Source organism: Citrobacter amalonaticus Y19 (assembly GCF_000981805.1).
GTDB lineage: Bacteria > Pseudomonadota > Gammaproteobacteria > Enterobacterales > Enterobacteriaceae > Citrobacter_A > Citrobacter_A amalonaticus_C.
In genome coordinates, this window is the sequence record NZ_CP011132.1 from 576,713 (window position 1) to 692,055 (window position 115,343).

Annotated in this window: 104 protein-coding genes and 7 tRNA genes (2 of these 111 running past the window's edge); 33 read left to right on the forward strand and 78 right to left on the reverse strand. The window is 54.3% G+C overall.

What is annotated here, in order from left to right:
- The 5 genes from F384_RS02530 to F384_RS02550 all read right to left on the reverse strand — a co-directional run.
- Window positions 1-1,367 carry the 5' portion of a sugar ABC transporter ATP-binding protein gene (locus tag F384_RS02530; RefSeq protein WP_046477196.1) on the reverse strand. The gene continues 178 nt to the left of window position 1, outside the view, so the window shows 1,367 of its 1,545 coding nt (coding positions 1-1,367); its start codon is at window positions 1,365-1,367; its stop codon lies off the left edge, out of view.
- A gap of 1 nt (window position 1,368) precedes the next feature.
- Window positions 1,369-1,989, reverse strand: a complete 621-nt coding sequence (locus F384_RS02535) for a DUF2291 family protein (RefSeq protein ID WP_046477199.1) — start codon at window positions 1,987-1,989, stop codon at window positions 1,369-1,371.
- 43 nt (window positions 1,990-2,032) lie between these two features.
- Window positions 2,033-2,968, reverse strand: coding sequence for a D-ribose ABC transporter substrate-binding protein (locus F384_RS02540; RefSeq protein WP_046477200.1), 936 nt, complete (start codon window positions 2,966-2,968; stop codon window positions 2,033-2,035).
- 139 nt (window positions 2,969-3,107) lie between these two features.
- The gene (locus F384_RS02545) at window positions 3,108-4,628 is read right to left on the reverse strand and encodes an FGGY family carbohydrate kinase (protein WP_046477202.1); all 1,521 of its coding nucleotides are present in this window, start codon (window positions 4,626-4,628) and stop codon (window positions 3,108-3,110) included.
- A gap of 350 nt (window positions 4,629-4,978) precedes the next feature.
- Entirely contained in the window at window positions 4,979-5,929 is a 951-nt protein-coding gene (locus F384_RS02550) for a sugar-binding transcriptional regulator (protein WP_042320815.1), read from the reverse strand.
- A gap of 361 nt (window positions 5,930-6,290) precedes the next feature.
- On the opposite strand from F384_RS02550, the gene F384_RS02555 reads away from it, so the two are divergent.
- Window positions 6,291-7,121, forward strand: coding sequence for a transketolase (locus F384_RS02555; protein ID WP_046477204.1), 831 nt, complete (start codon window positions 6,291-6,293; stop codon window positions 7,119-7,121).
- Window positions 7,114-8,049, forward strand: a complete 936-nt coding sequence (locus F384_RS02560) for a transketolase family protein (RefSeq protein ID WP_046477206.1) — start codon at window positions 7,114-7,116, stop codon at window positions 8,047-8,049. The genes F384_RS02555 and F384_RS02560 overlap by 8 nt, the downstream gene beginning before the upstream one ends.
- A gap of 3 nt (window positions 8,050-8,052) precedes the next feature.
- Here the strand turns inward: F384_RS02560 and entD are convergent, their stop codons facing one another.
- On the reverse strand, window positions 8,053-8,676 hold the full coding sequence (entD, locus tag F384_RS02565) for an enterobactin synthase subunit EntD (protein WP_046497651.1): 624 nt from the start codon (window positions 8,674-8,676) through the stop codon (window positions 8,053-8,055).
- A gap of 50 nt (window positions 8,677-8,726) precedes the next feature.
- Entirely contained in the window at window positions 8,727-11,000 is a 2,274-nt protein-coding gene (locus F384_RS02570) for a TonB-dependent siderophore receptor (protein ID WP_046477208.1), read from the reverse strand.
- A 243-nt stretch (window positions 11,001-11,243) separates the two neighbouring features.
- On the opposite strand from F384_RS02570, the gene fes reads away from it, so the two are divergent.
- The 4 genes from fes to wzz(fepE) all read left to right on the forward strand — a co-directional run bounded on the left by fes (window position 11,244) and on the right by wzz(fepE) (window position 17,942).
- Complete coding sequence (gene fes, locus F384_RS02575) at window positions 11,244-12,446, forward strand: enterochelin esterase (RefSeq protein ID WP_046497657.1); 1,203 nt, start codon at window positions 11,244-11,246, stop codon at window positions 12,444-12,446.
- Between the two features lie 30 nt (window positions 12,447-12,476).
- On the forward strand, window positions 12,477-12,695 hold the full coding sequence (locus tag F384_RS02580) for an MbtH family protein (protein WP_046477210.1): 219 nt from the start codon (window positions 12,477-12,479) through the stop codon (window positions 12,693-12,695).
- Window positions 12,692-16,588, forward strand: a complete 3,897-nt coding sequence (gene entF / locus F384_RS02585) for an enterobactin non-ribosomal peptide synthetase EntF (protein ID WP_046477211.1) — start codon at window positions 12,692-12,694, stop codon at window positions 16,586-16,588. Before F384_RS02580 ends, entF begins: the two co-directional genes overlap by 4 nt.
- A gap of 220 nt (window positions 16,589-16,808) precedes the next feature.
- Window positions 16,809-17,942, forward strand: coding sequence for an LPS O-antigen length regulator Wzz(fepE) (gene wzz(fepE), locus F384_RS02590; protein ID WP_046477213.1), 1,134 nt, complete (start codon window positions 16,809-16,811; stop codon window positions 17,940-17,942).
- 37 nt (window positions 17,943-17,979) lie between these two features.
- On the opposite strand, the gene fepC is transcribed toward wzz(fepE), so the two are convergent.
- From fepC to fepD, 3 genes are read right to left on the reverse strand one after another with little or no spacing between them, the layout of a single operon-like run.
- Window positions 17,980-18,774, reverse strand: coding sequence for an iron-enterobactin ABC transporter ATP-binding protein (gene fepC / locus F384_RS02595; protein ID WP_046477214.1), 795 nt, complete (start codon window positions 18,772-18,774; stop codon window positions 17,980-17,982).
- Window positions 18,771-19,763 carry an iron-enterobactin ABC transporter permease gene (gene fepG, locus F384_RS02600; protein ID WP_046477216.1) on the reverse strand — a complete coding sequence of 331 codons (993 nt, stop codon included), beginning with the start codon at window positions 19,761-19,763 and terminating at the stop codon, window positions 18,771-18,773. Before fepG ends, fepC begins: the two co-directional genes overlap by 4 nt.
- Complete coding sequence (gene fepD, locus F384_RS02605) at window positions 19,760-20,764, reverse strand: Fe(3+)-siderophore ABC transporter permease (RefSeq protein WP_046477217.1); 1,005 nt, start codon at window positions 20,762-20,764, stop codon at window positions 19,760-19,762. The genes fepG and fepD overlap by 4 nt, the downstream gene beginning before the upstream one ends.
- Window positions 20,765-20,875: 111 nt before the next feature.
- On the opposite strand from fepD, the gene entS reads away from it, so the two are divergent.
- Entirely contained in the window at window positions 20,876-22,114 is a 1,239-nt protein-coding gene (entS, locus tag F384_RS02610) for an enterobactin transporter EntS (protein WP_046477219.1), read from the forward strand.
- A 47-nt stretch (window positions 22,115-22,161) separates the two neighbouring features.
- Here the strand turns inward: entS and fepB are convergent, their stop codons facing one another.
- The gene (gene fepB, locus F384_RS02615) at window positions 22,162-23,103 is read right to left on the reverse strand and encodes a Fe2+-enterobactin ABC transporter substrate-binding protein (protein WP_226991654.1); all 942 of its coding nucleotides are present in this window, start codon (window positions 23,101-23,103) and stop codon (window positions 22,162-22,164) included.
- Between the two features lie 190 nt (window positions 23,104-23,293).
- On the opposite strand from fepB, the gene entC reads away from it, so the two are divergent.
- The 7 genes from entC (at window position 23,294) to F384_RS02650 (ending at window position 30,673) form a co-directional block, all read left to right on the forward strand.
- A complete protein-coding gene (gene entC / locus F384_RS02620) occupies window positions 23,294-24,469 on the forward strand; it encodes an isochorismate synthase EntC (RefSeq protein WP_046477222.1) in 1,176 nt (391 codons plus the stop codon).
- A gap of 9 nt (window positions 24,470-24,478) precedes the next feature.
- Entirely contained in the window at window positions 24,479-26,086 is a 1,608-nt protein-coding gene (gene entE, locus F384_RS02625; protein WP_046477224.1) for a (2,3-dihydroxybenzoyl)adenylate synthase EntE, read from the forward strand.
- Window positions 26,087-26,099: 13 nt separating this feature from the next.
- Window positions 26,100-26,957 (forward strand): isochorismatase, encoded by an 858-nt coding sequence (locus F384_RS02630; protein WP_046477225.1) that lies wholly within the window; start codon window positions 26,100-26,102, stop codon window positions 26,955-26,957.
- Window positions 26,957-27,712: a 2,3-dihydro-2,3-dihydroxybenzoate dehydrogenase EntA gene (gene entA, locus F384_RS02635; RefSeq protein WP_046477227.1), complete on the forward strand. Its 756-nt coding sequence runs from the start codon at window positions 26,957-26,959 to the stop codon at window positions 27,710-27,712. The genes F384_RS02630 and entA overlap by 1 nt, the downstream gene beginning before the upstream one ends.
- Window positions 27,713-27,714: 2 nt before the next feature.
- Complete coding sequence (entH, locus tag F384_RS02640; protein WP_046497662.1) at window positions 27,715-28,128, forward strand: proofreading thioesterase EntH; 414 nt, start codon at window positions 27,715-27,717, stop codon at window positions 28,126-28,128.
- 185 nt (window positions 28,129-28,313) lie between these two features.
- Window positions 28,314-30,419 carry a pyruvate/proton symporter CstA gene (gene cstA, locus F384_RS02645; RefSeq protein ID WP_046477229.1) on the forward strand — a complete coding sequence of 702 codons (2,106 nt, stop codon included), beginning with the start codon at window positions 28,314-28,316 and terminating at the stop codon, window positions 30,417-30,419.
- 56 nt (window positions 30,420-30,475) lie between these two features.
- On the forward strand, window positions 30,476-30,673 hold the full coding sequence (locus tag F384_RS02650) for a YbdD/YjiX family protein (RefSeq protein ID WP_042320768.1): 198 nt from the start codon (window positions 30,476-30,478) through the stop codon (window positions 30,671-30,673).
- A gap of 48 nt (window positions 30,674-30,721) precedes the next feature.
- Here F384_RS02650 and F384_RS02655 read toward each other — a convergent pair whose 3' ends face one another.
- The 3 genes from F384_RS02655 to dsbG all read right to left on the reverse strand — a co-directional run bounded on the left by F384_RS02655 (window position 30,722) and on the right by dsbG (window position 33,605).
- Entirely contained in the window at window positions 30,722-31,339 is a 618-nt protein-coding gene (locus F384_RS02655; RefSeq protein ID WP_046477231.1) for an IbrB-like domain-containing protein, read from the reverse strand.
- A complete protein-coding gene (locus F384_RS02660) occupies window positions 31,324-32,547 on the reverse strand; it encodes a phosphoadenosine phosphosulfate reductase (protein ID WP_046477233.1) in 1,224 nt (407 codons plus the stop codon). Before F384_RS02660 ends, F384_RS02655 begins: the two co-directional genes overlap by 16 nt.
- A 311-nt stretch (window positions 32,548-32,858) precedes the next feature.
- Window positions 32,859-33,605, reverse strand: a complete 747-nt coding sequence (gene dsbG, locus F384_RS02665) for a thiol:disulfide interchange protein DsbG (RefSeq protein ID WP_046477235.1) — start codon at window positions 33,603-33,605, stop codon at window positions 32,859-32,861.
- Between the two features lie 376 nt (window positions 33,606-33,981).
- Here dsbG and ahpC point away from each other — a divergent pair, with 376 nt between their 5' ends.
- A complete protein-coding gene (ahpC, locus tag F384_RS02670; protein WP_004859485.1) occupies window positions 33,982-34,545 on the forward strand; it encodes an alkyl hydroperoxide reductase subunit C in 564 nt (187 codons plus the stop codon).
- Between the two features lie 209 nt (window positions 34,546-34,754).
- Window positions 34,755-36,320: an alkyl hydroperoxide reductase subunit F gene (ahpF, locus tag F384_RS02675; protein ID WP_046477248.1), complete on the forward strand. Its 1,566-nt coding sequence runs from the start codon at window positions 34,755-34,757 to the stop codon at window positions 36,318-36,320.
- Between the two features lie 78 nt (window positions 36,321-36,398).
- Here the strand turns inward: ahpF and uspG are convergent, their stop codons facing one another.
- The 3 genes from uspG to rnk form a co-directional block, all read right to left on the reverse strand.
- Window positions 36,399-36,827 carry a universal stress protein UspG gene (gene uspG / locus F384_RS02680; RefSeq protein ID WP_046477250.1) on the reverse strand — a complete coding sequence of 143 codons (429 nt, stop codon included), beginning with the start codon at window positions 36,825-36,827 and terminating at the stop codon, window positions 36,399-36,401.
- A gap of 111 nt (window positions 36,828-36,938) precedes the next feature.
- On the reverse strand, window positions 36,939-37,028 hold the full coding sequence (gene yldA, locus F384_RS30670; RefSeq protein ID WP_284554214.1) for a small membrane protein YldA: 90 nt from the start codon (window positions 37,026-37,028) through the stop codon (window positions 36,939-36,941).
- Between the two features lie 147 nt (window positions 37,029-37,175).
- Entirely contained in the window at window positions 37,176-37,586 is a 411-nt protein-coding gene (rnk, locus tag F384_RS02690) for a nucleoside diphosphate kinase regulator (protein ID WP_042320751.1), read from the reverse strand.
- A 274-nt stretch (window positions 37,587-37,860) separates the two neighbouring features.
- Between rnk and F384_RS02695 the strand changes: the two genes are divergently transcribed.
- Both F384_RS02695 and F384_RS02700 read left to right on the forward strand, forming a co-directional pair.
- Complete coding sequence (locus F384_RS02695; RefSeq protein WP_046477252.1) at window positions 37,861-38,697, forward strand: alpha/beta fold hydrolase; 837 nt, start codon at window positions 37,861-37,863, stop codon at window positions 38,695-38,697.
- A 96-nt stretch (window positions 38,698-38,793) separates the two neighbouring features.
- Window positions 38,794-39,417: a flavin reductase family protein gene (locus tag F384_RS02700; RefSeq protein ID WP_046477254.1), complete on the forward strand. Its 624-nt coding sequence runs from the start codon at window positions 38,794-38,796 to the stop codon at window positions 39,415-39,417.
- Window positions 39,418-39,455: 38 nt separating this feature from the next.
- On the opposite strand, the gene rna is transcribed toward F384_RS02700, so the two are convergent.
- From rna to citC, 8 genes are all read right to left on the reverse strand, one after another.
- Complete coding sequence (gene rna / locus F384_RS02705) at window positions 39,456-40,262, reverse strand: ribonuclease I (protein WP_046477256.1); 807 nt, start codon at window positions 40,260-40,262, stop codon at window positions 39,456-39,458.
- Window positions 40,263-40,371: 109 nt separating this feature from the next.
- Window positions 40,372-41,835: a citrate/succinate antiporter CitT gene (citT, locus tag F384_RS02710; protein ID WP_046477258.1), complete on the reverse strand. Its 1,464-nt coding sequence runs from the start codon at window positions 41,833-41,835 to the stop codon at window positions 40,372-40,374.
- Between the two features lie 25 nt (window positions 41,836-41,860).
- Window positions 41,861-42,769, reverse strand: a complete 909-nt coding sequence (gene citG, locus F384_RS02715; protein WP_046477259.1) for a triphosphoribosyl-dephospho-CoA synthase CitG — start codon at window positions 42,767-42,769, stop codon at window positions 41,861-41,863.
- Complete coding sequence (citX, locus tag F384_RS02720) at window positions 42,741-43,292, reverse strand: citrate lyase holo-[acyl-carrier protein] synthase (RefSeq protein WP_046477261.1); 552 nt, start codon at window positions 43,290-43,292, stop codon at window positions 42,741-42,743. The genes citG and citX overlap by 29 nt, the downstream gene beginning before the upstream one ends.
- 3 nt (window positions 43,293-43,295) lie before the next feature.
- Window positions 43,296-44,828 carry a citrate lyase subunit alpha gene (citF, locus tag F384_RS02725; RefSeq protein WP_046477262.1) on the reverse strand — a complete coding sequence of 511 codons (1,533 nt, stop codon included), beginning with the start codon at window positions 44,826-44,828 and terminating at the stop codon, window positions 43,296-43,298.
- Between the two features lie 10 nt (window positions 44,829-44,838).
- Window positions 44,839-45,747: a citrate (pro-3S)-lyase subunit beta gene (gene citE, locus F384_RS02730; protein WP_046477264.1), complete on the reverse strand. Its 909-nt coding sequence runs from the start codon at window positions 45,745-45,747 to the stop codon at window positions 44,839-44,841.
- Window positions 45,744-46,040 (reverse strand): citrate lyase acyl carrier protein, encoded by a 297-nt coding sequence (citD, locus tag F384_RS02735; RefSeq protein WP_046477265.1) that lies wholly within the window; start codon window positions 46,038-46,040, stop codon window positions 45,744-45,746. Before citD ends, citE begins: the two co-directional genes overlap by 4 nt.
- Window positions 46,037-47,113, reverse strand: a complete 1,077-nt coding sequence (gene citC, locus F384_RS02740) for a [citrate (pro-3S)-lyase] ligase (protein WP_046477267.1) — start codon at window positions 47,111-47,113, stop codon at window positions 46,037-46,039. Before citC ends, citD begins: the two co-directional genes overlap by 4 nt.
- A gap of 376 nt (window positions 47,114-47,489) precedes the next feature.
- Here citC and dpiB point away from each other — a divergent pair, with 376 nt between their 5' ends.
- Window positions 47,490-49,163: a sensor histidine kinase DpiB gene (gene dpiB / locus F384_RS02745; protein ID WP_046477268.1), complete on the forward strand. Its 1,674-nt coding sequence runs from the start codon at window positions 47,490-47,492 to the stop codon at window positions 49,161-49,163.
- Window positions 49,132-49,809, forward strand: a complete 678-nt coding sequence (gene dpiA, locus F384_RS02750) for a two-component response regulator DpiA (protein WP_046477271.1) — start codon at window positions 49,132-49,134, stop codon at window positions 49,807-49,809. The genes dpiB and dpiA overlap by 32 nt, the downstream gene beginning before the upstream one ends.
- 55 nt (window positions 49,810-49,864) lie before the next feature.
- Here the strand turns inward: dpiA and dcuC are convergent, their stop codons facing one another.
- Entirely contained in the window at window positions 49,865-51,250 is a 1,386-nt protein-coding gene (gene dcuC, locus F384_RS02755; RefSeq protein WP_046477274.1) for an anaerobic C4-dicarboxylate transporter DcuC, read from the reverse strand.
- 443 nt (window positions 51,251-51,693) lie between these two features.
- Between dcuC and pagP the strand changes: the two genes are divergently transcribed.
- Together pagP and cspE are read left to right on the forward strand one after the other, a co-directional pair.
- Entirely contained in the window at window positions 51,694-52,272 is a 579-nt protein-coding gene (pagP, locus tag F384_RS02760; protein WP_046477276.1) for a lipid IV(A) palmitoyltransferase PagP, read from the forward strand.
- A 173-nt stretch (window positions 52,273-52,445) separates the two neighbouring features.
- On the forward strand, window positions 52,446-52,655 hold the full coding sequence (cspE, locus tag F384_RS02765; RefSeq protein ID WP_000034826.1) for a transcription antiterminator/RNA stability regulator CspE: 210 nt from the start codon (window positions 52,446-52,448) through the stop codon (window positions 52,653-52,655).
- Window positions 52,656-52,708: 53 nt separating this feature from the next.
- On the opposite strand, the gene crcB is transcribed toward cspE, so the two are convergent.
- Entirely contained in the window at window positions 52,709-53,092 is a 384-nt protein-coding gene (crcB, locus tag F384_RS02770) for a fluoride efflux transporter CrcB (protein ID WP_046477417.1), read from the reverse strand.
- 91 nt (window positions 53,093-53,183) lie between these two features.
- Between crcB and F384_RS02775 the strand changes: the two genes are divergently transcribed.
- Together F384_RS02775 and tatE are read left to right on the forward strand one after the other, a co-directional pair.
- Window positions 53,184-53,972, forward strand: a complete 789-nt coding sequence (locus F384_RS02775) for a deaminated glutathione amidase (RefSeq protein WP_046477418.1) — start codon at window positions 53,184-53,186, stop codon at window positions 53,970-53,972.
- A gap of 129 nt (window positions 53,973-54,101) precedes the next feature.
- Entirely contained in the window at window positions 54,102-54,305 is a 204-nt protein-coding gene (gene tatE, locus F384_RS02780) for a twin-arginine translocase subunit TatE (RefSeq protein ID WP_046477420.1), read from the forward strand.
- 97 nt (window positions 54,306-54,402) lie between these two features.
- Here tatE and lipA read toward each other — a convergent pair whose 3' ends face one another.
- From lipA to F384_RS02835, 11 genes are all read right to left on the reverse strand, one after another.
- On the reverse strand, window positions 54,403-55,368 hold the full coding sequence (lipA, locus tag F384_RS02785) for a lipoyl synthase (RefSeq protein ID WP_046477423.1): 966 nt from the start codon (window positions 55,366-55,368) through the stop codon (window positions 54,403-54,405).
- A 208-nt stretch (window positions 55,369-55,576) separates the two neighbouring features.
- A complete protein-coding gene (locus F384_RS02790; RefSeq protein ID WP_046477425.1) occupies window positions 55,577-56,530 on the reverse strand; it encodes a YbeF family transcriptional regulator in 954 nt (317 codons plus the stop codon).
- A 300-nt stretch (window positions 56,531-56,830) separates the two neighbouring features.
- Window positions 56,831-57,472, reverse strand: coding sequence for a lipoyl(octanoyl) transferase LipB (lipB, locus tag F384_RS02795; protein ID WP_046477428.1), 642 nt, complete (start codon window positions 57,470-57,472; stop codon window positions 56,831-56,833).
- Window positions 57,473-57,574: 102 nt separating this feature from the next.
- Window positions 57,575-57,838: a DUF493 family protein YbeD gene (gene ybeD, locus F384_RS02800; RefSeq protein ID WP_042320704.1), complete on the reverse strand. Its 264-nt coding sequence runs from the start codon at window positions 57,836-57,838 to the stop codon at window positions 57,575-57,577.
- Window positions 57,839-57,945: 107 nt separating this feature from the next.
- A complete protein-coding gene (dacA, locus tag F384_RS02805) occupies window positions 57,946-59,157 on the reverse strand; it encodes a D-alanyl-D-alanine carboxypeptidase DacA (protein ID WP_042320703.1) in 1,212 nt (403 codons plus the stop codon).
- Window positions 59,158-59,305: 148 nt separating this feature from the next.
- Window positions 59,306-60,415 (reverse strand): endolytic peptidoglycan transglycosylase RlpA, encoded by a 1,110-nt coding sequence (gene rlpA, locus F384_RS02810; protein ID WP_046477430.1) that lies wholly within the window; start codon window positions 60,413-60,415, stop codon window positions 59,306-59,308.
- Window positions 60,416-60,425: 10 nt separating this feature from the next.
- Window positions 60,426-61,538, reverse strand: coding sequence for a peptidoglycan glycosyltransferase MrdB (mrdB, locus tag F384_RS02815; RefSeq protein WP_046477432.1), 1,113 nt, complete (start codon window positions 61,536-61,538; stop codon window positions 60,426-60,428).
- Between the two features lie 2 nt (window positions 61,539-61,540).
- Window positions 61,541-63,442: a peptidoglycan DD-transpeptidase MrdA gene (mrdA, locus tag F384_RS02820; RefSeq protein ID WP_046477433.1), complete on the reverse strand. Its 1,902-nt coding sequence runs from the start codon at window positions 63,440-63,442 to the stop codon at window positions 61,541-61,543.
- Between the two features lie 29 nt (window positions 63,443-63,471).
- Window positions 63,472-63,939: a 23S rRNA (pseudouridine(1915)-N(3))-methyltransferase RlmH gene (gene rlmH, locus F384_RS02825; protein ID WP_003022725.1), complete on the reverse strand. Its 468-nt coding sequence runs from the start codon at window positions 63,937-63,939 to the stop codon at window positions 63,472-63,474.
- Between the two features lie 3 nt (window positions 63,940-63,942).
- Window positions 63,943-64,260 carry a ribosome silencing factor gene (rsfS, locus tag F384_RS02830; RefSeq protein WP_012904988.1) on the reverse strand — a complete coding sequence of 106 codons (318 nt, stop codon included), beginning with the start codon at window positions 64,258-64,260 and terminating at the stop codon, window positions 63,943-63,945.
- A 257-nt stretch (window positions 64,261-64,517) separates the two neighbouring features.
- Entirely contained in the window at window positions 64,518-65,129 is a 612-nt protein-coding gene (locus tag F384_RS02835) for an adenosylcobalamin/alpha-ribazole phosphatase (protein WP_046497665.1), read from the reverse strand.
- A gap of 97 nt (window positions 65,130-65,226) precedes the next feature.
- Here F384_RS02835 and cobD point away from each other — a divergent pair, with 97 nt between their 5' ends.
- The gene (gene cobD / locus F384_RS02840; protein WP_046477443.1) at window positions 65,227-66,312 is read left to right on the forward strand and encodes a threonine-phosphate decarboxylase CobD; all 1,086 of its coding nucleotides are present in this window, start codon (window positions 65,227-65,229) and stop codon (window positions 66,310-66,312) included.
- On the opposite strand, the gene nadD is transcribed toward cobD, so the two are convergent.
- From nadD to leuS, 4 genes are read right to left on the reverse strand one after another with little or no spacing between them, the layout of a single operon-like run.
- Window positions 66,287-66,928: a nicotinate-nucleotide adenylyltransferase gene (nadD, locus tag F384_RS02845; protein ID WP_080950045.1), complete on the reverse strand. Its 642-nt coding sequence runs from the start codon at window positions 66,926-66,928 to the stop codon at window positions 66,287-66,289. The genes cobD and nadD overlap by 26 nt on opposite strands.
- A gap of 1 nt (window position 66,929) precedes the next feature.
- Window positions 66,930-67,961: a DNA polymerase III subunit delta gene (gene holA, locus F384_RS02850; RefSeq protein ID WP_046477446.1), complete on the reverse strand. Its 1,032-nt coding sequence runs from the start codon at window positions 67,959-67,961 to the stop codon at window positions 66,930-66,932.
- Window positions 67,961-68,551, reverse strand: a complete 591-nt coding sequence (gene lptE, locus F384_RS02855; RefSeq protein ID WP_046477448.1) for an LPS assembly lipoprotein LptE — start codon at window positions 68,549-68,551, stop codon at window positions 67,961-67,963. Before lptE ends, holA begins: the two co-directional genes overlap by 1 nt.
- Before the next feature lie 14 nt (window positions 68,552-68,565).
- Window positions 68,566-71,148, reverse strand: a complete 2,583-nt coding sequence (gene leuS, locus F384_RS02860) for a leucine--tRNA ligase (protein ID WP_052746876.1) — start codon at window positions 71,146-71,148, stop codon at window positions 68,566-68,568.
- A gap of 235 nt (window positions 71,149-71,383) precedes the next feature.
- Between leuS and F384_RS02865 the strand changes: the two genes are divergently transcribed.
- Window positions 71,384-71,866, forward strand: a complete 483-nt coding sequence (locus tag F384_RS02865; RefSeq protein ID WP_042320694.1) for a zinc ribbon-containing protein — start codon at window positions 71,384-71,386, stop codon at window positions 71,864-71,866.
- A 78-nt stretch (window positions 71,867-71,944) separates the two neighbouring features.
- Here F384_RS02865 and rihA read toward each other — a convergent pair whose 3' ends face one another.
- From rihA to miaB, 10 genes are all read right to left on the reverse strand, one after another.
- Window positions 71,945-72,880, reverse strand: coding sequence for a pyrimidine-specific ribonucleoside hydrolase RihA (gene rihA / locus F384_RS02870; protein WP_046477451.1), 936 nt, complete (start codon window positions 72,878-72,880; stop codon window positions 71,945-71,947).
- A gap of 116 nt (window positions 72,881-72,996) precedes the next feature.
- Window positions 72,997-73,722, reverse strand: coding sequence for a glutamate/aspartate ABC transporter ATP-binding protein GltL (gene gltL, locus F384_RS02875; protein ID WP_046477453.1), 726 nt, complete (start codon window positions 73,720-73,722; stop codon window positions 72,997-72,999).
- Window positions 73,722-74,396 carry a glutamate/aspartate ABC transporter permease GltK gene (gene gltK / locus F384_RS02880; protein ID WP_046477454.1) on the reverse strand — a complete coding sequence of 225 codons (675 nt, stop codon included), beginning with the start codon at window positions 74,394-74,396 and terminating at the stop codon, window positions 73,722-73,724. Before gltK ends, gltL begins: the two co-directional genes overlap by 1 nt.
- Window positions 74,396-75,136 carry a glutamate/aspartate ABC transporter permease GltJ gene (gene gltJ, locus F384_RS02885; RefSeq protein WP_046477455.1) on the reverse strand — a complete coding sequence of 247 codons (741 nt, stop codon included), beginning with the start codon at window positions 75,134-75,136 and terminating at the stop codon, window positions 74,396-74,398. Before gltJ ends, gltK begins: the two co-directional genes overlap by 1 nt.
- 163 nt (window positions 75,137-75,299) lie before the next feature.
- Window positions 75,300-76,208 (reverse strand): amino acid ABC transporter substrate-binding protein, encoded by a 909-nt coding sequence (locus tag F384_RS02890; protein ID WP_046477456.1) that lies wholly within the window; start codon window positions 76,206-76,208, stop codon window positions 75,300-75,302.
- Window positions 76,209-76,634: 426 nt separating this feature from the next.
- Window positions 76,635-78,173: an apolipoprotein N-acyltransferase gene (gene lnt, locus F384_RS02895; protein WP_046477458.1), complete on the reverse strand. Its 1,539-nt coding sequence runs from the start codon at window positions 78,171-78,173 to the stop codon at window positions 76,635-76,637.
- A gap of 23 nt (window positions 78,174-78,196) precedes the next feature.
- Window positions 78,197-79,075 carry a CNNM family magnesium/cobalt transport protein CorC gene (corC, locus tag F384_RS02900; RefSeq protein WP_046477459.1) on the reverse strand — a complete coding sequence of 293 codons (879 nt, stop codon included), beginning with the start codon at window positions 79,073-79,075 and terminating at the stop codon, window positions 78,197-78,199.
- Between the two features lie 98 nt (window positions 79,076-79,173).
- Window positions 79,174-79,641, reverse strand: a complete 468-nt coding sequence (gene ybeY, locus F384_RS02905) for an rRNA maturation RNase YbeY (RefSeq protein ID WP_046477461.1) — start codon at window positions 79,639-79,641, stop codon at window positions 79,174-79,176.
- Complete coding sequence (locus F384_RS02910; protein ID WP_046477463.1) at window positions 79,638-80,684, reverse strand: PhoH family protein; 1,047 nt, start codon at window positions 80,682-80,684, stop codon at window positions 79,638-79,640. Before F384_RS02910 ends, ybeY begins: the two co-directional genes overlap by 4 nt.
- 210 nt (window positions 80,685-80,894) lie before the next feature.
- Window positions 80,895-82,319, reverse strand: coding sequence for a tRNA (N6-isopentenyl adenosine(37)-C2)-methylthiotransferase MiaB (gene miaB / locus F384_RS02915; protein ID WP_046477465.1), 1,425 nt, complete (start codon window positions 82,317-82,319; stop codon window positions 80,895-80,897).
- Between the two features lie 145 nt (window positions 82,320-82,464).
- Here miaB and ubiF point away from each other — a divergent pair, with 145 nt between their 5' ends.
- Complete coding sequence (ubiF, locus tag F384_RS02920) at window positions 82,465-83,640, forward strand: 3-demethoxyubiquinol 3-hydroxylase (protein ID WP_046477466.1); 1,176 nt, start codon at window positions 82,465-82,467, stop codon at window positions 83,638-83,640.
- A gap of 99 nt (window positions 83,641-83,739) precedes the next feature.
- On the opposite strand, the gene F384_RS02925 is transcribed toward ubiF, so the two are convergent.
- The 12 genes from F384_RS02925 to nagB form a co-directional block, all read right to left on the reverse strand.
- Window positions 83,740-83,814 (reverse strand) — tRNA-Gln (locus F384_RS02925).
- A gap of 52 nt (window positions 83,815-83,866) precedes the next feature.
- Window positions 83,867-83,941: transfer RNA gene (locus tag F384_RS02930), tRNA-Gln, on the reverse strand.
- 47 nt (window positions 83,942-83,988) lie between these two features.
- A tRNA-Met gene (locus tag F384_RS02935) sits at window positions 83,989-84,065 on the reverse strand.
- A 19-nt stretch (window positions 84,066-84,084) separates the two neighbouring features.
- Window positions 84,085-84,159 (reverse strand) — tRNA-Gln (locus F384_RS02940).
- Between the two features lie 36 nt (window positions 84,160-84,195).
- A tRNA-Gln gene (locus tag F384_RS02945) sits at window positions 84,196-84,270 on the reverse strand.
- A gap of 23 nt (window positions 84,271-84,293) precedes the next feature.
- Window positions 84,294-84,378 (reverse strand) — tRNA-Leu (locus tag F384_RS02950).
- Window positions 84,379-84,386: 8 nt separating this feature from the next.
- Window positions 84,387-84,463, reverse strand: a tRNA-Met gene (locus tag F384_RS02955).
- A gap of 224 nt (window positions 84,464-84,687) precedes the next feature.
- Entirely contained in the window at window positions 84,688-86,352 is a 1,665-nt protein-coding gene (gene asnB, locus F384_RS02960) for an asparagine synthase B (protein WP_046477470.1), read from the reverse strand.
- 254 nt (window positions 86,353-86,606) lie between these two features.
- Window positions 86,607-87,359, reverse strand: coding sequence for a ribonucleotide monophosphatase NagD (gene nagD, locus F384_RS02965; RefSeq protein ID WP_046477474.1), 753 nt, complete (start codon window positions 87,357-87,359; stop codon window positions 86,607-86,609).
- A 46-nt stretch (window positions 87,360-87,405) separates the two neighbouring features.
- On the reverse strand, window positions 87,406-88,626 hold the full coding sequence (gene nagC / locus F384_RS02970; RefSeq protein ID WP_046477475.1) for a DNA-binding transcriptional regulator NagC: 1,221 nt from the start codon (window positions 88,624-88,626) through the stop codon (window positions 87,406-87,408).
- Window positions 88,627-88,634: 8 nt separating this feature from the next.
- Window positions 88,635-89,783 carry an N-acetylglucosamine-6-phosphate deacetylase gene (nagA, locus tag F384_RS02975; RefSeq protein WP_046477478.1) on the reverse strand — a complete coding sequence of 383 codons (1,149 nt, stop codon included), beginning with the start codon at window positions 89,781-89,783 and terminating at the stop codon, window positions 88,635-88,637.
- 59 nt (window positions 89,784-89,842) lie between these two features.
- Entirely contained in the window at window positions 89,843-90,643 is an 801-nt protein-coding gene (gene nagB, locus F384_RS02980; RefSeq protein ID WP_046477480.1) for a glucosamine-6-phosphate deaminase, read from the reverse strand.
- Between the two features lie 325 nt (window positions 90,644-90,968).
- On the opposite strand from nagB, the gene nagE reads away from it, so the two are divergent.
- The 4 genes from nagE (at window position 90,969) to chiQ (ending at window position 97,067) form a co-directional block, all read left to right on the forward strand.
- A complete protein-coding gene (nagE, locus tag F384_RS02985; protein WP_052746877.1) occupies window positions 90,969-92,984 on the forward strand; it encodes an N-acetylglucosamine-specific PTS transporter subunit IIBC in 2,016 nt (671 codons plus the stop codon).
- A gap of 189 nt (window positions 92,985-93,173) precedes the next feature.
- On the forward strand, window positions 93,174-94,841 hold the full coding sequence (glnS, locus tag F384_RS02990) for a glutamine--tRNA ligase (protein WP_046477484.1): 1,668 nt from the start codon (window positions 93,174-93,176) through the stop codon (window positions 94,839-94,841).
- A 437-nt stretch (window positions 94,842-95,278) separates the two neighbouring features.
- Window positions 95,279-96,685 carry a chitoporin ChiP gene (gene chiP, locus F384_RS02995; protein ID WP_046477487.1) on the forward strand — a complete coding sequence of 469 codons (1,407 nt, stop codon included), beginning with the start codon at window positions 95,279-95,281 and terminating at the stop codon, window positions 96,683-96,685.
- A 49-nt stretch (window positions 96,686-96,734) separates the two neighbouring features.
- On the forward strand, window positions 96,735-97,067 hold the full coding sequence (gene chiQ / locus F384_RS03000; protein WP_046477489.1) for a ChiQ/YbfN family lipoprotein: 333 nt from the start codon (window positions 96,735-96,737) through the stop codon (window positions 97,065-97,067).
- A gap of 52 nt (window positions 97,068-97,119) precedes the next feature.
- Here the strand turns inward: chiQ and tcuC are convergent, their stop codons facing one another.
- From tcuC to ybfF, 8 genes are all read right to left on the reverse strand, one after another.
- Entirely contained in the window at window positions 97,120-98,415 is a 1,296-nt protein-coding gene (tcuC, locus tag F384_RS03005) for a tricarballylate/proton symporter TcuC (protein ID WP_046477491.1), read from the reverse strand.
- A 54-nt stretch (window positions 98,416-98,469) separates the two neighbouring features.
- Window positions 98,470-99,609 (reverse strand): tricarballylate utilization 4Fe-4S protein TcuB, encoded by a 1,140-nt coding sequence (gene tcuB, locus F384_RS03010; protein WP_046477493.1) that lies wholly within the window; start codon window positions 99,607-99,609, stop codon window positions 98,470-98,472.
- Window positions 99,596-100,999 (reverse strand): FAD-dependent tricarballylate dehydrogenase TcuA, encoded by a 1,404-nt coding sequence (gene tcuA, locus F384_RS03015; RefSeq protein WP_046477494.1) that lies wholly within the window; start codon window positions 100,997-100,999, stop codon window positions 99,596-99,598. The genes tcuB and tcuA overlap by 14 nt, the downstream gene beginning before the upstream one ends.
- Before the next feature lie 97 nt (window positions 101,000-101,096).
- Window positions 101,097-102,023, reverse strand: coding sequence for a tricarballylate utilization LysR family transcriptional regulator TcuR (gene tcuR, locus F384_RS03020; protein WP_046477498.1), 927 nt, complete (start codon window positions 102,021-102,023; stop codon window positions 101,097-101,099).
- A gap of 130 nt (window positions 102,024-102,153) precedes the next feature.
- On the reverse strand, window positions 102,154-102,600 hold the full coding sequence (fur, locus tag F384_RS03025; protein WP_046477500.1) for a ferric iron uptake transcriptional regulator: 447 nt from the start codon (window positions 102,598-102,600) through the stop codon (window positions 102,154-102,156).
- 280 nt (window positions 102,601-102,880) lie between these two features.
- Entirely contained in the window at window positions 102,881-103,411 is a 531-nt protein-coding gene (fldA, locus tag F384_RS03030) for a flavodoxin FldA (protein ID WP_046477502.1), read from the reverse strand.
- 149 nt (window positions 103,412-103,560) lie between these two features.
- The gene (ybfE, locus tag F384_RS03035; protein ID WP_046477504.1) at window positions 103,561-103,854 is read right to left on the reverse strand and encodes a LexA regulated protein; all 294 of its coding nucleotides are present in this window, start codon (window positions 103,852-103,854) and stop codon (window positions 103,561-103,563) included.
- A gap of 128 nt (window positions 103,855-103,982) precedes the next feature.
- Window positions 103,983-104,756, reverse strand: coding sequence for an esterase (gene ybfF / locus F384_RS03040; protein WP_046497673.1), 774 nt, complete (start codon window positions 104,754-104,756; stop codon window positions 103,983-103,985).
- Window positions 104,757-104,946: 190 nt separating this feature from the next.
- Here ybfF and seqA point away from each other — a divergent pair, with 190 nt between their 5' ends.
- Together seqA and pgm are read left to right on the forward strand one after the other, a co-directional pair.
- Entirely contained in the window at window positions 104,947-105,492 is a 546-nt protein-coding gene (seqA, locus tag F384_RS03045) for a replication initiation negative regulator SeqA (protein ID WP_046477506.1), read from the forward strand.
- Window positions 105,493-105,515: 23 nt separating this feature from the next.
- Complete coding sequence (gene pgm / locus F384_RS03050; RefSeq protein ID WP_046477508.1) at window positions 105,516-107,156, forward strand: phosphoglucomutase (alpha-D-glucose-1,6-bisphosphate-dependent); 1,641 nt, start codon at window positions 105,516-105,518, stop codon at window positions 107,154-107,156.
- Between the two features lie 149 nt (window positions 107,157-107,305).
- Here the strand turns inward: pgm and F384_RS03055 are convergent, their stop codons facing one another.
- The 6 genes from F384_RS03055 to kdpD all read right to left on the reverse strand — a co-directional run.
- Window positions 107,306-107,737 (reverse strand): nuclear transport factor 2 family protein, encoded by a 432-nt coding sequence (locus F384_RS03055; RefSeq protein WP_046477512.1) that lies wholly within the window; start codon window positions 107,735-107,737, stop codon window positions 107,306-107,308.
- Window positions 107,738-107,986: 249 nt separating this feature from the next.
- Window positions 107,987-109,306, reverse strand: coding sequence for a putrescine-ornithine antiporter (potE, locus tag F384_RS03060; protein WP_046477516.1), 1,320 nt, complete (start codon window positions 109,304-109,306; stop codon window positions 107,987-107,989).
- Complete coding sequence (gene speF / locus F384_RS03065) at window positions 109,303-111,501, reverse strand: ornithine decarboxylase SpeF (RefSeq protein ID WP_046497676.1); 2,199 nt, start codon at window positions 111,499-111,501, stop codon at window positions 109,303-109,305. The genes potE and speF overlap by 4 nt, the downstream gene beginning before the upstream one ends.
- Window positions 111,502-111,757: 256 nt before the next feature.
- On the reverse strand, window positions 111,758-111,862 hold the full coding sequence (gene speFL / locus F384_RS29740; RefSeq protein WP_114149115.1) for a leader peptide SpeFL: 105 nt from the start codon (window positions 111,860-111,862) through the stop codon (window positions 111,758-111,760).
- 278 nt (window positions 111,863-112,140) lie between these two features.
- Entirely contained in the window at window positions 112,141-112,818 is a 678-nt protein-coding gene (gene kdpE, locus F384_RS03070; RefSeq protein ID WP_046477519.1) for a two-component system response regulator KdpE, read from the reverse strand.
- A protein-coding gene (kdpD, locus tag F384_RS03075) for a two-component system sensor histidine kinase KdpD (protein ID WP_046477521.1) crosses the window boundary here: on the reverse strand, window positions 112,815-115,343 show its 3' portion. It continues 159 nt past the right edge of the window; 2,529 of the gene's 2,688 nt are visible here — the last part of the coding sequence; the start codon falls outside the window, past its right edge; its stop codon occupies window positions 112,815-112,817. The genes kdpE and kdpD overlap by 4 nt, the downstream gene beginning before the upstream one ends.

Consider the following 115,343-nt stretch of genomic DNA (forward strand, 5'->3'; position numbering starts at 1 on the left):
AGGTGGTACACATCAGTTTTCGCCCCCACGTCGATGCCGCGGGTAGGTTCATCGAGGAACACCACCTGCGGTTGCGTCATTAACGCTTTGCCCAGCACCACTTTTTGCTGGTTTCCACCGCTGAGTGAGGTGATGGGCAGTTCGGGATCGCTCACTTTGATGGCAAGTTGCTGAATCATCTCCTTCACGCTGTCCTGCTCTTTTTGCGGATTCAGCCATTTCCAGGCCCGGCGAAAACCCTGCAAGCTGAGGCCAGAAAGCGTCATATTGGACTGAATCGACATCATCTGAACGACGCCTTCGCCCTGTCTGTCTTCCGGCACCAGTGCCAGCCCTTTTTTAAGCCGTGCCTGAAAATGGGCTTTATCGATGCATTCGCCGTTGAGTTGAACGATGCCGCTCTGGCAGGGCATCAGGCCCACCAACCCTTTGAACAGCTCGGTGCGTCCCGCGCCCAGCAGACCGTAGATCCCAATGACTTCGCCTTTATTCAGGCTAAATGACACGTCATTGAGCTTATAGCCGCCGCTGGAATGGAGCGCTGTCAGTCCCTGCACCGCGAGAACCGTGTCGCCTTGCGGAGCCGGTTGATAATCGAAATGTTTTTTCTTATCGCCCACCATCTGTTCGATGATCCACGGAATGCTGGCATCGCTGACCGGACGCTCACTAATAAAGCGACCGTCACGGAAAATGGTGATGTAGTCACCAATTTCCATGAGCTCTTCCAGCCGATGGGAAATATAGATAATGGTGACGCCGCGCCGCTTGAGTTGTTCAATGACGTTGAACAGGATTTTGACTTCAGACTGGCTTAGCGCAGAGGTTGGTTCATCCATGATTAAGACGCGCGTATCTTTCGAGAGCGCGCGGGCAATCTCGACCAGTTGCTGGTGGCCGATCCCCAGTTCTTCTAAGGGTGTATACGGATCAACATCCAGTTCCAGTCGCTTGAGCAGGGTTTGCGCCAGCGCATACTGATATTTTTCATTAATTTTCCCTTTCTGAAAAAACTCGTTAGCCATGAAAATATTGTCCATGACATTCATATTCGGGAATAAATTCAACTCCTGAAAAATAATACTGATACCCAATTTTTCGGCCTGATGTGTCGAATTCATCGAAACAGGGGTACCATCCAGAAAAATTTGACCGGAGGAGGGGCTTTCGACGCCAGCAAGCATTTTCATCATGGTGGATTTACCCGCACCATTTTCTCCGATCAGAACATTCACTTTATTCCGATATACCCGATAATTGACATTATCTAATGCCACCACGCCAGGATAAACACGAGACAGGCTATGGGTTTCGATAATCACTTCCGATTCGGCGGGTTGGGGAGCGACGATATCTTGCTGTTGCATGTTATTGTCCTCCTGCGGGTTCAATTTTGGCGGGCGTAATATCAGGGATCGTCTGAGGAATATCCCATGCGGAAAATACGCCATACACTTGTGTGGATTCACCGGTTTTAAGTTGGGCAGCCTGAATCATTTTTATCGCCTGGACGTTAATGGCGCGACCATACTCGCCAAATAACACCTGGTCGTTAAAATCACCGTAAGTCGCACCTTTATAAGCGTCGCGTAATTGTGTGCCGCGTAGCGTTGGACCAATCTGAACAATAATATTGCTACCACTTTTATCGGCGACGGTCATTTTTCCGCTGCGGGAGGCGGTATCAATCGTGCCAATTATGCCTTCGACTTTGACGAAAAAGATGCAGGGGTTCTCTTCCTGAGCGCGATAGCCCAGTTTTTTACAGGCACTATCGAAATCTTTCTCGGCCTGCAAAGCCGTCATTAAATCGGCCACCGGACGAGCCTGCCCAACAATTTGCGGCACAATTTTGTTTTGCCACGTTTGGTCTATATTGGACATATGGGGATTAGGCGGAGATTTGAGATCCGCAAGTTCCTGCTGCGAAACGATGCGGCATCCACCCACGGTCAACACGACCAGCGCCAGCCAGGCATTTTTAGACATAATGTTCTCCTCTGCGCCTCCGGGGAGGCGCAACTACCCGAGATCAGGACTTGATATTGAAATCCTGTACTTTATCTGCGTTATCTTTGGTGATGAGAATGCCGCGGAACATGACGCGCTGTTTCTCTGGTTTCACCCCTTTTTGCAGGTAGTTATCCAGATCGGTCACGCCCTGTGCAGCGATAGCCTGAGCCTGCAGCATGACGGTGGCCTGCAATGTCCCGGCTTTCACCGCATCGCGTTCATCGTTGCTGCCGTCAATGCCGACGACCACAACGTCATCGCGGTTTGCGGCTTTCAATGCGGCGATTGCGCCCAGTGCAACAGGACCGTTACCGCAGATGACGCCTTTCACATCCGGGTGAGCTTGCAGAATGCTGTCCATGATTCGCTTACCGTCGATAAGTGTTCCTTTGGCATCCTGTCTGGCGACGCTGACCATATCCGGGAACTGGTCAATAACCTGGTGGAAAGATTTTGAACGGGTAACACAGTTATTATCGGCGAGGTTACAGGTCAGCTCGGCGTATTTCCCTTTTTCTCCCATCTTCTCAACGAAGACGTTGGCAACTTCAGAACCTGCCTGGAAGTTATTATGGGTAATTTGTACTAATGCCACATCATCAACGGGAATTTCGCGGTTGATTAATATGACGGGAATCCCGGCTTTTTTCGCTTTTTCAATGGCTGCAACGCTGGCCGTTGAATCCGCATTATCCAGAACGATGCCCTGAACTTTTTTGCCGATAGCGGTATCAATCAATTCATTCTGTTTTTTTACATCTTCGCTGTGCGACAGAATTGTGGTTTTGTAGCCTAACTCCTGAGCTTTTTCACTGGCGCCTTTGGCTTCCGACGCGTAATACGGATTATCCAGTGAGTTCACCATAATCATAATTGTCCCTTTCTCTGCAGCATGGGCAGTAAAAGACAAAGCGGTCAGGGTTGCAGCGGTTAACAGCGTTAAACGTAATTTCATGACAATGTTCTCTCTGTGTTGTTATTGTCGGGTACGGTGAAACAACGTAAAGCATGAATTCTTATAAAACAGGGCTAATGGTCCGGAGTTCTCCTTCTGTTAATGAGTCGGGATGTCACGCATCTTCCCTGGTGAGGCGTCAGGCGGACGGGGCCGGTTTCCATAGTGTTCTGTTCACCGCATTGCGCCACTCCTGCCATCTTTTTTGCAGACGATGATGGCGGGCCATATCGGGCTGAAATGCGCTGTGTACGGTTAAAAAAGCTTTTAAATCAGTGAGCGAGCCAGGGTGGAGCGCTTTGCGCGCCAGTAACGCGGCGCCAATGGCTGACAGTTCAGGCACATCGCTGCGCATCACCGGACAACCCAGCAGGTCTGCCTGGTACTGCATTAACCAGTCATTCTTTGTCGGGCCGCCGTCAACCATCAGAGCCGACAAGCTAAAGTCTTCATGTTGCTGCATGGCGACCACCACATCGGCGATTTGATAGGTAATCGACTCAAGGGCGGCACGGATCAGATGGGCGCGTTTGACGCCGCGACTCAGTCCGCAGATCACGCCGCGCGCGCTGTCATCCCACCACGGGGCGCCGAGCCCGGTTAATGCCGGGACGAAGTACACGCCCAGGGTTGACTCCACGGAGGCGGGGAGCGTATTCAGTTCATGAGCCAGTTCAGCGTCAGAAAGTTCGCTCAACCCGGTGCTATCTGCCATCCATGCCACCGCATCGCCCGTGTGCGGAATGTTGCCTTCAAGGCCGTAAATGATGTTCTCACCGTCGTGCCAGGCAATGGTGGTCGCCAGTGCGCTAATATCACACTGGGCTGAGGTTACCGGTGCCATCACGGAGGATCCTGTGCCGTAAGTGGCTTTGACGCACCCCATCTCGCCGAGGGCGTGACCAAACAGCGCGGCGTGCGAGTCGCCGACCATCGACATCACCGGGATACCATCCGGAATGCCGCTCAGGCCACGGGTATAACCAAATAATCCACTGGAGGGTTTAATTTCCGGTAATGCGGCGCGGGGGATGTGGAACAGCTCCAGCATCGTCTCATCCCACTGCCCGGAGTGCAGATTGAGCAACTGGGTGCGGGCTGCGTTTGAGTAGTCGCAGCAGAAGGTCTCGCCGCCGGTTAAATTCCACAGCAGCCAGCTGTCAATAGTACCCAGACAGATTTTCCCCTGCGCCGCAAGCTGCGGGCCATCGGCTACCGACTCCAGCAGCCAGCGCATTTTAGAGGCAGAAAAAAGCGGCGCAATTGGCAGGCCGGTGGTGGTTTTGATCAGGTGTTCTTTGTTTTCGTGGCGCAGTTCTTCACAGTACGCCGCGCTGCGTGTGCACTGCCAGGTGATGGCGGAATTCAGCGGTTTACCCGTCTGGCGATACCAGCCAATAGCGGTTTCACGTTGATTACTGATCGCCAGAGCCGCGACATTGTCGGCGCCGACGTGGTTTATCGCTTTCGCAATCACATCAAGTGATGCATCAATCAATACTTCGCCGGATTGCTCAACCCAGCCTTCACGCGGCGTCTGAATGGCCAGCGGTTGAGAAAATTTGGCGACCACCTGACCCTGAGCGTCCAGTGCGACCGCTTTAGCGTTGGTAGTACCTTCATCCAGCGCAATGATGAACTCTTTCTTTGCTGCACACATAGATTGATTATCTCCTGAGTCACATTGCGTCCCGGCGTTGAAGGGAAGAGGGGCTCCCTCACTGTCGCGTCATTACTTAATCAGGCTTGATTGTGACATCGTGTATTTTTAATCTTTGAATATATATTCGATACTGATTATTTATTTAATACCTTAGCCAGAATCTTTCCGTTGGGCTATAGAAAAAATCATCAATTGTGCTGGGAATCACACTTACACAGTGGGAAGAATATCAGGTTTACGCGAAAATAACGCGGAGGTGAATCCTTTCAGTTTATTGAAAAATAGAGGTTTTTAGACGGTCTTTGCGTCGAATCCTTTTTTCGCAAAGACCGAATATGTGGGAGGGATCAGGCTGTTACCAACATCCGTGCGGTAGGATAATCGGTGATCAATACGTCGATATAGCCCCCGTTCAACGCCCCTTTGATGGCGGCAACTTTGTCAGTTCCTCCCGCCAGCGCCACGACGTTGGGGCATTTTTTGACTTTATCGAGCGCCATGCCAATGACCGGATCTTCATCATCCTGTAAGACCGGCTGACCGTTTTTGTCGTAGTAGTGCAGGCAGATATCTCCGACGGCACCGCGATCGGCCAGTACCTGTAACATATCTTCGTGGTAGTAGTTTCCTGACGTCTTAAGCAACTGGGACGGCTCCAGAATCCCCACCCCCACGATGGCGATATCGACATTATCGAAACGCGAGATCACCTCGGCGACATCCTTGCTGGCGATAAGACGATTTTTCTCCTCAACCGATCCCTCAATGCTTTGCGAAGGGAGCAGCCAGGCCTCGCAGTTAAGATGTTGCGCCAGCGTCTGGGTTAAAATGGTGGCCTGCACATTGCCGTTTGGCCCGACGCCGCCGAGTAGCTGGATAACGCCACCGGCTTTCAGGTTCTGAGTATGCACTTCGTCAACCATTGCCCGGATGGTTGAACTCCACGAGGAGACGCCCACCAAATCTTTAGGTCGCAGACGGGTTTCAAGATAATGGGCAGCGGCGGAACCAATGGCGCGTTTGATACTGTGATCGGTGGCATCGTCTTCGGTATCCACCACGATTGCCTGCTTGAGTCCGTAACGATCTTCGATTCCTTTCTCAAGATTCAGAAAGATATTTGAGGGTTGTACGACGCTGATTTTTACCACCCCTTCTTTCTGACAGCGGGTGATGGCTCGGGAGATAAACGACTGAGAAAGCGAGAGAAGTTGAGCAATATCGGACTGCTTGCGTCCTTCAAGATAGTAAAGGGTGGCGATTTTAACCAATAGCCGTTGTTCGTCCTGCTTAGCCATATATTTCCCCGAAAATCATTTACGTACAGCCATTATCTTAGAGACTTTTATCATACGCGAAAACAAAAGGCAGGTAAGTGTGATAAAGCTCTAACTTTGACCAATCCTCAAAAACAGGGATGGACAAATATGGAAATGTCGTTGCATAATTGAATAAAGAATCATATGTGAATATATATTCACAGTGATTTCAGGTCAACTGATTATTCCCGACGTCAATGTGGTCGCGGTGAGGAGGCAGCATGTTCCTGAGTACGATACTGTGGCGTAAGCCGTGTGATGCGAAGCAAAGGGATTTCTGGTTTTTTTAGTCCCTGATGGAATAAATATTCCATGTTGAAAATAAATTCAGAGGTGTTAAATGAATCCCTGGCACTATGATATTCAGACTCTTGAACGCACAGCGCGAGCGGTGCGCCGTCACATCGTCAAGTTAAACGCATACAGCCCGGCAGGAGGGCATACCGGTGCAGACCTGTCTCAGGTTGAACTGCTCACTGCACTCTATTTCCGAATTTTGAATGTCGCCCCGGATCGCATCGACGATGAGGAGCGTGACATCTACATTCAGTCCAAAGGCCACGCGGTAGGCTGCTACTACTGTGTGCTGGCGGAGGCTGGTTTTTTCCCTATTGACTGGCTGAGCACATATCAGCACGCCAATTCTCATCTTCCGGGCCACCCGGTGCGCCAGAAAACGCCAGGTATTGAACTGAACACCGGCGCGCTGGGCCACGGTTTGCCTGTTGCGGTGGGACTGGCGCTGGCCGCAAAGAAAAGCAACAGTGCTCGCCGCATCTTTTTAATTACCGGCGATGGCGAACTGGCGGAAGGCAGCAACTGGGAAGCCGCGCTCGCGGCGGCGCATTATGGACTGGACAACCTGGTGATCATTAATGACAAGAATAATCTCCAGTTGGCCGGACCCACGCGTGAAATCATGAACACCGATCCGCTTGCGGATAAATGGCGCGCCTTCGGCATGCAGGTCACCGAATGCCAGGGAAATGACATGGCGTCGGTCGTCAGTACGCTGGAAGGCCTGACGCAGGAAGGGAAGCCTAACGTCGTGATTGCCAATACCACAAAAGGCGCAGGTATCTCGTTTATCCAGGGGCGTCCTGAGTGGCACCACCGGGTGCCGAAAGGTGAAGAGATTGAACTGGCTCTGGAGGAGTTGAAAGATGAGTAATGCAGAACACCTCGCGAACGTCATGGTTCAGGCGTTTATCGATGCGGTAGAAAATGGCGTTGATCTGGTGCCGGTCGTGGCTGACTCAACCTCCACCGCGAAAATTGGCCCCTTCATCAAGCAGTTCCCGGACAGACTGGTCAACGTGGGGATTGCTGAACAAAGTATGGTTGGGACGGCGGCAGGGCTTGCGCTCGGCGGCAAGGTTGCGGTCACCTGTAATGCGGCGCCATTCCTGATTTCCCGCGCCAATGAGCAAATCAAAGTTGACGTTTGCTACAACAATACCAACGTGAAGCTGTTTGGTCTGAATGCAGGGGCCAGCTATGGTCCGCTGGCGAGCACGCATCACGCGATCGACGATATCGCCATTATGCGTGGATTTGGCAATATCCAGATTTTCGCCCCCTCTTCACCGCGAGAGTGTCGACAGATAATCGACTATGCCATTGGCTATCAGGGGCCGGTGTATATTCGCATGGACGGAAAGGCGCTTCCGGAACTGCATGATGAGAACTATCGCTTTGTGCCGGGTGCCGTGGTGACCTTACGTGAAGGCGATTCGCTGGCGCTGGTGGCGACAGGCTCTACGGTCCATGAAATTGTCGATGCGGCCGCGTTGCTTGCCGATTCCGGTATTCAGGCGACGGTGGTGAGTGTACCGTCCATTCGTCCGTGTGATACCAAAGCCTTGTTAGCGGCAGTGAAAGGCTGTAAAGCGGTGATCACCGTTGAAGAACATAATATCAACGGTGGACTGGGAAGCCTGGTGGCGGAAGTTCTGGCCGAAGCAGGGACTGGCGCGGTTCTGAAGCGCTTAGGGATCCCGGATGGTGAATACGCGGCGGCAGCTGATCGCGGCTGGATGCGCCAGCACCACGGTTTTGATGCGCAGTCGATTGTGGCTCAGGCGCGGGAAATGCTTTGAGGGTTAATGTGTTGCAATGGTAATAACATGGCTGGCGGAAGTGAGCCACCGCACACGCCAGGTCTGGTCGTACGCCCGTAACCTCATCTGGTCATGTTGAACGTCCAGAATGTGATAGTGCATGAATCCGCAGCCTGCCTGCGATAGCCCCTGGGTTGCCTTAAAGGCGCTCTCTTTGGCGGAAAACGCCAGCGTGAGCGCCTGTTCAAAAGGTAATCCGCTCTCTGCTAGCCGTGTTTTTTCTGTCTGTGAGACGATACTGGTTGCCACTTCTGCCGCTGTCTGCGGCGTAAATATTTCCTCTCTATCAACCCCCACGGGCTGGTGGGAAACCACAGCCAGTGCGGTGGTCGCACAGTGGCTGATGCTGCCAAACAAACCTTGTGGCCATAACGGTTGTCGTTGTTCGCCCATTCCCGGCACATTTTTATGCCCCAATTCGCGTAGCGCATGAACGGCGGCAATACGACCGGCCAGATGTTCGGCTTTACGCTTACGCCCGGCATGTGCCAGTTGCGCATGATGGGGAAGCCACAGCAGATCGTGCTCGTGGAAGGTGTCCGGTTCGAAGGTCACACAATGTAACGAGTGGTGAGACAGAGTGAGAAGGGAGTGAGTTGTCTTCATCGTGTCATCAAAACCAAACCCCTCCTCCGGGTGGAGGAGGGGAGTGGGCATCAAAAGTGCGTGTTAACGCTCATGTACCATGTACGACCCGGTTCGTTATAGGTGTACGCACCCGCGCCACGCATATAAGAAACATCGGTCGTGCTGCCAGTGGTCTGGGCATTACCTTCACGCCATAGACGCTTGTCAAAGACGTTATCCACGCCGCCGGTCAGGCTGACATTTTTGGTCACGTCCCAGGTCGCGCTCAGACCCACGATGCTGTACGGGCTGATGGACTGTTTATCCGAGCCTGTCACCGGTTTACCCTGGTAATCGTATTTCTTCGGCTCTTGTTTGCCATACCAGGTAAAGGTGGATTGCAGAGAAACGTCCTGATGTACCTGCCAGCTCAGCGTTGAGTTCAGCGTGTACTCCGGAATAATCGACAGGCGCTCGCCGGTTTCTTTATTCTTACTTTGCAGCATGTAGGTGATGTTGTTGGTCCAGTTAACGCTGCTGCTTACCGGTACGTTCAGCGTCCCTTCCAGCCCTTCGACCACCGCTTTAGGCACGTTCTCCCATTGATAGATATCGGTGTAGGTGGTTTTACCTTTGTTGGTGATAGAGGTGCGGTCCATTGGCACCGTACCGGCTTCGATCTTGTTGCGATAATCGTTACGGAACCAGGTCACACCCGCCAGCCAGCCATCACGTTTGAATTCAAGGCCAATCTCTTTGTTGACGCTGGTTTCTGCTTTCAGATCGTCGTTACCCATCATGTAGCAGCCGATGCCGGTCGCGGCACCCGTGGCGTAACAGCCCTGGCCTTTGCTGTACAGAATGTAGTTCGGGTTGGTCTGATACAGGCTTGGCGCTTTATAAGCTCGCGCGATGCCCATCTTCAGGGTGAAGTCATCGCCCAGACCCTGTGACAGGTTCAGAGATGGACTCCAGTTGTCGCCCACGATGCTGTGGTGATCGAAACGCAGACCCGGCGTCAGCATGGTGCTGTCGGTCAGCTCCATATTGTTTTCAGCAAATAGCGAGAAAATTTCTGCTTTCGAATACGGGCTGCGGTCGGTGCTGCTGGAGCCCGGAATATCCCCCCCCATAAAGGTCTGCGAGTTGGAGAGCATATCCTTCATGCGCTGCTGGGTCCATTCAGTGCCCAGCGTCAGATTCTGATTCACCAGGAAATCGAACGGCAGGCTGACTTCACTGTGCAGCGTGACGTCGTTCAGGTCGGCATCCACATATTTCTGTGACGCTTTCGGGTCGAAGATCCCTTCAGTCCCGCCCGCGAGGCCTTCCGGCGTACGAGAGTTGCGGGTGTGTTCGTACTGTACCCAGTTGGTCGTGGTGACGCCGTTATCCCAACCGCCGTTCCAGGTCAGAGAGTAGTTCTGACGGTAGAGACGGTTGGTCTCTTCGCCATAGTTATCTTTCACCAGTTGGTTGGTGTTGGTGTTCTGCGTGTCCCCGGCGTACAGGTTACCCTGACGGCTGTAACCGGCTTCCAGTTCAATCGACTGCATTGGCGCGAAGTCCCAGCGCACCACGCCGTTAATATCTTTGTTGATGACACCTTCACGACCGGCTGGCAGTGTGTCGGAATAGGTGCCAGTACGTTCAGACTGGTGACCCTGGTTGATGTCACGCGCATCGGCCTGCGTTTTATCCAGATTACCGAACAGGCGGAAGCTGAAATCCCCGCCCAGCGGGCCATTGAGGGTAAAGTTAGTGCGTTTGGTCGCCCCTTCCTCTTTGTGTTCCGGCGCATTGAAATAGGTGTTCCAGGAGCCGTGCCACTCGTTGCTGCCTTTTTTAGTGATGATATTCACCACACCACCGGCGGCACCGTTGCCATAACGCGCTGCGGCAGGTCCGCGCAGGACCTCAATGCGTTCGATCATCTCCGGCGGCACCCACGAGGTATCACCACGGGTATCACGCTCGCCGCGCCAGCCGAGGCGCACGGAGTTACGGCTGGTCACCGGTTTACCGTCGATCAAGATCAGGGTGTTTTCTGGCCCCATCCCGCGAATATCAATCTGACGGTTATTGCCGCGCTGACCGCTGGTCGAGTTACCGGTCAGGTTCACGCCAGGCATGGTACGGATGATTTCAGAGACGTCGCGAGCGGGAGGGTTTTTACGAATTTCATCTGCGGTGATGGTCGACACGCCAGGGGCCTGCAAGTTCTGCTGGGCGGCGGTGACCACGATAGTATCTTCATGAGAGACGGCGGTGCTATCAGCGGTTTCTTCTGCCATTGCGGGCAGCGCTACTCCGTAAATCCCTAAGTTGACCAATAAGGCCAGGGAATGAATCTTCTTGTTCATTGTCTTTCCTGCTTTTCTTTAGCCACGTGTACCAGACACCTGGAATCGGTATCCGGCCCGATGTCGCCCGCCTCTGCGAAAACCCTCCATTCCAGAAAAGCCCGCAGCGCGGTTGGTTAAAAACTGTTCGCGCTTCCCACGGCGCGTCAATACGCTATTGCAAATGCAAATAGTTATCAATAATATTATCAATATATTTCATCTATCGATGAAAAAATTCACAGTAAACATGGGGTTATGACGGTGACAGCGTTAACGGTAGGCAGTGAGGCCTGGTGGCAGTCAAAAAACGGTCCGCAATGGGCGCGTGAAGCAGACGGAAATTACCGGGTGACCTTCTGGTGGCGCGATCCGCAGGGGAGTGAATTTCACTCAGCCATTCAGCGAGTCTGGGTGTATATCACCGGCGTCACCGACCACCATCAGAATGTCTTTCCTCAGACGATGCAGCGCATCGCCGGAACGGATGTCTGGCAGTGGCAGACCGTTTTAAGCGCTAACTGGCGCGGCAGCTACTGTTTTATTCCCTCTACGCGGGACGAGTCGTTTGCGTCGCTGAAGGCAGATGAACCGCTGGATCGCACGGCGCTGCGTGAAGGCTGGCGACAGCTGTTACCACAGGCGATTGCCGATCCGTTGAATCCGGTTAACTGGAAAGGTGGGCGAGGGCACGCTGTTTCGGCACTCGAGATGCCGCAAGCCCCTGCGCAACCGGGCTGGGACGACCCACAAACGCCAGCGTCATTGCCGGTGGTACTGGACTGGAACAGCACGCGTCTGGGCAATACGCGCCGGGTGTGGATTTTTACGACCGGCGATGCGCAACCAGACGAACGCCCCCTGGCAGTTCTGCTCGACGGGCAATTCTGGGCGCAGAGTATGCCCGTCTGGCCCGCGCTCACCTCACTCACCCGGCGTGGTCAACTTCCACCGGCGGTGTATCTGCTTATTGATGCTATCGATACTGCGCACCGTAGCCGTGAACTGCCTTGTAGCGCAGATTTCTGGCTGGCGGTTCAACACGAGTTATTGCCACAGGTCCGGGCCGTTGCGCCGTTCAGCGATCGTCCGGAACGTACAGTCGTTGCTGGGCAAAGCTTTGGCGGCCTGTCATCGCTGTTTGCCGGGCTGCACTGGCCGGAACGCTTTGGCTGCGTGCTCAGTCAGTCCGGCTCTTACTGGTGGCCTCATCGCGGTGGTCAACAGAACGGACTGATTATTGAACAACTTCGCGGCGGTACGCTGTCCGCGCAGGGACTGCGGATTGTTCTTGAAGCGGGAGTCAGGGAACCGGTTATCTTCCGCGCGAACCAGGCGCTTTACACACAACTACAGACGACACAGCAGTCGGTTTTCTGGCGTCAGGTTGACGGCGGACATGATGCGCTTTGCTGGCGCGGCGGTCTGATGCAGGGGTTGATTGACCTCTGGAAGCCGCTGCTCTGAGCGAGCGATTTTCCACGACAGGAGTTGAGTATGGAATTCAGTAATCCCTTCGATAACCCGCAGGGACAGTTTTACGTTCTGCAAAATTCTCAGCAGCAGTTTAGCCTCTGGCCGCAGCACTGCGCATTGCCTGCGGGCTGGCAGGTGGCGTGCGAGCCGCAGTCTCAGGAAGCCTGCCAGCAGTGGCTGGCGCGTCACTGGACCACGTTAATTCCCGGCCATTATGCCGTTTCACAGGAGGCGCAATGAGCCCACGTTTACCGCTTGTCGCCGCACAGCCTGGCATCTGGATGGCCGAAAAACTCTCCACATTACCCTCCGCCTGGAGCGTCGCACACTATGTGGCATTAACCGGTGAACTGGATGCGCAGATGCTGGCGCGCGCGGTGGTCATCGGCATGCAGCAGGCCGATACGTTACGGATGCGTTTTACCGAGGATAACGGCGACGTCTGGCAATGGGTGGATGAGTCCTTTACGTTTGATGAACCGCAGATTTGCGATCTCCGTACCGCCGCGAACCCGCATGACGCCGCGCTGGCGCTGATGCAGGCCGATCTCCAGCAAAATCTGCGCGTCGACGGCGGCAAGCCGCTGGCGCATCATCAGTTGATTCAGGTTGGCGATCGCCAGTGGTACTGGTATCAGCGCTATCATCATTTACTGGTTGATGGCTTCAGTTTCCCGGCGATTACCCGCCAGATCGCTGAGATTTACAGCGCATGGCGCCGGGGTGACGCGACGCCTGACTCGCCCTTCACGCCGTTTGCCGAGGTGGTGGAAGAATATCAGCAGTATCGCCAGAGTGAAGCCTGGCAGCGTGACGCCGCGTTCTGGGCCGAGCAGCGTAGACAGCTTCCGCCACCGGCATCGCTTTCACCGGCTCCGCTGCCGGGGCGTGCGGCGACGTCAGAAATTTACCGCATGAAGCTGAATGCGCCACAAGACGCATTTCGCCATCTGGCGGCGCAACTGCCTGACGTACAGCGAACCGATCTGGCGCTGGCGCTGGTCGCGCTCTGGCTGGGACGACTGTGCAGCCGGATGGAATATGCGGCAGGCTTTATCTTTATGCGTCGTATGGGATCGGCGGCGCTGACCGCCACCGGACCGGTACTCAACGTGTTACCGCTGGGCGTGCGTATTGATGCCGCAGAAAGTCTGGCAGAACTGGCAAAACGACTGTCTGCGCAGCTTAAGAAAATGCGCCGCCATCAGCGTTATGATGCAGAGCAAATCGTCCGCGACAGCGGGCGGGCGGCGGGGGAAGAGCCGCTGTTTGGCCCGGTGCTTAACGTCAAAGTCTTCGACTATCAGTTGGTTATGCCGGGCATTTCAGCGCAAACCCATACGCTGGCGACGGGGCCGGTTAACGATCTGGAACTGGCGCTGTTCCCGGATGAAGAGGGCGGGTTGAGCATTGAGCTTCTCGCCAACCAGCAACGTTATGATGAAACGACGCTCAGACAGCATGCATCACGTCTGATGGCGCTGATCGAACAGTTTGCCGCCAACCCGGCCCTGCGCTGTGGTGATGCCGATCTGCTGCTCCCGGCTGAATATCAGCAGATTGCGCAGGTCAACGCCACGGCGGTTGATATCCCTTCTACGACGCTGAGTGCGCTGGTCGCGGAACAGGCGAGCAGAACACCGGATGCGCCCGCGCTGGCGGATGCCCGCTATCAGTTCAGCTACCGCGAAATGCGCGAACAGGTGGTGGCGCTCGCCGGTGTGCTGCGTGAATGCGGGGTGCAACCGGGTGACAGCGTCGCGGTGGCCTTACCGCGTTCCGTATTTCTGACGCTGGCGTTGCACGGGATTGTTGAAGCCGGTGCGGCCTGGCTACCGTTAGACACGGGTTATCCGGACGATCGTCTACGGATGATGCTGGAAGACGCGCAGCCGAAGCTGCTGATCACCACGGCGGAGCAGCGACCGCGCTTTAGCGACATCCCGGGACTGGAAAGCCTCTGCTATAACGAACCGCTGGCGGCAGGCGATAGCGCGCCGCTGGGGTTATCGCAACCGCAGCATACGGCGTACATCATCTTTACCTCTGGTTCGACAGGCAGACCGAAAGGGGTGATGGTTGGACAAACCGCCATCGTTAACCGTCTGCTGTGGATGCAAAACCAGTACGGCCTGACGGCGCAGGACGTGGTGGCGCAAAAAACGCCCTGCAGTTTTGACGTCTCGGTGTGGGAATTCTTCTGGCCATTTATTGCCGGTGCGAAGCTGGTAATGGCTGAGCCAGAAGCGCATCGCGATCCGCTGGCTATGCAGCGCTTCTTTGCGCACTACGGGGTGACAACGACCCACTTTGTGCCGTCGATGCTGGCGGCATTCGTCGCCTCGCTGACGCCAGAGCGCGCCAGTGAAAGCTGTGCAACGTTACAGCATGTCTTTTGCAGCGGCGAAGCCTTACCCGCCGATTTATGCCGCGAGTGGGAGCAACTGACGCATGCTCCACTGCATAATCTGTATGGCCCAACGGAGGCGGCGGTTGATGTCAGTTGGTATCCGGCCTGGGGTGATGAACTGGCAAAGGTCACCGGCAGTAGCGTACCGATTGGCTTCCCGGTGTGGAATACCGGACTGCGGATCCTGGATGCGATGATGCATCCGGTTCCCATCGGCGTGGCGGGTGATCTCTATCTGACCGGCATCCAACTCGCACAGGGTTACCTCGGCAGATCGGACCTCACGGCGAGTCGCTTTATCGCCGATCCGTTTGCGCCAGGAGAGCGGATGTATCGCACCGGAGACGTCGCGCGCTGGCTGGAAAACGGGGCGGTGGAGTATCTGGGACGCAGTGACGATCAGCTTAAGATCCGCGGTCAGCGTATCGAACTGGGCGAGATCGATCGCGTAATGCAGGCTTTGCCTGACGTTGAACAGGCGGTGGTTCACGCCTGTGTCTTTAATCAGGCGACAGCAACGGGGGGCGATGCCCGCCAACTGGTGGGGTATCTGGTCTCGCAGTCAGGTCTTCCGCTTGATATCCCCGCACTCCAGGCGCAGTTGCGTGAAAAACTCCCGTCACATATGGTGCCGGTGGTGTTACTGCAACTGGCGCAACTGCCGCTTAGCGCCAACGGTAAGCTGGATCGCAAAGCGCTGCCGATGCCGGAATTAACGCCGCGCGCCAAAGGGCGAGTCCCGCTGCCGGGCAGCGAAACGACGGTGGCAAAGGCATTCAGTGAACTGCTGGGTTGTGACGTCAACGACATTGAGGCTGATTTCTTCGCCCTGGGCGGTCATTCGCTACTGGCCATGAAGCTGGCAGCGCAACTGAGCCGGACGTTCGCCCGTCAGGTCACGCCGGGGCAGGTCATGGTGGCCTCGACGGTGGCGCAACTGGCGGCGTTGCTGGATGCGGACGATGACGTACAGGCGCAACGTCTTGGGTTTGAAACGCTGCTGCCGTTACGTAAAAGTGACGGACCGACGCTGTTTTGCTTCCATCCGGCGTCGGGATTTGCCTGGCAGTTTAGCGTCTTGTCGCGCTATCTCAGTCCACAATGGTCGATTATGGGGATCCAGTCGCCGCGTCCGCAGGGGCCGATGCAGACGGCAGCCAATCTGGACGCGGTCTGCGAACATCATCTGGCGACGCTCCTTGAACAACAACCGCACGGTCCGTATTACCTGTTGGGCTATTCTCTCGGTGGCACGCTGGCGCACGGTATTGCCGCGCGTCTGCGGGCGCGGGGTGAAACGGTCGCCTTCCTCGGTCTGCTGGATACCTGGCCACCGGAAACGCAAAACTGGTCAGAAAAAGAAGCCAATGGGCTCGACCCGGAAGTGCTGGCGGAAATTGATCGCGAGCGGGAGGCGTTTCTGGCCGCACAGCAGGGGAACGCGTCAGGCGAATTGTTTAGCATCATAGAAGGGAATTACGCTGATGCCGTCCGCTTACTCACCAGCGCGCACAGCGTCCCCTTTGATGGACGCGCGACGCTATTTGTTGCCGAGCGTACCCTACCGGAAGGGGTAAGCCCCGAACGCAGTTGGGCACCGTGGATTGCAGACCTGGACGTGTATCGCCAGGACTGTGCGCATGTGGAGATTATTTCTCCGTCCGCCTTTGAACATATCGGTCCGATCATTGCCGCGTGCTGTAATGGATATAACCGTGGCTGATTAATGTTGGGGCAGTTATTTGTCCCCCGTAGCAACGCGTCGGCGGGGTTACGGGGGATTTTTTATTACAGATAATCTTCTGTATTGGGAATATTACCCCCAGTGGGGGCAAATTCTGAATTTGGCTTCATCTGCGTATTAGTATTTCTGAATGTTATAGAGGTTTGTTACGCTGTTAGCAGGAATTAACTTTCATGGAACTTGCAACAGGACGTACTGTATGCCGTCACTTAAAGTTAAGCAGGATAAAAATACGGAATTGACTGGCTTTCCGTTGCCGCATATTCAGAATAATGAAATCGATTTATTAAACCTGATTGCTATTTTATGGCAGGTTAAAAAACGCATTATTGCTTGCGCGCTTGCGTTCGCGTTTATGGGGTTATTCGTCACGTTCTTTTTACCGCAGCGCTGGACCAGCGAAGCGATGGTGACGCCAGCCGAGTCAATCCAGTGGCAGGATCTGCGAAGAACACTGACGGGATTACGTGTTCTGGACCTTGATGTCAGTGTCGATAGTAATAACATCTTCAATCTTTTCATCAAGAAATTCCAGTCGTCCTCGCTGCTGGAACAATATTTACGTTCATCTCCGTATGTAATGGAACAATTAAAAGGAGCGGAAATCAATGAACTGGACCTGCATCGGGCCGTTGTCGCGCTGAGCGAAAAAATGAAAGCAGTGGACAGCAATGCCGGAAAGAAAAATGAAACGGCATTGTATACGTCCTGGGCGTTGAGTTTTACGGCACCGACCAAAGAAGAGGCGCAGCAGGTGCTGGCGGGATATATCCAGTTTATTTCTGATATTGTCGTGCAGGATTCACTGGAAAATATCCGCAATCAGTTGGAGGTTAAAACCCGTTTTGAGAAAGAACGTCTGGCGCTGGACCGTGTAAAACTTAAAAATCAACTGGAAACAAATATTCAACGACTCAATTATTCACTTGAGATTGCTAATGCTGCCGGAATTAAAAAACCGGTTTACAGTAATGGCCAGGCGGTAAAAGACGATCCTGATTTTTCTATTTCTCTGGGCGCCGATGGGATCCAGCGAAAGCTGGAAATTGAAAAATCGGTGACGGATGTGGCTGAACTGAATGCTGAATTAAAAAACCGGCAGTACTATGTTGAACAACTGGAATCCGTCGATATTCACGACGTGAAATTCTCGCCGTTCAAATACCAGCTTGAGCCATCATTACCGGTGAGGAAACAGGGGCCGGGTAAAATGATCGTGGTCGTGTTGGCGGCTATCATGGGAGGGATCGTGGCCTGCGCTGGCGTACTTCTCCATCATGCGATGGCAGCGCATAAAAGGAATGGCGCCACTGTCAGTGAACGTCTGGTTTGACTGACGGCCGGAGGGTTCAGTACCTTCCGGCGATCGGCTAACGACGGCCCAGCGGCACCACCAACGGTGTGTTTGCCACCGGGTCGTCAATAATCATGCAGCGTAACCCATAGATTTTCTCAATCAATTCCGCTGTGACGATTTCCTTCGGCGCCCCCTCAGCGACAATTTTTCCTTCCCGCAACGCGATCAAATGGGTGGCATAGCGGCAGGCCTGATTAAGGTCATGCAGCACGGCAGCGAGGGTGTAGCCTTTCTCGCGGTTCAGTTCGCTCAGTAATTCCAGCAGATCAATCTGGTGACTGATATCCAGCCAGGTGGTCGGCTCATCGAGTAGCATGATCGATGTTTCCTGCGCCAGCACCATCGCTATCCATGCGCGCTGACGCTGACCACCGGACAACGTATCCACACTTTGACCGGCCAGATGCGTAATGCCGGTAGCGCGCATTGCCTGCGTCACGGCATCTTCATCTTCTTTGCGCCAGCGAGTAAAAAGCGGTTGATGCGGATAGCGTCCACGCGCCACCAGTTCCTGTACGGTAATATCGCCCGGCGTCGTGGCATTTTGTGCCAGCAGGCCGATACGACGAGCCACTTCTTTACTCGGGTAGCGTTGGATAGGCTCGCCGTCCAGCCAGACGTGACCGTTTGCTGGCGTCATCAGCCGACTGAGGGTCCGCAACAACGTCGATTTCCCGCAGCCGTTTGGCCCGATAATGGCCGTGAAATGGCCATCGGGAATGGTGACGTTGAGGTCTTCGGCAACGGTGAATTTTCCATAACCCAGCGTTAGCTGGTCGCCACGCAAACGGGCTACTGATTCGGTCATTTTTTGCGGGACTCCTGAATTAACAAAGCGATAAGGTAAATACCGCCGATGCTCACGGTGACCACACCCACCGGAAGCTGATAAGGCATAAACAGTTGCTGCGCGCACAGATCGGCTGCCAGCAGTAACAGCGCGCCGCAGAGCGCGGCCTGAGTTAATCCCCAACGCGCGGTGCCGCTCAGGCGACGGGCGATATGCGGGGCAACCAGCGCAATAAAGGAAATTGGTCCGGCCAGTGCGGTGGCCGCTGCGGTTAACACGACAGCGACCAGCATCATGGCAAGTCGTGAGCGCTCCACGCTGACACCTAACGCACAGGCGCTGTCATCGCCCATTTCCAGCAGACGCATGCGGCGCACCAGCAGCCCGGCTCCTGCCAGCATGAGAATAATGATTGGCGCAGAAGGCCAGGTTTTCGCCCAGGTCAGGCCGTTTAGCGATCCGGCGTTCCACAATCCGGCGGTCAACGCGGTGTCCAGCGAGGCCTTCAACAGCAGCCAGGTGTTAAAGGCAAACAGCATGGCGCGAATGCCGATGCCGATAATGATCAGGCGGAAGGTTTCAATACCGTTGCGCCAGGCCAACAGCCAGACCACCAGTGACGTCAGAATACCGCCAGCCATCGCCGCCAGCGCGATAGCCGTCAGATGTTGACCAAACAGCACCATCGCGACCAGCACGCCGCTCCAGGCTCCGGTGTTAAAGCCCATCACGTCCGGGCTGCCGAGCGGGTTGCGCATCAGAGACTGAAAAATTGCCCCGCTGACGCCAAGAGCAGCGCCAATCAGCAGCGCCATCAACACGCGCGGCAGGCGCCATTCGGTCACGACCATCGTCAGACTGCGTGGCGCATCGCCGGTTAAGGCGGCAATAATTTGTGGGATTTCCAGCGCCACTGCACCACTACGCAGGCCCCATAACGCGAAGAGCAGGCAGCCGACCGTCAGCATCAGACACGCTACCAGCAGGCGGCGCGATACGTACATCATGCGGCACCTCGCGGACGACGACGAACCAGAAAGATCAGCACCGGGGCGCCAATGAAGGCGCTCACTACCGACACGCGCAGCTCGCCGGGAACAATCAGGCGGCCAATGATATCGGCAAAAAGCAGCAGAACAGGAGTGGCGATCAGCGTCACGGGGAGCGACCAGCGATGATCGGCGCCAACCAGCCAGCGCGACATATGCGGCATCATCAGGCCGATAAACGCGATCGGTCCGACAATCGCCGTGGCGCTACCGCACAAGACGGTGATGGCTAACAGGCCGATGAGCTGCGTGCGTGCGACTTTGCTGCCAAGCGCCGTGGCGGTATCACTTCCCAGGCTCAGGCTGTTCAGCGCCCGGCTGAGCATCAGCGCGGTAGCGCCGGCAATCAGCACCGGCACCATAACCACTTTGAGCGTTTGCAGATTGCGGATATCCAGTGAACCGGCCTGCCAGTAACGAAGCTGATCGTAGACGTCCGGGTTTAACAGGGAGATACCGCTGGTGAGACCTTCCAGAACGGCGGCGAGCGCGACGCCCGCCAGCGTCAGACGCACCGGACTTAACTGACCGCCGCCCTGGCTGCCGGTGAATGCCACAACCAGCGATGCCGCCAGTGCGCCGGTAAAGGCCATCACCAGTTGTTCCTGCGGTGTGGAAAAACCGAATAGCGCCGCGCCCAACACAATGGCAAAACTGGCTCCGGCGTTAACGCCAAGCAGACCCGGATCGGCCAGCGGATTGCGGGTGAGCGTTTGCATTAACGCCCCGGCAAGTCCCAGCGCACCGCCCGCTAACAGGCCTGCCAGCGTTCGCGGCAGGCGGGCATCCAGCACGATGGTGCAATCGGCACTTTGACAGGTACCGGTAAGTGCTTCCACAACCACGGAGATGGGCAAGGATTTTGCGCCGATGATCAGACTTAATGCCGTGGCGATAACCAGTAATAACAACAATCCGGGCACGGCAATGGCACGCGTCACGGAAACAGAACATGACATATCAACTTCCCTGATAATGATAGTAATTATCGTTATCGATCTTATTTGATTATGTTAGCATGTGCAGCCATTGAATGGATAATGAAAAAAAGATCGCATTAAGGCGTTGTAATGAATCGACAATCCTGGCTGCTCAACCTCAGTTTGCTGAAGACACACCCGGCATTTCGCGCTGTCTTCCTGGCCCGTTTTATCTCTATCGTCTCCCTCGGACTGCTCGGCGTCGCAGTCCCCGTACAGATCCAGATGATGACGCATTCCACCTGGCAGGTGGGTCTCTCGGTAACGCTGACCGGCAGCGCGATGTTCGTCGGGCTGATGGTCGGCGGCGTGCTGGCCGATCGTTATGAACGCAAAAAAGTGATCCTGCTGGCGCGCGGCACCTGCGGCATTGGCTTCATCGGCCTGTGCCTGAACGCCATGCTGCCAGAACCCTCATTGATCGCCATTTATCTGCTGGGCCTGTGGGACGGCTTTTTTGCCTCGCTGGGCGTGACGGCGTTGCTGGCGGCGACACCTGCGCTGGTGGGGCGTGAAAACCTGATGCAGGCAGGGGCGATTACCATGCTCACCGTACGTCTGGGCTCGGTGATTTCGCCCATGTTGGGCGGACTGCTGCTCGCCACCGGCGGCGTGGCCTGGAACTACGGTCTGGCGGCGGCGGGTACTTTTATCACCTTACTGCCCTTATTGAGCCTTCCGGCGCTGCCGCCGCCACCGCAGCAACGAGAACATCCACTGAAATCGCTGCTGGCGGCGTTTCGCTTCCTGCTTGGCAGTCCGCTGATCGGCGGTATTGCGTTGCTTGGCGGCCTGCTGACGATGGCAAGCGCTGTGCGTGTGCTCTATCCGGCGCTGGCCATTAACTGGCAGATGTCGGCGGCGCAGATTGGCATGTTGTACGCCGCTATCCCGCTCGGGGCGGCGGTTGGCGCGCTCACCAGCGGGCAACTGGCGCACAGCGTGCGTCCGGGATTAATCATGCTGGCCTCGAGCGTGGGGTCGTTTCTGGCGATTGGCCTGTTTGCCCTGATGCCCGTCTGGGGGTTAGGCGTAGTTTGCCTGGCGTTGTTCGGCTGGCTGAGCGCCATTAGCTCGCTATTGCAGTACACGATGCTGCAAACGCAGACGCCGGAAAATATGTTAGGGCGCATCAACGGTCTGTGGACAGCGCAGAACGTCACCGGTGATGCCATTGGTGCGGCGTTGTTAGGTGGTTTAGGGGCGGTCATGACGCCGGTGGCTTCGGCGAGCGTCAGCGGTTTCGGCCTGGTGATTGTGGGGCTGCTGCTGTTGCTGTTGCTCAGCGAGTTACGTCGATTCCGGCAGACGCCGCCGGAACCGGCATGATGTGAGGCAGGCCAGATAAGGGGTTAACCGCTATCCGGCAATGGCGATTAAAACAGCGTGGAGAGACGGTTGAGCACTCGCATCGCGCTGTAATAATCCAGGCGGAAAGATTCGGTGCCCAGAGCGTAAACGCGCTTGTTTTGTACCGCCGGCAGATGCGCCAGCAGAGGGTTGGCGTAAATCGCCTGTTCGTCCTTCTCGTCGCCGGCAAACAGGAACAGCGCTTCGCCGTTCAGCCCGGCTGCCAGATTCTCACCGCCAAGCTGAATAATATCGTGACGTTTTCCCTGGCTTTGACTGGCCTGCAGCCCGTCTGGCAACGTTGCCAGCGTAAAGCCGAGTTGCTCCAGCATTTTGCCCTGCGCGGACTCTGGCGTCCACAGGTTGGCCTTGTGGGCCGCGGCGGTGTAAACCAGCGCGCTCACTGGTTGCGGCGGCAACGTCAGTTGCTGCTTAACGACGGTCAGTTGCTTATCAAATTCAGCAATACGTGCGGCAGCCTGTTTCTCCTGCCCGGTGATATCGCCCAACTGCGTCAGCAGCGACTGCCAGCTTTTATCGTCGTAATTAATGACAAGCGTCGGGGCGATAGGGGAGAGCTGATCGTACAGCGCCAGCGCGGAGTCGCCACCGGTCGCGCTAATTAGAATAAGATCGGGCATCTGTGCTGCCACGGCTTCGGCGTTCGGCTCGCCGATGTAAAGGCGGGTCAGCTTACGCGCTTTTGCCACATCGCCCCACTGACGCAAGAATCCCTGATCGTCAGCCACCCGGTTGTTTGGCGTTGTCGCTCCACTGGCGACCACCGGCGCATCAATCGCCAGCAATGAACCGGTGAGCGTAACGCTGGTAGAGACGATGCGTTCAGGTTTGCGTTCCAGCGTGTGATTGCCGCGAACGTCTGTCACCTGACGCGGCCAGTCCGCGGCGTGGGCTGAGGAGAATCCGAAAACGAAGAGCGCAATAAGCAGGCCGGGCAGGGAAGGCAGTCTCACAAATCAGTTCCTGTGCTGAGTTATTAATGCTTCTCATTTTCATTATTAAGCGTAAGGGATGCAAGCGTTAGTCGCACTTTGTGCTACCTCAAGAGTTGACATGTCGTCTGTTTGCTTTTAGGTTAGCGCCCGAAAATATAAATGATAATCATTATTAAAACCTTTATCATTTTTGGAGGATGATATGGATACGTCTTTGGCCGAGGAAGTTCAGCAGACCATGGCAACACTTGCACCCCATCGCTTTTTCTTTATGTCGCCGTATCGGAGCTTTACGACGTCAGGATGTTTCGCCCGCTTCGATGAACCTGCCGTGAACGGTGATTCGCCAGACAGCCCCTTCCAACAAAAATTACAAAAAATGTTCGCCGATGCCAACGCGCAGGGTATTGCAAACCCGGTCATGGTGGGGGCGATTCCGTTCGACACCCGACAGCCATCATCGTTGTTTATTCCCGAACGCTGGCAGACCTTTTCTCGCCAGGAAAAACAACAATCATCACGTTATTTTACCGACCATCAGACGCTGAACGTCAGGGCGCGCAAAGCGATCCCAGAACAGGATACGTTTGAAGAGATGGTCGCGCGCGCCGCCGCGCTGACGGCGACGCCGGAAGTCGACAAAGTGGTGCTGTCGCGACTGATTGATATCACCACCGATGCCGAGATCAACAGCGGTGCGCTGCTTGAACGTCTGGTGGCGCAAAACCCGGTTAGTTACAACTTCCATGTCCCGTTGTGCGATGGTGGCGTTCTGCTCGGCGCGAGCCCGGAGCTGCTGCTGCGTAAAGAAGGCGACCGCTTTAGTTCACTGCCGCTGGCGGGCTCCGCGCGTCGTCAGCCAGATGACGTGCTGGACCGGGAAGCTGGAAACCGTCTACTGGCTTCTGAGAAAGATCGCCACGAGCATGAGCTGGTTACGCAGGCGATGAAAGCCGTGCTGCGCGATCGCAGTCAGGATCTGCAACTACCGTCCTCTCCACAGCTCATCACCACGCCAACGCTCTGGCACCTCGGTACGCCGTTTGAAGGAAAAGCCAATGCCGGAGAAAACGCCCTGACGCTGGCCTGCCTGCTACACCCGACGCCTGCGTTGAGCGGCTTCCCGCATCAGGCGGCGAAACAGTTGATTGCTGAACTGGAGCCGTTCGATCGTGAACTGTTTGGTGGCATCGTCGGCTGGTGTGATGCAGAAGGTAACGGTGAATGGGTGGTGACCATCCGCTGTGCGACGTTACGTAAAAACCAGGTGCGGCTGTTTGCAGGCGCAGGGATCGTCCCGGCCTCTTCGCCGGTGGGAGAGTGGCGTGAAACCGGCGTCAAACTCTCCACTATGTTGAACGTTTTTGGATTGCATTAAGGAGCGATGATGAGCATTCCTTTCACCCGGTGGCCTGACGAATTTGCCCGTCGTTACCGTGAAAAAGGCTACTGGCAGGATCTGCCGCTGACGGACATTTTGACCCGCCATGCAGAAAACGACCATACGGCGGTCATCGAGGGCGAGCGCCAGTTGAGCTACCGTGAACTGAACCATGCGGCGGACAACCTCGCCTGTACGCTGCGCCGTCAGGGGATCAAATCCGGCGAAACCGCGCTGGTGCAACTGGGCAACGTGGCGGAGTTGTACATCACCTTCTTTGCGCTGTTGAAGCTTGGCGTCGCGCCCGTTCTCGCCCTGTTCAGCCATCAACGCACTGAACTTACCGCGTATGCGACGCAAATTGAACCTGCGCTACTAATTGCCGATCGTCAGCACGCGCTGTTTGCCGACAATGACTTTCTGAACGCCTTTATCACGCAGCACAATGCGATACGGGTGGTGCATTTGCTTAATGACAGCGGTGAGCATTGCCTGCAAGCAGCGATACGTCAGCCAGCAGACGCGTTTGTCGCCACGCCGTCGCCTGCGGATGAGGTGGCCTACTTCCAGCTCTCCGGCGGCACGACCGGGACGCCGAAGCTTATCCCGCGAACCCACAACGACTATTACTACAGCGTACGCCGCAGTAATGAAATCTGTCACTTCACTGCCGACACGCGGTTTTTATGTGCGATCCCGGCTGCGCATAACTACGCCATGAGTTCACCCGGTTCGCTGGGGGTGTTTCTCGCCGGTGGCACCGTGGTACTGGCAGCGGATCCGAGCGCCACGCTGTGCTTCCCGCTGATTGAAAAACATCAGATTAACGCGACGGCGCTGGTGCCGCCTGCGGTCAGCCTGTGGCTACAGGCGATTAACGAGTGGGGCAGCAACGCGCAACTGGCTTCGCTGAAGCTGTTACAGGTTGGCGGTGCGCGCCTGTCTGCCTCGCTGGCGGCGCGGATCCCGGCCGAAATTGGCTGCCAGTTGCAGCAGGTCTTCGGCATGGCGGAAGGTTTAGTGAACTATACCCGTCTCGACGACAGCCCGGAGCGAATCATCAATACCCAGGGGCGTCCGATGTGCCCGGATGATGAAGTGTGGGTGGCGGATGCCGATGGCAATCCGTTGCCGCAGGGCGAGACGGGACGGCTGATGACGCGCGGCCCGTACACCTTTCGTGGCTACTACAAAAGTCCGCAGCATAACGCCAGCGCCTTTGACGCCAACGGTTTCTATTGCTCGGGCGATCTGATCGCTATCGACGAAGATGGCTACATCACCGTTCAGGGACGGGAGAAAGATCAGATCAACCGTGGTGGCGAGAAGATCGCGGCGGAAGAGATCGAAAACCTGTTACTGCGCCATCAGGCGGTGATCCATGCGGCGCTGGTCAGTATGGAAGATGAGCTGATGGGTGAGAAAAGCTGCGCCTATCTGGTGGTAAAAGAACCGCTACGCGCGGTACAGGTGCGCCGTTTCCTGCGTGAGCAGGGCGTCGCTGAATTCAAGTTACCGGACCGGGTGGAAACCGTTGAGGCGCTGCCTCTGACCCCGGTCGGTAAAGTCGATAAAAAACAATTACGTCAGTGGCTGGCAACACGTTCGGCCTGAAGGAGAACACGCAATGGCAATTCCTAAACTGCAGGCTTACGCACTGCCAACCGCGCTCGATATTCCGGTCAATAAGGTCAACTGGTCGTTTGATCCAGAGCGTGCGGCGCTGCTGATTCACGATATGCAGGACTACTTTGTCAGCTTCTGGGGGGAAAACTGTCCGATGATGGCGCAGGTGATCGCCAATATCGCCGCCCTGCGCAGTTACTGTAAAGCGCACAACATTCCGGTTTATTACACCGCACAGCCGAAAGATCAGAGCGACGACGATCGCGCCCTGCTTAACGACATGTGGGGGCCAGGACTGACGCGCTCGCCGGAGCAGCAAAAAGTGGTCGCCGCGCTGGCACCGGATGAAGCCGATAACGTGCTGGTGAAATGGCGCTACAGCGCATTTCACCGTTCTCCGCTGGAACTGATGCTGAAAGAAACCGGCCGTGACCAGTTGATTATCACCGGGGTGTATGCGCACATCGGCTGCATGACCACGGCGACGGACGCCTTTATGCGCGATATCAAGCCGTTTATGGTGGCGGATGCGCTGGCTGATTTCAGCCGTGAGGAACACCTCATGTCGCTGAAGTATGTTGCGGGACGTTCAGGTCGCGTTGTGATGACTCAGGAGCTACTGCCTGCGCCGGTTCCGGCCAGCAAAGATGAACTGCGGGCGCTGGTTTTACCGCTGCTCGATGAGTCCGATGAACCGATGGATGACGAGAACCTGATCGATTACGGTCTGGACTCTGTGCGGATGATGGCGCTGGCGGCGCGCTGGCGTAAAGTGCATGGCGATATCGACTTTGTGATGCTGGCGAAAAAACCGACCATTGATGCCTGGTGGGCACTGCTTTCCCGCGAGGTGCGCTAATGGCCGGATTTGATTTTCGTGGCAAAACGGTGTGGGTCACTGGCGCGGGTAAAGGTATTGGTTACGCGACGGCGCTGGCGTTTGTCGAGGCCGGGGCGCAGGTCACGGGCTTCGACTGTGAGTTCGCTTTGCAGGATTATCCGTTTACCACTGAAGTGATGGACGTGGCGGATGCCGGACAGGTGGCTGAGGTCTGTCAGCGTGTGCTGGCGCATACCGAACGGCTGGACGTGCTGGTGAACGCTGCCGGGATTTTACGCATGGGCGCGACTGACGCGCTGAGCTCGCATGACTGGCAGCAGACGTTTGCGGTTAACGTCGGCGGTGCCTTTAATCTGTTCCAGCAGACGATGGCGCAATTTCGCCGTCAGCAGGGCGGGGCGATAGTGACCGTGGCTTCTGATGCCGCCCATACGCCGCGCATCGGCATGAGCGCCTATGGCGCATCGAAGGCCGCACTGAAAAGTCTGGCGTTGACCGTCGGGCTGGAACTGGCGGGCAGTGGGGTGCGCAGTAATCTGGTGTCACCCGGCTCCACGGATACCGACATGCAGCGCACGCTGTGGGTCCGTGAAGATGCGGAGCAGCAGCGTATTCGCGGCTTTGGTGAGCAGTTTAAGCTCGGCATTCCGCTGGGCAAGATTGCCCGACCTCAGGAGATTGCCAACACCATTTTATTCCTCGCCTCCGATCTGGCCAGCCACATTACGTTGCAGGACATCGTGGTAGACGGCGGCTCCACGCTGGGAGCGTAATGATGATCTGGAAACGCCACTTAACGCTCGACGAACTGAATGCCACCAGCCAGAACACGATGGTGGCGCATCTGGGCATTATCTACACCCGACTCGGTGATGATGTGCTGGAGGCGGAAATGCCAGTGGATACCCGCACGCATCAGCCGTTTGGTTTACTGCACGGCGGGGCATCGGCGGCGCTGGCCGAAACGTTAGGGTCAATGGCGGGTTATCTGATGACCCGCGACGGGCAGTGTATCGTCGGCACAGAACTCAATGCCACTCATCACCGGGCGGTTTCGCAGGGCAAGGTGCGCGGTGTCTGTCAGCCGCTGCATCTGGGGCGGCAAAGCCAGAGCTGGGAAATCGTGGTGTTTGATGAACAAGGGCGGCGCTGCTGTACCTGCCGACTGGGAACGGCGGTGCTGGGCTGAGCGCGCGTAATGTCATGAGATTGCAACGTTAACTGGTGAATGAAGTGATCCAGTTAACAATGCAATGTAAATAGTCGGTGATACTTCAGGTTTATCGGGTTGTCAGGTTGTTAAAACCAGAAAAGATGTTATAGAAACAAAATGTAACATCTCTCTTCTCTGGAACACGCAAACGGATAACAACCATGAATAAATCAGGGAAATACCTCATCTGGACAGTGCTCTCGGTAATGGGTGCATTTGCTCTGGGCTATATTGCGCTAAACCGTGGGGAACAGATCAACGCGCTGTGGATAGTCGTGGCGTCGGTCTGTGTCTATCTCATCGCCTACCGTTTCTACGGACTGTACATCGCCAAAAATGTACTGGCGGTTGACCCGACGCGTATGACGCCAGCGGTGCGCCATAACGACGGGCTTGACTATGTGCCCACCGACAAAAAAGTGCTGTTCGGTCACCATTTCGCGGCGATTGCCGGTGCGGGCCCGTTAGTCGGACCGGTACTGGCGGCACAAATGGGTTATCTGCCGGGCATGATCTGGCTGCTGGCTGGCGTGGTTTTAGCCGGGGCGGTACAGGATTTCATGGTGCTCTTCGTATCAACCCGTCGCGATGGCCGCTCGCTGGGTGAACTGGTCAAAGAAGAGATGGGCCCAACCGCAGGGGTGATTGCGCTGGTGGCCTGTTTCATGATCATGGTGATTATCCTCGCGGTGCTGGCGATGATCGTGGTGAAAGCGCTGACCCACAGTCCGTGGGGAACCTACACCGTCGCGTTCACCATCCCGCTGGCGATCTTTATGGGGATCTATCTGCGCTATCTGCGTCCGGGACGTATCGGTGAAGTGTCGGTTATCGGTCTGGTGTTCCTCGTGTTTGCCATTATTTCCGGTGGCTGGGTCGCGGAAAGTCCAACCTGGGCGCCGTACTTTGACTTCACCGGCGTCCAGTTAACCTGGATGCTGGTGGGCTACGGTTTTGTGGCGGCGGTGCTGCCGGTGTGGCTGCTGCTGGCACCGCGCGATTACCTCTCTACTTTCCTGAAAATCGGGACTATTGTCGGTCTGGCGGTGGGCATTTTGATCATGCGCCCGACGCTGACGATGCCTGCACTGACTAAATTCGTCGATGGTACCGGGCCGGTGTGGACGGGTAACCTGTTCCCCTTCCTGTTTATCACCATCGCCTGTGGCGCCGTTTCGGGTTTCCATGCGCTGATCTCCTCCGGGACCACGCCGAAGATGCTGGCGAACGAAGGCCAGGCCTGCTTTATCGGCTACGGCGGGATGTTGATGGAATCGTTCGTCGCCATCATGGCGCTGGTTTCCGCTTGTATCATCGATCCGGGCGTCTATTTTGCCATGAACAGCCCAATGGCCGTGCTGGCACCTGCCGGCACCACTGACGTGGTGGCATCTGCTGCTCAGGTGGTGAGCAGTTGGGGCTTTGCCATTACGCCGGATACGCTGCATCAGATTGCCAACGAAGTGGGCGAGCAGTCGATTATCTCCCGTGCGGGTGGTGCGCCTACGCTGGCGGTGGGGATGGCCTATATTCTGCACGGCGCGCTGGGCGGCATGATGGATGTGGCCTTCTGGTATCACTTCGCCATTCTGTTCGAAGCGCTGTTTATTCTGACGGCGGTCGATGCGGGAACGCGTGCGGCACGCTTTATGCTTCAGGACCTGCTGGGTGTGGTTTCTCCTGGCCTTAAACGTACGGACTCACTGCCCGCCAACCTGCTGGCGACCGCATTGTGCGTGCTGGCGTGGGGGTATTTCCTGCATCAGGGCGTGGTGGATCCGTTAGGCGGCATTAACACCCTGTGGCCGCTGTTTGGTATCGCCAACCAGATGCTGGCGGGTATGGCGCTGATGCTTTGCGCAGTTGTCCTGTTCAAGATGAAACGTCAGCGTTATGCGTGGGTGGCTCTGGTGCCGACCGCATGGCTGCTGATTTGTACTCTGACGGCGGGCTGGCAGAAGTCTTTCAGCCCGGATACGAAAGTGGGCTTCCTGGCGATCGCCAATAAATTCCAGGCGATGATCGACAGCGGTAATATTCCGCCGCAGTACACCGAATCGCAGCTGGCGCAACTGGTGTTTAACAACCGTCTGGATGCGGGCCTGACTATCTTCTTCATGGTGGTGGTCGTGGTGCTGGCGCTGTTCTCCATTAAGACGGCGCTTGCCGCACTGAAAGAGGACAAGCCAACGGCGAAAGAGACGCCGTATGAGCCGATGCCGGAAAATGCGGAAGAGATCATTGCGCAGGCCAAAGGCGCGCATTAACGTGTAATTATTCCCCTCTTCCAGGTGGGAGAGGGGTTTTCTGACAGGTGGTAACGATGTTTGATACGCTTTCGAAAGCCGGGAAATATCTGGGCCAGGCCGCGAAACTGATGATTGGCGTGCCGGACTATGACAACTACGTTGAGCATATGCGGATGACCCATCCGGATCAGACGCCAATGACGTATGAGGAATTTTTCCGTGAACGCCAGGATGCGCGTTATGGCGGAAAAGGTGGGGCGCGCTGCTGTTGAGTATGAGAAAATTCGGGCCGGATAAGCGCGTCATCCGGCACAAGCCGATTATTTAACCGTCCAGGCTTTTGAAAACCGACGATTGGCAAACAGCTCCTGAAGACCGTTAATCTGTTTCAGGCGCAAGACTTCGTCCTCGTCCATCCCCAGTTCTTTCCCGATTTTTTCGTCTTCCCATCCCAGTAACGCCAGTTCACGTACGATCTCAGACATCGCGTGGATCTGATGACGGCCACGAGCGCGGTTGTGGCGAATGGTCGCCGCCATGCGGTCATGACGTTTCCCCTCCAGGCAAGCAATGGGCAAATAGCCTTTGAGACGGATTTTGAGCGAGGATTTGCCTTTTCCCAGCTCATGGCGGTGAAAACCATCGACGATCTCATACTCCTCCGGGCTGGACTGGGTGGCAACAATGGGTTGGGTAAAACCATCCGCTTCAATGGATTTCAGCAGCAGCTTTTTCTCCGGCGGAGCGACGTTGTTGGGGTTGTAATCGTTAGGTGAAATGTGCTCGTTTTTTATCCACAATACACAGTCAACCGGTTCGTCGCGAAATGGGCTAACGCTGTGAATCGCCTTTCTGAACTCATTGATGGCGTTAATTTTCTCGTCATCAGACAGGCCGGAGAGATAGCTAAGGAGGTCGTGAGTTAATCGTCGTTGCATAATATTCCCCATTCCTTGCGTTTCGCTTTCATGCGTTCGTTATAACGCTGGTAACTTTTCGGTTTCGTTGGGCTGAAAGAGAGCGCCCGACACCAGTAATCATTGTTCAATAACACTTTGCAGATGCGTCGCCAGGAGGGGATATCTTTCGAACCGATATCGCCAGGCTGTGTTTGCGGGATCTCTCCGAGGCCATTTTTCTTGTACCACTGTAAATAGACGGCGATCTTGTTGCGGTAATGCTCAGCGGTATTATCCGGCATGCTGAACAGTAACATCATGGCGTAATCCTGCCAGCTCAAATGGTCGGGCTTGAGAATTTTTCGATGACCATAGAAGTGATTATCCTGTCCGGCGTAGATCCCTCCGCTTCTGACGCCACTGACGCGTGCGCACATCGCCGCCCACCTTTCGGGTTCAACAACGTGATAGAGCCATAATCCCTGCCGCTGTTCAGGACCAAATGGCTCACAAATGCGCATGTAACGGGCCGGAACGCCCGCCTGATACATCAGATTGTAGAGCGGATTACAGGGCAGGTTTGTGCGACCGAACCAGGTCCAGATATCGGCCGTTTTCCAGTCATACAGCGGATAGATATACCAGGTATGTCCGCCAGGCGCGGCGGTCGTCCAGGGTTTGTCATCGGCAAAACGCTGTTTACGTAAACTGGCGATCGCCACAAAACGGTTGTAAGACTCATCCGCCCGAATGCCTACCATCATGGCCGCCGGGCGTTTATTCGAAAACCAGTCGGCAAATTCACGGACGAAGTGTTCGAAGGTCATGCCGGGTTGATAAAAGGAAAAATAGCCCGGATCGGTGATTGCGTCTGGCGGCGGTTGGCGAACCCACTGAGTATCAGGTTCCCAGCACTGCCATTCAGGTTGAAATTGAGACAGAGAGTTTTGGGTGGTCAGCGGAAGGGCAACCCAATAGAAATGGTCGATGACATCGGCATACATTTCGCGCAACGCGTTGATATAGCTAATGGTACAGGAAAATTGCGCTTCCCAGTCAATGAACAATATGCTGATTTTTTTGTGCAGCTTACGCGCAAGATTTGCCGTCAGATGCAACATCAGTCCGGAATCTTTGCCACCGGAAAAGGAGACACACACGCGGGGAAGATTTTCGAGAGTCCAGATAATGCGTTCTTCAGCGGCTTCCAGAACATTTTGGTTTAATGATATTTTATAAACAGACATGTGTCGCTTATCCTTAAACGTTAAAGTCGTACGCCTGAAATAGATATCCCTCTATAATATAAGTCTTTTTTAGAAGCACGCAATATTTAAATAAATTTGATGAGTTAATTAATTCATAGTTTATATATTAATAATGAATGTATTTTAATTGATATTAAAAGCTCGCTATGCGAGTGGGCGCGGTTAGCAAAAGGGATTTGTGCAAAAGGAAATGGTCTGTATGCCGTGATTAAGTCACGACATGATTTTAAATTTGCGGTGAACATTATTCAGGGTAATTATATTTAGTTGAATATAATTACCCATATTAATTATGGTTGCGCCATCATCGCATCCAGTTGCGCTTTTTCGGGTAAGCCAACGACCTGCTGAAGGACATTCTCTTTACTCATATAGTAAATCGCAGGTGTGACGTTTGCGCCTAAATCATCCATGATTTTCTGGTTCATATTGAGGATTTTCATGTGATCCGGCGCAATCGTGTTGGGCACCGTGAGCGCCATTTTTCCACCTGAGGCTTCGTAATCATGCCAGGTTTTTGCCGGATCGTTCGACGCCAGAATGGCAGCGGCAGTGGCAGGACTCTCTGGCTTGATGACACCGACGAGTAGCGTACGCAATTGCACTTTACCCGACGCCACCCACGGACGCGCCTGTTGCCAGAACTGTTTACAGTACGGGCAGAAGGGGTCAGCAAAAACATAGAGCACTACCGGGGCGTCTTTCTTGCCGTCCAGTAACCAGTTGGCTTTTTCCAGGCGCTGCCACATTTCCCGTCCGGCGGGCGCATAGATCTCTTTCTCTATCAACTGATTGCTCAGGTTTTCGCCTTTTTCATTGTACATGTAACCCGAAATGGCCTGGTTGCCATCAGGGGTCAGGTAGATAGTGACCCCCATATCCTGGTATTTCCCGAGGTAGCCTTTCATCCCGCCGGGCGCATCGAACGACTTGATAATGGTAATCCCTTGTTTTTCTATCGCTTTGACGGGCGCAGGCAGATCTTCGGCCCAGGCAAAGAGTGGGAAGAGGGAAAGTAAAAGCGTACGTTTTAACATCTTTTATCCTTATAAATCAGAACGATTGCGAGGGAGGTGAGAAAACCTATCACAGCCATAGGTAAGACCTCAGCCAGGAACATTGCCCTTTCAGGAGTGGGGTGGTGTAATCCTTCTCGCTGTTACAGCCTTTGTTAAGGTAATGTAGAGCGCAACACATAGCCAGTTTCACTGGCGCTGAAGTTACCCACGGGTAGTTCAGGTAACGGGGCTGCCTGCAAAGGCGGCCCTTTTTACTTTGCGTCGTAGCACGTTCACAACGTTGAATTGAGAGGTTTGTTAGCTAACGCTTATTGATTTGATAAAGGAAACGCATTAGCCCTGTCAGTCAATCTTCGGTAACTTATCCCTCAACGAAAACACGGAGGAAGTACAGATGTCTTTGATTAATACTAAAATTAAACCTTTTAAAAACCAGGCATTCAAAAACGGTGAATTCATCGAAGTGACCGAGAAAGATACCGAAGGCCGCTGGAGCGTCTTCTTCTTCTATCCGGCTGACTTTACTTTCGTATGCCCGACCGAACTGGGCGACGTTGCAGACCATTACGAAGAGCTGCAGAAGCTGGGCGTAGACGTTTACTCTGTCTCTACCGACACCCACTTTACCCACAAAGCATGGCACAGCAGCTCTGACACCATCGCTAAAATCAAATACGCGATGATTGGCGACCCGACTGGCGCCCTGACCCGTAACTTCGACAACATGCGTGAAGACGAAGGTCTGGCAGACCGCGCAACGTTCGTTGTTGACCCGCAGGGTATCATCCAGGCGATCGAAGTTACCGCTGAAGGTATCGGCCGTGATGCTTCTGACCTGCTGCGTAAAATCAAAGCCGCTCAGTATGTTGCTTCTCACCCAGGTGAAGTGTGCCCGGCTAAGTGGAAAGAAGGCGAAGCGACTTTAGCACCGTCTTTAGACCTGGTTGGTAAAATCTAAGCCTTTAAGGCGCTTCGAAGCCGGATGGCGCTGCGCTTATCCGGCCAACACACCGGGCCTACAACATCGTAGGCCGGGTAAACGAAGTGCCACCCGGCAATCAATGGGCGCATCAGCGCCCATTTCATTCCAACACTATGATGCAAGTTGCATTCACGCAGCCCGATTAAGGCAGCTTGCATGATGATGTTTTCAGAGAGGGAAGAAGAATGCTCGACACAAATATGAAAACCCAGCTCAAGGCCTATCTTGAGAAACTGACCAAACCTGTTGAGCTGATTGCCACGCTGGATGACAGCGCTAAATCGGCAGAAATCAAGGAACTGCTGGCTGAAATCGCTGAACTGTCAGAGAAAGTCACCTTTAAAGAAGATAATAGCTTAGCCGTTCGCAAGCCCTCTTTCCTGATAACCAATCCAGGTTCAAATCAGGGGCCGCGCTTTGCCGGTTCCCCGTTGGGCCACGAATTTACTTCACTGGTTCTGGCGCTGTTGTGGACCGGTGGTCACCCGTCAAAAGAAGCGCAGTCTCTGCTTGAGCAGATCCGCGACATTGACGGTGATTTTGAGTTTGAAACGTATTACTCACTCTCCTGCCACAACTGCCCGGACGTGGTGCAGGCACTGAACCTGATGGCGGTGCTGAACCCACGCATTAAGCATACGGCGATTGATGGCGGCACCTTCCAGAACGAGATCACCGACCGTAACGTGATGGGCGTGCCGGCCGTGTACGTTAACGGTAAAGAGTTTGGTCAGGGTCGCATGACGCTGACGGAAATCGTGGCGAAAGTGGATACGGGCGCAGAAAAACGCGCCGCCGAAGAACTGAGCCAGCGTGATGCTTATGATGTTCTGATCGTCGGTTCAGGCCCTGCGGGCGCGGCGGCGGCGGTCTACTCCGCGCGTAAAGGCATCCGTACTGGCCTGATGGGCGAGCGTTTCGGCGGTCAGGTGCTCGATACCGTGGATATCGAAAACTACATTTCTGTACCGAAAACAGAAGGGCAGAAATTGGCCGGCGCACTTAAGGCTCACGTCGATGATTATGACGTCGATGTGATCGACAGCCAGAGCGCCAGTAAACTGGTGCCAGCGGCCAGCGAAGGCGGTTTACATCAGATTGAAACGGCGTCCGGGGCGGTACTGAAAGCGCGCAGCATTATCATTGCCACCGGTGCGAAATGGCGCAATATGAACGTTCCGGGTGAAGACCAGTATCGTACCAAAGGCGTGACCTATTGCCCGCACTGCGATGGCCCGCTGTTTAAAGGTAAGCGTGTGGCAGTGATCGGCGGCGGGAACTCCGGCGTGGAAGCGGCGATTGATCTTGCGGGGATCGTGGAACACGTGACCCTGCTGGAATTTGCCCCGGAAATGAAGGCCGACCAGGTTTTGCAGGATAAAGTCCGCAGCCTGAAAAACGTCGATATCATCCTGAACGCCCAGACCACGGAAGTGAAAGGCGATGGCACGAAAGTGGTCGGTCTGGAATACCGCGACCGCGTGAGCGGCGATGTTCACAACGTTGAACTGGCGGGCATCTTCGTTCAGATTGGTCTGTTGCCAAACACTACCTGGCTGGAAGGGGCGATTGAGCGCAACCGGATGGGTGAAATCATCATCGACGCGAAATGCGAAACCAGCGTGAAGGGCGTTTTCGCCGCGGGCGACTGTACTACCGTACCGTACAAACAGATTATCATCGCGACCGGCGAAGGGGCGAAAGCGTCTCTGAGCGCCTTTGATTACCTGATTCGTACGAAAACGGCATAAAAAGAAAGTAAGACGACACCTGCAAAATGTAAGAGGCGCCGATAAGGCGCCTCTTTTTTACCGTTTAATCAGCATCGGTTAGCGAACGACCAGTACCGGCAATGTCGCATGACGTACCACGCTTGAGGCGTTAGAACCCAGCAGGTGTGTGGTGATTGACGGATTACGTGAACCAATGACGACGACGTCAGCGTTCAGCTCTTCACCGAGCTCATTGACCACATCGCGGACGCTGCCAAAGCGGACATGCTGCTTGATGCGGGCAGGATCGATACTGAAGTGACCGACCATCGTTTGCAATCGGGTTTCGGCTTCATGCTGTAAATGTTCTTCAAAACGACGAACGTCGGCGGCGAAGCGATGCAGGCTCAGGCTGGCAGAACCAGGCAACACGTGCAAAAGATGAATGACGCCATCCTGCTGCGCCAGAAATTCAGCGTGGCGAATCGCCTTATCGCTGAGTTCCATTTCAAAAACATCAACCGGCATAATGATTGTCTTATACATACCCGTTTCTCCCTGTTAATTAATACTCAAATCATTCAAGCATATAATAATAATTCTGTCTGCTTTCTGCAGGGGATTTTTCGCATTGTGCGGCGATTCCTTGTGCATTCGCTACCAGTGATTCTCCAGGTAAAGCACGGCCCCGACGATGATCGCCGCCATGATGAGGAATCCCAGTAATATGCTGAATGTTTCGTTCATGACCGCACCTGTCAATGAAACCGATTCAGTGTGGATGAGTCAGGCGAAAGGCGAACCAGGAAGAATGGGTGATTTTACGCAAAGTGGCGGAAAGAGGATGCGAACGCATCCTCTGGGTAAAGCGGAAAGTCGCTTATACAGATGGAGTTAACGCAGGAAGTCGCCTGCTGCTTCGGGTTGGTATTCCAGCTCCAGCACCTCGAGGTGGGTGGATGCGCCGCCCGGGAGTTCCCAGTGAATGGTATCGCCCACACGCACACCCAACAGCGCAGCCCCGACGGGCGCCATCACTGAAAGTTGCGTATTGCTGTCGGTCATCGCCGCAGGATACACCAACGTACGCACGCGAATTTCGCCATCACTGAGATTGCGGAATTTAACGCGGCTGTTCATGGTCACGACGTCATGCGGCATGGTCTCTGGCGAACACATTTGGGCACGATCCAGCTCGTCATTCAACGCGTCGGCGATAGGTAAATCGGCATACGCGGGTTGTTCCAGTAAGCGATCGATACGTTCTGCATCAAGGTCGTTAATGATGATAGTTGGTCTGGACATTTTTACTCCATGTCGTCAGTACTGCGTTTTGCCGCAGGTAATATTCCCAAAAGAAAACCCTCACCGTCTGGCGGCAAGGGTTTAGCTCTTCAGATGATACTGAGACTTACCCCGGGTTTGAAGTGATTTAGTTCACATTCGGGCAAATAGCTAAAAAAGCATCACTAGTATGAATTTTATTCGATAAACGTGATCGTTCTCAAATTTGCATTATGCTTTTTAAGCATGCGCCGCGGGCGCGTCACACTCTCAGTGTTCCGTTACAGGAGATCTCATGAGCCAGTACGACAAAATTACTCTCAAAGATGGCAGCTATCTGTATTTTAAAGACTGGGGTAACCGCAGTGGACAGCCGATTGTCTTCAGCCACGGCTGGCCGTTAACGGCTGATGCCTTTGAAGATCAGATGCTTTTTCTTGGCTCGAAAGGATTTCGGGTGATCGCCCACGACAGGCGCGGGCATGGTCGCTCAGCCCAGCCGTGGGAGGGGCACAATATGGACCAGTATGCGGACGATCTGGCTGAACTGACCGCGCACCTGAATCTGCAAAATGCGGTGCACGTCGGCCACTCCACCGGCGGTGGCGAAGTGGCGCGTTATATCGGGCGACACGGGACGCAGCGGGTGGCAAAAGCGGTATTGATTGGCGCGGTGACGCCCATTATGGTGAAAACCGAATTCAACCCGAACGGTGTGCCAAAAGACGTTTTCGACGGTATTCGTGAAGGGGTTGTCAATGATCGCGCCGCCTTTTTCTATGAGCTGACTGCGGCATTCTATGGCTATAACCGTCCGGGTGCGAAAGAGTCGAAAGCGGTGCGGGAAAGCTTTGTGGAGCAAGGATTACAGGGCTCAATAAAAGCGCTGTACGACTGCATCAAAGCGTTCTCGGAAACGGATCTGCGTGAAGACTTGCGCAAAATGACTATCCCAACGCTGGTCATTCACGGTGATGATGACCAGATTGTCCCGTTTGAAACCTGCGGCAAAGTGGCGGCGGAAATACTGCCCAACGCGCAACTGAAGGTCTATGCGGGCGGTTCTCACGGCATCTGCACCACCCATAAACAGCAGATAAATCAGGATCTGCTCAACTTTATTCAGTCGTAATCTTTAACGGATTACTCTACGCTGATCCTCTTCCATCAGGGGGATGAGCGGAGCGCAATTCGTGCTTCGCCGACGTTACATTCATCAGAGAATACTATGTATTTCTATCAACCCTCGCAGGGACATGGCCTGCCGCACGACCCGCTGAATGCCATTGTTGGTCCACGGCCTATTGGCTGGATCGCCTCTCAGGATACCGCTGGGCGGGATAATCTGGCGCCCTACAGCTTCTTCAACTGTTTCAACTATCATCCACCCATTATCGGTTTTGCCAGCACCGGCTGGAAAGACAGCGTGCGTAACATTATGGAAACCGGCGAGTTTGTCTGGAATCTGACCACGCGAGAGCTAGCCAGCGCGATGAATGAAACTTCTGCCAGTCTGCCGCACGGCGAAGATGAGTTTTTCGCCGCCGGGCTGACGAAAGCGGAAAGTCGTCTGGTGAAAGCGCCACGCGTTGCGCAAAGTCCGGTGAATTTTGAATGTCGCCTGTCGCAGAGTATTCAACTGACGACCGCGAAGGGTGAAGCCATCGAAACCTGGTTGATTCTGGGCGAAGTGGTGGGGATCCACATCGCTGAAACGCTGCTGGAAGAGGGCATTTACCAGACCGCGAAAGCGCAGCCCGTACTGCGTGCCGGTGGCCCGACAGCCTACTATGCGATCAGCGAGGCGCACCGTTTTGATCTGGTGCGCCCCGATGCATGCGTAAAACGCTGACGCTGTCGCCGGTGCGGATGTCGCGCCGGGACCGTGAATCAGTAACCCACTTTGTCGATGATAAACTGTTTGCCACAGTTGCCCGGATGGGGTTGCGGGGCGAACGAGTCAGCGGAGAGCGGCGCGTTGATGGTACTGGCCTTCAGTGAGAACTGGATCTCCGTCAGGTAAGCCGGGTTACCGTGACAGCTCAGTTTTACCGCGTTGACGGCCTCTTTTCCCCAGCGTCTGGCCACCGCCGCATCGAAGGCGCGGCGACTCACGCTTTTGCCGTAATTCTCACCGAGAAATGCCCCTAACTCGCTGGCCTTGATCTCTTTGTTCAACCGCACCATCGTGCCAAAGTAAGCGTCCGGGTCGAAGCCAAAGCAGGCGCCGTGTTTGGCGTATTCGTAACGCTCAAGGCAAGTACGTCCACCCGCACCCGGCATCACATCACTGAGTTTCGCGGCGGTTTCCAGCGAAAGCCCTGTTTCTGGCGCGGAACATTTACGGCTGGCGCGCGCTTCTGGCTGATTGGGAATGGGACGCGTGGCACAGCCAAAGCGCATCCACCGGCGTTCATCGACCCCGCGCGACGCGACCGATTTCGGCAACCCCGGCCACAAACCGTGAACGGTCAGGAAATCGACTTTGTTAGCGGTCTCTTTTTGCAGGCGACATTCATCAGGCTCGCGGCGATCGCGCTCATGTTGACTCTGGCAAAATCCCGTCTGCCAGGAGAGCGCAAGCACATAACGGTCGAAATCGCTGTACTGCGTTGCCTGTAACTCAGCGGCGGTTGCCGTAGAAAGCGGAAGGAGTGAGGCGGCGAGCCACCCCCATTTTTGCCAGGTCGGTTTCATGATGGTCTGACTTATATGAAATCTGAATAGTATCTATTTAACCATAAAAAAAGCCCGCGAGGTGTGTTTACCCCGCGGGCCTTGAACAATTCAGCGTTTTACCTCAGGACTAGCTCCACATCGCCAGAATCGGCCAACCCACCAGCAGCAACATCGCAATGTAGATAACCCCGAAGATGGCGCCCAGACGCCAGTAGTCTTTGGATTTCACATAGCCGCAGCCGTAGATGATCACCCCCGGGCCTGTTGCGTATGGTGTCAGACAACCCATAATCCCGATGGACAGCACCAGCAGGATACTCAAATGTTCCATCGGCACGCCCGGGATCCCTTTACCGACCGCCAGAATAACTGGCAGCATTGTCGCCGTGTGCGCCGACAGGCTGGCAAACAGGTAGTGGGCAAAGTAGAACACCAGCACCAGCACAATCACCGTCGCGTTAGGCGAGAAACCTTCCAGATGGGTGCTCATGGTACCGGCGAACCAGTCGATGAACCCGGAACGGGTTAAACCGCTTGCCATCACCACAAGGGTGGCAAGGTTCACCAGCGTGTTCCAGGCGCTGTTGTATTTGGTAATGTCTTTCCACGGCACTACGTGCAGCGCCAGCATTAGAGAAACGGCCAGCAAACCGACGGCGGTGGCGTCGATCATCTCACCGCCGAAGACCCACAAGCCTAAGCTCAGCAGAACCAGACCGACCAGCGTCCACTCTTTGCGCGTCAGGGTGCCCATGGTTTTGAGTTCATCACCCGCCCAGGCGGCGACTTCAGCACTGTGTGTGACTTCAGGTTTGTAGAGAACGTAAGAGAGCCACGGCGCAACGATCAGCAAAATGATACCGACCGGCAGGAAGCTAAGGAACCACTGCAGCCAGCTTATCTGCACACCGGCGATTTTATTGACAAACTCCAGACCCAGCACGTTTGGCGCTGCGCCCGTAACGAACATCGAAGAACTCAGGCTGGTACTGATGACCATCATCCACATCAGGTAACCGCCGATACGACGCGCGGACGGATCGTTCGGGAACGATTTGAACAGCGGCGGCAGGTTTTTGATTACCGGGAACACGGTCCCACCGGTACGCGCGGTGTTGGATGGCGTAAACGGCGCCAGCAGAATGTCGATGATGACAATCGCATAGCCCAGCGTCAGGGTACGTTTACCCATGAATTTCACCAAAAACAGCGCGATGCGACGGCCAAGACCGGTGACTTCATAGCCAAGGGCGAAGATGAACGCGCCGAACACCAGCCAGACGGTGGTACTGGAGAACCCGGCCAGGCCCCATTTCAGCGCTTGTTTCCCGGCATCGAATGCCGGATCCGCCAGTTCTTTGGCATCAAACAGCAGATAGTCGCTGCCAATCACGCAGATGGTTACCGCGATGAAGCTTATCGCGGTAGCTGGAATGGGCTCCAGAATCATGCCGACGATCATCGCCACGAAAACGGCGAAGTAGTGCCATGCCTGAGGGGGCATGCCGTCCGGGACAGGGATAAGAAACATGACGCCCATGATTATCAAGGGGGCAAACAACTTCCATATAGTATCTTTCGATAAAGACATAAGTGATTCTCCGGAAAGGATCTTTTCAATAATTGTGTAAATGTTTAATTTGAGAAATCTGGGCTAAAAACCACGTTACGATCAGCAGGTCGGCACTGCCGCCAGGACTGAGATTGCGTTCAATGCAGTGGCTGTCGAACTGATGCAGATGATTGAGATCGGCGGGGGTTCGGATGCCCCCTTGTTGTAACAATGCGTTTGCCTGTTGCTGTATCCAGCGCAGTCCCGCCGCACCGCCACGCGAGGCGACGTTGGTGTCGCCGTTGAGCGCAATCAGCAGGAGTAAGGTGTCTAGCAGTGCCAGCTCGGGATCGCGTCCCTCCGCTAACAGGGCGCGATAGTGTGGAAGTGCATGGCGGATAACCAAGGGATATCCCGCTTCGGCTTCGCCACGTGCGCCGGTTAAGCCCAGTTGCTGATAAAGTCGCTGACCTGCCGTGATTTGTTGATTGTTATTGTGCAGTTCACGCTCGGTCAGACCGCGGCAAAAGCTGGCGGCAGTGGTACAGATCGTTTCCGGGGTAACGGGTTGCTGTTGCTGATGTAAACGGCCAATGGCGGCACACAACAGGCCGAGAGAAAAAATGCTGCCCTTATGGGTGTTCACGCCCGCCGTCGCCCGAAACATGTCGGCTTCACAGGCCATGCCTAACGGGCGTAAGCCGTTTAATACCGCGTCGGCTGGCATCTGCGCGCAGCATGCGCCGTACTCAATAAAACGCGGCAGCCAGGCCTGAATGGCCAGCGCGCTGCGGTGAAAATCCGTCAGCGACATGTCTTTATGTGCGCCGCAGTTCAGACGATCCACCAGCCCGGGTTTTGGCGACAGGTTGACTTCTGTCAGCATTGCGCGCCACGCCAGATGGCCGTACGCGTCAAACAGCGTGCGGGGAAGGGCGGTGGTTTCAACGGGCATATCGGGAATCGGCAGCATGCAGCAGCGCCTCCATGTGGTTGATCAGAAAGGAGAGCGTATGGGTTTTCCCACGCGCGCATTCCGCCGCGTTCTGCTCGCACAGCAGGCAGCGGCGAGCGGGAAGCGCGAAATGGCGGCGGGAGAGAATTTCGCCTTCGGGAGTGAGTACATCGATGTCCCACAAACGTCCCAAAGGATGAGTCTTTTCGAGCTCAATGGTCGCGAGCTTGATGTCACGGGCCGGTGCCTCAATCGAGAGCATGCCTTCCGGCCCGCTGGCTGAGGCCAGTGCAGCCTGCTCCATGATTAGCCAGTCCGCCTGCGCCGCCAGCGTGTGCAGGGCGGTCACGCCGTGATTAAAGAGGCGACGGGTGAGCTCGCTGTCTTTAATCGGGCCAGGCGCTACCACGGTAAAGGAGACCAGTGGAACAGGATGGCGCGCCAGCCAGACGTGTTGCCGCGCTTGTCGCTCATCCCGACTGACGAGCAGCTCGGGAATTGAAACCGCGTGGCGGGTGGCCTGTTCAGGGAGCAGGTGCATGGCTTATTCCTTCACCTGATGAACAACGTCGATCACAGAACCATCGCGATAGCGCACTACGGCAATCACGCGGTCGGTGAATTCGATTGGACGAGGTTCGCCAGTGAGTTGTTGCGCACGCTCTCGTAACCACTCAATAGAGACCACCTTCATCCCCGCTTCTTTCAGGCGTTCCGCCAGTTCCGGACGCGCCGGGTTAACCGCAATACCATGATCGGTAACCAGAATGTCGACGCTGGAACCCGGTGTGACGCAGGTCAGCACGTTATCTACCAGCGTCGGAATGCGACCACGAACCAGTGGCGCGACGATGATCGACAGCGCGGCGGCGACGGCGGTATCGCAGTGACCGCCGGACGCGCCGCGAATGACGCCGTCAGAACCGGTCAGCACGTTGACGTTAAACTGGGTATCGACTTCAAGCGCACTCAGCACAACCACGTCCAGACGGTCAACGGAGGCTCCTTTTGACCCCCAGTTGGCGTACTGGTTTGCGCTGATTTCGATGTGATTCGGGTTGCGCGCCAGAGATTCAGCGGCGCTGCGGTCGAAGCTCTGTACGTCCAGCAGTTTGCGAATCAAGCCTTTTTCATGCAGATCGACAATAGTGGCGGTGATGCCGCCCAGGGCGAAATCCGCGCGGATATCGCGGCTGCGCATTTTGTCTTCCAGGAAGCGGGTGACCGCCAGCGAGGCACCGCCGGTACCGGTTTGCAGTGAAAAACCTTCTTTGAAATAGCCTGAGTGGGCGATGACCTCTGCCGCGCTACGGGCAATCAGCAGTTCGCGCGGGTTGGTGGTCATTCGGGTCGCGTCAGCCCCGATTTTATCGGCATCACCGACCTGGTCTATCTGCACTATCAGATCAACCTGATCCTGGGTAATGCTGGCCGGGTTGTGCGGATAAGGCAGCAGTTGCTCCGTCAACAGCACTACCTGATTGGCGCTTTCCGCGTCAACGCGGGCATAACCGAGTGAGCCGCAGCACGCTTTACCGGTATAGCCGTTGGCGTTACCGAAAGGATCGCAGGACGGGACGCCGAGGAAAGCCACGTCAATATTGAGTTCGCCGCTCTGTACCAGATGCACGCGCCCGCCGTGGGAGTGAACCTGGACGGGCTCAGCCAGCAGACCGCGAGAGATCTCTTCTGCCAGCGGTCCGCGCAAACCGGAAGTATAAATGCGGCTGACGACGCCGCGACGAATATGGTCGACCAGCGGCGCGTGGCAGTCACTCAGCGAGCTGGAAGCCAGCGTCAGATTTTTAAATCCCATGCTGGCAATGGTTGCCATCACCAGGTTGATGGTCAGGTCACCGCCGCGAAACGCGTGGTGGAAGGAGATGGTCATGCCATCCTGTAAACCGGAACGGCGGATCGCCTCTTCAAGGTTGGCGCACAGTTTTTGGTCACGGGGTTTTTGCGCCTGCAGAGTCTGTTTCGCGGTGCTCGTATAGGTGGAAAGGGCGCTTTCAGCCTGGCGACTCCAGGCCGCTACCCGTTCCTGTCGTTGAGACTGTTCGTTTTTCTGGGTCATTGTTTTTGCCTTATTCTTCGCGGATGCCGGAAAGTTCTGCGCGGGAGAGCACCAGACGTGCGCGCTCAATCACCGGGCTATCGACCATCTTGCCGTTCAGGGAAACCACCCCGAGACCTTCGCGGGCGGCGGCTTCTGCGGCTTCCACGACCAGACGCGCATGCGTCACTTCTTTTTGCGTCGGGGCATACAGGTTGTGCAGCAGTTCAATCTGGCGGGGGTTGATCAGCGATTTGCCGTCAAAGCCCAACTGTTTGATGTGGGCCGCTTCGTGCAGAAAGCCCGCTTCGTTGTTGGCATCGGAATAGACGGTATCGAACGCCTGAATCCCGGCGGAGCGCGCGGCCTGCAAAATGGAGCAGCGAGCAAACAGTAATTCAGTGCCTTCTGGTGAACGTTCTGTACGCAGGTTGCGTACGTAATCTTCTGCCCCCAGCGCGATCCCTATCAGACGCTCAGACGCGTGGGCAATTTCCACGGCGCGGGTGATGCCTAACGGTGACTCGATGGCGGCCAGCAGACCCGTGCTGCCCGGCTCGCGACCGCAGGCTTTTTCAATGCGCAGAATTTCGCTTTCGATATCGATAACATCCTGAGCGGTATCGGTCTTCGGCAGACGAACCACGTCTGCGCCGCCGCGAACGACCGCTTCCAGATCGTTGATCCCCCATTCGGAATCCAGCGCATTAACGCGCACGATGGTTTCGACGTCGTGATAGAGCGGATGCTGCAGCGCGTGGTAGACCAGGCGACGCGCGGTGTCTTTTTCACGCAGCGCGACGGAGTCTTCCAGGTCAAACATCAGGGCATCTGCCGGATAGATGAAAGAGTTGCTGACCATTGCGGCGTTGGCGCCAGGGACAAACAACATGCTGCGGCGAGTGCGCGTTTTGCGCTGTTGCAAAGAAGCGGAAATCATTGACGATCCTCCCAGGGCAAGGCCGGGATACCGCTGGCGCGTGCCAGTAATGCTTCCAGTCGTGCACGTAAAATGCAGTCCAGCGCGCCTTTATCATCGACATTCAATTGCACGCCGCGCACGTCATACTGCGCCAGAACAGCCAGAATGGTGGCGCGAATGGCCTCGCCAAACTGTTTCTCAACGCTGCTGTTGATCTGCAGGTCAATATCCTGCGTATCGAGAGGGGCGATGCGTATCATCACATCACCGGACTCAAGTGTGCCTGCGACGGCAGCCTGGTTTATTTTCATTTTTCACCTGTTACTAATGCGGGGGTCTTTTGGCGGACTGTCGCGTGAGCGGGCGCGCGTTCAGGCATGTTTTGCAGATACAGCAAAGTGGCTGAAGGCACCAGCGACGCGATAGCCGTGAGATCTTTTTTCACGAGCAGTTTGCGCACCAGAGAAGCGGAGATCGGCGTCTCCTGGAAACACAGTCGCTCAATTTCCACCAGTTCAATGGGCGGGGCGGGGAGGGTCGGCGTTTCCAGCCAGAAACGCATGTCGTGGTTATACTGGGCGGTTACGCCGCAATACGGTTCCGTACCGACAAAGCGATGGGTGATCCCCAGCGCAGGTGCCAGATACTGACGGAAAATTTTCAAATCGATTTCGGTATAGCAATGGTTGATGACGCTCTGCTCTTTGATGAAGTAGCACGGGAATGTGGCTCGCGAAATGATGTATTCCGAACCGCGATGGACGGTGAGATGCGCAATATCCGCCGTGCCTTTAAGCACCAGATTGAGTCGGTCCTCATACGGGAAACGGGAAGTATCTTCTTTCACCAGAAACAGATGAAGCCAGTCACACTGCGCCGCCGCCTGTTGGATCAAATAGCGGTGGCCATTGGTGAACGGGTTGGCATTCATCACGATGCAGCCGATTCTCTTGCCGTCATGACGCAGTTTGCTTAACGACTCCGCGTAGCGTTTCAGACGCGTGGTGCTGTTTTCCATCAGTACCATGATGCCGGGAACGCTGGTGAGGGTTGAAAATCCGCACTGCCTGAACAACGTTTCATACTCTGTTTTGGTATAAATGAAGAGATGCGTGCAGTGTCTTTCGTAGGCGAGGTTGATCAGTTCCGTCGCCAGCGTGAGCGCTAAGCCCTCACCGCGTACTGATTCGCTAATGGCAACGCACTTAATGATATTTCCGGCGATTCCGCCGCAGGCGATGAGTTTTTCGTCACGGGTAACGGTAATAAAAACCTCAACGGTGGTATCGACGCTCAGATCATTTTCTTTCAGGAATTGCGTGATCGCCGCCATTTTTATATTTTCTGAGCGTTTAACGCGCGTGAACACATTATTACCAAACATAGTGGAAGCATCCTGAAGATATATTGTTGTTGCCAGTTTTGTGTGTATGTTGTATGAAAATACGATTTGATAACGTTTTGTTTTCATTCCGGGAAAAAGATGATTTTGCTACGGTCTATTTCTTTTTTTCCCGAATGCATACATCGTAAGGAGTATTTTTGAGATAAATTTTGATTTATTTCACAAAGAGTTAGATGGTTTTTATGGGTTTAATGGTTTTAAGTTTTTTAATTATTCTTATCGTAGATTGTGACGTGGAGTTAAATGACTTAATTGATTTAATGTGGTGAATCTGTAACGATCGTCTTTATTTTCTGTGTGCCCGGATAAAACATTTTCATTACATTTGCAGGCGAACTATACCGAATAACGCCCGTTGAGGAACAGTCATGTTGGTTCAAAAAATAAAAGGCCGTTTTCTTTTTTTCGCCGACTGGCATTTCCGTTGCGCATTTTTCTGCTTATTCTCGTTTTCTCAGTGTTCATTATTGCCGCACTGGCACAGTATTTTTCCGCCAGCTTTGAAGATTATTTGAGTGCACATGTCCGCGACATGGCGATGAATCAGGCGAAGATTATTGCCGCCAACGACAGCATCATTGCGGCAGTAAAGGCACGCGATACCAAACGACTGGCGATCATTGCTAATAAATTGCAGAGCGACACCGATTTTGACTACGTGGTGATTGGCGATAGCCACTCTATCCGACTCTATCACCCTAATCCGGCGAAAATCGGCTACCCGATGCAATTCACCAAGCCGGGCGCGCTGGAGAGGGGGGAGAGTTATATCATTACCGGCACGGGCTCTATCGGTCTGGCGATGCGGGCAAAAACGCCCATCTTTGATGATGGCGGCAATGTCATTGGCGTGGTCTCCATTGGCTATCTGGTCAGTAAAATTGACAGCTGGCGGCTGGACTTCATTCTGCCGATGGCTGGCGTGTTTGTTCTGCTGCTGGGAGTACTGATGCTGCTCTCCTGGTTTTTTGCCGCCCACATCCGTCGCCAGATGATGGGGATGGAACCGAAGCAAATTGCCCGGGTGGTTCGTCAGCAGGAAGCGCTGTTCAGCTCGGTTTATGAAGGACTGATAGCCGTTGATCCGGATGGCTATATTACCGCCATTAACCGCAGTGCGAGAAAGATGCTCGGCCTGCGTTCGCCGGGTCGACAGTGGTTGGGCAAACCGATTCACGAGGTGGTGAGCCCGTCGGATTTCTTTACCGAGCAAATTGCCGAAAAGCGTGTGGACGCGATGGTGAACTTCAATGGCCTGAGCGTTATCGCCAACCGTGAGGCAATCCGTTCAGGTGATGAACTGTTGGGGGCGATCATCAGTTTCCGCAGCAAAGACGAAATCGCCACTCTGAACGCGCAACTGACGCAGATTAAGCAATATGTGGAGAGCCTCAGGACGTTACGGCATGAACACCTGAACTGGATGTCAACGCTCAATGGCCTGCTGCAAATGAAAGAATACGATCGGGTCAGGGAGATGGTACAGGGGGAGTCGCAGGCACAGCAGCAGTTAATCGACAGCCTGCGCGAGTCGTTTGCCGATCGCCAGGTGGCGGGGCTGTTGTTTGGTAAGGTGCAGCGTGCGCGCGAACTGGGGCTCAAAATGACGATCGTTCCTGGAAGCCAGCTTCAGCAGTTGCCGGAAGGGCTGGACAGTACCGAATTTGCGGCGATTGTCGGGAATCTCCTCGATAACGCATTTGAAGCCAGTTTGCGCACCGAGCAAGGGAATAAGGTTGTGGAACTGTACCTGAGCGATGATGGCGATGATGTGGTGATCGAAGTTGCCGACCAGGGATGCGGTGTCCCTGAAGCATTGCGCGAGAAAATATTTGAACAAGGTGTGAGCACCCGTTCCGATGAGCCGGGTGAGCACGGCATAGGACTGTACCTGATTGCAAGTTATGTGGGGCGCTGTGGCGGAATGATTACCCTGGAAGATAACGATCCCTGCGGCACTTTATTCTCTCTTTTTATTCCGAAAGTGAAAAAGAACAATGACGGAACCATTAACCCTATTAATCATTGAAGATGAAATGTTGCTTGCTGAGATGCATGCAGAGTACATCCGCCATATTCCTGGTTTTCATCAGATTTGGTTAGCCGGTAATCTGGCGCAGGCAAGAATGATGATCGAACGATTCAAACCGGGTCTCATTTTGCTGGATAACTACCTTCCGGACGGGAAGGGGATCACGCTGTTGCATGAGCTGACGGAGTCGCATTATCCCGGCGGGGTGGTCTTTACCACCGCCGCCAGCGATATGGAAACGGTGGCGGACGCGGTACGCAGCGGGGCGTTTGATTATCTGATCAAACCGATTGCTTATGAGCGCCTGGGGCAAACACTTACCCGTTACCAGCAGCGCAGACGGATGCTGGCAGAAAACGACAGTGCCAGCCAGCGACAAATTGATGAGATGTTTAATGCCTATGCACGAGGCGAGCCGAAAGATGAGCTGCCCACCGGCATTGATGTGTTAACGCTCAATGCGGTCAAAAAGTTGTTTACTGACCCGCAGGTGCAGCACACCGCGGAGACCGTCGCGCAGGCGCTGACCATCAGCCGTACGACCGCCAGACGGTATCTCGAATATTGCGCCAGTCGGCATTTGATTATTGCGGAAATTGTGCACGGCAAAGTGGGGAGACCGCAGCGAATTTACCACGGTTAATGACGCGTATGGCCGGATGAGACGCACTGCGCCACCATCCGGCATTGGCTCTGAATCAGCCTCCCGTCACCGCGGAAGATGAACCCGGAACCATCACTTCAGTCGCGATGATAACGATCAACAACCCGACCATGACGGGTACGGATGTGCGTTTCACCACTTCGAACGGCGAGATTTTTGCCATCCCTGCGACTGCCACGACCACGCCGGAGACCGGGGAGATCGTACGGCCCAGGTTGGACGCCTGCAGCATCGGAATCGACAAATACGCGGGGTTGATGCCCGATGAGTGCGCCAGCTTAGGAATCATTTCAACGAAGGCATAGAACGGCGCGTTACCGGAGCCGGTCGTCATTGCTGCCAGCATGGTCAGAATCACCAGTACCAGCATCAGGATGATGCTCGCCGACCCAAACGAGGTGGCAATTGAGATCAGGCTCTGGATGAAACCAATCGTGCTCAGACCCTGTGCGAAAACGCCCGCTGCGACTAACAGCATCACCACGTTTGCAAACGCATCGGCCATGCCGCGATACGCCACTTCCAGTCCTGAATACACTTTCTGGGTGTTGAAACCCCGGATAAATTCCAGTACCGCAGCGATAAGCATGCAGAGCACCAGAATCGTAATGATGTGTAGTTGCGGACCCCACTTACCATCAAAAATCAGCACCCCGATAATCGGCGTAAACGGCAGAATGGCGTAGAACGCCGGTGCCGTGGTGGTGATTTCATTCACGTCGAGTATTTCGTGGGCAGCATTTTCTTTTTTATCCAGATAGCGTTGCCAGAAATAGTGCGCAATCGCCATCCCGATGATCGCCGCAATGGAGATCGGCAGCGTAGTTTTAAAGGCAAAATCGATCAGCGGCATTTCGGCTGCTTTGGCAGCCAGTACCACATCACCTGAGGTGGGGGAAAGGATAATTGCCGCAGGGGAAGCACAGATAGCCGCAGCGGCACCGCGGCTAATCCCCACGTTGACCATGACCGGGAAAAGCGTTGCCATCAACAACACGCCGAGTCCGGTGGCGGAAGAGACCGCCAGGGACATCAGACAGGCGACAAAATAGGCGGCAATCATCAGCAGATAGGGCGAGTTGATGTACTGCAAAGGCTTCGAAGCCAGTTTCACGACCATATCGTTCGCGCCGATGTGGGTCATGTAGGCGGCAAAACCGCAGAGCATCATGATCATCATACCGAGATCGCCACCACGGCTCATCAGCAGGATCTTGACGTACTCAACGATATCCGTTGCGGAATAGCCCGTAGAGGTCTCGCTGGAAGGCAGCACTTTGTGGCCCATCAGGGCGCTGATAATCAGCAGCGCCAGACCGCCAACAAAGAGCACGCCGGTAGCCGAATACCCTTTAATGATGTAGCGCGCTACACCCACAATAACCACAACTCCAATAAGGAGTTCGATAAAAGTCAACATTGTTTCCCCTGTCGCGTGGACACCAGAAGTAAAATTAAGAAAATGCCAATTGTTGGGGTGAAAATGTGCCGAATAAGTGCGTGCTACTTGCTGATTAAAATCAATAAACAGAACGATTAACTGTCGGTAAACGACTATTTTTGCTTTAGGGTGATGAAGACAAAATATTTTATTTTCACATTTCCAGGAAAATTCTCGATTGTTTTGTTTTTGTTTTATTTGTGTTTTATTATTGTTAGTTATCGACAGCTGAGGAGTTTTTCTACCATAATTGTGGCAAAATCATACAATATCTGACTGATAATTCAGCGATAAATAACACTGCAAAGAATAAGGCTTAATTAGTGTATTCAAAATCTTAGAACAATCTGATTCAGGTTAGCGCGGTGGCTGTTAAGGTTTCATTCAAGTTTATTTTGGTACCATAAAGACTGAACTTAAGAATGGTAATAAATGTTGTGAGCGCAGCTAAAAAATATTTTCTCCTTTTTTCATTTCTTTTTATTCAGTTAGCAATGCAGCCGCGTGCGGTGGCGGAAGAAAAAGGATGGTTTAATACCTTTACAGACAATGTTGCCGAAACCTGGCAGCAGCCTGAGCATTATGATTTGTACATTCCCGCCATAACCTGGCACGCACGTTTTGCCTATGATAAGGAAAAAACCGATCGTTATAACGAACGTCCGTGGGGCGGTGGTTTTGGTCAGTCGCGCTGGGATGAAAAGGGGAACTGGCACGGCTTGTATATCATGGCCTTCAAAGATTCATGGAATAAATGGGAACCGATTGGCGGTTATGGCTGGGAGAGTACCTGGCGGCCCCTGCCGGATGATAATTTTCATCTGGGACTCGGTTTTACCGCCGGGGTGACGGCCCGTGATAACTGGAACTACATTCCTCTTCCGGTCCTGTTACCGTTGGCTTCCATCGGTTACGGTCCGGCAACGTTTCAGATGACCTATATCCCAGGTACCTATAACAACGGCAACGTCTACTTTGCGTGGATGCGCTTTCAGTTCTGAACCGATAAATGGCAGTAAATTTTATACAAAACAAAGTGATATAAGCTTATGCCAAAAAATAACGCGATATTTATCACTTTTTGCCAAAGTTCGACTGGACAAAGTGAACCACAATTGGTGTACTGATACCCGACACAGCATTTGTGTCTATTTTTCATGTAAAGGTAATTTTGATGTCTAAGATTAAAGGTAACGTTAAGTGGTTTAATGAGTCCAAAGGATTCGGTTTCATTACTCCGGAAGATGGCAGCAAAGATGTGTTTGTACACTTCTCTGCAATCCAGACCAATGGTTTTAAAACTCTGGCTGAAGGTCAGCGTGTAGAGTTCGAAATCACTAACGGTGCCAAAGGCCCTTCTGCTGCAAACGTAACTGCTCTGTAAGCTTACGTCAGCAAGATTTCAAAACCCGCTTATTAGCGGGTTTTTTTTGGTCTCTAGTGCGCACTGGAGGCGGAAAACAGCCAGAACGCCAGCGCCGTCATCGCAAAGGATCCCAACAGGTTGACCAACACATTCAGCATTGCCCAGCCCAGTCGTCCTTCCTGAAGCAGAAATACCACTTCCGCTGAAAAAGTAGAGAATGTCGTCAGGCCGCCGCAAAAGCCGGTTGTGATCAGCACCTTCCACATGGGGTCGATGTTGGTCATGCGACTAAACCATGCCAGCCCCATACCAATGATGAACGCGCCAAGTAAATTTGCGGTCAGGGTTCCCATTGGAATCGCCTGATGCATAGGGTTAAACCGCATACTGAGCATCCATCTCGCTACACTTCCTGTGCCACCGCCAATAAAAACCGCTAAAAGAAGTTGTAACACTGCATAATCCTGCTATTTGGTTGGTATATAAGATAAGTGTAACGCTGAATAATCATTGTTGGCGAGTCTGATAAACCTGACCGGAGGAGTTATGTTCGTTGCTGCTGGGCAATTTGCCGTCAGCCCTGTGTGGGAAAAGAACGCGGATACCTGCGTCGCGCTCATGTCGCAGGCGGCGGAAAACGGCGTGTCGCTGCTGGTTCTGCCGGAGGCATTGCTGGCGCGAGACGATTCGGATCCCGACCTGTCAGTGAAATCCGCCCAGTATGTAGAGGGGGATTTCCTGAAACAGCTGCTGCGGGAAAGCGCATCGAATAGGATGACCACTATTCTCACGCTTCATGTTCCGTCGAGCCCGGGTCGTGCGACGAACACGCTGGTGGCACTGCGCGGGGGGAAAGTCGTGGCAAGCTATGCCAAGCTACATCTTTATGATGCATTCTCCATTCAGGAGTCCCGGAATGTTGACGCTGGCGACACCATTGCGCCACTGCTTGACGTTGAGGGGCTTAAAGTAGGGCTGATGACCTGCTACGACCTGCGCTTTCCCGAATTGTCGATGGCGCTTGCATTGCAGGGCGCGGAAGTCCTGGCGCTGCCTGCGGCCTGGGTCAGAGGGGCGTTGAAGGAACACCACTGGTCAACACTGTTGGCTGCCCGAGCGCTTGATACTACCTGCTATATGATTGCCGCAGGGGAGTGTGGCAACAAAAACATCGGTCAGAGTCGTATTATCGACCCCTTTGGCGTGACGATTGCGGCTGCGGCAGACGTCCCGGCGCTTGTTATGGCGGAGATCTCCGCAGAGCGGATCCGCCAGGTGCGGGCACAATTACCGGTATTACGAAACCGCAGATTTGTGCCACCGCAATTATCATGACGTTTTTTTAAACACTGCTTGATTCACCTTGTTACAGATTGCTATTGTGTGCGCGCGTCAAATGACCGTTAATATTCTCAGGTTACTAAGGGCGCGCTACGCCGCCTGTTTTAAGTGAAGAAGGTATCTATGGGTGAGATTAGTATTACCAAACTGCTGGTGGTGGCTGCACTGGTCGTTCTGCTGTTTGGTACCAAGAAGTTACGTACACTGGGTGGAGACCTGGGCACGGCAATTAAGGGTTTCAAAAAAGCGATGAATGATGAAGATGCGGGCGCGAAAAAAGACGCAGACGACAGCATTCAGGCTGAGAAGCTCTCTCATAAAGAGTAATGTCCGGAGCTAAACGTTCATCCGTCTTACTCTGACGTGAAAAAACCCGCGATTAAGCGGGTTTTTTATAGGCGAAATGTAAGTATTTATTTCTAAATTACTTCACTTCCATCCCTTTCGCCTGCAGGTCAGCGTGGTAAGACGAACGGACGAACGGTCCGCAGGCAGCATGGGTAAAGCCCATCGCCATCGCTTCCGCTTTCATCTCTTCAAATTCGTCCGGGCTGACATAGCGTTGAACCGGCAGGTGGTGACGACTCGGTTGCAGATACTGGCCCAGCGTCAACATGGTCACGCCGTGACGACGTAAATCACGCATGACGTCAATGATTTCCGCATTCGTCTCACCGAGACCAACCATCAGACCGGATTTGGTCGGGATCTCCGGATGCGCTTCTTTAAAGCGTTCCAGTAATTTGAGTGACCAGTTATAGTCTGCGCCCGGGCGAACCTGACGATAAATGCGCGGTACGTTTTCAAGGTTATGGTTGAAAACGTCTGGCGGAGTGGCGGTCAGAATCTCCAGGGCACGATCCATACGGCCACGGAAGTCGGGCACCAGCGTTTCAATCTTAATCGTAGGGCTTTTCTCACGAATAGCGGTAATGCAATCGGCAAAGTGCTGAGCGCCGCCGTCACGCAGGTCATCACGGTCAACAGAGGTGATCACCACATAGCGCAGAGCCATATCGGCAATCGTTTGTGCCAGCTTAACCGGTTCGTTAGCGTCCGGCGCGACAGGGCGACCGTGGGCCACATCGCAGAACGGGCAACGACGGGTACAAATGGCGCCGAGGATCATAAACGTGGCGGTACCGTGGTTGAAACACTCCGCCAGGTTCGGGCAAGAGGCTTCTTCACAAACAGAATGCAGGCCATTCTTACGCATTGCCGCTTTGATACCCTGGATACGAGTGGAGTCCGCTGGAAGCTTAATTTTCATCCATTCCGGCTTGCGCAGCAGGGCTTCGCGCTCTGTAGCCACATTTTTGACCGGGATAAGGGCCATCTTATCGGCATCGCGGTATTTAACACCGCGTTCCATCACAATGGGTTTACTCATAGCGTGCATGTTCCAGTTGCGAATAACGAAGGAAAGCGTTTCAATTCAAGGGAATGTTGTATTTATCAACTATTTTTGAATTAACAACACGCAGTATACCATTGAAACGGGCCTTAAAGCAGCCTGAGTGGCCGGCAAAATGTAAAATAGTTGTTGTTTTGTGCCATTTGTTCGGCATCAATTTTGACCAGGTCGCAACATTTCTTTCTCAGAAGGCGTCGCGGATCACCGTGATGACGTTCTCCAGCACCGGATCGCGTAAGCTCAGCTTGTTGTAATGCAGTGAGAAGTCGATTTTCTCATGGTTCAGGGATGGATGAGGGATCCGCTGAAGCGGCCAGCAGTGGTTAAACAACGTGAAGAAGCGTGCAGGCATAATACCCACCAGATCACTGTGCGCGATGAGCGACGCCAGCGTGAAAATGTTGTAACTGCTAAAGCTGATTTGCCTGTCAGGAAACAGTTCCTGGATACGCTGGCGCAGGAGCGTAAAGCTTTGCCCTTCAATCATCAACAGACTATGTTCTGCGCCATTAAGGGCCTCTGGGGCCGGGGAGCGCGTCAGGGAAGGGTGGTTCTGACGACAGACCAGTTCGATTTTGTCAGAAAACAGAACATGATTCTCAACCGCACGGTTGCTGTAGATGTGGTTGTCGATAATCAAATCGCTCTGAAACTGGCTGAGCTGCGTCTCGGCGTCATGGACGGGGATATTACGCAGATGCAGTTGCGGATGGCGCGTCTTGATGGCGTGATAAATAGTTGGCATCACCAGTGCGCCGATAGACGGCGTGGTCCCGATGGTAATCGTGCGTTGTTTATCGTAGCTGCCGGTGAGATCTAACGCGCCGAGAATGGACTCCAGCCCCTGGCTAATATACTCGTGCAGATGGGTGGCGTAGGTGGTGGGGGTTACACCCTGGCCTTTTCGGATAAACAGTGGATCGGGAAATATCGTGCGCAATTTTTGAATGGACTGGCTGATCGCTGAGGGAGTCAGATTAAGAATTTTCGCGGCATTGACGATCCCTTTATGGACATAAACAGCTTCGAAAATAGTCAGCAGGTTCAGGTCAATATTTCTTAGCGTTCTGAAAATTTGCGGTTTATCTTCGGGTCGATGTTCGTAGAAATGTCCTTTCGGCTTACTATTCTCACTCACGTTCTAACTCCAATTTAATTCACATTATAAATAATAGTGGTGTTTTGTATTTGTTGTACGCATGCGTTTTTTTCACCACTATTGTTCATCTCGCGGTATCGATAACCATTTTATGGCGACTGATTGAAGGTTTAACGTTTGTATAAGGAAAAATCCTGCGTCGTTTTTTATGACGGAGTAAAGGCGTTAAAAATTCAAGCTAAGATGAAAAGAAAATATAGAAACCCGGAGGCATTGTAAAGCATTTGAGCGGGAAGGCGGTAATGGCCCGCGAATTTTTGGGCCATTGCATTCAATAAGTTAAGCAGGGATATATTCGTAAGGGGGATTATTTAGCAGCGCTAAAATATTCGCTAATAATCGTGGTTGGATATTATCTGTCGTGACCTCGTTATCCCATTGCGATATTTTTGCCATTTCCATACCGGCATAGCCGCATGGATTAATTCGCAGGAAAGGTGAAAGATCCATATTAACGTTTAATGCCAGTCCGTGGAATGAACAACCACGACGAATACGCAAGCCAAGGGAACATATTTTCTTTTCACCGACATAAACGCCAGGAGCATCCGCACGCGGGTGGGCGTCAATATCCAGCTCCGCCAGGGTATTCACAACGGTCTGTTCCAGCAGCGTCACCAGTTCCCGCACGCCCAGTTTACGCCGCTTCAGGTTCAGCAGAACATACATGATCTGCTGGCCCGGTCCGTGGTAAGTCACCTGCCCGCCGCGATCGCTTTGAATGACCGGGATATCCCCTGGCATTAAAACATGTTCCGCTTTCCCTGCCTGACCCTGGGTAAAAACAGGGTAGTGCTCCACCAGCCAGATTTCATCAGCGGTGTGTTCATCGCGGGTGTTGGTAAAGTCGTGCATGGCCTGGGAGACGGGTTCGTAGGGTTGAAGACCGAGCTGGCGGACCAGTATTTTATCCTGAGACAAAACAGCATCTCCGTAGAGAAGTAACAAATGGGGGAGAGAAGTATATCACAGCGAAGAGGAGGTGAGGTGGGCACCCGAACAAGGTCGGGGCCCGGACCTGTATTACAGAACCATACGGACGATTTCGATGTTACCGAGCTCTTCGTACAGGGTTTCAACCTGCTCAATATGGGTCGCGTTGATGGTAATCGAAACCGAGTGGTAATTGCCTTTGCTGCTGGGTTTTACCGTCGGGGAGTAATCACCTGGCGCATGGCGCTGTACCACTTCAACCACCTGTTCAACCAGCTCAGGTAACGCCTGCCCCATGACTTTGTAAGTAAAAGGAGTAGGGAATTCAAGCAGTTCGTTAAGTTTGGTTTTCATGTCAGCTCCGGCGTAACGTAAATAAATAACAACTCCCGCCAGAGGGCGGGAGTTTTACTGATGCTTAGTATATGGGGATGGAAATCACACTTTCAAGTGTTCAATTTTTAACCAAACCAGTGATGGAACATTAACTTAATGTAATCAATGATTTTGCTGAAGAAGTTACCTTCGGGGATTTCCTGCAGTACGACAAGAGGACGCTGCTCAATGGTTTTACCGTCAAGCTGGAAGTTGATGGTACCGACCACCTGGTTTTTCTGCAACGGGGCATGCAGCTCCGTGCTGTTCAGCACATAGCTGGCCTTCAGATCCTTCATACGGCCACGCGGAATGGTCAGATACACATCTTTATCGACCCCTAAAGAGGCGCGATCGGTATCACCAAACCAGGACGGTTCAGACGCGAACTCTTTCCCTGCTTTCAGCGGATTCACCGTTTCGAAGAAACGGAAGCCCCAGGTCAGCAGTTTTTTGCTTTCTGTTTCACGCCCTTTGTAGGTACGTCCGCCCATGACCGCTGAGATCAAACGCATCTGACCTTCAGTCGCCGAGGCAACAAGGTTGTAGCCTGCTTTGTCAGTATGACCCGTCTTGATACCATCCACCTTCAGGCTGTTGTCCCACAGCAGACCGTTACGGTTCATCTGACGGATGCCGTTAAAGGTGAACTCTTTTTCTTTGTAGACGGAGTATTCGTTAGGAACATCGCGGATCAGTGCCTGACCAATCAGTGCCATATCACGGGCAGAGCTGTACTGACCGTCGGCATCCAGACCGTGAACCGTCTGGAAGTGGGTATTTTTCAGACCTAACGCGTTCACGTAGCTGTTCATCAGTCCGACAAATGCATCCTGGCTGCCGGCTGCAAAGTCAGCCATCGCGACGCAGGCATCGTTACCGGACTGCAGGTTAATCCCACGAATCAGTTGTGACACCGGAACCTGCATGCCCGGCTTCAGGAACATCAGCGATGAGCCTTTAAAGACCGGATTACCCGTGGCCCAGGCGTCATTACCGATAGTGACCAAATCTGTTTCTTTAAACTTACCCGCTTTCATTGCCTGACCGATAACGTAACTGGTCATCATTTTGGTCAGACTGGCCGGGTCACGACGCGTATCGGCGTTTTGTTCCGCCAGCACTTTACCGGAGTTATAGTCAATGAGGATGTAGGACTCCGCGTCGATCTGCGGAACACCCGGGATCATGGTTTTGATATTCAGGTCATCGGCATGCGCGCCTGAAATAGCGGCTGTACAAAGAGCCGTGGTGAGCGCCATGCGCTGCAGGAAACGAGCGGAAAAAGTGGTCTTCATGGTCTGAACTACGACGTCCGTGATGGAATTAAAAAAAGTGCCCTACTATAGCAAATGCAATACCGGCAGGCATCTGACTTTCCGCACGACTTTGTTAACGTAGTTAACGTCATTTACAGAAACTGACACTTCAGATGCCTTTGTTACGTTACTGCGCGCCGGTAATGAAGGACTGTAACTGGGCTTCAGATTGTAAACGCTGCTGTAGCGCGCTGGCCTGTGCTTTGCTGGCGAACGGTCCGAGCTGAATACGCCACACGGCGCCATTCTGCGTGACACGTCCCGGTACGCCAAACTGCTGGCCTAAGCGCTGTTGATATTGCTGGGCACGGCCCTGATCGCTTACCGCACCCACCTGGACGACATAACTGCCGCTGGCGGACGCGGCGGTAGGCGCAGCGGCGGGAGTTGCTGTCGGCGCACTGACTGGCGCGCTAACAGGAGCCGCAGCCGTGGGCTGTGGTACTGGCGTCGGTTCACTGCCTTCCAGTACGCCTGCGGCCAGGGTGGTTGGTGCGCCGAGGAAGCCGCTGCTCTGAACGGGCGCGCCAGCGTTATCTTCACTTTGCAGTGTGGAATTGCTGATGGCGCGAACGTCACCCTGTGGCTGCATTGTTTCCGGTGCGGAGGAGGCGCTGCCCATACCACCGCTCAGATCTGGACGTGAGGGCAGGGCATAGGTCTGTTTGGCCACGGTGGTACAGGCCATACCCGGACCGGACAGCGAACCATCCTGCGCGACAATAATCGGATCGATGCGCACTTTGGTGTTATTAGACGTGTTCAGACGGTCGGCCGCGGCACGTGACAGTGAAATCACGCGATCGTTGCCGTAGGGGCCACGATCGTTAATGCGCACCACGATCATCCGCCCATTGGCGAGGTTGGTGACTCGCGCATAGCTCGGTATCGGTAATGTCGGATGCGCTGCGGTGAGCTGCATCGGATCGAACGCTTCGCCAGAGGCGGTCAGATTGCTGCCGGGTTCGGCATCGTAGATCGCCGCGAATCCAGCCTGACTAAAACGCGAGGCGTCCTGCACAATCTTATAGCTCTTACCGTCCCGCTGATAATCCTGATTAGCGGTCGGGTTGAGCGGTTCAAATTGCGGATCGGCCCCGCTGATTTCAACAACGGGTCCATTACATACCGCTGGCTGTGGCGCGACGGTATTCTGTTGCTGACCATCATCACTCGTACATGCCGCGAGCAACATAATTCCTGCTGCGACGAAGACTCCAGGCAACTGCTTACGCATTGCGCACCCCTTACACGCTTTTCGATAACATTTTTCTGTGGGTGTGGATCGACATGACAATCCCGAACCCGGCCATCAACACGATCAGTGCTGAGCCTCCGTAACTGACTAACGGAAGCGGTACGCCTACAACAGGCAAAATCCCACTCACCATACCAATATTAACGAAGACATAAACGAATAAAATCAACATTAATCCACCGGCCATCACGCGACCAAAGGTGGTTTGCGCGTGGGCGGCAATCCACAGACCACGCATAATCAGCAGAATATACAGCGCCAGCAGGATCAGTATCCCGATCAGACCGAGCTCTTCCGCAAGGACAGCGAAGATAAAGTCGGTGTGGCGCTCGGGCAAAAATTCGAGCTGTGACTGTGTGCCGTGTAGCCATCCCTTGCCGCTCAGACCGCCGGAGCCAATCGCAATTTTAGACTGAATGATGTGATAACCGGCGCCCAACGGATCGGTTTCCGGGTCAAGCAGCATCATCACCCGCTGACGCTGATAATCATGCATCAGGAAGAACCACAGGATCGGGATAAACGCCGCGACCAGCAGCACCGCAACGCCGATCAAACGCCAGCTCAGGCCCGAGAGGAACAGCACGAACAGCCCGGAAAGCGCGACCAGAATCGACGTTCCGAGGTCAGGCTGCGCCGCCACCAGCAGCGTTGGCATAAAAATCAGTACCAGCGCGATGGCCGTATTCTTTAAAGATGGCGGACAGACGTCGCGGTTAATAAAGCGTGCGACCATCAAAGGAACCGCGATCTTGGCGATTTCAGAAGGCTGAAAACGTACGATGCCGAGATCCAACCAGCGCTGTGCGCCTTTGGAGATCGCGCCGAAGGCATCAACCGCCACCAGCAGAATAATACAGAAAATATAGAGATACGGCGCCCAGCCTTCATAGACGCGAGGCGGGATCTGCGCCATGACCACCATGATCACCAGACCCATCGCAATCTGACCGACTTTACGCTCCATCATGCCAATGTCCTGGCCGCTGGCGCTCCAGATAACCAATGAGCTGTAAACCAACAGCGCCAGCAAAATCAGCAACATGGTGGGATCGATATGGATTTTATCCCAGAATGTTCTTTTGTTCGGATTATCCGTCATGGTTATTGATCCTCCGCCGCTGCAACCGCCGGATTTTCCGCTGGCAGATCGGTGTTGTTATCGCCCAACATGATGTGGTCAAGAATCTGACGCATAATGGTTCCCACCGCCGGGCCTGCCCCCCCGTTTTCCAGGATGATGGCGACCGCGACCTGCGGGTTGTTGTACGGTGCAAATGCGGTCATCAGTTTATGGTCACGCAGACGCTCAGCAATTTTATGCGCGTTATAGGTTTCGTTGGCTTTCAGGCCAAAGACCTGCGCGGTACCGGATTTGGCGGCAATTTTATACGGTGCGCTGGCGAAATATTTATGCGCGGTTCCGTTGCCACGGTTGGCGACGCCAAACATGCCGTCTTTCGCCAGTTCCCAGTAGCCAGAGTGAATATCGCCGACCGGTGGCTCCTGCGGTTGCACCCAGGGAACCTTCTTGCCATTTTCGGCGGTACTCATCAGCAGATGGGGCACCTTCACCACGCCGTCGTTAATCAGAATCATCAGCGCCTTACTCATCTGAATCGGCGTTGCCGTCCAGTAGCCCTGCCCAATACCGACCGGGATGGTATCACCCTGATACCAGGGTTTTTTAAAGCGTTTGAGTTTCCACTCGCGGGTAGGCATGTTGCCGGAGCGCTCTTCCGCCAGATCAATACCGGTATAGTGACCGTACCCGAATTTGCCCATCCACTCGGAGAGACGATCGATCCCCATGTCATAGGCGACCTGATAGAAGAAGGTATCGGCAGATTCTTCCAGCGATTTGGTGACGTTCAGGTGTCCGTGCCCCCATTTCTTCCAGTCGCGATAGCGTTTTTCTGAACCTGGCAACTGCCACCAGCCCGGGTCAAACAGACTGGTATTGCGGGTGATGACGCCCGCGCTTAATGCAGACACGGCGACATACGGTTTCACCGTTGACGCTGGCGGATAAACCCCCTGCGTTGCACGGTTGATAAGCGGCGTGTTCGGATCGTTAAGCAGGCCGGAGTAATCTTTGCTGGAGATACCATCAACAAACAGGTTCGGGTCATAACTTGGCATCGATACCAGCGCCAGTACGCCGCCGGTACGTGGGTCGGTGACCACCACGGCGGCGCGACTGCCGGCGAGCAGTGTTTCGATATACTGCTGCAGTTTGAGATCCAGCGTCAGGTAGATGTCGTGTCCGGCCTGCGGCGGAACTTCCTTGAGTTGGCGGATGACGCGGCCACGGTTGTTGACTTCAACTTCCTCGTAGCCGGTCTGACCGTGCAGCACATCTTCGTAGTAGCGCTCGATCCCCAGTTTTCCGATGTCATGGGTGGCGGCATAGTTAGCCAGCTTGCCGTCTTTATCCAGTCGCTCAACGTCTTTATCGTTAATTTTCGACACGTAGCCAATAACATGGGTGAGCGCAGAACCGTACGGGTAGAAGCGGCGCTTATAGCCTTTTACTTCAACGCCGGGGAAGCGGTACTGGTTAACGGCAAAACGTGCAACCTGGACTTCGCTCAGGTTAGTTTTGACGGGAATAGAGGTAAAGCGGTGCGAACGTGCGCGCTCTTTCTTGAATGCCGCAATATCGTCATCGGTCAGGTCAACGACGTTGCGCAGAGCATCCAGCGTTTGCTGCACGTTATCGACCTTCTCGGGCATCATTTCTATTTGGTAAATGGTGCGGTTCAGGGCGAGAGGAATACCGTTACGATCATAAATAATGCCGCGGCTGGGAGCGATGGGCACCAGCTTAATCCGGTTTTCATTCGAGCGAGTCTGGTAATCGGTAAAACGGACGATCTGCAGATTATACAGGTTGGCGATAAGTACGCCGGTGAGCAGTAAGATACCCAAAAAAGCGACCAGCGCCCGGCGCACAAATAGCGCGGACTCAGCCGTATAGTCGCGAAAAGAATTCTGTAATTTCATCCGCTGCTTAGTCTACTCAAGCTCAGTGATCACTCACGGTGATAAGGGTGATTAGTGGTAATGCTCCACGCCCGATACAGGCTCTCTGCCACCAGCACCCGGACAAGCGGATGAGGAAGTGTTAGCGCAGAGAGCGACCAACTTTGTTCTGCCGCGGCTTTGCAGGCAGGGGATAATCCTTCCGGTCCGCCGATTAACAGGCTGACATCGCGACCGTCCAGTTTCCAGCGTTCCAGTTCGGTTGCCAGTTGCGGCGTGTCCCAGGGCTTACCGGGAATATCCAGGGTGACAATGCGGTTTTTGCCTGCGGCAGCCAGCATCTGTTCACCCTCTTTGTCGAGAATACGCTTGATATCCGCGTTCTTGCCGCGTTTGCCGGCCGGAATTTCGATCAGCTCAAAAGGCATGTCTTTGGGAAAACGCCGCAGGTACTCGGTAAAACCGGTTTGTACCCAGTCGGGCATTTTCGTGCCTACCGCGACAAGTTGAAGCTTCACGCATTAACTCCAGAGTTTTTCCAGCTCATACAGGCGACGGCTCTCTTCCTGCATAACATGGACAATCACTTCACCCAGATCAACGACGATCCAGTCGGCGACGCTTTCACCTTCCACACCCAACGGCAGCATTCCCGCTGCGCGAGATTCCTGTACGACGTGGTCAGCAATAGACATGACGTGACGGCTGGAAGTGCCGGTACAAATGATCATGCAGTCGGTGATACTGGATTTGCCCTGAACGTCTAAGGCGATGATGTCCTGACCTTTAAGGTCATCAATTTTGTCGATTACAAAATCCTGGAGTGCTTTACCCTGCAAGTTTTCCCCCTGGGTGCATGAATGCGTATTAATAAGCCTGTCAGTATACCTGAACCCACCGTCCTTTCGGGACAAATGTCACCGACGGTTTTTGAAAGTGGGCTATCATCCCACCCCATGCAACAGAATGCATCGCCATTTTTGTAAAACAATTTCTGCAACGTGCTGAAGGGCGGGGAAAGTCTGGCAGCGGAGAATAGCAGCCTGTCCGGGGGTGTCAATGGGCGGAGCGTTTCTGGCGATAAAAAACAGACATTTTACTCGCCGGGTGTCCATATCGCTCTGCTGTTGAGAACCCGAAGTGTGGCAAAATCACCAGTGAAATCAATGGCGCTCCAGCAGCCTTGCTCAACGCGAAAATGCCACATCGCGGCGGCGGGCATGGCAAGCAACCGGGCAATCAGCAGGCTGAGGACGCCCTGATGGCTGACCACCAGCACATGATCATGGTGCTGGTAATCGGCAAGGAGCGCGATCGCCTGCTCAACGCGCCGGGCGAAGGCCTGAAATCCTTCCCCATTGGTGGGAACGGCATTTTGCCAGTCGTTGCACCAGGCCGCATAGTTCTCGGCATCTTCGCGAGTCAGATCCCGGTGATGGCGCATCTCCCAGTCGCCAAAGAACATCTCATTGAGCTCGGGCTTCACCTGCAGCGGCAGTTCACGCCCCTGAAGGACCAAACGCGCCGTGTGCTGTGCGCGCTCCAGTTCGCTGCACAGCACCTGCTCAAAAGGAACCTGGCTGAGCAGTGTATTCAGCGTTTGCGCCTGCTCCACACCGCGCCCGGTCAACGGCGTGGGGGCATGGCCGCTGTACAATCCCGCCACATTGGCCTCGGTTTCTCCATGACGAACTAACCAGAGTCGCATTTTCCCCTCGTGATACGTATTCGCGCAAAACATGATATTCGCCCTGAATGCGCGCGCTATTTTCTCTAAAATAGCCTCTTTTGCCAGGAGCGGCACGATGTCTTTATTCAAAAGCGCCCACGGCGGTAACACCCGTGAAGCGGCCGAACTTCTCGGGATCTCCCCCGAGAAGTTGCTGGATTTTAGCGCGAATATTAATCCGCTGGGTATGCCCGAAACGGTAAAACGCGCCATCGTCGACAATTTACATCTTGCCGAGCGCTATCCCGACGTCGATTACAGCCACTTACATCAGGCGCTGGCCCGACATCATCAGGTACCTGTCGGGTGGATCCTTGCCGGTAACGGTGAAACCGAGTCGATCTTTACCCTGGTGAACGGTTTGAAACCGCGGCGGGCGATGATCGTCACGCCTGGATTTGCTGAATACCGGCGTGCATTACAGTGGGGTGAATGCATCATTGATGCGTTCGCGCTGCGTGAAGAGGACGGTTGGCAGTTGACCGGGGCGATACTCGACGCCCTGACGGCAGAACTGGACTGTCTGTTTTTGTGCACCCCCAACAATCCCACCGGGTTACTGCCGGAGCGGGGATTACTTGAAGCGATTGCCGGACGCTGCCAGGCGCTGAATATTGCGCTGATTCTTGATGAAGCGTTCATCGATTTTATTGCCGACGAGGCGGGATTTATTCCGCAGCTACAGAATAACCCGCATATCTGGGTTCTGCGTTCGCTGACAAAATTTTATGCGATTCCGGGGCTACGATTGGGGTATCTCATCAACAGCGATGAGCAGGCGGTCGCGGCAATGAGGGCGCGACAGATGCCGTGGTCGATCAACGCCTTTGCCGCGCTGGCAGGGGAGCAGGTTCTGGAGGATAGCGCCTATCAACAAGCGACATGGCAGTGGTTACGGGAAGAGGGCGGACGCTTTTATCAACGGCTGTGTGCGCTGCCGGGACTGACGGTGTATCCCGGCCAGGCGAATTATCTCCTGTTGCGCAGCGATACCGATCTCCAGCGTGCTTTGCTGGCGCGGCATATTCTGATCCGCAGTTGCGCCAATTATCCCGGTCTTGATGGACGCTATTTCCGTGTGGCAATACGCAGTCAGGAAGAGAATGACCGCCTGCTGATGGCGTTAACCGAGGTGCTTAGCGATACAACCCGTGCTGATTGATATAGTCCAGCACGGCTTGCGGCATCAGGTCGTCGCACGGCTCGCCGTTTTCCAGCCGTTCGCGGATGATCGTGGCGGAAATATTGAACCACGGCGTCTCGGCGAGATAAATTTTCCCGGCCGGTAGCAGGTGCAGATCGTCCGGTGTATTCGTCAGATGTTGATCCAGCCACTGCTGATGCTGTTCCTGCGCCATTTCAAGCGGATAGCCCGGACGGCGGCAGACAATCAGATGGGTATTGTCGAGAATCGTTTCGTAGTCATGCCAGGTCGGGAAGGTCAACAATGAGTCCTGACCAATGATAAACGCCAGCGGGACATCCGGGCCTTGTTCTTCACGCCAGGCCTTCAGCGTTTGCGCCGTATAGGAGGGCGTGTCGTGCCGCAGTTCGCGCTCATCGAGGATAAACAGCGGCTTGTCGGCAATCGCCAGTTCAAGCATGGTTTTTCGCTGTGCGCTGGTCGCCTCCGGCTGCGGGCGATGAGGGGGAACATTATTGGGCATCACGATGACCCGCGACAGACCAATCAGATTGGCCAGCGTTTCCACGGGCTTGAGGTGACCATAGTGCACCGGATCAAAGGTGCCGCCAAAGAGAGCCTGTAACGATTTCATATCAGCCATCAATAAAAACTTCAGCCAGTGCTTTGTGGCAAATCAGCAGTGAGAGCCCTTCAAGCTCCGCCCAGACCGACTGGCCATAGTCCTGCTTCAGCGTTAATTCCGTACGTGTCAGTAATTGCACCGCCTGACGTAACTGCGCCGGACTCAGCCGGTTCAGCGCATCGCCAATCATGCCCCGGCGGTTTTGCCAGACGCGGTGCTTATCAAAGAGCGTGCGCAGCGGGGTGTGGGCCGACTGACGCTTCAGCGTGACCAGCAGCAACAGTTCACGTTGTAGGGTGCGCAGCAAAATAACCGGTTCGCTGCCTTCCAGACGTAACTGCTGAAGAATGTGCAGGGCGCGCTTACTTTTGCCCATGACCAGCGCATCCACCCAATGGAACGGGGTGAAGTGGGCGGCGTCGTTAACCGCCTGCTCGACGCGGGGCAGGGTGAGCTTACCGTCAGGCCACAATAAGGACAAACGTTCCAGCGCCTGCGCCAGTGCCAGCAGGTTACCTTCATAGCAATAGCACAACAGTTGATTCGCCGCGTCGTCCAGTTGCAAATTGTTTTGCTTTGCGCGTGCCGCTACCCAACGGGGGAGCTGCGCCTGTTCCGGTGTCTGACAACTGACCTGTACGCTTCGCTCGGCCAGCGCGCTAAACCAGGCGGCATTTTCTTGCGCTTTGCTGAGCTTGTTTCCGCGCACGATCAGCAGCAGATCGTCATGCAGCAGTTGAACCAATGTCGTTAGTTGTTCATTAATGGCGGCATTCGGACCATTTTCGGGCATCAGCAACAGCAGCGTCTGACGACTGGCGAACAGGCTCATTGCCTGGCATTGCGAGAACAACGCGTTCCAGTCGGTATTGTTATCGAGAGTAAAAGTATGGTGTTCGTCGAACCCCTGAGTTGCCGCAACCTGACGGATGGCGTCCTGGCTTTCCTGCAACAACAGTGGATCGTTTCCGAGTAGCAGATACGCCGCGCGCAACCCTTCAGAGAGTTGCGCGCGGAGTTGTTCAGGGTACAACCGAATCATCAGTTACCCAGCGTGCTGGAGACACGCGTTGAAGAGGAAGCGGGAGCCGCTTCTTGATCGTCAACGGCAACCTCTTCTTGCGATGAGAGACGATCCGCAGCATGTACGCTTGGCAGCTTACGAATCAACTGCTCCGCCGCTCTGTCGTACATCTCTTTGATGATCATATCCTGTTCGTTATCCTTCGCCAGCGCCATCTGTGGGTTGTCGAAGAACGAACGGAATACCCGGACGCTGATTGGATAAATATCGTGACCAGGAATCAACACTGACGCACTGACCGTCATAACCATCTGATACTCCGCTGTCTGACCATTCTGGAAGACAGATGCGGTATCTTTCGAAATACCGACCCGACCCAGACGCAAAGACGGCACGTCTTTACGCAGCGTACTCATATCCAGTAGCTCAATGTCATTCAGACGCAGTTGATTACGCACCGCACGGCTTAACGGACCATTCGGATCCCCCGTGACCAGAATCATGGTTTTCATTGTGTCCGGAACCTGCGTGGTACTGCGCAGGTGCCAGCCACACCCGGCGGTGGTTAACACCGCCAGAGATAACAATAATGTTGCCAGATATCGCACGCTTCCTCCCGCGCTTAGCCAACGACCAGATTGAGGAGTTTACCCGGCACGTAAATCACTTTACGCACGGTAACGCCATCAAGATATTTTGCGACCAGATGTTCCTGACCCGCGCGTTCACGAACCTGTTCTTCTGTCGCATTCACCGGAACGGTGATTTTGCCACGCACCTTGCCGTTAACCTGGACCACGACCAGCGTGGAGTCTTCGACCATTGCGGCGTCGTCCGCGACCGGCCACGGCACGTTGTCGATGTCGCCTTCGCCTTTCAGCGCCTGCCACAGCGTAAAGCAGACGTGCGGGGTGAACGGGTTAAGCATCCGCACTACTGCCAGCAGCGCTTCCTGCATCAGCGCGCGATCCTGCTCGTCATCCTGCGGGGCTTTCGCCAGCTTGTTCATCAGCTCCATCACAGCGGCAATCGCGGTGTTGAAGGTCTGACGGCGGCCGATATCATCGGTCACTTTGGCGATGGTTTTGTGCACATCGCGACGCAGCGCTTTCTGATCTTCCGTCAGCGCGTCAACGTTCAGCGGCGCAACATCACCATGGGAAGTGTGTTCATACACCAGTTTCCAGACACGTTTCAGGAAGCGGTTAGCACCTTCCACGCCGGACTCCTGCCATTCCAGCGTCATATCCGCCGGAGAGGCGAACATCATAAACAGACGCACGGTATCCGCACCGTAACGTTCAACCATCACCTGCGGGTCGATACCGTTGTTTTTCGACTTGGACATTTTGCTCATGCCGGTATACACCAGTTCATGGCCCGCCGCGTCTTTCGCCTTCACGATGCGACCTTTCTCGTCGCGCTCAACAATTGCATCCACCGGGGAAACCCAGTTACGCTCGCCGTTTTCGCCGACATAGTAGAACGCATCCGCCAGTACCATTCCCTGACACAGCAGCTGTTTTGCCGGTTCGTCAGAGTTCACCATGCCCGCGTCGCGCATCAGTTTGTGGAAGAAGCGGAAATAGAGCAGGTGCATGATGGCGTGTTCGATACCGCCAATGTAAATATCAACCGGCAGCCAGTAGTTTGCCGCGTCGGAATCCAGCATCCCTTCCTGATACTGCGGACAGGTGTAGCGCGCATAGTACCAGGATGACTCCATAAAGGTGTCGAAAGTGTCGGTTTCACGCAGCGCAGGCTGGCCGTTAACGGTGGTTTTCGCCCACTCAGGATCGGCTTTGATTGGGCTGGTAATGCCGTCCATCACGACATCTTCTGGCAGGATCACCGGCAGTTGATCTTCCGGCGTCGGCAGCACGGTGCCATCTTCCAGGGTGACCATCGGGATTGGCGCGCCCCAGTAACGCTGACGGGAAACGCCCCAGTCGCGCAGACGGTAGTTGATCTTACGCTCACCCACGCCTTTGGCGGCCAGCTTATCGGCAATGGCGTTAAAGGCCGCTTCGAAGGCCAGACCGTCAAATTCACCGGAGTTAAACAGGACGCCTTTATCGGTCATCGCCTGTTCGGAAAGGTCCGGCTCAGAACCGTCGGCTGCCAGAATAACCGGCTTAATCGTTAAGCCGTATTTGGTGGCAAATTCGTAGTCGCGCTGATCGTGACCCGGTACGGCCATCACCGCGCCGGTGCCGTATTCCATCAGCACAAAGTTAGCCGCCCAGACCGGGATCGCTTCGCCGGTCAGCGGGTGAACCGCTGTAAAGCCAGTGTCGACGCCTTTTTTCTCCATGGTCGCCATGTCGGCTTCGGCCACTTTGGTGTTACGGCATTCGTCGATAAAAGCTGCCAGTTCAGGGTTGCTCTCTGCCGCTTTCTGCGCCAGCGGGTGACCGGCGGCAACCGCCAGATAGGTGGCACCCATAAAGGTGTCCGGGCGGGTTGTGTAGACGCTCAGCGTGTTGTCATAACCGTTCACATTAAAGGTGATTTCCACGCCTTCAGAACGGCCAATCCAGTTGCGCTGCATCGTTTTCACGGTGTCTGGCCACTGATCCATTTTATCCAGATCGTTGAGCAGTTCGTCGGCGTAGGCGGTGATTTTAATAAACCACTGCGGGATCTCTTTACGCTCAACTTTGGTGTCGCAGCGCCAGCAGCAGCCGTCGATAACCTGTTCGTTCGCCAGTACGGTCTGATCGTTCGGGCACCAGTTGACGGCTGAGGTTTTCTTATAGACCAGACCTTTTTTGTACAACTCAGTGAAGAATTTCTGCTCCCAGCGATAGTATTCCGGGGTGCAGGTCGCCAACTCACGGCTCCAGTCATAGCCAAAGCCCAGCATTTTGAGCTGGTTCTTCATGTAGGCGATATTGTCGTAGGTCCACGGTGCCGGCGCGGTGTTGTTTTTCACCGCCGCGCCTTCTGCAGGCAGGCCGAATGCGTCCCAGCCGATGGGCTGCAGCACGTTTTTGCCCAGCATGCGTTGATAACGAGCGATCACGTCACCGATGGTGTAGTTACGTACGTGGCCCATGTGTAGTCGACCAGAAGGATAGGGAAGCATAGACAGGCAGTAATACTTCTCTTTGCTCTCGTCTTCGGTAACTTCAAATGTGCGCTTCTCATCCCAGTGAAGCTGTACTTTGGATTCTATCTCTTCCGGGCGGTATTGCTCTTGCATGGCAGCCAGTGGTCCTGTTTTCAATACAGCTACAAACGTAGCTTTCGATGTGGTGTTTCAGATCCGCATAGCATAGCCCAAACGCCCGCGTCAAAACAGCCTTTCGCGCATTCAGGTTCTAATTCACGCCGCGATGATCCTTGCACGAATTTACACACTCTGTGGGCAGTCTTGCAAAGCACGACCTAAATAACGTCTATTATTATAGACAGTTAACGACCCAGGAGGCGAAACGATGAACAAGGTTGCTCAATATTACCGTGAACTGGTGGCGTCATTAAGTGAACGTCTGCGCAATGGCGAGCGTGATATCGATGCGCTGGTGGAACAGGCGCGGCAGCGGGTTTTGCAGGCCGGGGAGTTAACGCGAACCGAAGTGGACGAACTGACACGCGCCGTCAGGCGTGACCTGGAAGAGTTCGCCGTGAGCTATGAGGAAAGTCAGGAAGAGGAGTCCGACAGCGTCTTTATGCGGGTGATCAAAGAGAGCCTGTGGCAGGAGCTGGCAGATATCACGGACAAAACGCAGCTCGAATGGCGCGAAGTCTTTCAGGATCTGAGTCATCACGGGGTGTATCACAGCGGCGAAGTGGTGGGGTTGGGCAATCTGGTCTGCGAAAAGTGCCACTTCCACTTAGCGGTATATACGCCGGACGTGTTGCCATTGTGCCCAAAATGCGGACACGACCAGTTCCAGCGCCGACCGTTTGAACCGTAATATATGCCGAAGCATCTTATCAGGCCTACGCTGACTTATTACGTAGGCCGGATAAGCGTCAGCGCCATCCGGCATTGATCACGCGTAAAACTTCAGTCGTTCTGCCAGCAGATCAACAAACCCCTGGCGATCCACATCGACCATTACCGTGGCGTTGGGTTTATTACCCGTCAGGAAGTAATAGTCCACCACGGTCATTCCCTGCGTGTATTTCCCCTGCGTTTCCACGCCAACCCAGCGTTCGACGGTGGTAAACAGTTCAGGTTTCAGCAGCCAGGCGATGGTGCATGGGTCGTGCAGCGGCGCGCCGGTGAATCCCCATTTCTCGTCTTTATGATACTCAAGGAAGAAATCGAGTAGTTCCGCCACGATCGTGGAAATCGGGTTACCAATCGCGCGGAAGCGTTCAGTATCTTCGACGTGAATTTGCGCTTTATGCGTAACGTCCAGTCCGGCCATCACGACCGGAATGCCGGACTGGAAGACGATTTCAGCGGCTTCTGGGTCAACATAGATATTGAATTCAGCGGCAGGGGTCCAGTTACCCAGCCCCATGGCGCCGCCCATGATCACGATGCGAGCGATGTTGTCATGCAACTCAGGATGGCTGTTCAGCAACAGCGCAACGTTGGTTTGCGGCCCGGTCGAGACGAGGGTGACCGGCTGCGTGCTCTCGCGCAGCGTCTTTGCCATCAGCTCAACGGCGGTGCATGGCTGCGGCGCAAAGGCGGGTTCCGGTAGCGCCGGGCCATCCAGTCCGCTTTCGCCGTGGACGTTATCGGCAATGATCAGCTCACGCATCAAGGGCTTGGGTGCGCCGCCCGCCACCGGAATGTCCGTGCGTTTCAGCAACGTAAGCATCCGCAACACGTTACGCAGCGTTTTATCGGGTGTCTGGTTGCCTGCGGATGAGGTGATGGCTTTAACGTCAAGTTCCGGTGAGGCGAGGGCGAGAACCAGTGCGATAGCGTCATCATGACCCGGGTCGCAATCTATGATTATTGGCAGTGCCATTGTTGCTCCTTATGAATGCTACTTTGTGGCAAGGGTAACGCCGGGGTGAAAATGATTCGAGGAGCGAGGCAAGAAAGCGTGAGATGGCGCGCACTCTGACATGCGCGCCGGAAAGATTAATGCAGGATTTTGGCGAGGAAGTCTTTTGCGCGTTCGGATTTCGGGTTGGCGAAGAACTCCTCTTTCGGCGAGTCTTCAACGATTTTCCCTTCGTCCATAAAGATTACCCGGTTCGCCACTTTGCGGGCAAAGCCCATTTCATGGGTCACCACCATCATGGTCATCCCTTCGTTGGCCAGCTCAACCATGACGTCCAGCACTTCGTTGATCATCTCCGGATCGAGCGCGGAGGTGGGCTCATCGAACAGCATGGCGATAGGATCCATACACAGCGCGCGGGCAATCGCCACACGTTGCTGCTGGCCGCCGGAAAGTTGCGCCGGATACTTATTGGCATGCGCGGAAAGACCTACGCGCTCCAGCAGTTTCTGCGCTTTTTCGCGCGCCGGAGCTTTATCGCGCTTGAGTACTTTCACCTGCGCCAGGGTCAGGTTTTCGATTATCGACAGATGCGGGAACAGCTCAAAGTGCTGGAACACCATGCCGACGCGTGAACGTAACTTCGCAAGATCGGTTTTTTTGTCATTGACCATAATACCGTTCACGGTGATTTCACCTTTTTGGACTGGCTCCAGGCCGTTAACGGTTTTGATAAGCGTTGACTTTCCGGAACCTGACGGGCCGCAGACCACCACCACTTCCCCTTTTTTCACTTCCGTGGAGCAGTCGGTCAGCACCTGAAAGTGACCATACCATTTAGAAACATTTTTCAGGGTAATCATTAAACTGTCCTTTTCTTCAAATAGCTGACCAACAACGACGCGCTCAGGCTGATAACAAAGTAGACGGCACCGGCAAACAGGATCATTTCGACCTGTGTACCATCACGCTCGCCAATAGTAGAAGCGGTGCGGAAGAAATCCGCGAGGCTTAAGACGTACACCAGGGAGGTATCCTGGAACAGGACGATACCCTGCGTCAGCAGCAGCGGCACCATCGCGCGAAACGCCTGCGGCAAAATGATGAGCTTCATTGACTGCCAGTGGGTCATTCCCAGCGCCAGCGCCGCGCTTGACTGGCCGCGGGAAATACTCTGGATGCCCGCGCGGATAATCTCGGAGTAATAGGCGGCTTCAAACATCGAAAACGCGACCATCGCCGAAATCAGACGAATATCGGTTTTCGGTGACAGCCCCAGAACGTCCTGCAGTAATCCCGGCACAATCAGGTAGAACCACAGCAGAACCATCACCAGCGGGATGGAGCGGAAGACGTTAACGTACGCTTTTGCAAACCAGGCGACAGGCGCGAAGCTGGAAAGGCGCATAACGGCGAGAATTGTGCCCCAGACAATACCGATAACCACCGCTGTGACGGTAATCTTCAGCGTAATGAGTAGCCCGTCCAGCAGATACGGCAGGGAAGGGACAATGGAACTCCAGTCGAACTCGTACATTATTTGCCTCCCAGATTGCCAGGCAGGCGGATTTTACGTTCCACCAGACTCATCACCAGCATGATGAAGGCGTTAATCAGCACATATGCCACGGTGATGGCGGTAAACGATTCCCAGGCATGCGCCGAGTAATCCAGCAGCTTACCGGCTTGCGCAGCCATATCGACCAGACCGATGGTGGAGGCGATGGCGGAGTTTTTCACCAGGTTCATCATCTCAGAGGTCATCGGCGGGACAATCACGCGGTAGGCGTTTGGCAACAGCACGTAGCGGTAGGCCTGCGGCAGGGTCAGCCCCATCGCCAGCGCCGCGTTTTTCTGACCGCGCGGCAGTGACTGAATAGCGGCGCGAACCTGTTCGCAGACGCGTGCTGCGGTGAACAGCCCCAGGCAGAGCATGGACGAGAGGAAGAACTGAATGTTGGGATCCAGTTCCGCCTTAAACCACATACCCAGATCTTCCGGCAGCAGTTCAGGCACAACCAGATACCAGGTGAAGAACTGGACGATCAGTGGAACGTTGCGGAACAGTTCTACATAAAGGGTGCCGAGCCCGGAAAGGAAGCGATTCGGAACGGTGCGTAAAATGCCGAACAAAGAACCAACCAGGAAGGCAATGATCCAGGCGGTGATGGATAAGGCGACGGTGACCTGGAAGCCGCTCCAGAGCCAGCCGAGATAGGTGGTGTTGCCGAATGGGGCTTGTTGTAAAAAAATGCCCCAGTTCCAGTCTATTGACATACATCTACTCCGAAAAAATAAGGGTAGCAGCGCTACCCTCGAAGATTGTTATCCAGCGTACTTCGGTTTTCAGGCCTGATGGGGAACGACCATCAGGCCTATAGTCTGTCCGTGCTGCATAGCAATCGAGAGGGCAGGGAGTTCCCGCCCCATTTAGTTTTAATTAGTTGAGTGCTTTATCATTCGGTTCTTTGAACAGCGCTTGCATTTCGTTCGACAGTTCGAAGTTCATGTTCAGGTTTTTCGGTGGGATCGGATTTTTGAACCACTTATCAAACCATTTCGCGGCCTCGCCTGAGGTCTGCGCCTGGGCGATGGTGTCATCCATCAGCTTTTTGAATTCAGGATCGTCTTTGCGCAGCATGCAGCCGTAAGCTTCCTGAGATTGTGGTTTGCCGACGATTTCCCAGTTATCCGGTTTCTTCGCCTTCGCGCGCTCACCGGCCAGCAGGGCATCATCCATCATAAAGGCAACGGCGCGACCGCTTTCCAGGGTACGGAAAGAGTCACCGTGGTCTTTAGCGCTGATGATACGCATGTCCATTTTTTGCTCATCGTTCAGCTTGTGCAGCAGAATTTCAGAGGTGGTCCCTGAGGTCACAACAACCGCTTTGCCTTTCAGATCCGCGAAGTCTTTAATATCACCGCCTTTTTTCGCCAGCAGGCGGGTGCCGACGACAAAGATGGTGTCAGAGAAGGCGGCCTGTTTCTGGCGTTCAAGGTTGTTGGTGGTGGAGCCGCACTCAAAGTCGAAGGTGCCATTTTGCAGCAGCGGAATACGGTTCTGAGAGGTAATCGGGATCAGCTTAACCTGCAGATCGGGCTTGTTGAGCTTCTTCTTCACGGCTTCAACGATGGCGTTGGAGTAATCCTGAGAATAACCCACCACTTTCTGCTGATTGTCGTAATAAGAGAACGGCACGGAGGATTCACGGTGACCGACGACGATAACGCCGTTTTTGGCGATCTTGTCGAGCGTGCTGCCTGCGGCTGGTGCCGCGTCTTCCGCGTGTACCAGACCGGCTGACAGTCCCATAACCAGCATTGCTGTGGCTAGCTTACGTAATTGCATATCCAACTCCTTATCGTCTGCGCCGTCGACGCAGTGATACCTATTGTGAGTGTCAGTGTTGTTATCACCTGCAACTTAAGCGTGCAGTGTTTTACCTGTTTGTTAACATTTAGTCTGGCTTAATGTAAAGATTTTGCTGCGTTATTGTTTATTTTTGCGAAGTGCGCCGCACCGTTTAGAGGCAAAAATCTCTCATTGCACCGTTTCGGTGCTACCCGTGAACTGCTTTAGTGCGACTAAGTTGCGCTGAACGCCAAAAACAGGTTTGCCTTGTTTAACAAAGCAATGAGCGTGCCAGAATGGAAGAAGGGAGGGAGAATGGTAGTTTGTAGGCCTGATAAGCGTAACGCCATCAGGCACGATGTGGCACAACCGCCGGATGGCGGCGTACCGCCTTATCCGGCCTACATTTGATGGTGCACTGTGTTATCTGCGACGCTGACGCAAACTCATCAGCACGGCGGTAAAACCGAACAGCGCGGTAATGAGCCACAGCGGCCAGTTGCCGGTTCGGGCGTACGGCGTTAAGCCGGTTGTTGGCGTCACATCGGTGGTCAATACCTGACGGGTAAACTGCGGGATCATCGCCTGAATCTCACCTTGTGGGCCAATCACAGCCGTAATACCGTTGTTGGTACTGCGCAGCAGCGGTCGCGCCAGTTCCAGCGAACGCATCCGCGCCATCTGGAAGTGCTGCCACGGGCCAATCGACTTACCAAACCAGGCATCGTTGGAGATGGTCAGCAGATAGTCCGTATCCGGGCGGAAGTTATCGCGCACCTGTTCGCCCAGGATTATCTCGTAGCAAATCGCGGCGGTCAGCGCTAAACCGTGCGCATGTAGCTGCGGTTGAACGTACGGACCACGACTGAACGAGGACATCGGCAGGTCAAAGAACGGTGCCAGCGGGCGCAGAATGGATTCTAGCGGCACGAACTCACCAAACGGCACCAGATGGTTTTTGTTGTAGCGATTGGTGGAGTCATAGCGGTAAGGATTGTCTTTCCCTAGCGTGATAATGGTGTTGTAGGTGTCATAGCGGTTCTGTTTGTTCAGCCGCGCATCGACAATACCGGTAATCAGCGAGCTGTTCTTCGCACGCAGCAAATCGTCCATCATGCTCAGAAAACGCTGCTGGTTGATCTCCAGATCCGGAATAGCGGATTCCGGCCAGATGATCAGCTGCGATTTTCCCATTTCGGGCTGCGTCGCATCCAGATAGGTCTTAAGCGTATTCAGCAAATGGCCTTCTTCCCACTTCAACGACTGCGGGATATCACCCTGAACCATCGACACCCGGGTCGTTCTTTCCGGCTCCAGCGTGTACCACTGGATATAGCGCAGCGGGAAGGGGAGAGCGAAAAGGACAACGGCGACCACCAGCGGACGCCAGTTGCGGCTGACCAGCGAGAGAACCAGCAGTCCGCTGACCATCATCAGCAGGAAGTTAATGGCTTCGACACCCATTACCGGCGCCAACCCTTTCAGCGGGCCGTCTATCTGGCTGTAGCCAAACTGCAGCCACGGAAATCCGGTCAGCACCCAGCCACGCAGAAATTCGGTTAGCTGCCAGACCACCGGCGCGGCAATGGCAACACGCAGCCAGCTGGTTTTCGGCCACAGACGCGCCAGTACGCCGGCAAACAGCCCGGTATACAGCGAAAGATACGCCGCGAGCAGCACGACAAGGAAGACGTTGACCGGGCCTGGCATTCCGCCAAACTGCGCGATACTGACATAAACCCAGTTGATCCCTGTTCCGAAAAGTCCCAGTCCCCAGAAGTAGCCAATAGCGGCTGACTGGCGCGGGCGACGATTCAGGGTTAATGCCTGCAAGCCCATCAGCGACACAATCGCGGCGGGCCAGATGTCATAAGGAGAAAAAGCCAGCGTACCGCAGGCACCGAATAATAACGCCAGCAGCAGGCGAATGCGCTGGCGTTCAATTAATGAGGCAAAAGCCATTGAGTTCTTCTTCCCGTTCGCTGTTATTCGTCCAGTTTTGGCTGGGGGGAGTCATCCGGAATTCTGACGTGAACCTGAATAATACGACGGCTGTCGGCCATTGCCACTTTGAACTGGTAACCATCGATATCAATGGTTTCACCCCGTGCGGGCAAGTGACCAAACGCCTGCATCACCAGACCACCAATGGTATCGACCTCTTCGTCGCTAAAGCTGGTGCCGAAGGCGTCATTGAAGTCTTCGATCGGCGCGAGCGCGCGAATGGTCCAGGTGTGGCGACTGAGTTGGCGGAAGTCGATATCATCTTCTTCATCGTACTCATCTTCGATTTCACCGACGATAAGCTCCAGGATGTCTTCAATGGTCACCAGACCGGAGACACCACCAAATTCGTCGATGACGATAGCCATATGGTAACGCTGGGAGCGAAACTCTTTGAGCATACGGTCAACGCGTTTGCTCTCCGGGACGACAACGGCCTGGCGTAACACTTTCTCCATGCTGAAGGCATCGGCATCACTGCGCATAAACGGCAGCAAATCCTTGGCCATCAGAATCCCTTCAATGTGATCTTTGTCCTCGCTTATCACCGGAAAACGCGAGTGGGCGGACTCAATAATGACATCGAGGCATTCGTCCAGCGTCTGGTTGCGTTTCAGGGTAATCATCTGGGAGCGGGGAATCATGATGTCGCGAACGCGCTGGTCCGCAATGTCCATCACCCCTTCGAGCATGTCGCGCGTATCTTCATCGATAAGGTCGTTCTGCCCGGAATCACGGATCAGCGCCAGCAATTCATCACGGTTTTTCGGTTCACCGTGGAAAAGTTGGCTCAGTAACAGGGAAAAAAATCCCTTCTTGTTGCTTAACGTGTCACTACTGTGTGAATTGTCGTCGCTCATGGCGTCGTATGGGTTCTCTTGTTAGTTAATCTCTTGCTCAATGCGCGCAAACTCAGCGCATGGCATCACCGGAAACCACCGGGCATTTGCCCGGTCGCTTATTCCTTCTCGGCAATGTACGGATCCTCATAGCCCAGAGCAAGCATAATCTCTGTCTCGAGGGCTTCCATCTCTTCTGCCTCGTCGTCTTCGATATGATCGTAGCCCAGCAAATGCAGACTGCCGTGGACGACCATGTGCGCCCAGTGGGCATCCAGCGGCTTGCCTTGTTCCTGCGCTTCCTGTTCAACGACCTGACGGCAGATGACCAAATCACCGAGCAGCGGTAGCTCCATACCAGGCGGGGCTTCAAACGGGAAAGAGAGTACGTTGGTCGGCTTATCTTTCCCACGGTAGGTCAGATTGAGATCGTGGCTTTCAGCCTCATCCACCAGGCGAATCGTCACTTCTGATTCTTCCTGAAATTGCGGGATGACCGCATTCAGCCAGGTCTGAAACCGGCTCTCTTCTGGCAAACCGCTGTTGTTCTCGCACGCCAGTTGTAAATCAAGGATCACCTGACTCATTTCTGTTCCTGTTCCTGAGCTTCACGCTTGCGCTCTGCAGCAAGCTCAGCTTTACGTTTTTGTTCGGCTTCTTCCCAGGCTTCATAGGCGTTAACGATGCGGGCAACCACCGGGTGGCGCACGACGTCTTCGCTGTGGAAGAAGTTAAAGCTGATCTCTTCGACGTCTGCCAGTACCTCAACGGCATGGCGCAGGCCAGATTTGATGTTGCGCGGCAGGTCAATCTGCGTGACGTCGCCGGTAATCACTGCCTTCGAGTTAAAGCCGATACGGGTCAGGAACATCTTCATCTGTTCGATGGTGGTGTTCTGGCTCTCATCAAGAATGATAAACGCGTCGTTCAGCGTACGGCCGCGCATATAGGCCAGCGGAGCCACTTCAATCACGTTGCGCTCAATCAGTTTTTCGACTTTCTCGAAGCCGAGCATTTCAAACAGCGCGTCATACAGTGGGCGCAGGTACGGATCAACCTTCTGACTCAGATCACCCGGCAGGAAGCCCAGCTTTTCACCCGCTTCGACCGCCGGACGGGTCAGCAGAATACGGCGGATCTCCTGACGCTCCAGCGCATCCACCGCGGCGGCAACGGCGAGGTAGGTTTTCCCCGTACCGGCAGGACCGACGCCGAAGGTGATGTCATGGTCGAGAATGTTGGCGATGTATTGCGCCTGGTTAGGCGTACGTGGCTTAATCACGCCACGCTTGGTTTTGATATTGACCGCTTTGCCGAACTCGGGGACGCTCTCGGCGCTTTGCTCAAGCACGCGCGCTTCTTTAATCGCGAGATGGATTTGTTCCGGTTCGATATCCTGTGTCTGGCCGCGCATTGGTGCGGTATCGACATACAGGCTGCGTAAAATATCCGCCGCAGCGGTGATGCAAATCGGGCGACCGGTCAGTTTAAAATGGTTGTCACGGCGGTTAATCTCGATGCCGAGACGGCGTTCCAGCTGTTTGATGTTGTCATCAAACGGGCCGCAAAGGCTCAGCAGACGGGCGTTATCTGCAGGCTCAAGGGTAATTTCGCGAGTGTCTGTGTTCAAACTGTTCCTCTTATGCATAGGGAGCCGGAAGATGAACATTCACCGGCCTGTCAGGAAATTATTCACGCCACGGGGTAAAGGCGCAAGCACTGGTATAAAGATGGGGGCGTAGAGAGGAAATACAAGAGTCTTATCGGGCCTATGAAGCGTCGTGCTCCAGTAGGCCCGATACGCGTAGCGCCATCGGGCATTTTGACGTTTTCAGCAGAATTAAGGCTGCCAGAACCCGACGCCAATCTCGTTTTCTTTACGGGTACGGGCAATCACCGATTGCGGGGTTTCTGCAATGCGCAGACCCATTTCGTCTTCGGTGCGTACCACTTTCCCGCGCAGTGAGTTGGTCCAGACGTCGGTGATTTCCACATCGACAAATTTACCGATCATCTCCGGTGTGCCTTCGAAGTTCACCACGCGATTATTTTCGGTACGGCCAGACAGTTCCATGATGCTCTTACGCGACGTGCCTTCCACCAGAATGCGCTGAACGGTGCCGAGCATGCGACGACTCCAGGCCATCGCCTGCTGGTTAATGCGATCCTGCAAAATATACAGACGCTGCTTCTTCTCTTCTTCCGGGACGTCATCGACCATATCGGCGGCTGGCGTTCCCGGACGTGCAGAGAAGATAAAGCTGTAGCTCATGTCGAAATTGACGTCGGCAATCAGCTTCATGGTCTGCTCGAAGTCCTGGGTGGTTTCCCCCGGGAAACCAACGATGAAGTCGGAGCTTATCTGAATGTCCGGACGCGCCGCACGCAGCTTACGGATGATCGCTTTATATTCCAGCGCCGTGTGGGTACGCCCCATCAGGTTCAGCACGCGGTCCGAACCGCTCTGTACCGGCAGGTGCAGGAAGCTCACCAGCTCCGGCGTGTCGCGATAGACGTCGATGATGTCATCGGTGAATTCAATCGGATGGCTGGTGGTGAAACGGATACGGTCAATGCCATCAATGGCGGCAACCAGACGCAGCAGGTCGGCGAACGAGCCGGTGGTGCCGTCGTAGTTCTGCCCGCGCCAGGCGTTGACGTTCTGACCGAGCAGATTGACTTCACGTACGCCCTGAGCGGCAAGCTGGGCGATTTCAAACAGGATGTCATCCGACGGGCGGCTAACTTCCTCACCACGGGTGTAAGGCACCACGCAGTAAGTACAATACTTGTTGCAGCCTTCCATAATAGAGACAAAGGCGGTCGGACCTTCCGCGCGCGGTTCCGGCAGACGGTCAAACTTCTCGATTTCCGGGAAGCTGATATCGACAACCGGACTACGGTTGCCGCGAACGGAGTTAATCATTTCCGGCAGGCGGTGCAACGTTTGCGGTCCAAAGATGATATCGACATAGTGCGCGCGCTGGCGAATGTGATCACCTTCCTGAGACGCGACACAGCCGCCGACGCCAATAATCAGGTCAGGATTCTTCTCTTTTAAGAGCTTCCAGCGCCCCAACTGATGGAAGACTTTTTCCTGAGCCTTCTCGCGGATTGAGCAGGTATTCAGCAGCAGCACATCCGCTTCTTCCGCCACGTCGGTCAGTTGATACCCGTGAGTGGCATCCAGCAGATCGGCCATCTTCGATGAATCGTATTCGTTCATCTGACAGCCCCAGGTTTTAATATGGAGTTTTTTGGTCATCGACTTGCTCTTGCGAAATAGTGGCTGAATTGCAGGGCGCATAGTGTAATGCTTTGCTGCTCTGGTGACCAGTATGACCGTTATCAGCCTCAAGGGGTAAAAAATCCTGTAAACTTACGCAATACAGGTAACAGGATGATTGACCATGACAAATCAACCAACGGAAATTGCCATTGTCGGCGGGGGGATGGTCGGTGGCGCGCTGGCGCTGGGACTGGCACAGCATGGATTTACGGTCACCGTGATCGAACATGCCGCGCCTGCGCCGTTTGTCGCCAATAGCCAGCCGGATGTGCGTATTTCGGCGATCAGCGCGGCCTCAGTGTCTCTGCTGAAAGGGCTTGGCGTCTGGGACGCTGTGCAGGGGATGCGCAGTCATCCGTATCGTCGGCTGGAAACCTGGGAGTGGGAAAACGCGCATGTAGTGTTTGATGCCAGCGAACTCAAGCTGCCACTGCTCGGGTATATGGTCGAGAACAACGTTCTGCAACAGGCGCTCTGGCAGGCGCTGGAAGGACATCCCAACGTGACGTTGCAGGTGCCTGCCTCGCTGATTGCGCTGCATCGCCATAACGATCGCCATGAGCTCGAGCTGGCGGGTGGCGAGCGACTCAGCGCAAAGCTGGTGATTGGCGCGGATGGGGCGAATTCGCAGGTGCGGCAGATGGCCGGCATCGGCATTCACGCATGGCAGTATGCGCAATCCTGCATGCTGATTACCGTGCAGTGCGAGAACGACCCTGGCGACAGTACCTGGCAGCAGTTCACCCCGGACGGCCCGCGCGCGTTTCTGCCACTGTTCGACAACTGGGCGTCGCTGGTGTGGTATGACTCACCGGCGCGGATCCGTCAGTTGCAGGGGCTGAGTATGGCGCAGCTTCAGATGGAGATCGCAAAACACTTCCCGGCGCGTCTGGGGCAGGTGATGCCCGTCGCCGCAGGTGCGTTTCCACTGACGCGTCGTCACGCCCTGCAATATGTGCAGCCGGGTCTGGCGCTGGTGGGTGATGCGGCGCATACCATCCATCCGTTGGCCGGGCAGGGGGTTAATCTGGGCTATCGCGATGTGGATACGCTTATCGATGTCCTGATCAATGCCCGCAGTTATGGCGAGTCCTGGGCGAGCCAGCCGGTTCTGAAGCGTTATCAGACCCGACGTATGGCGGATAACTTCATCATGCAAAGCGGGATGGATCTGTTCTACGCCGGATTCAGCAATGACCTACCGCCGTTGCGGATTATCCGCAACCTCGGACTGATGGCGGCAGAGCGCGCCGGGGTACTTAAGCGCCAGGCGCTGAAATATGCGTTAGGGCTGTAATTTTAATCCAGGCCTACGATCGTAGGCCTGATAAGCGTAGCGCCATCAGGCAATAAACGCAGAAAAGCAAAAAGCTCGCCGAAGCGAGCTTTTCTAATGTGGCTGGGGTACGAGGATTCGAACCTCGGAATGCCGGAATCAGAATCCGGTGCCTTACCGCTTGGCGATACCCCAATTTAAAATTTCAGGCACTTCTTACATTCACATCGTGAACGTCTTGCAAATTTGGCTGGGGTACGAGGATTCGAACCTCGGAATGCCGGAATCAGAATCCGGTGCCTTACCGCTTGGCGATACCCCAACGAACTGTTTTTGAACCCGTTAACAGGAACTAACGTGTTCTGAATATGGTGGCTACGACGGGATTCGAACCTGTGACCCCATCATTATGAGTGATGTGCTCTAACCAACTGAGCTACGTAGCCAGATATCGTATTTCTTCGATGGCTGGGGTACCTGGATTCGAACCAGGGAATGCCGGTATCAAAAACCGGTGCCTTACCGCTTGGCGATACCCCAATGACCGTCGCGGTAATCCGCAAACTCGAAGAAAGATGGCTGGGGTACCTGGATTCGAACCAGGGAATGCCGGTATCAAAAACCGGTGCCTTACCGCTTGGCGATACCCCATCCGTGCAACGCTTTTATGGGAATGGTGCGGGAGGCGAGACTTGAACTCGCACACCTTGCGGCGCCAGAACCTAAATCTGGTGCGTCTACCAATTTCGCCACTCCCGCAAAAAAGATGGTGGCTACGACGGGATTCGAACCTGTGACCCCATCATTATGAGTGATGTGCTCTAACCAACTGAGCTACGTAGCCCTCTTTTTTCGCGCGTTACCTTATCGGCGTTGCGGGGCGCATTATGCGTATTGAGCCTTGAAGCGTCAACCCCTTTTTCATCGAAAACGGCCGGAATGTGACTGTTTGGTTAGGTTGCGAACAGCGTGACGCAATATTCGGCAAATATTGGTTATTAATCGCTTTCTGAACTGTTTTTCAGGATCAAAAAAGGGCCCCGAAAGGCCCTTTTTCATCAGTGCTGCTTATTGATAAGCGGACTGGTGAACACCCACTGCGCGACCTGATGGATCGTTCATGGTTTTGAACGCTTCGTCCCATTCGATCGCTTTAGCCGAAGAACAGGCGACGGAAGGACCACCCGGCACACATTCTGCGGCGCTGGGGACCGGGAACAGCTCTTCGAAGATCTCGCGGTACAGATACGCTTCTTTGGAAGACGGCGTGTTGTACGGGAAGCGGAAGCGAGCGGTTTCCAGTTGCTGATCGGAAACTTGCTCCGCGGCCACCTCTTTCAGGGTGTCGATCCAGCTGTAGCCCACGCCGTCGGAGAACTGCTCTTTCTGACGCCATGCGACGCTTGCTGGCAGATAGGATTCGAAACATTCACGAAGGACATGTTTTTCCATCTTACCGTTGCCGCACATTTTATCTTCCGGGTTGATACGCATCGCCACGTCGAGGAATTTCTTATCCAGGAACGGAACGCGTGCTTCCACACCCCAGGCTGACATGGCCTTGTTAGCGCGGGCGCAGTCAAACATATGCAGCGCCTGCAGCTTACGCACGGTCTCTTCGTGCAGTTCTTTGGCGTTTGGCGCCTTATGAAAATAGAGGTAGCCGCCGAACACTTCATCAGACCCTTCGCCGGACAATACCATTTTGATGCCCATCGCTTTGATCTTACGCGACATTAAATACATCGGCGTCGAGGCGCGAATGGTGGTTACGTCATAGGTTTCGATGTGATAAATCACGTCGCGGATCGCGTCCAGCCCTTCCTGTACCGTAAAGTGAATTTCATGGTGTACGGTCCCCAGGTGGTTCGCCACTTCCTGCGCGGCTTTCAGATCCGGAGCACCTTCCAGACCGACGGCAAAGGAGTGAAGTTGCGGCCACCAGGCTTCAGAACGCTCGTCATCTTCCACACGACGGGCGGCGAATTTTTTGGTGATTGCCGAGATGACGGAGGAATCCAGGCCGCCAGAGAGCAACACGCCGTAAGGTACATCAGACATCAGATGGCTTTTGACGGAGTCTTCCAGCGCCTGACGCAGTTCGTTTTTGTCGGTAACGTTATCTTTTACGGCGTCAAAATCAAACCAGTCACGCTGGTAATACTGACGGATTTCACCGTCTTTGCTCCAGAGGTAACTTCCCGCCGGGAACTCTTGAATGGTGCGGCAAACCGGCACCAGGGCTTTCATTTCTGACGCGACGTACAGGTTGCCGAACTCGTCGTAGCCCATGTACAGCGGGATGATACCGATGTGGTCGCGACCAATCAGATAAGCATCCTGTTCGCTGTCGTACAGCGCGAAGGCAAACATTCCTTGCAGATCGTCGAGAAATTCCACGCCTTTTTCCTGATACAGCGCGAGGATCACTTCGCAGTCAGAACCGGTCTGGAACGCGTAGCGATCGCCATATTCTGCACGCAGCGCCTGGTGATTGTAGATTTCACCGTTCACGGCCAGCACGTGGGTTTTCTTTTCGTTATACAGCGGTTGAGCGCCAGCGTTGACGTCGACAATTGACAGACGTTCATGGGCCAGAATGGCCTTATCGCAGGCATAAATACCGGACCAGTCCGGACCGCGATGGCGCATCAGGCGAGATAGCTCAAGGGCTTTTTTACGCAGTTCACCTGCATCTGACTTAATATCGAATACGCCGAAAATTGAACACATAACCTTCTCCGTTAACCTGTTGCGTAATGCTTTTTGTGTTTGCTTGCTAAAGAAAATGCCGCAAAGGAACGGGAGGCGCAAGGGGTTTGCGGTCCGGAAAAGAAAAAACGCAATGGTCATTGCTGATTAGTGAAAAAAGATTATGGTTTGAGCATATTCATTGACGAATTGTCAGTTTTTTGCCGATTTTGTTGAATGGGATTATTTTTCTGGTGGGCGAAAATGAAAAACCACGTCCTGGGACGTGGTCTGGGTTAAATAACGTCGATTTCGGCGACGGAGGGATAAATCCAGCTCGGGCGGAACGGCATACTGTCGATGTCATCCAGCGTGGAAACGCCGGAGAGCACCAGAATGGTTTCGAGCCCCGCCTGGAAACCGGCGAGAATATCGGTGCGCAGGTTATCGCCGACGATCACCGTCTCTTCCGAATGCGCCTGCATTTTGTTTAACGCCGCGCGGATAATCCATGGACTCGGTTTACCGACGTAGAACGGTTTACGACCGGAGATTTTCTCGATACCTGCGCAGAGCGCGCCACAGGCCGGATAAAAACCGCGGCCGTGGGTATCCGGGTTGGTGGCGATAAAGCGCGCGCCGTTTGCGACAAAGAAGGCCGCTTTATGCATCATGTCCCAGTTGTAAGAACGGGTCTCGCCGACGATGACGAAGTCCGGGTTCACGTCAGTAATGGTGAAACCGGCTTTATACAGCTCGTGGATCAGTGCGCCTTCGCCGACAACATACGCCTTTTTCCCTTCCTGACGACGCAGGAAATCGGCGGTTGCCATGGCCGAGGTATAAAACACGCTGTCCGGTACATTGACGCCAGCGGTTGCGAAACGGTTGGCCAGATCCTGGCCGGTCTGCGACGGGTAATTGGTCAGCAGCACCAGCGGCAGGCCTTTCTCCATAACGCCAGTCAAAAACTCCGCCGCACCCGGTACGGCGACGTTGTCGTGCATCAGCACGCCGTCGATATCACAAATGACATTCTTGATGGTCATGAACTACCCAGGAAATGTGTTAATAATCCGATACTATAAGAGCGCATCAGTTTTCCAGCAAATGCTGGAGCAAAATACCGTTGAGCATGGCGCGTTTTACCAGCGCAAAGGCACCGATGGCGGAGCGGTGGTCCAGTGTGGAACGCACCACCGGCAAATTCGTGCGAAACGCCTTCAGCGCCTGCGTATTAATGCAGCTTTCAATGGCGGGTAACAGCACTTTATCAGCTTCGGTTATCTCACCGGCAATCACGATTTTTTGCGGATTAAACAGGTTGATGGCGATCGCAATGGTTTTGCCCAGATGACGCCCGACGTGCTCAATGACCTCTGAGGCCAGGCTGTCGCCCTTATTGGCCGCCTTGCAGATGGTTTTGATCGTGCAGTCTTCCAGCGGAACGCGGCTCTGGTAGCCTTGCTTCAGGAGATTGAGGACGCGATGTTCAATCGCCGCGTTCGCGGCAATGGTTTCCAGACAGCCAAAGTTACCGCAGTGACAGCGCTCGCCCAGCGGTTCAACCTGGATGTGGCCAATCTCGCCAACGTTACCGTTGCGACCAATAAAAATCCGGCCATTAGAGATGATACCGGCACCCGTGCCGCGGTGGACACGCACCAGAATGGAGTCTTCGCAATCCTGGCTTGCCCCAAAGTAGTGCTCCGCCAGCGCCAGACTGCGGATATCGTGGCCGACAAAACAGGTGACGAGAAAACGTTTTTCCAGGGCTTCAACCAGTCCCCAGTTCTCTACCTGGATATGCGGCATATAGTGGATCTTGCCGCTTTCCGGATCGACAAGTCCTGGCAGGATCACGGAAATGGCGATGAGCTCGCGGAACTTGCGTTGGTTGCTGTCGATAAAGGCGGTTATGGCATTGAGCAGCGCGTGTTCCAGCGTTTCCTGCGTGCGTTCGGGCAACGGATAGTGTTCTTCCGCCAGCACTTTGCTGCTCAGATCAAACAGCGTGATGGTCGCATCGTGGCGGCCAAGACGCACACCAATGGCGTGAAAATTGCGGGTTTCGGTGACGATAGAAATGGCGCGGCGGCCTCCGGTGGAGGCCTGCTGATCGACTTCTTTGATCAGTCCGCGTTCAATCAGTTGACGCGTAATTTTGGTTACGCTGGCGGGGGCAAGCTGGCTTTGCTCGGCAATCTGGATCCGCGAGATTGGCCCATGCTGGTCAATCAGGCGGTAAACGGCCGCGCTGTTAAGCTGTTTTACGAGATCAACATTACCTATTTGAGCTTGTCCGCCTGGTGTCATACTTTCTCTTACTCAGTAACGACCTCGTCACCATTAACGATGGTCTTGATGATTTTAAAGTCGTGTGTGAAAGCGGTCAGGTTGGCCACTTTCCCCGCCGCGATGCTGCCGAGGTGTTTCTCAACACCGATGGCGCGCGCAGGGTAGAGGGTCGCCATGCGCAGCACTTCGTCGAGTGCAATGCCGCAATGTTCAACCAGGTTACGCACGCCTTCAATCATGGTTAATGATGAACCGCTCAGCGTCCCGTTCTCATCTACACAAAGTCCATTGCGGTAGTATATTGTTTTACCAGCAAAAATGAACTGTTCAATATTTGCCCCTGCCGGTGCTGTCGCATCCGTCACCAGGCACAGTTTGTCGCCTTTCAGTCGTTTGGCGTTGCGGATGTTGACATAATCAACGTGCAGACCGTCTGCAATCACGCCGCAATAAATGTCGGCTTCATCCAGAATCGCACCCGCCAGACCCGGCTCACGTCCGGTGATATAGGGCATAGCATTGAACAGATGCGTGGCAAAGGTGATACCAGCGCGGAACCCGGCTTTCGCTTCTTTCAGTGTGGCGTTGGAGTGACCGGCAGAAACCACAATCCCGGCGTTCGCCAGTTTGCTGATTACTTCCAACGGGACCATTTCCGGCGCCAGCGTCACTTTGGTGATAACGTCGGCATTATCGCACAGGAAATCGACCAGCGCAGCGTCAGGCTGACGGACAAAGCTCGGATTGTGCGTCCCTTTTTTCACCAGGTTCAGCCAGGGGCCTTCCAGGTGCAGACCCAGCGCCTGATTCGGATGTTTCGCCAGGTATTCACGCATCACGCGAACACCTTGCTTCATGAGATCGTCGCTGGTGGTAATCAGCGTTGGCAGGTAGTTGGTGCAACCTGATTTCTCGTTTGCCTTCTGCATGATCTCCAGTGTTTCAACGGTGACGGCTTCCGCCGTGTCGTTAAACTGGACGCCGCCGCAGCCGTTAAGCTGGACATCGATAAAGCCGGGGGAAAGAATGGCCCCGTTCACTGAACGTTGTTCGATCTCTGGCGCCAGTTCTGCCACAGGGCAAACGCGGTCAATCAGGCCATTGGCGACAACAATCGCATGGTCATCAAGAATTTCGTGGCCGGTAAAGATCCGACCCTGGGTTAAAGCATACATTCCGACCCCCGATTTCAAAAAAATGCCGCCCTGAACACCGTGGCAGGGCGGAGACTACATTACAGACCTTTAATATTTTCTGCTTCTAACTCGTTGAAATATCTCAGTGTCTTAACTTTCAGTTCCATCGTGGATGGCTCGTCGCACACCACAACCGCTTTCGGATGCAGTTGCAGACAGCTGATGGTCCACATGTGGTTAACATTACCTTCAACGGCAGCCTGCAGCGCCTGTGCTTTCTGATGGCCCAGCACCAGAATCATCACTTCTTCCGCATCCAGCAGGGTACCCACGCCAACGGTCAGCGCGTACTTCGGTACCTGATCAACGTCGCCGTCAAAGAAACGGGAGTTTGCCACACGGGTGTCATGCGTCAGGGTTTTGATACGGGTACGAGAGGCCAGCGAAGACGCGGGTTCGTTAAACGCGATATGGCCGTCATTACCCACGCCGCCCATGAACAGGTGGATTTTACCGTAGGAACGGATTTTTTCTTCATACTGGCGGCACTCGGCGTCGATGTCAGACGCGTTGCCGTTGAGCAGGTTGATGTTTTCTGCTGGAATATCAACGTGGTCAAAGAAATTACGATGCATGAAGCTGTGGTAGCTTTCCGGATGCTCTTTTGGCAGGCCGACATATTCGTCCATGTTGAATGTCACGACATGTTTGAAGCTAACCTGGCCCGCTTTGTGCATTTCGACTAAGGCTTTATACGCAGTCAGCGGCGTGCCGCCTGTCGGCAGACCCAGCACAAACGGACGATCGGCTGTCGGTTTGAACGCATTGATGCGATTAACGATATGGCGTGCAGCCCATTTGCCGACCTGTTCAGCGGAAGTCAGGGGAATCAGTCTCATTCTTCACCTCAGAAAGTAAATGTAAGCCGTTGACGGATTGTGCGTCGGTGCATGGTAAGCGTAACCTGGCATGCATCAGTTGGGTCAATCTGTCTTGATTTTTTGAATGATAAAATAAGTTTTCCCACATAGCCAGTAAAAGGGAGTGAATATAACGATATTTGGTGACTAAACTCACAAAAAACACGCTTTTAATTTGCGGTACGAATTAAATTTTTACACACTCACAATGCCAGTAAAGCAACAACTGAATTTCAATAAGTTAGTGACAAAATAAAAACACAGCTTAAAGCGAGCCTTAACGGGGTCTCAAAGGGGGAAGAAAGTGAGTATTCTAGGTTATCTGCAAAAGGTTGGCCGTGCGCTAATGGTGCCGGTCGCCACGCTGCCAGCGGCGGCAATTTTGATGGGGGTCGGCTACTGGATCGACCCGGTAGGTTGGGGTGGAGATAACGCGCTTGCGGCGTTCTTCATTAAGTCCGGTTCCGCCATTATCGATAACATGTCCGTGCTGTTTGCTATCGGTGTGGCTTACGGCATGTCCAAAGATAAAGACGGTGCTGCGGCGCTGACCGGTTTTGTGGGCTTCCTGGTGTTGACCACACTCTGTTCTCCGGCTGCGGTTTCCATGATTCAGAAGATCCCGGCTGACCAGGTTCCTGCCGCGTTCGGTAAGATCAGCAACCAGTTCGTGGGTATCCTCGTCGGTATTATCTCTGCTGAACTGTACAATCGCTTTAGCAGCGTCGAACTGCCGAAAGCGCTCTCCTTCTTCAGCGGTCGCCGTCTGGTGCCGATCCTCACCTCTTTTGTGATGATCATCGTCGCGTTCATCATGATGTACATCTGGCCGGTGATTTTCGACGGTCTGGTCAACTTTGGTGAGCATATTCAGAAGCTGGGATCAACCGGTGCGGGTATCTACGCCTTCTTCAACCGTCTGTTGATTCCGGTGGGGCTGCACCACGCGCTGAACTCCGTATTCTGGTTCGACGTTGCGGGGATTAACGATATTCCTAACTTCCTCGGCGGTGCCCAGTCTATTGAGTCGGGCAAAGCAGTTGTGGGGATTACCGGTCGTTATCAGGCGGGCTTCTTCCCGATCATGATGTTTGGTCTGCCGGGTGCGGCGCTGGCGATTTACCACTGCGCGCGTCCTGAGAACAAGGCGAAAGTGCTGGGTATCATGATGGCCGGTGCGTTTGCTGCGTTCTTTACGGGTATCACCGAACCGCTGGAATTCTCCTTCATGTTCGTTGCGCCGGTTCTGTATGTGATTCACGCCGTCCTGACCGGTATCTCCGTATTCATCGCGGCGAGCATGCATTGGATTGCCGGCTTCGGCTTCAGTGCAGGTCTAGTGGATATGGTGCTTTCTTCCCGTAACCCGCTGGCAACCCAGTGGTGGATGCTGATCCCACAAGGTCTGGTGTTCTTTGCCATTTACTACGTGGTGTTCCGTTTCGTTATCACCAAATTCAACCTGATGACTCCGGGTCGCGAACTGGCCGTGGCTGGCAGCGAAGCGGATGGTCAGGACCTCAATGTGAGCAGCGATAAAGAACAAGACGTTTCAGCCCTGGCGCGTCAGTACATTGCAGCCATCGGCGGTTCTGACAACCTCACCGGTATCGATGCATGCATCACCCGTCTGCGTCTGAGCGTAAAAGACTCGTCGCTGGTGAATGAAAGCCTGGCGAAACGCCTGGGTGCTTCTGGTGTGATTCGTCTGAACAAAACCAGCGTGCAGATTATCGTCGGCTTCGTGGCTGAGAAAATCGCCAACGCGATGAAAACAACGGGCCCTGTTGCGGCGGCTGAAGCTTCTGCAGCGCCTGCTGCCCAGGCGGCGGCAAAACCGCAGGCGGTGCCGAATGCGGTGATCATTGCTGAACTGGTATCGCCAGTGACCGGTGATGTGGTTGCACTGGAGCAGGTGCCTGACGAAGCGTTCGCCAGCAAAGCGGTAGGCGACGGCGTTGCGGTAAAACCAACGGATAAAACCGTGGTATCTCCGGCAGCGGGCACCATCGTGAAAATCTTCAACACCAACCATGCGTTCTGCCTGGAAACCGAGAAAGGCGCGGAAATCGTTGTCCACATGGGTATCGATACCGTCGCGCTGAACGGCCAGGGCTTCAAACGTCTGGTGGAAGAGGGCGCGGAAGTGACGGCAGGTCAGCCGATTCTGGAAATGGATCTGGACTACCTGAACGCGAACGCGCGCTCCATGATAAGTCCTGTGGTGTGCAGCAACATCGACGACTTCAGCGGCCTGGTGATCAAAGCCGACGGTCACGTGGTTGCCGGTCAAACGCCACTGTACGAAATTAAAGGGTAGGACGGATAAGGCGTAAGCCGCCATCCGACAACATGAAGCGGCGGGGGGAAACCTCCGCCGCTTTTTTTTGCAGCAAATTCCCTCCTATTTTTCTTCAGCGCCACTTTTTCAGTAACTAAAGGTTGTCAGTCAGTCCGGCTTATAAGATCATATGCCGTTATACGTTGTTTACGCTTTGAGGAATCCACGATGAGTGAGGCTGAAGCCCGCCCGAGTAACTTTATTCGTCAGATCATCGATGAAGATCTGGCCAGTGGTAAGCACACCACGATCCATACCCGTTTTCCGCCGGAGCCAAATGGCTATCTGCACATTGGCCACGCGAAATCCATCTGCCTGAACTTTGGTATTGCGCAAGATTACCAGGGCCAGTGCAACCTGCGTTTCGATGACACCAACCCGGTAAAAGAAGATATCGAGTACGTTGATTCGATCAAAAACGACGTTGAGTGGTTAGGTTTTCACTGGGCTGGCGACGTTCGCTACTCCTCCGATTACTTTGATCAACTGCACGCCTACGCGGTTGAACTGATCAACAAAGGTCTGGCGTATGTCGATGAACTGACGCCGGAGCAGATCCGCGAATACCGTGGCACGCTGACTCAGCCAGGCAAAAACAGTCCGTTCCGCGATCGCAGCATCGAAGAGAACCTTGCGCTGTTCGAAAAAATGCGTACCGGCGGCTTCGAAGAAGGTAAAGCCTGCCTGCGTGCGAAGATCGACATGGCATCGCCGTTTATCGTGATGCGCGATCCGGTTCTGTACCGCATTAAATTTGCTGAGCACCATCAGACCGGCAACAAGTGGTGCATCTACCCGATGTACGACTTCACCCACTGCATCAGCGATGCGCTGGAAGGCATTACGCACTCATTGTGTACGCTGGAGTTCCAGGACAACCGTCGTCTGTACGACTGGGTGCTGGACAACATCTCCATTCCGGTTCACCCGCGCCAGTATGAATTCTCGCGCCTGAATCTGGAATACACGGTGATGTCCAAGCGTAAGCTGAACCTGCTGGTGGCTGACAAGCACGTAGAAGGCTGGGACGATCCGCGTATGCCGACCATCTCCGGTCTGCGTCGTCGCGGCTATACCGCGGCGGCAATCCGTGAATTCTGCAAACGCATTGGCGTGACCAAGCAGGACAATACGATCGAAATGGCGTCGCTGGAATCCTGTATCCGCGAAGATCTGAACGAAAACGCGCCGCGTGCGATGGCGGTTATCGATCCGGTAAAACTGGTTATCGAGAACTACCCGCAGGGCGAAAGCGAAATGGTCACCATGCCTAACCATCCGAACAAACCGGAAATGGGCACGCGTGAGGTTCCGTTCAGCGGTGAAATTTGGATCGATCGTGCCGACTTCCGCGAAGAAGCCAACAAGCAGTACAAGCGTCTGGTGATGGGCAAAGAAGTGCGTCTGCGTAACGCCTACGTGGTGAAAGCAGAACGGGTGGAAAAAGATGCTGAAGGCACTATCACCACCATCTTCTGTACCTATGATGCGGATACCCTGAGCAAAGATCCGGCTGATGGCCGCAAAGTGAAAGGCGTGATCCACTGGGTTAGCGCCGCCCACGCGCTGCCGGTAGAGATCCGTCTCTACGATCGTCTGTTCAGCGTACCAAACCCGGGTGCTGCGGAAGACTTCCTGTCCGTGATGAACCCGGAATCACTGGTGATCAAACAGGGCTTTGCTGAGCCGTCGCTGAAAGCTGCGGTCGCAGGGAAAGCGTTCCAGTTTGAGCGTGAAGGCTACTTCTGCCTGGACAGCCGTTATTCCAGCACAGAGAAACTGGTGTTTAACCGCACCGTTGGCCTGCGTGACACCTGGGCGAAAGTCGGCGAATAAGCCGCCGCAACGACCTTTTCAAACGCCGCATTCTGCGGCGTTTTTTTATCTTCTGCTCAACGAAATATCTCGCTTTGCGAAGCGAATTAATTCCCATTCAAAAAATGATGTCATTAACAAACGTCTGTTATCGATAACGTGCACAATAAACAGGTAATGGCATGAAACCGCTTTCATCTTTCTGGAAAACAAAGAAAATTTTCATCTTTGCTGTCATTTTTGGGCCGATGAATAAAATGTAACAGAAAGCGATGAAATATGTGCGGTTGCTCATACTCTTACATTCTCGTTACAGAAAGAGATTGATAATTCGCGTCGCGAAAAATAGTCTATCACTGTAGTCAGTGAGGTTTCTATCACTGCTACTTTTAAATTTTTATTTTTTTCGCTGTTTTGCCTTTGGCAACAGCAATTTATACGTCAAAGAGGATTAACATATGCGTACGTTTAGTGGCAAACGTAGTGCGCTGGCGTTGGCTATCGCCGGTATCACAGCACTGTCGGGTCTGGTCGTTGTTCCGCAGGCACAGGCCGAAGGCTTTTTCGATGATTCAACCCTGACGGGCGGCATTTATTACTGGCAGCGTGAGCGCGACCGTAAAGATGTCACCGACGACGATAAATATAAAACTAACCTCTCTCACGCGACCTGGAACGCCAACCTGGATTTCCAGTCCGGCTATGCGGCGGATATGTTCGGTCTCGATGTGGCGGCGTTTACTGCCATTGAAATGGCGGAAAACGGCGACAGCGCCCATCCAAACGAAATCGCCTTCTCGAAAAAGAACAAAGGCTATGACGAAGACTACTCCGGTGATAAGAGCGGAATCAGTCTGTATAAGGCCGCCGCAAAATTCAAATACGGTCCCGCCTGGGCACGCGCCGGTTATATCCAGCCTACCGGTCAGACGCTGTTAGCGCCGCACTGGAGCTTTATGCCAGGTACCTATCAGGGTGCCGAAGCGGGCGCTAACTTTGACTACGGCGATGCGGGCGCACTGAGCTTCTCCTATATGTGGGCCAATGAATATAAAGCGCCGTGGCACACTGAAGTCGATAAATTCTACCAGGGCGATAAAAAGACCAAAGTCGATTATCTCCACTCTGTCGGCGCAAAATATGATTTCAAAAATGACCTGGTGCTGGAAGCGGCATTTGGTCAGTCCGAAGGCTATGTCGATCAGTACTTTGCCAAAGCCAGCTACAAGTTCGATTTAGGTGGCAATCCGTTCTCCACCAGCTACCAGTTCTACGGTGCGCGTGACAAAGTTGATGACCGTAGCGCCAGCGACATTTATGACGGGACGGCCTGGCTGCAAGCGTTGACCTTCGGCTACAAGGTGGCAGAAGTCGTTGACCTGCGTCTGGAAGGAACCTGGGTTAAGGCCGATGGTCAGCAAGGGTACTTCCTGCAACGTATGACCCCGACCTATGCGTCATCCAATGGTCGTCTGGATATCTGGTGGGATAACCGTTCAGACTTCAACGCCAACGGCGAAAAAGCGGTCTTCTTCGGTGCGATGTATGACCTGAAAAACTGGAATCTGCCTGGCTGGGCGGTCGGGGCTTCTTATGTGTATGCCTGGGATGCGAAACCGTCTACCTGGCAGAGCAGCCCGGATGCGTACTACGACAAAAACCGTACCATCGAAGAGTCTTCCTACAGCCTGGATGCGGTCTATACGCTGCAGGACGGTCGTGCGAAAGGCACCATGTTTAAACTGCACTTCACCGAATATGACAACCACTCCAACATCCCGAGCTGGGGTGGCGGTTATGGCAACATCTTCCAGGATGAGCGCGACGTGAAGTTCATTGTGATTGCACCGTTCACCATCTTCTAATGCCAACAGCGGCAGGCCCTGCGCCTGCCGCACCGTTGAGGACCATGCTATGAAAAAACTGATACTCATCGCCGTGATGGCCTCGGGACTGGTGGCCTGCGCACCGTCAACGGCCCCGAAAGAAGACAGCCGGTTGAAAGAGGCGTACAGCGCCTGTATTAACACGGCGCAGGGATCGCCAGAGAAAATCGAAGCCTGCCAGAGCGTGCTGAATGTGCTGAAAAAAGAAAAGCAGCATCAAGCGTTCGCGAATCAGGAGAGTGTAAGAGTGCTGGATTACCAGCAGTGTATTCAGGCGACGCGCACCGGTAACGATCAGGCCGTGAAAGCCGATTGCGATAAGATCTGGCAGGAAATTCGCAGCAACAATACGGCGAAGTAAGCGTCAGAGACAACATAAAACGGGCGGAGAAAACTCTTCGCCCGTTTGCGTTTCAGAGCTTATTCTCTGCCGTCTGATAACCGCGGCTGAGACGGACAAACAGCATTGCCGTCGCGGCGAGTCCACAGAGCGCAGCGCACATGAGCCACCACCCCGGAGAACTCTTATCGCCGGTCAACTGGACCAGCGCCGTGGAAATGGCCGGCGTCAGACCGCCGAAAATTGCCGTGGCGAGGCTAAAGGCCAGTGAAAACCCCACGGTTCGGACATAAACCGGCATAACTTCGGTCAGCGCGGCAACCATCGCGCCGTTGTACATGCCGAAGAAGAACGAGAACCAGAGCAGCACCAGCGTCATGCGGGTGAAATCAGGGGCGGCGGTAAGCCAGTTCATCACCGGCCAGGTGGTAACCAGTGCGAGCAGGGTGATGCCCATCAGCACCGGGCGACGGCCAATCCGGTCAGAGATGGCACCGCCAATGGGCAGCCAGATGAAGTTAGAAATGCCCACCAGCATGGTGACGACCAGACTGTCACGCGCGCTCAGGTTCAAGACGGCTCTCCCGTAAGTGGGGGTATAAACGGTAATAAAATAAAAGGTCGTGGTCGTCATCGCCACCAGCAGGGTACCTGCGGTGATGATGCGCCAGTTTTTAGTAATGGTGGTAAAAATTTCCCTGGTGTCGGGACGGTGTTTACGTTGTAAAAAGGCTTCAGTTTCCTGTAGTGAACGTCGAAGAACAAAAATCAGTGGAATAATCATGCAGCCAATAAAGAACGGAATTCGCCAGCCCCATTCAGAGATCTCATCGTGCCCCAGCGTGGCATTCAGGCCGTAGCCAATCAGCGCGGCGACAACGATCGCGACCTGTTGACTGGCCGATTGCCAGCTGGTGTAAAAACCTTTATTGCCAGGCGTGGCTATCTCAGAAAGATAGACAGAGACGCCGCCCAGTTCGACCCCGGCAGAGAATCCCTGTAATAAGCGCCCCAGCAAGACCAGCGCAGGAGCCAGCAGGCCGAGGGTCTGATAACCCGGAACGAGGGCTATCAGCAGCGTACCGCAGCCCATAATGGCCAGGGTGACCATCAGCCCTTTACGCCGCCCGATCCTGTCGATATACGCCCCCAGTACTACGGCCCCGATGGGGCGCATTAAAAAGCCGGAGCCAAAAACGGCAAAGGTAAGCATGAGGCTTGCGAACTCGCTTTCGGCAGGAAAAAACGTCTTTGCGATATAGGTGGCATAAAAACCAAACAGAAAAAAATCAAACTGTTCGAGAAAATTACCGCTGGTCACCCGCAGTATTGCGCCGAACGTGCCGGCGCGCGATGGTTGTTGAGTCATTGAGGTTGCTCCACTGTCTTATCATAATTATGTATAGAGGTAAGAGTTTGCGGGTCAGTCGCCTGCGACCCCCGCCTGTTTTCCGCGTCGCTTCTCAATCGCCCATTTGAGTAAAGACGCGCAGCGGTAAAATCCGTGGGCAAATTTTCCGTACGGAATGGTCAAAAAAAGTGCCATGACCACGCCAAGATGGATGGCAAGCAGGATCCCCATCCATGAGGTATCTCTTCCCGCCAGCAAACCTAAACCGGTCAGGCTGGTCAGTAGCAGCAGTAAAATAAATCCGCGATCCATCGGTTTCTGTCGTGCGTCGCCATGCAGTGGCGAGCGCTTAAGGTTTAACCACAGCAGGCCCGCCGGGCCGACGACTAAACCGACGCCTCCGAGCGTGCCAAGCATGACCGGCACGCTGAAGAACGGGTAGGGGGCTTCCCATCCGGCGAAATAGTGGTAACCGGTCGCCACCACTGTCGCGGCGAAGCAGAGCATAAAGCCGTAGAAGGTGAAATGGTGGAAACGACGGCGCATCAGCGTAAAGGCGTCGTCAGCGTCGTTGCAGCCTTTGCCATGTCCGCCGTCGAGATATTTCAGCGTCAGCGCATTGTGCGAGGCTTCGGCAATTTCCACCGGACGTGGGCCGACAGGCGATATCTCACGCCAGAAGCGGATCACGCCCGCCATCAGTAAACCGATCGCCAGAACGAAAACGGAACCAAACATCCATGCCAGCAGGTTGTGCGGGAAGATTTGGTAGAAATCACCGGCCAGTGGGGGATGGCGCAGCGATCCTTTCAGCCCCATTGCGAGAAGTAAAAAGAGGATCAGACTAAAGACCAGCGCCAGCGTCACAGTGACGCCCGCCCGGCGATACAAGGCACCGAAGGCCGCAGGCTGTGTGTAATGTTGATAGGTTTCCAGGCGTACTTCCGCCATCGCTTTCGGCACATTGATTGCAAACTCATGCGGCGGCGCGTACTGGCAGGCATGCAGGCAGGCGCCGCAGTTATGACACAGGTTAGCAAGATAGTTGATGTCGGCTTTGCCAAATTCCAGTCGTTGAGTCATTGCCGGAAACACGGCGCAAAACCCTTCGCAATAGCGACAGGCGTTACAAACCTGCATCACCCGCTCGACTTCAGCCTCCGGCTCGGTGAGAATTTTGGCTTCAATAATCAATTTTTCAAGCTGCTTCATGACGCGCCTCCTTACGTGCTGCCAGGGCGGCTTCTTTCCCTGCGATCCGACCAAACGTGGTGCCGATGGACATGCCGACACCGGCGGTATAACCCTTGCCCAGCACATTGCCAGCCATCATCTCACCGGCAACGAACAGGTTACGGCTGGGAGCGCCTGCGAAGTGGACCGCTGCGTGTTCATTCACTTTCAGCCCCAGATAGGTAAAGGTGATCCCCGGACGCAGGGCATAGCCGTAGTAGGGAGGGGTATCGAGAGGTCGCGCCCAGTGGGTTTTTGGCGGCGTCAGGCCCTGCGTCGCGCAGTTGTCCAGCGTCGTGTGATCAAACTGGCCCGGCTGACAGGACTGGTTGTATTGCTCCACGGTATGGGTAAAGCGTTCGGGATCCAGCCCCAACTGGCGGGCCAGTTCACCCAGCGTGTTGGCCTGCGCGCCAGGAAAAACCGGCGGCATAAAGTGGCCGATCGCTTTGCTATCGATAATGGAGTAGCCAATCTGTCCGGGCTGGTGGGCAACCAGACGCCCCCAGATGGCATAACGTTTCGGCCAGAAATCTTCGCCTTCATCGTAAAAGCGTTCCGCGTCCCGATTGACCACCACGCCAAGCGAGACGCAATCCACGCGGGTACAAATGCCGCCGTCATACAGCGGGGCTCGGGCATCAATGGCAACACAGTGGGACTGGGACGGATCGCCGATGATATCAGCTCCGGCATCAATCATAAATCTGAGCAAGACGCCCTGATTAAAGCGGGTGCCACGGATGAGGAAGTTATCGGCAGGCCATTCGCCACGCGCATTTTCCCCCCAGGCGTCGCGCAACCATTCGCGGTTGGATTCAAATCCGCCGGCGGCGAGGACGCAGGCTCTGGCCCCAATGCGCTCGTTTCCTGCCAGGGCGGCGACGAACTCGCCGTTATGCAATTCAAGCGCCTGCACCGGCGTGTTGTAGCGAATCTGTACCCCCAGCTTTTCCGCGCTGCGGTAATAGGCGTTCACGAGGGCTTTACCGCCGCCCATGAAGAAGGCATTGGTACGCGCCACGTGCAGCGCGCCAGAGAGCGGAGGCTGAAAATTAACACCGTGCTGGCGCATCCAGTCACGACACTGCGATGAGGTACGAATAACCAGACGCGCCAGCGCTTCATTGGTATTGCCTTCAGTGACACGCCAGAGATCCTGCCAGAACTCCTCTTCGGGATAACTCTCGACCAATACATCCTGTGGCGCATCGTGCATGCAACGTAAATTGCGCGTGTGTTGAGAATTGCCGCCGCGCCATTCCCGTGGCGCAGCCTCTAACAGCAACACGGAAGCGCCTGCCTCGCGGGCGGTTAAGGCGGCACATAACGCGGCATTACCGCCGCCAATCACCAGTACATCCACCATCGTTTACTCCATTACCATTTAACTATTTGTTAAATTTGTAATTGAAATGTATACGTACGGGTTGTATGGCCGCTATGACGAGAAGCTAAAGACCTGTTTAGTGAGCGTAAAGGGTCGCCCCCGGCCAACGGCCGGTTTCAACAAGTTCACGCATGACTTTTGTGAGTATCACGCGGGCTGCGAGCCCTGCGGGGGTGAGTTCATCGTCAGACAGGCTGACCAGAAAATTGGGGCGGCTAAGTACGGGATTGTGGACGCCGATCACTCTTAGCGCCTCTCTTTCAAGGTGCGAAATGGCAGCGCCGGGTTGCAGCGTGGCACCGAGTCCGCTGCGAACGGCGCGCATCAGTAATGTCAGGCCGTCAATTTCTGTGGCGATATCAACCTTCAGTCCGTGTTCTTGACAGATAGCCTCCAGTCGGCCACGCAGACCGTGACCCAGACTGGGCATGATCAGGGGAATATTCGCCAGTTGAGCAGGGGTGATGGTGTCATCCAAAATATCCGCCAGCAGCTCGTGCGTGCCAATCAGAAAAAGCCGTTCTTCGAGAACCGGCCTGGCGCTCCAGCGCAGGATCTTCTCTTTTTGAAAAACAACGGCCAGATCAATCTGACGGTTGTTGATCATCCGTTCCAGGTTGCCCGAGAGGCTTTCCACCACATGCAGGCGTACGTCGGCATAATGTTCCCGCATGGCATGAATAAACGGCATTCCCAGGACGGAGGCCGTGCTGGGGGCCATGCCGACGCTGACGTGTCCGGAAAGACGCGCCTCTCGTGCAGCCAGAATGGCATCATCAGCGTGACGCAGCGCCAGTTGCGCCTGTGAGTAAAAGGCCAGACCGGCGTTGGTTGGTGTCACGCCACGCGAGGTTCGCTGCAACAGACGAATCGCGAGTTCGTTTTCCAGTCGCGTCATCTGCTGGCTGAGCGCGGAGACGCCGATATCGAGATCGAGTGCCGCGCTGCCCATACTGCCGGTTTCCACAATACGGACAAAGTAACGTAGCTGGCGAAGTTCCATTTCGATTCTCCGGACAAGGCAGGGTGAGATTTTACATTAAAGCAACATGCTGTCAGAAGAAAGTGCAGCGTGGGGAATGACACGCATAAAAAAAGCCAACCGACAGGTTGGCTTTTCAGAATAATGCAAATTATTTCGCGTCGTGCGCGTGTTCGTCTTCGCGGCAATCACCTTCAGCGCAGTGGCCGTACAGATAAAGGCTATGATTCGTCAGACGAATGCCATGCTTCGCCGCGATCTCACGCTGGCGCGCTTCAATAGAATCATCACTGAATTCGATCACTTTGCCGCAATCGAGGCAAATAAGGTGATCGTGATGATGCTGCTGGGTCAGCTCGAAAACGGATTTACCGCCTTCAAAATTGTGGCGGGTTACGATCCCGGCGTCATCAAACTGGTTCAGCACGCGATACACGGTCGCCAGACCAATTTCTTCACCCATGTCGATCAGTCGTTTATATAAATCTTCCGCACTGACGTGATGGTTTTCCGGTTCCTGAAGAACTTCCAGGATCTTTAAACGAGGAAGCGTTACTTTCAGGCCAGCCTTCTTTAATGCGGTATTGTTGTCAGTCATGCGGAATCTGTCCTGTTGCTAAACGATTCACTTCATACAAGAAGTGACAGAAATTGCACTCGAGATAATGCGTTTCATTATAGGACTGCCGTGTCTAAATGAAAACCGCAAGCCTCTGGCAAATGTTAATAAATAGTCGGTATTGCCTGGAAATGAGAGCGCTACCTAAAAACTCCCGCACATTGTACAGGGATGGGCAAGAAAGTTACAAATTTGTAGCAATTATTTTGATTGGTTCTGTCTATTGATGCGGCGCAAACATTGTCTGCGCCGCCGTACATCAGGCATTAATGATGTCGTCGAGGTGCAGTTCTTCGGAAATCTGTTTCACCCATTTTTCTACACGCTCGGCGGTCAGTTCCGGCTGGCGGTCTTCGTCAATTGCCAGACCGACAAAATGATCGTCATCCGCCAGACCTTTGGAGGCTTCAAAATGATAGCCTGCGGTCGGCCAGTGGCCGACGATAGTGGCGCCGCGCGGCTCAATGATATCGCGGATCGTGCCTAACGCGTCGCAGAAGTATTCGGCATAATCTTCCTGATCGCCGCAGCCAAACAGCGCAACCAGTTTACCGTTAAAATCAATGTCTTCGAGGGTCGGGAAGAAGTCGTCCCAGTCGCACTGCGCTTCACCGTAGTACCAGGTTGGGATACCGAGCAGCAGAATGTCATAGCCTTCGAGATCTTCCTTGCTGCTTTTTGCAATGTCATGCACATCGGCAACGTCTTTACCAAGCTGTTTTTGAATCATTTTTGCGATATTTTCGGTATTCCCGGTATCGCTGCCGAAAAAGATGCCAGTGATTGCCATGAGTAAAGTAACCTCTTGAAACTTATTGAAATGGTGGTGGCGAATTGCCCACAGATAACGGCAATCATAGCAGAACAGTCAGGTATGCGGAAATAGCAAACGCATACGAGTGCACTCCATGCTACACGAAAGTGGGGGATGGGAGGATTTCAGGCGAGACCCTGGCCGCGTAGCGCCGCCAGTTGGGCCATCAGTATCTCTTCAATCAGTTCGCTGCGGCTCATCTCCCGGGATTCCGCCAGCTTATTTAGCGCGTCTACAGCTTCCGCGTTGAGTTTGAGCTCGACACGCTTAAGACCACGAACTTTGTCGCGTTTTAGCTGGTTACGCTTGTTAATGCGCAGTTGTTCATCGCGCGAAAGCGGATTGGTTTTCGGTCGTCCCGGGCGACGCTCGTGCGCGAACAGATCTAGTGTCGTACGGTCCGTTTGTTCTTTGGCCATGATTTTGGTGACTTCGGGGAAACAATCAGCCAGGCCTCTGCCCGGATGGATAGCGCGCCATCATACATCAGCGGATGAGGCGCGCCAACGTTCGTACGTGTAATCGCGCACGGACGCTGAGTTTTTAATCAGTTAGCCGTCTCGTTGAGATAACGACGAATGGCGCGCAGCACCGCCTCTGGCTTTTCGGCATGTACCCAGTGACCCGCCCCGGCAATCACATGCGCACGCGCCTGTGGGAACTGTGCCAGTAAATCGGCGCGATACGCCTCGGTGACATAAGGGGAGTTGCCGCCGGGGATAAACAGCGCCGGATGATCCCAGGCTGGAATCGCCTCCCAGCCGACGATATGCGGGTATTGTTCCCACAGTACCGGCACGTTAAAACGCCACTCGCCGTCAACGTACGATTTCAGCAAAAATTGAATCACGCCTTCTTCATTAAGATATTCGCGCATGACCGCTGCCGCCTGTTGGCGGGTTTTTGCCTCTGATGCTGTTACCGCGTTGATGGCTGCGAAAATTTCGTTGTGGCGGCGGACGTGGTAATCCACTGGGGCAATATCAATAGCCACTAAACGATCGATGCGTTCCGGGGCCAGCGCGCTGAGCGCCATTACCGCTTTACCGCCCATCGAATGACCAATAAAGGTGGCTTTTTCGATGTGTTGCGCATCCAGTGTATCCAGCAGATCCTGCGCCATCGCCGGGTAGTTCATCACCGGATCGCGAGGAGAGAGGCCGTGGTTACGCATATCGACCTGGATGATGTCATGATCGTCCACCAGATCGCGCGCAAGCACGCCCAGGTTGTCCAGACTACCAAATAAACCGTGAACCAGTACGATGGGAGAATTATTGTGCAGGTTTTGTGCAGATTGCGCTCGGATATTCAATTTCATGGCAAAGTTCTTTTTTTCGCTCTGTCGGGTTAAGGTATTATGTTGACCATTCTGCCACAGGGCTGCAACCACTTCGGTTTTCTCCGAGTTTTTTGTTCAGCCAGATTTGACGCTATTCGCCGTTGGGATTTGCCCCTATACTCCCAACGATTTGTATTTCAGATCAGATAAGACACCGCACTGGATTAAGATGAAAACGATCGAAGTTGATGATGAACTCTATAGCTATATTGCCAGCCACACGAAGCATATCGGCGAGAGCGCATCCGAGATTTTACGGCGTATGTTGAAGTTTTCCGCCGCATCACAGCCCGTCACGCCAGTGACAAAAGAGGTTCGCGCCGCGCAACCGGTGGTTACAGAGGCGAAACCCGTCAATCTTGTCAAAGATAAAGTGCGCGCTATGCGTGAACTGCTTCTGTCCGATGAATATGCGGAACAGAAGAAAGCCGTTAACCGCTTTATGCTGGTGCTGACTACACTCTATACACTGGATCAACACGCGTTTGCTGAGGCAACGGAATCGTTGCATGGCCGTACGCGTGTCTATTTTGCGTCTGATGAACAGACGCTACTGAAAAACGGTAATCAAACCAAACCAAAACACGTGCCCGGCACGCCGTATTGGGTGATCACCAACACCAACACCGGCCGTAAATGCAGCATGATTGAGCACATCATGCAGTCAATGCAATTCCCGGCGGAATTGATTGAAAAGGTTTGCGGAACAATTTAATCCATGCAGAAAAGGACCAGGCAATGGCAATCCACAACCGTGCAGGCAAACCTGCGCAACAAAGTGATTTGATTAACGTCGCGCAACTGACGGCACAATACTATGTACTGCAGCCCGCAAAAGGAAATGCGGAACACGCGGTGAAGTTCGGCACCTCCGGACACCGTGGCAGTGCAGGTCGTCATAGCTTTAACGAGCCCCATATTCTGGCGATTGCGCAAGCTATCGCGGAAGAGCGTGCGAAAAACGGCATTACGGGTCCGTGCTATGTGGGTAAAGACACCCATGCACTGTCCGAACCGGCGTTTATCTCCGTACTGGAAGTGCTCGCAGCGAACGGTGTCGACGTGATTGTTCAGGAGAACAACGGTTTTACCCCAACGCCAGCCGTATCGAATGCAATTCTGGTCCACAACAAAAAAGGCGGCCCGCTGGCTGACGGTATTGTCATTACCCCGTCCCACAACCCGCCGGAAGATGGTGGGATCAAGTACAATCCGCCAAATGGTGGCCCGGCAGATACGAACGTCACGAAAGTGGTGGAAGACCGCGCGAATGCGCTGCTTGCCGATGACCTGAAAGGCGTGAAGCGTATTTCTCTGGATGCGGCGCTGGCGTCCGGTCATGTCAAAGAACAGGACCTGGTGCAGCCATTTGTTGAAGGGCTGGCGGACATCGTCGACATGGCCGCCATCCAGAAAGCAGGTCTGACACTGGGCGTGGATCCACTGGGTGGCTCCGGTATCGAATACTGGAAACGTATCGCTGAACATTACAAACTGAACCTGACCATCGTGAACGATCAGGTTGATCAGACTTTCCGCTTTATGCACCTCGATAAAGATGGCGCGATCCGTATGGACTGCTCGTCTGAATGTGCCATGGCTGGTCTGCTGGCGCTGCGCGATAAGTTCGATCTGGCGTTCGCCAACGATCCCGATTATGACCGTCACGGCATCGTCACCCCGGCGGGGCTGATGAATCCGAACCACTATCTGGCGGTGGCGATCAACTACCTGTTCCAGCATCGTCCGCAGTGGGGCAAAGAGGTGGCGGTCGGTAAAACGCTGGTCTCTTCAGCCATGATTGACCGCGTGGTTAACGATCTGGGTCGCAAACTGGTTGAAGTCCCGGTGGGTTTTAAATGGTTTGTTGATGGTCTGTTTGACGGCAGCTTCGGCTTTGGCGGTGAAGAGAGCGCGGGGGCATCCTTCCTGCGTTTCGACGGTACGCCGTGGTCTACCGATAAAGACGGGATCATCATGTGCCTGCTGGCGGCGGAAATTACTGCCGTTACCGGGAAGAACCCGCAGGAGCACTACAACGAGCTTGCTGCCCGTTTTGGCGCGCCGAGCTACAACCGTCTGCAGGCAGGCGCAACGTCCGCACAGAAAGCGGCGCTGTCTAAACTGTCTCCGGAGATGGTCAGCGCCAGCACGCTGGCAGGTGACCCGATCACCGCGCGCCTGACAGCCGCACCGGGTAACGGTGCGTCGATTGGCGGTCTGAAAGTAATGACCGACAACGGCTGGTTCGCGGCGCGTCCGTCCGGTACGGAAGATGCGTACAAGATCTATTGCGAGAGCTTCCTCGGCGAAGAGCATCGCAAGCAGATTGAGAAAGAAGCGGTCGAAATTGTCAGCGAAGTGCTGAAAAACGCCTGAGTTGAAAAGTCGCATTAAAAAAGGAGCCGATCGGCTCCTTTTTCTATTCCCGCACGCTTTCCCGTAGGCTGCCATCCGGCGTTGTTTTATTGCCTGAAGGCGCTTCGCTTATCAGGCCTACGATCGCACGATGTTGGACGTTCGCGTGGTTATTGGGGGAGCTTATACGCCTGACGCGCTAATAACTTCCAGTCACCCGCGCTGTCTTTTTTCATCACCAGCATTACGCCGATTTTCACTTCGCCTGGTTTGCCACTGTCGTTTGTTTTGGCTTCCAGAATATGGCGGACGATCGCGACATCGCCATCAATCTGAACAGTCTGGTCGTTCAGATTTAAGGTCTTAAATTGTGATTTTCCTGTCACGATCGCGTCAACAAATTCGGCGTTATTTTCAATTCTTCCGCTGGAATGGCCATAGCTCAGGGAGGGGGTTCCCACTTTTTCCAGACTGGATTTTTCACCGCTCAGCATCGCCTGACGCATGCTTTCTACGGCATCGGTTACCGCTTTAACGTCTGTACTCTGTGCAAAGCAAGAGCTGCTTAACAGCAAGAGCGCCATACAAAATGCTTTTTTCATGTCCATCTCCTGATAGAGGTTTTCGGTCTTAGTCGACCCCTGAACCTAATAAAACATTGTTACGATATTCAGGAAATAAATAGAACATTAATTCATTAAAAATAAAACATTGTTTTAATGATGAGCTTCACAGACTGTGAAAAACGTTCGCGGTTACGGCCGGATTCCCCATTTTCGTGCTCATCTTTATCTTTTGCGGAAGTAAAAAAAGGCGCCATAGGGCGCCTTTTATGACTGTCGTATAGCGGGTTAACCGTGCTTATTTTTCAGTTCAAAGCGCGGTGAGACCAGACCGTACAACGTCCAGCCGAGGAAGGTCACGATGGAACCGTACAGCATCGCTTCCTGACCTGACGAGTAGAGCGCATAGAAACTGTACATCGCCCCGATGAACGCCACGAAGTTTGCCGATTTTGCTTTCGCCGCCGGAACATTCGCCACTCGCTGAATGATCACCAGCGCGGCCATCGACAGGATGTACGGGATGATGTTCGTTACCACGGCCAGGTTGACCAGCACGTTAAACTGGCTGTTCAGCGACGGGCTGATGGTCATCAGCGATAAGCCGCTCTGGATGACCACAATCGTCAGCATTCCCTGAACGGGCGCATCGACTTTAGTCACGCGAGAGAAGATCCTGGGGAAATAGCCTTCGTCGGCAGAGGATTTAAAGACCTGCGCTATCGTGAACTGCCAGCCTAACAGCGATCCGCAGCAGGACATGATCATCAGCGCCATGATCACTTTACCCACTTCCGGTGTGAACATCTGCGCAAATGCCAGACCAAACGGAGCGGTCGAGTTTGCCAGATCCATGTTAGGTACAATCCCGGCAATCACGTTGGTGGAGACGATGTAAATCACCGCCGCACCCAACGTCCCGCCCAGTACGGCAATCGGGACGTTCTTTTCAGGGTTTTCGACGACTTCCGCGTTAGCACACGCCGATTCAAGACCGAGGAACGCCCACAGCGTCATCGCGATAGACGAACCAACCGCCGTGAAGAACGGTACGTGATGCGGGTTCCAGGAGTTGGCGTACAGGGTTGGGCTAAACCAGAACCAGCCGATGATGCACAGGCCGACAACCGGAATGATCACGCCCCAGACGGTGATACTGCTGATCTGTCCGGTAATGCGCGCACCACCAAAGTTAGCAACCGTACAGATCCACAGCACGCCAATGGTGGCGAGACCGATTTGCACCGGGGTGAGACTAGCGCCAAAAAGCTCGGTACCATAACCCACGGCGGAGATAGCGATAGCGACGTTGGCAATCAACAGCGACACCCCATAGGTGTAATTCGCCATAAAGTTGCCGGATTTACCAAACGCATATTCCGCGTAGCCACCCATCCCGCCGGATTTACGGCTAAACATGCCACACTTGGCGAACGCCCAGGCCAGCGCCATGGAACCGACAGCGGTAACCAGCCAGGAGATAATCGAAATGGTGCCGACTTCAGCCAGTTTGGTCGGCAGCATGATAATCCCGGAACCCATCATATTGACCATGGTCAGGATGGTGAGTTGCATCACGCCCATTTTATTGGATTTGGCTTTACTCATAATGCTTCTCCTTTTAACAGGCCAGTCTGTGCTTCGCGAGGTTTAATCACGTAGCACCACACCTGTTTGCGACCATCGCACTCTTTGACGTACACACCCTGAAGTTCCGGCGCAAAACCGGGCAGCAGGTTGATCCCTTCCTCCAGCGCGCTGAAATAACGCAGTACCGCGCCGCCCCAGACTTCCCCCGGAACCACGCACAACACGCCTGGCGGGTAAGGGAGTGCGCCTTCAGCAGCAATGCGACCTTCGGCTTCTGGCAGAGGCACCAGATCCACTTCACCACGCAGATACGCGTAGTTGGCATCCTGCGGGTTCATGCTGACGCGCGGGAAATGCGATTTACGGAACATCTCTTTTTGCAGTTGCTTCACGTTGTGACGTGCGTACAGGTCATGCATCTCCTGACACAACTGGCGCAGGGTATAACCGGCATAGCGCGCTTCGTGCTGTTTGTAGAGCGACGGCAGGACATCAGCCAGTGGCGCATCAGACTCCAGCAACCGCTCGAAGCGCACCAGCAGGGCGACGAGCTGTTGCAGTTTCGCCATGTCTTCTGCCGGGGTCAGCAGGAACAGGATCGAGTTGAGGTCGCATTTCTCCGGCACCACGCCGTTTTCACGCAGGAAGTTGGCAAGGATGGTTGCCGGGACGCCGAAGGTGTCATATTCGCCGCTATGTGCGTTGATCCCCGGCGTGGTCAGCAGCAGTTTGCAGGGGTCAACAAAGTATTGATGCTCGGCGTAACCTTCAAACGCATGCCAGCGTTCACCCGGGACGAAGTGGAAGAAGCGCAGGTCATTCGCAATTTCCGCAGTAGGGTAAGACTGCCACGGTTTACCCTCGATCCATTGCGGAACGAACGGGCGAATATGCTGGCAGTTATCGAGGATCAGCTTACGGGCGTCGATACCGTTCGCCACGCAATCCATCCACATATTGCGACCACTGACGCCTTCGTGCATTTTGGCGTTAATATCCAGCGCCGCAAACAGCGGATAGAACGGGCTGGTGGAGGCGTGCATCATAAACGCATTATTCATGCGTTTATGGGGGACATACCGCGACTGGCCTTTGATATGGCTGTCTTTTTTGTGAATTTGCGAGGTCTGGGAGAAGCCTGCCTGCTGCTTGTGAACCGACTGCGTCACCAGAATACCCGGATCGTTTTCGTTCAGTTCCAGCAGAAGTGGAGAGCAATCCGCCATCATCGGGATAAACTGCTCATAGCCTACCCAGGCGGAGTCGAACAGGATGTAGTCACAAAGATGACCAATCTTATCCACCACCTGACGTGCGTTATAAATCGTGCCGTCATAGGTACCTAACTGGATGACGGCAAGACGGAACGGGCGCGCATCCCGGGAACGTTGTGGTGCCACTTCGCTGACTAACTCACGCAGATAGCTCTCTTCAAAACAGTGGGCATCAATCCCGCCGATAAAGCCGTACGGGTTACGCGCTGTTTCCAGGTAGACCGGCGTTGCGCCTGCCTGCAATAACGCGCCGTGATGGTTTGACTTATGGTTGTTGCGATCGAAGAGCACCAGATCGCCCGGAGTGAGCAGCGCGTTAAGCACCACTTTGTTGGATGAAGAGGTTCCGTTCAGCACAAAGTAGGTTTTATCGGCATTAAACACCTTCGCGGCATGCTGCTGGGCAATGCACGGCGCGCCTTCGTGGATCAGCAAATCGCCCATTGCCACGTCGGCATTACACAGGTCGGAGCGGAAAAGCGCTTCGCCAAAATATTCCACGAACTGGTTGCCTGCCGGGTGACGGCGGAAAAACTCGCCACCCTGGTGTCCTGGGCAGTCGAAGGCGCTGTTCCCCTGGTTAACATAGTCAACCAGCGCGCGGAAGAACGGGGGGCGTAATTGCGTTTCGTAATGACTGGCTGCCGTTTCTAACTGACGACCGTAGAACGCGGTACGGGCTTCGTGACATTCAAATACGCCCGAAATGCGTGGCAGATATTCTGCCGGAACGCGCTCTTCCTCTTCGGTGGCGATGAAGACGGGAATACCGTAGCCGGTCGCGTCAATTTCATCGAGTTTTCCACGTTCAATATCATTGACAGATAACACCACTGCGGCCACGTCAATAAAATGGCTTTCATCAACATTCACAATCGTGCGTTGTGTAGAAAAACAGTCAGGGCAAGAACGACTCACGGCAATTTTTAATTCAGACATTTTCATCTCTTTATTCTCAGGTAATAGCAGGTCCTCAATTTCTCGAATGAGAAACTGATAACTCCGGAATAAAAGCAAAGTTTGTCCCCTGATAAATAAATCAGTAAATTGCTTTTTTTAGGATGCAAAAAACCTTACCTGTCCGGTCACAGGCGAATCAAGGCTTAAGCAGAGTGAGCACTGAGGAATACAGGCATGAGCCTGTGATACAGCGAGTCAGGAAGACCTGTATGCTGGAGTGCCCATAGTCGAAAGACTAACGGGCATTAAAGAAATGAAAGTCAAAACTATTACGGTGGGCAAACATCATAATATGCGTTGTTCGCCTGATATGGGGCATTGTACGACTATTATTTTCCATTTTGCTTACCTTTACTGGATGAGTGGAAGGTGAGGGTATTTTATCCAGGAAATGGCGTTGTTCTGTGAAGAAGATCAATAATAAACGATCATTTTAAAAATAATTAGTCGCTGTTTATGCATATCGTGCGATAAGATATCGAATTGTTATTTGTATGTTATATATGTGTGCTTTATTATTTTGATGGGATTTTACTTGTGTCGGATAATATATGAAATTATGACACGAAAAATAATAAAAATATTATTTTGTTTTATTTAAAAATAATGAATAACCATTCACGGCATAAAACGATAGCCAATGCCGGTTTCGGTAATGAAGTGGCGGGGGCGCGCGGGATCATGCTCCAGTTTCTGTCGCAGGTGACCCATATAAATACGCAAATAGTGGCTGTGTTCAACGGCGTTCGGTCCCCAGACCTGGTTCAACAACTGGCGCTGGGTAAGTACTTTTCCGGCGTTGTTGAGCAATACGGCCAGCAGGCGAAACTCAATCGGCGTCAGGTGGATCTCCGTTTCACCTCGATGAATCAGATGTGCGGCGAGGTCCACCACCACATCGGAAAAGCGCACCACCGGTTCGGGAGAGGGAGTGGCGGAATGACGACGCAGGGCAACGCGCAGGCGCGCCTGTAACTCGCCAATGCCAAAAGGCTTGCTCAGATAGTCATCGGCACCCGCATCCAGCGCGGCAATTTTGTCACTCTCTTCACTACGCGCAGAGAGCACAATCACCGGGACGGCGCTCCACTGTCGCAGGTCGCGAATGAAATCAATGCCGTCGCCATCCGGCAGGCCGAGATCGAGAATAATAAGATCGGGCTTGCGCGTTGCCGCCTCCAGCAAGCCGCGCTGAAGGGTCTCGGCTTCGTACACGCGCAGACCATCGGCTTCCAGCGCGGTACGCAGAAAGCGGCGAATGGCTTGCTCATCTTCAACAATCAGAACGTTTGTCACATATCCTCATGAAAATCTTCAAGTTCTGGCGGGGCTTCTTGTAACAGTGTAACACGGAAACAGGCACCGCCCTGAGGGCGATTATAGACGGCAATTGTCCCGCCGTGCACTTCCACTATCGCCCGACAAATGGCCAGCCCCAGTCCGACGCCCGGCACCGCTGACTCTTTGTTCCCCCGGGCGAATTTGTCGAAAACGCGCTGCTCCTGACCCTGCGGAATGCCCGGCCCGTTATCCCAGACGTCAAGTTGCAGATGCTTGTCCGCAACGTGGGCGTCGATGCCGATCTCCGCCTGCGGTCCGGCATATTTAATGGCGTTTTCCAGCAGGTTAATCAGCACCCGCTCGAACAGCGGACCATCGACGTGAATGAGCGTCAGCGGCGCGGGCAGGGAGAGATTCACCGGATGAACCAGGCCTGGTTCCAGCATTTTAAGCGCGCTGCCGACCACTTCTTCCAGCGTCAGCCACTCTTTTTTGAGGTTGAAACCGCCAGACTGAATGCGCGCCATATCCAGCAGATTATTCACCAGACGGGTGGTATTCAGCACATGCTGGCGAATTTCGCTGGCCTGTCTGGCATGAGGCGAGCCTTCGCTGGCGAGGTCGAGCGTGAGAATTTCCGCCTGGCCAAACAGCACGGTCAGCGGGGTACGCAGGTCGTGAGAAAGCGCGGCGAGCAGGGCGTTTCGCAGGCTTTCCCGTTCGCTGGCCAGTCGCGCCAGTTCTTCGCTGGCCGTTAAGGTCAGGCGTTCCAGCGCATTCGCTACCAGCAGGGTGAAGGTTTCCAGCAGTCGCTGCTGCTCGGGGATCATCAACTGGCGCAGATTGCCTGGTTCGACAACCACCAGTCCGTGCGTTTTGTCGGCACTGCGTAAGGGCAGGATCTGGTACGGCACGCCGGGCAGGGTATCGGTGCCGGCACCCGCCGGTAACCCTTTATCAAAGCTCCAGCGGGCAATGGCATCATCCCAGGGCGTCATTCCCTGCTGGTGAGTGAGGGCGCTCAGTTTGCCCTCTTCATCCGGCAACAAAATCTGGCTGCGGGCATGAAACGTGGAGGCAATAAATTGTTCGCTGGTGGTGGCGATATCGTGCGTACTGCGTCCCATCGCCAGCGCTTTTGACATTTCATAAAGATGGCGCGTTCGCTGTTCCCGATAGCGCGCGACGCGAGCCTGATAACGTACCCCCGCCGTCAGGTTACCGACAATCAGTCCCACGGTCAGCATGACGCCAAAGGTAAGGAGATACTGCACGTCTGAAACGGCAAGCGTGCCTCGTGGCGCAATGAAGAACAGGTCAAAACTGACCACGCTAATCACGGTGGCAAACACCGACGGCCAGCGACCATAGAAGAGCGCGATCACCACCACGCCGAGCAGATAGAGCATCACCAGGTTAGCCGCATCAAAGGCGGCAAGCCACTGGCTGGCAATAAACGTGGTTAGGGCGCAGAGCGCGACGGCGACCAGGCTGCCCTGAATTTGTACGCGCCATTTGTCCTTAAAGACGCGGGTGTCGGGCATTGTCGTCAGCGCCCTGACCGGCGGATCGTCCAGGGCCACAACCATCAAATCCAGTTCCGGCGCGCGTTTCGCCAGGCGGTCGGCAAAAGAATCGCGGTGCCACCAGCGCCGCGTGGTCGGGCGTCCCAGCACTATTTTTCCTAGATTGTGCTCGCGGGCGTAGCGGACCACCGCTTTGTCTTCACTGGGGTCGGACAGCGTGGCGGTTTCCGCGCCTAACTCCTGCGCCAGTCGCAGGGCATGCAGAATATTACGACGCTGCTTTTCGGGCAGGCGATGCAGCGCCGGTGTTTCGACGTAGACGGCGTGCCAGACGCTGCCCAGTCGCGATGCCAGACGCGCGGCGGTGCGCACCAGTTTTTCACTGCCGGTGTTGTGACCAATGCAGAGCAGAATGGCATCACGCGTATGCCAGACCTTCTCTTCACCTGGACGGCCCCGCCATGCGCGCATCTGATCGTCCACCCGATCGGCGGTACGGCGCAGCGCCAGTTCGCGCAGGGCGATTAAATTGCCCTTGCGAAAGAAGTGTTCGATAGCGCGCTCGGCCTGCCCGGCGATATAGACTTTGCCCTCTTTCAGGCGCTGGCGCAGATCGTCAGGAGGTAAATCGACCAGCACCACCTCGTCGGCAGCGTCAAAAAACGGATCCGGTACGGTTTCGCGCACCTGAATCCCCGTCACGCCGCTGACCACGTCGTTCAGGCTTTCAAGATGCTGCACGTTGACGGTGGTAAAGACATCGATACCGGCATCGAGCAGTTCTTCAATATCCTGCCAGCGTTTGGGATGGCGCGAGCCTGGCGCATTACTGTGCGCCAGTTCATCCATTAAGATTAGCGCCGGGCGGCGGGCAAGCGCCGCATCGAGATCGAACTCGCTGATATGCCGTCCGTGGCGTGCCTGCCACTTAAGCGGCAGGATGCTGAGACCGTCCAGCAGGGCGGCAGTCTCTTTACGTCCGTGTGTCTCCACCACGCCAATCAGGATGTCCAG

Coding starts and splice junctions, on each gene's coding strand:
- miaB (WP_046477465.1), bottom strand. CDS start 82,319: ATGACCAAAAAACTCCATATTAAAACCTGGGGCTGTCAGATGAACGAA.
- citE (WP_046477264.1), bottom strand. CDS start 45,747: ATGATTTCCGCTTCTTTGCAACAGCGCAAAACGCGCACTCGCCGCAGC.
- ubiF (WP_046477466.1), top strand. CDS start 82,465: ATGACAAATCAACCAACGGAAATTGCCATTGTCGGCGGGGGGATGGTC.
- dacA (WP_042320703.1), bottom strand. CDS start 59,157: ATGAAGACCACTTTTTCCGCTCGTTTCCTGCAGCGCATGGCGCTCACC.
- nagC (WP_046477475.1), bottom strand. CDS start 88,626: ATGACACCAGGCGGACAAGCTCAAATAGGTAATGTTGATCTCGTAAAA.
- ybfE (WP_046477504.1), bottom strand. CDS start 103,854: ATGGCCAAAGAACAAACGGACCGTACGACACTAGATCTGTTCGCGCAC.
- rnk (WP_042320751.1), bottom strand. CDS start 37,586: ATGTCCAGACCAACTATCATCATTAACGACCTTGATGCAGAACGTATC.
- citG (WP_046477259.1), bottom strand. CDS start 42,769: ATGCTGCCGATTCCCGATATGCCCGTTGAAACCACCGCCCTTCCCCGC.
- ybeY (WP_046477461.1), bottom strand. CDS start 79,641: ATGAGTCAGGTGATCCTTGATTTACAACTGGCGTGCGAGAACAACAGC.
- speF (WP_046497676.1), bottom strand. CDS start 111,501: ATGTCTGAATTAAAAATTGCCGTGAGTCGTTCTTGCCCTGACTGTTTT.
- cobD (WP_046477443.1), top strand. CDS start 65,227: ATGTCTTTATTCAAAAGCGCCCACGGCGGTAACACCCGTGAAGCGGCC.
- citC (WP_046477267.1), bottom strand. CDS start 47,113: ATGTTTGGTAATAATGTGTTCACGCGCGTTAAACGCTCAGAAAATATA.
- F384_RS02550 (WP_042320815.1), bottom strand. CDS start 5,929: ATGGCTAAGCAGGACGAACAACGGCTATTGGTTAAAATCGCCACCCTT.
- tcuC (WP_046477491.1), bottom strand. CDS start 98,415: ATGACTCAACAACCATCGCGCGCCGGCACGTTCGGCGCAATACTGCGG.
- F384_RS02555 (WP_046477204.1), top strand. CDS start 6,291: ATGAATCCCTGGCACTATGATATTCAGACTCTTGAACGCACAGCGCGA.
- citD (WP_046477265.1), bottom strand. CDS start 46,040: ATGAAAATAAACCAGGCTGCCGTCGCAGGCACACTTGAGTCCGGTGAT.
- cstA (WP_046477229.1), top strand. CDS start 28,314: ATGAATAAATCAGGGAAATACCTCATCTGGACAGTGCTCTCGGTAATG.
- lnt (WP_046477458.1), bottom strand. CDS start 78,173: ATGGCTTTTGCCTCATTAATTGAACGCCAGCGCATTCGCCTGCTGCTG.
- F384_RS02535 (WP_046477199.1), bottom strand. CDS start 1,989: ATGTCTAAAAATGCCTGGCTGGCGCTGGTCGTGTTGACCGTGGGTGGA.
- F384_RS02865 (WP_042320694.1), top strand. CDS start 71,384: ATGAACAAGGTTGCTCAATATTACCGTGAACTGGTGGCGTCATTAAGT.
- potE (WP_046477516.1), bottom strand. CDS start 109,306: ATGAGTAAAGCCAAATCCAATAAAATGGGCGTGATGCAACTCACCATC.
- F384_RS02630 (WP_046477225.1), top strand. CDS start 26,100: ATGGCAATTCCTAAACTGCAGGCTTACGCACTGCCAACCGCGCTCGAT.
- nadD (WP_080950045.1), bottom strand. CDS start 66,928: ATGAAATCGTTACAGGCTCTCTTTGGCGGCACCTTTGATCCGGTGCAC.
- F384_RS02650 (WP_042320768.1), top strand. CDS start 30,476: ATGTTTGATACGCTTTCGAAAGCCGGGAAATATCTGGGCCAGGCCGCG.
- chiQ (WP_046477489.1), top strand. CDS start 96,735: ATGAAAAAACTGATACTCATCGCCGTGATGGCCTCGGGACTGGTGGCC.
- uspG (WP_046477250.1), bottom strand. CDS start 36,827: ATGTATAAGACAATCATTATGCCGGTTGATGTTTTTGAAATGGAACTC.
- tcuR (WP_046477498.1), bottom strand. CDS start 102,023: ATGGAACTTCGCCAGCTACGTTACTTTGTCCGTATTGTGGAAACCGGC.
- fepG (WP_046477216.1), bottom strand. CDS start 19,763: ATGATGTACGTATCGCGCCGCCTGCTGGTAGCGTGTCTGATGCTGACG.
- entS (WP_046477219.1), top strand. CDS start 20,876: ATGAATCGACAATCCTGGCTGCTCAACCTCAGTTTGCTGAAGACACAC.
- dcuC (WP_046477274.1), bottom strand. CDS start 51,250: ATGTTGACTTTTATCGAACTCCTTATTGGAGTTGTGGTTATTGTGGGT.
- F384_RS02545 (WP_046477202.1), bottom strand. CDS start 4,628: ATGTGTGCAGCAAAGAAAGAGTTCATCATTGCGCTGGATGAAGGTACT.
- ybfF (WP_046497673.1), bottom strand. CDS start 104,756: ATGAAATTGAATATCCGAGCGCAATCTGCACAAAACCTGCACAATAAT.
- rlpA (WP_046477430.1), bottom strand. CDS start 60,415: ATGCGTAAGCAGTTGCCTGGAGTCTTCGTCGCAGCAGGAATTATGTTG.
- F384_RS02540 (WP_046477200.1), bottom strand. CDS start 2,968: ATGAAATTACGTTTAACGCTGTTAACCGCTGCAACCCTGACCGCTTTG.
- citX (WP_046477261.1), bottom strand. CDS start 43,292: ATGCACCTGCTCCCTGAACAGGCCACCCGCCACGCGGTTTCAATTCCC.
- pagP (WP_046477276.1), top strand. CDS start 51,694: ATGGTAATAAATGTTGTGAGCGCAGCTAAAAAATATTTTCTCCTTTTT.
- lipA (WP_046477423.1), bottom strand. CDS start 55,368: ATGAGTAAACCCATTGTGATGGAACGCGGTGTTAAATACCGCGATGCC.
- mrdA (WP_046477433.1), bottom strand. CDS start 63,442: ATGAAATTACAGAATTCTTTTCGCGACTATACGGCTGAGTCCGCGCTA.
- ahpC (WP_004859485.1), top strand. CDS start 33,982: ATGTCTTTGATTAATACTAAAATTAAACCTTTTAAAAACCAGGCATTC.
- F384_RS02560 (WP_046477206.1), top strand. CDS start 7,114: ATGAGTAATGCAGAACACCTCGCGAACGTCATGGTTCAGGCGTTTATC.
- F384_RS02835 (WP_046497665.1), bottom strand. CDS start 65,129: ATGCGACTCTGGTTAGTTCGTCATGGAGAAACCGAGGCCAATGTGGCG.
- rihA (WP_046477451.1), bottom strand. CDS start 72,880: ATGGCACTGCCAATAATCATAGATTGCGACCCGGGTCATGATGACGCT.
- asnB (WP_046477470.1), bottom strand. CDS start 86,352: ATGTGTTCAATTTTCGGCGTATTCGATATTAAGTCAGATGCAGGTGAA.
- nagD (WP_046477474.1), bottom strand. CDS start 87,359: ATGACCATCAAGAATGTCATTTGTGATATCGACGGCGTGCTGATGCAC.
- tcuA (WP_046477494.1), bottom strand. CDS start 100,999: ATGGTGGATGTACTGGTGATTGGCGGCGGTAATGCCGCGTTATGTGCC.
- fldA (WP_046477502.1), bottom strand. CDS start 103,411: ATGGCAATCACTGGCATCTTTTTCGGCAGCGATACCGGGAATACCGAA.
- ahpF (WP_046477248.1), top strand. CDS start 34,755: ATGCTCGACACAAATATGAAAACCCAGCTCAAGGCCTATCTTGAGAAA.
- nagA (WP_046477478.1), bottom strand. CDS start 89,783: ATGTATGCTTTAACCCAGGGTCGGATCTTTACCGGCCACGAAATTCTT.
- entD (WP_046497651.1), bottom strand. CDS start 8,676: ATGAAGACAACTCACTCCCTTCTCACTCTGTCTCACCACTCGTTACAT.
- tcuB (WP_046477493.1), bottom strand. CDS start 99,609: ATGAAGCAGCTTGAAAAATTGATTATTGAAGCCAAAATTCTCACCGAG.
- F384_RS02580 (WP_046477210.1), top strand. CDS start 12,477: ATGGAATTCAGTAATCCCTTCGATAACCCGCAGGGACAGTTTTACGTT.
- gltL (WP_046477453.1), bottom strand. CDS start 73,722: ATGATTACCCTGAAAAATGTTTCTAAATGGTATGGTCACTTTCAGGTG.
- cspE (WP_000034826.1), top strand. CDS start 52,446: ATGTCTAAGATTAAAGGTAACGTTAAGTGGTTTAATGAGTCCAAAGGA.
- entC (WP_046477222.1), top strand. CDS start 23,294: ATGGATACGTCTTTGGCCGAGGAAGTTCAGCAGACCATGGCAACACTT.
- F384_RS02570 (WP_046477208.1), bottom strand. CDS start 11,000: ATGAACAAGAAGATTCATTCCCTGGCCTTATTGGTCAACTTAGGGATT.
- fepC (WP_046477214.1), bottom strand. CDS start 18,774: ATGACCGAATCAGTAGCCCGTTTGCGTGGCGACCAGCTAACGCTGGGT.
- chiP (WP_046477487.1), top strand. CDS start 95,279: ATGCGTACGTTTAGTGGCAAACGTAGTGCGCTGGCGTTGGCTATCGCC.
- F384_RS02695 (WP_046477252.1), top strand. CDS start 37,861: ATGAGCCAGTACGACAAAATTACTCTCAAAGATGGCAGCTATCTGTAT.
- F384_RS03055 (WP_046477512.1), bottom strand. CDS start 107,737: ATGAAAAAAGCATTTTGTATGGCGCTCTTGCTGTTAAGCAGCTCTTGC.
- gltJ (WP_046477455.1), bottom strand. CDS start 75,136: ATGTCAATAGACTGGAACTGGGGCATTTTTTTACAACAAGCCCCATTC.
- nagB (WP_046477480.1), bottom strand. CDS start 90,643: ATGAGACTGATTCCCCTGACTTCCGCTGAACAGGTCGGCAAATGGGCT.
- dsbG (WP_046477235.1), bottom strand. CDS start 33,605: ATGTTAAAACGTACGCTTTTACTTTCCCTCTTCCCACTCTTTGCCTGG.
- seqA (WP_046477506.1), top strand. CDS start 104,947: ATGAAAACGATCGAAGTTGATGATGAACTCTATAGCTATATTGCCAGC.
- F384_RS02700 (WP_046477254.1), top strand. CDS start 38,794: ATGTATTTCTATCAACCCTCGCAGGGACATGGCCTGCCGCACGACCCG.
- citT (WP_046477258.1), bottom strand. CDS start 41,835: ATGTCTTTATCGAAAGATACTATATGGAAGTTGTTTGCCCCCTTGATA.
- fur (WP_046477500.1), bottom strand. CDS start 102,600: ATGACTGACAACAATACCGCATTAAAGAAGGCTGGCCTGAAAGTAACG.
- corC (WP_046477459.1), bottom strand. CDS start 79,075: ATGAGCGACGACAATTCACACAGTAGTGACACGTTAAGCAACAAGAAG.
- rna (WP_046477256.1), bottom strand. CDS start 40,262: ATGAAACCGACCTGGCAAAAATGGGGGTGGCTCGCCGCCTCACTCCTT.
- entH (WP_046497662.1), top strand. CDS start 27,715: ATGATCTGGAAACGCCACTTAACGCTCGACGAACTGAATGCCACCAGC.
- leuS (WP_052746876.1), bottom strand. CDS start 71,148: ATGCAAGAGCAATACCGCCCGGAAGAGATAGAATCCAAAGTACAGCTT.
- F384_RS02655 (WP_046477231.1), bottom strand. CDS start 31,339: ATGCAACGACGATTAACTCACGACCTCCTTAGCTATCTCTCCGGCCTG.
- yldA (WP_284554214.1), bottom strand. CDS start 37,028: ATGAACGAAACATTCAGCATATTACTGGGATTCCTCATCATGGCGGCG.
- F384_RS02660 (WP_046477233.1), bottom strand. CDS start 32,547: ATGTCTGTTTATAAAATATCATTAAACCAAAATGTTCTGGAAGCCGCT.
- glnS (WP_046477484.1), top strand. CDS start 93,174: ATGAGTGAGGCTGAAGCCCGCCCGAGTAACTTTATTCGTCAGATCATC.
- entF (WP_046477211.1), top strand. CDS start 12,692: ATGAGCCCACGTTTACCGCTTGTCGCCGCACAGCCTGGCATCTGGATG.
- fepD (WP_046477217.1), bottom strand. CDS start 20,764: ATGTCATGTTCTGTTTCCGTGACGCGTGCCATTGCCGTGCCCGGATTG.
- holA (WP_046477446.1), bottom strand. CDS start 67,961: ATGATTCGGTTGTACCCTGAACAACTCCGCGCGCAACTCTCTGAAGGG.
- entE (WP_046477224.1), top strand. CDS start 24,479: ATGAGCATTCCTTTCACCCGGTGGCCTGACGAATTTGCCCGTCGTTAC.
- entA (WP_046477227.1), top strand. CDS start 26,957: ATGGCCGGATTTGATTTTCGTGGCAAAACGGTGTGGGTCACTGGCGCG.
- speFL (WP_114149115.1), bottom strand. CDS start 111,862: ATGGAAAATAATAGTCGTACAATGCCCCATATCAGGCGAACAACGCAT.
- gltK (WP_046477454.1), bottom strand. CDS start 74,396: ATGTACGAGTTCGACTGGAGTTCCATTGTCCCTTCCCTGCCGTATCTG.
- F384_RS02775 (WP_046477418.1), top strand. CDS start 53,184: ATGTTCGTTGCTGCTGGGCAATTTGCCGTCAGCCCTGTGTGGGAAAAG.
- tatE (WP_046477420.1), top strand. CDS start 54,102: ATGGGTGAGATTAGTATTACCAAACTGCTGGTGGTGGCTGCACTGGTC.
- ybeD (WP_042320704.1), bottom strand. CDS start 57,838: ATGAAAACCAAACTTAACGAACTGCTTGAATTCCCTACTCCTTTTACT.
- citF (WP_046477262.1), bottom strand. CDS start 44,828: ATGACCCAGAAAAACGAACAGTCTCAACGACAGGAACGGGTAGCGGCC.
- F384_RS02890 (WP_046477456.1), bottom strand. CDS start 76,208: ATGCAATTACGTAAGCTAGCCACAGCAATGCTGGTTATGGGACTGTCA.
- mrdB (WP_046477432.1), bottom strand. CDS start 61,538: ATGACGGATAATCCGAACAAAAGAACATTCTGGGATAAAATCCATATC.
- pgm (WP_046477508.1), top strand. CDS start 105,516: ATGGCAATCCACAACCGTGCAGGCAAACCTGCGCAACAAAGTGATTTG.
- dpiA (WP_046477271.1), top strand. CDS start 49,132: ATGACGGAACCATTAACCCTATTAATCATTGAAGATGAAATGTTGCTT.